General features: G+C 61.2%; 106 protein-coding genes and 1 tRNA gene (1 of these 107 running past the window's edge). 52 read left to right on the forward strand and 55 right to left on the reverse strand.

The window, feature by feature from the left end:
* Positions 1-88 precede the first annotated feature (88 nt).
* The 5 genes from JK202_RS08280 (at position 89) to JK202_RS08300 (ending at position 4,618) form a co-directional block, all read left to right on the forward strand.
* A complete protein-coding gene (locus JK202_RS08280; RefSeq protein WP_211560260.1) occupies positions 89-964 on the forward strand; it encodes a bestrophin family protein in 876 nt (291 codons plus the stop codon).
* Positions 965-1,044: 80 nt separating this feature from the next.
* Positions 1,045-1,632 (forward strand): CarD family transcriptional regulator, encoded by a 588-nt coding sequence (locus JK202_RS08285; protein ID WP_062502026.1) that lies wholly within the window; start codon positions 1,045-1,047, stop codon positions 1,630-1,632.
* Positions 1,633-1,793: 161 nt separating this feature from the next.
* Positions 1,794-2,594 carry an SDR family NAD(P)-dependent oxidoreductase gene (locus JK202_RS08290; RefSeq protein WP_211560078.1) on the forward strand — a complete coding sequence of 267 codons (801 nt, stop codon included), beginning with the start codon at positions 1,794-1,796 and terminating at the stop codon, positions 2,592-2,594.
* A 5-nt stretch (positions 2,595-2,599) separates the two neighbouring features.
* On the forward strand, positions 2,600-2,980 hold the full coding sequence (locus JK202_RS08295; RefSeq protein WP_211560079.1) for a response regulator: 381 nt from the start codon (positions 2,600-2,602) through the stop codon (positions 2,978-2,980).
* Between the two features lie 9 nt (positions 2,981-2,989).
* Positions 2,990-4,618 carry a tetratricopeptide repeat protein gene (locus JK202_RS08300; RefSeq protein ID WP_211560081.1) on the forward strand — a complete coding sequence of 543 codons (1,629 nt, stop codon included), beginning with the start codon at positions 2,990-2,992 and terminating at the stop codon, positions 4,616-4,618.
* A 3-nt stretch (positions 4,619-4,621) separates the two neighbouring features.
* Here the strand turns inward: JK202_RS08300 and JK202_RS08305 are convergent, their stop codons facing one another.
* Together JK202_RS08305 and JK202_RS08310 are read right to left on the reverse strand one after the other, a co-directional pair.
* Positions 4,622-8,767, reverse strand: a complete 4,146-nt coding sequence (locus tag JK202_RS08305) for a translocation/assembly module TamB domain-containing protein (RefSeq protein WP_211560083.1) — start codon at positions 8,765-8,767, stop codon at positions 4,622-4,624.
* Positions 8,767-10,917, reverse strand: coding sequence for a BamA/TamA family outer membrane protein (locus JK202_RS08310; RefSeq protein WP_211560085.1), 2,151 nt, complete (start codon positions 10,915-10,917; stop codon positions 8,767-8,769). The genes JK202_RS08305 and JK202_RS08310 overlap by 1 nt, the downstream gene beginning before the upstream one ends.
* A 270-nt stretch (positions 10,918-11,187) precedes the next feature.
* Here JK202_RS08310 and JK202_RS08315 point away from each other — a divergent pair, with 270 nt between their 5' ends.
* The 12 genes from JK202_RS08315 (at position 11,188) to JK202_RS08370 (ending at position 25,341) form a co-directional block, all read left to right on the forward strand.
* Positions 11,188-12,144 (forward strand): 1-acyl-sn-glycerol-3-phosphate acyltransferase, encoded by a 957-nt coding sequence (locus JK202_RS08315; protein ID WP_211560087.1) that lies wholly within the window; start codon positions 11,188-11,190, stop codon positions 12,142-12,144.
* A gap of 272 nt (positions 12,145-12,416) precedes the next feature.
* Positions 12,417-13,817 carry a tRNA (N6-isopentenyl adenosine(37)-C2)-methylthiotransferase MiaB gene (gene miaB, locus JK202_RS08320; RefSeq protein ID WP_211560262.1) on the forward strand — a complete coding sequence of 467 codons (1,401 nt, stop codon included), beginning with the start codon at positions 12,417-12,419 and terminating at the stop codon, positions 13,815-13,817.
* Positions 13,811-14,989 carry a PhoH family protein gene (locus tag JK202_RS08325; RefSeq protein WP_211560090.1) on the forward strand — a complete coding sequence of 393 codons (1,179 nt, stop codon included), beginning with the start codon at positions 13,811-13,813 and terminating at the stop codon, positions 14,987-14,989. Before miaB ends, JK202_RS08325 begins: the two co-directional genes overlap by 7 nt.
* Positions 14,958-15,464, forward strand: coding sequence for an rRNA maturation RNase YbeY (gene ybeY / locus JK202_RS08330; protein ID WP_211560092.1), 507 nt, complete (start codon positions 14,958-14,960; stop codon positions 15,462-15,464). The genes JK202_RS08325 and ybeY overlap by 32 nt, the downstream gene beginning before the upstream one ends.
* Entirely contained in the window at positions 15,461-16,408 is a 948-nt protein-coding gene (locus tag JK202_RS08335; RefSeq protein ID WP_211560094.1) for a hemolysin family protein, read from the forward strand. The genes ybeY and JK202_RS08335 overlap by 4 nt, the downstream gene beginning before the upstream one ends.
* Positions 16,409-16,464: 56 nt before the next feature.
* Entirely contained in the window at positions 16,465-17,100 is a 636-nt protein-coding gene (locus JK202_RS08340) for a thioredoxin domain-containing protein (protein WP_211560096.1), read from the forward strand.
* The gene (locus JK202_RS08345) at positions 17,101-17,736 is read left to right on the forward strand and encodes a thioredoxin domain-containing protein (RefSeq protein ID WP_211560098.1); all 636 of its coding nucleotides are present in this window, start codon (positions 17,101-17,103) and stop codon (positions 17,734-17,736) included.
* A 34-nt stretch (positions 17,737-17,770) separates the two neighbouring features.
* Entirely contained in the window at positions 17,771-22,294 is a 4,524-nt protein-coding gene (locus tag JK202_RS08350; RefSeq protein WP_211560100.1) for an AAA family ATPase, read from the forward strand.
* Positions 22,295-22,406: 112 nt separating this feature from the next.
* Complete coding sequence (locus JK202_RS08355; RefSeq protein ID WP_211560102.1) at positions 22,407-23,093, forward strand: metallophosphoesterase; 687 nt, start codon at positions 22,407-22,409, stop codon at positions 23,091-23,093.
* A 10-nt stretch (positions 23,094-23,103) separates the two neighbouring features.
* Complete coding sequence (locus JK202_RS08360; RefSeq protein WP_211560264.1) at positions 23,104-23,439, forward strand: chorismate mutase; 336 nt, start codon at positions 23,104-23,106, stop codon at positions 23,437-23,439.
* Positions 23,439-23,954: a histidine phosphatase family protein gene (locus JK202_RS08365; RefSeq protein ID WP_211560104.1), complete on the forward strand. Its 516-nt coding sequence runs from the start codon at positions 23,439-23,441 to the stop codon at positions 23,952-23,954. The genes JK202_RS08360 and JK202_RS08365 overlap by 1 nt, the downstream gene beginning before the upstream one ends.
* Positions 23,955-24,045: 91 nt before the next feature.
* Entirely contained in the window at positions 24,046-25,341 is a 1,296-nt protein-coding gene (locus JK202_RS08370; RefSeq protein ID WP_211560106.1) for a citrate synthase, read from the forward strand.
* 16 nt (positions 25,342-25,357) lie between these two features.
* Here JK202_RS08370 and JK202_RS08375 read toward each other — a convergent pair whose 3' ends face one another.
* On the reverse strand, positions 25,358-25,594 hold the full coding sequence (locus JK202_RS08375; RefSeq protein WP_211560108.1) for a hypothetical protein: 237 nt from the start codon (positions 25,592-25,594) through the stop codon (positions 25,358-25,360).
* Between the two features lie 206 nt (positions 25,595-25,800).
* On the opposite strand from JK202_RS08375, the gene JK202_RS08380 reads away from it, so the two are divergent.
* Both JK202_RS08380 and murI read left to right on the forward strand, forming a co-directional pair.
* Positions 25,801-26,547 carry an orotate phosphoribosyltransferase gene (locus tag JK202_RS08380; protein WP_194255166.1) on the forward strand — a complete coding sequence of 249 codons (747 nt, stop codon included), beginning with the start codon at positions 25,801-25,803 and terminating at the stop codon, positions 26,545-26,547.
* Positions 26,547-27,392, forward strand: coding sequence for a glutamate racemase (murI, locus tag JK202_RS08385; RefSeq protein ID WP_211560110.1), 846 nt, complete (start codon positions 26,547-26,549; stop codon positions 27,390-27,392). The genes JK202_RS08380 and murI overlap by 1 nt, the downstream gene beginning before the upstream one ends.
* Before the next feature lie 43 nt (positions 27,393-27,435).
* On the opposite strand, the gene JK202_RS08390 is transcribed toward murI, so the two are convergent.
* Positions 27,436-28,491, reverse strand: a complete 1,056-nt coding sequence (locus JK202_RS08390; RefSeq protein WP_249199825.1) for a polyprenyl synthetase family protein — start codon at positions 28,489-28,491, stop codon at positions 27,436-27,438.
* A 149-nt stretch (positions 28,492-28,640) separates the two neighbouring features.
* Here JK202_RS08390 and JK202_RS08395 point away from each other — a divergent pair, with 149 nt between their 5' ends.
* Positions 28,641-29,498, forward strand: coding sequence for a tRNA1(Val) (adenine(37)-N6)-methyltransferase (locus JK202_RS08395; RefSeq protein WP_211560112.1), 858 nt, complete (start codon positions 28,641-28,643; stop codon positions 29,496-29,498).
* A gap of 3 nt (positions 29,499-29,501) precedes the next feature.
* Here JK202_RS08395 and JK202_RS08400 read toward each other — a convergent pair whose 3' ends face one another.
* Both JK202_RS08400 and JK202_RS08405 read right to left on the reverse strand, forming a co-directional pair.
* A complete protein-coding gene (locus tag JK202_RS08400) occupies positions 29,502-30,521 on the reverse strand; it encodes a ribonucleotide-diphosphate reductase subunit beta (RefSeq protein WP_211560114.1) in 1,020 nt (339 codons plus the stop codon).
* A gap of 25 nt (positions 30,522-30,546) precedes the next feature.
* Positions 30,547-32,523 carry a ribonucleoside-diphosphate reductase subunit alpha gene (locus JK202_RS08405; RefSeq protein ID WP_211560116.1) on the reverse strand — a complete coding sequence of 659 codons (1,977 nt, stop codon included), beginning with the start codon at positions 32,521-32,523 and terminating at the stop codon, positions 30,547-30,549.
* A gap of 337 nt (positions 32,524-32,860) precedes the next feature.
* Between JK202_RS08405 and JK202_RS08410 the strand changes: the two genes are divergently transcribed.
* Positions 32,861-33,292 carry an OsmC family protein gene (locus JK202_RS08410; RefSeq protein ID WP_211560118.1) on the forward strand — a complete coding sequence of 144 codons (432 nt, stop codon included), beginning with the start codon at positions 32,861-32,863 and terminating at the stop codon, positions 33,290-33,292.
* Between the two features lie 27 nt (positions 33,293-33,319).
* Here JK202_RS08410 and aroC read toward each other — a convergent pair whose 3' ends face one another.
* Both aroC and fabI read right to left on the reverse strand, forming a co-directional pair.
* Positions 33,320-34,402: a chorismate synthase gene (gene aroC, locus JK202_RS08415; protein ID WP_211560120.1), complete on the reverse strand. Its 1,083-nt coding sequence runs from the start codon at positions 34,400-34,402 to the stop codon at positions 33,320-33,322.
* 1 nt (position 34,403) lies between these two features.
* On the reverse strand, positions 34,404-35,255 hold the full coding sequence (fabI, locus tag JK202_RS08420) for an enoyl-ACP reductase FabI (protein ID WP_062030291.1): 852 nt from the start codon (positions 35,253-35,255) through the stop codon (positions 34,404-34,406).
* 144 nt (positions 35,256-35,399) lie between these two features.
* On the opposite strand from fabI, the gene JK202_RS08425 reads away from it, so the two are divergent.
* The 8 genes from JK202_RS08425 (at position 35,400) to JK202_RS08460 (ending at position 42,745) form a co-directional block, all read left to right on the forward strand.
* Complete coding sequence (locus tag JK202_RS08425; protein WP_349291847.1) at positions 35,400-35,942, forward strand: hypothetical protein; 543 nt, start codon at positions 35,400-35,402, stop codon at positions 35,940-35,942.
* Positions 35,943-36,056: 114 nt separating this feature from the next.
* Positions 36,057-36,659, forward strand: a complete 603-nt coding sequence (gene pdxH, locus JK202_RS08430; protein WP_211560122.1) for a pyridoxamine 5'-phosphate oxidase — start codon at positions 36,057-36,059, stop codon at positions 36,657-36,659.
* A gap of 47 nt (positions 36,660-36,706) precedes the next feature.
* Positions 36,707-37,591, forward strand: a complete 885-nt coding sequence (locus tag JK202_RS08435) for a universal stress protein (RefSeq protein ID WP_211560124.1) — start codon at positions 36,707-36,709, stop codon at positions 37,589-37,591.
* Positions 37,592-37,632: 41 nt separating this feature from the next.
* On the forward strand, positions 37,633-38,361 hold the full coding sequence (locus JK202_RS08440; protein ID WP_211560126.1) for a polysaccharide lyase family 7 protein: 729 nt from the start codon (positions 37,633-37,635) through the stop codon (positions 38,359-38,361).
* Positions 38,362-38,439: 78 nt separating this feature from the next.
* Complete coding sequence (locus JK202_RS08445; protein ID WP_211560128.1) at positions 38,440-40,305, forward strand: glycosyltransferase N-terminal domain-containing protein; 1,866 nt, start codon at positions 38,440-38,442, stop codon at positions 40,303-40,305.
* Positions 40,302-41,285, forward strand: coding sequence for a tetraacyldisaccharide 4'-kinase (lpxK, locus tag JK202_RS08450; RefSeq protein ID WP_211560130.1), 984 nt, complete (start codon positions 40,302-40,304; stop codon positions 41,283-41,285). Before JK202_RS08445 ends, lpxK begins: the two co-directional genes overlap by 4 nt.
* Entirely contained in the window at positions 41,282-42,190 is a 909-nt protein-coding gene (locus tag JK202_RS08455; protein WP_211560132.1) for a lysophospholipid acyltransferase family protein, read from the forward strand. Before lpxK ends, JK202_RS08455 begins: the two co-directional genes overlap by 4 nt.
* Before the next feature lie 171 nt (positions 42,191-42,361).
* Positions 42,362-42,745, forward strand: coding sequence for a hypothetical protein (locus JK202_RS08460; RefSeq protein WP_211560134.1), 384 nt, complete (start codon positions 42,362-42,364; stop codon positions 42,743-42,745).
* 84 nt (positions 42,746-42,829) lie between these two features.
* Here JK202_RS08460 and JK202_RS08465 read toward each other — a convergent pair whose 3' ends face one another.
* Positions 42,830-44,158, reverse strand: coding sequence for a penicillin-binding protein activator (locus JK202_RS08465; protein ID WP_211560270.1), 1,329 nt, complete (start codon positions 44,156-44,158; stop codon positions 42,830-42,832).
* Between the two features lie 149 nt (positions 44,159-44,307).
* Here JK202_RS08465 and rsmI point away from each other — a divergent pair, with 149 nt between their 5' ends.
* A complete protein-coding gene (gene rsmI / locus JK202_RS08470; RefSeq protein WP_211560272.1) occupies positions 44,308-45,141 on the forward strand; it encodes a 16S rRNA (cytidine(1402)-2'-O)-methyltransferase in 834 nt (277 codons plus the stop codon).
* A gap of 5 nt (positions 45,142-45,146) precedes the next feature.
* On the opposite strand, the gene JK202_RS08475 is transcribed toward rsmI, so the two are convergent.
* The 4 genes from JK202_RS08475 to JK202_RS08490 form a co-directional block, all read right to left on the reverse strand.
* Positions 45,147-45,776, reverse strand: a complete 630-nt coding sequence (locus tag JK202_RS08475) for an outer membrane lipoprotein carrier protein LolA (RefSeq protein WP_211560136.1) — start codon at positions 45,774-45,776, stop codon at positions 45,147-45,149.
* A 3-nt stretch (positions 45,777-45,779) separates the two neighbouring features.
* Positions 45,780-46,736, reverse strand: coding sequence for an iron exporter MbfA (mbfA, locus tag JK202_RS08480; protein ID WP_211560138.1), 957 nt, complete (start codon positions 46,734-46,736; stop codon positions 45,780-45,782).
* A 27-nt stretch (positions 46,737-46,763) separates the two neighbouring features.
* Entirely contained in the window at positions 46,764-48,140 is a 1,377-nt protein-coding gene (locus JK202_RS08485) for a glutamate--cysteine ligase (RefSeq protein WP_211560140.1), read from the reverse strand.
* A 73-nt stretch (positions 48,141-48,213) separates the two neighbouring features.
* Entirely contained in the window at positions 48,214-48,960 is a 747-nt protein-coding gene (locus JK202_RS08490; protein ID WP_211560273.1) for a 16S rRNA (uracil(1498)-N(3))-methyltransferase, read from the reverse strand.
* A gap of 35 nt (positions 48,961-48,995) precedes the next feature.
* Here JK202_RS08490 and ubiA point away from each other — a divergent pair, with 35 nt between their 5' ends.
* Both ubiA and JK202_RS08500 read left to right on the forward strand, forming a co-directional pair.
* On the forward strand, positions 48,996-49,913 hold the full coding sequence (gene ubiA, locus JK202_RS08495) for a 4-hydroxybenzoate octaprenyltransferase (RefSeq protein WP_211560142.1): 918 nt from the start codon (positions 48,996-48,998) through the stop codon (positions 49,911-49,913).
* Positions 49,910-50,578, forward strand: coding sequence for a methyltransferase (locus JK202_RS08500; RefSeq protein WP_211560144.1), 669 nt, complete (start codon positions 49,910-49,912; stop codon positions 50,576-50,578). Before ubiA ends, JK202_RS08500 begins: the two co-directional genes overlap by 4 nt.
* Here the strand turns inward: JK202_RS08500 and JK202_RS08505 are convergent.
* From JK202_RS08505 to JK202_RS08525, 5 genes are all read right to left on the reverse strand, one after another.
* A complete protein-coding gene (locus JK202_RS08505; protein WP_211560146.1) occupies positions 50,547-51,935 on the reverse strand; it encodes an MFS transporter in 1,389 nt (462 codons plus the stop codon). The genes JK202_RS08500 and JK202_RS08505 overlap by 32 nt on opposite strands.
* A 4-nt stretch (positions 51,936-51,939) precedes the next feature.
* A complete protein-coding gene (locus JK202_RS08510; RefSeq protein ID WP_211560148.1) occupies positions 51,940-53,352 on the reverse strand; it encodes a sugar porter family MFS transporter in 1,413 nt (470 codons plus the stop codon).
* A gap of 138 nt (positions 53,353-53,490) precedes the next feature.
* On the reverse strand, positions 53,491-54,879 hold the full coding sequence (gene der, locus JK202_RS08515; RefSeq protein ID WP_211560150.1) for a ribosome biogenesis GTPase Der: 1,389 nt from the start codon (positions 54,877-54,879) through the stop codon (positions 53,491-53,493).
* A 4-nt stretch (positions 54,880-54,883) separates the two neighbouring features.
* Positions 54,884-56,284, reverse strand: coding sequence for a PQQ-binding-like beta-propeller repeat protein (locus JK202_RS08520; protein WP_211560152.1), 1,401 nt, complete (start codon positions 56,282-56,284; stop codon positions 54,884-54,886).
* Positions 56,284-56,964, reverse strand: a complete 681-nt coding sequence (locus JK202_RS08525; protein WP_349291848.1) for a tetratricopeptide repeat protein — start codon at positions 56,962-56,964, stop codon at positions 56,284-56,286. Before JK202_RS08525 ends, JK202_RS08520 begins: the two co-directional genes overlap by 1 nt.
* Before the next feature lie 181 nt (positions 56,965-57,145).
* Here JK202_RS08525 and JK202_RS08530 point away from each other — a divergent pair, with 181 nt between their 5' ends.
* Complete coding sequence (locus JK202_RS08530; RefSeq protein ID WP_249199828.1) at positions 57,146-57,454, forward strand: hypothetical protein; 309 nt, start codon at positions 57,146-57,148, stop codon at positions 57,452-57,454.
* A 26-nt stretch (positions 57,455-57,480) separates the two neighbouring features.
* On the opposite strand, the gene JK202_RS08535 is transcribed toward JK202_RS08530, so the two are convergent.
* The 12 genes from JK202_RS08535 to JK202_RS08590 are packed head-to-tail and all read right to left on the reverse strand — an operon-like array spanning position 57,481 to position 67,839.
* Entirely contained in the window at positions 57,481-57,876 is a 396-nt protein-coding gene (locus JK202_RS08535) for a hypothetical protein (RefSeq protein WP_249199830.1), read from the reverse strand.
* A gap of 45 nt (positions 57,877-57,921) precedes the next feature.
* Entirely contained in the window at positions 57,922-59,241 is a 1,320-nt protein-coding gene (locus JK202_RS08540; protein ID WP_211560154.1) for a dihydroorotase, read from the reverse strand.
* 28 nt (positions 59,242-59,269) lie between these two features.
* A complete protein-coding gene (asnB, locus tag JK202_RS08545) occupies positions 59,270-61,030 on the reverse strand; it encodes an asparagine synthase (glutamine-hydrolyzing) (protein ID WP_211560282.1) in 1,761 nt (586 codons plus the stop codon).
* On the reverse strand, positions 61,030-62,079 hold the full coding sequence (locus JK202_RS08550) for a glycosyltransferase (protein ID WP_211560156.1): 1,050 nt from the start codon (positions 62,077-62,079) through the stop codon (positions 61,030-61,032). The genes asnB and JK202_RS08550 overlap by 1 nt, the downstream gene beginning before the upstream one ends.
* A 36-nt stretch (positions 62,080-62,115) precedes the next feature.
* Positions 62,116-63,036: a glycosyltransferase family 9 protein gene (locus tag JK202_RS08555; protein WP_211560284.1), complete on the reverse strand. Its 921-nt coding sequence runs from the start codon at positions 63,034-63,036 to the stop codon at positions 62,116-62,118.
* Positions 63,036-63,722: a DNA polymerase III subunit epsilon gene (gene dnaQ, locus JK202_RS08560; RefSeq protein ID WP_211560158.1), complete on the reverse strand. Its 687-nt coding sequence runs from the start codon at positions 63,720-63,722 to the stop codon at positions 63,036-63,038. The genes JK202_RS08555 and dnaQ overlap by 1 nt, the downstream gene beginning before the upstream one ends.
* On the reverse strand, positions 63,719-64,324 hold the full coding sequence (gene coaE / locus JK202_RS08565; protein ID WP_211560160.1) for a dephospho-CoA kinase: 606 nt from the start codon (positions 64,322-64,324) through the stop codon (positions 63,719-63,721). Before coaE ends, dnaQ begins: the two co-directional genes overlap by 4 nt.
* Positions 64,321-65,160, reverse strand: coding sequence for a shikimate dehydrogenase (locus JK202_RS08570; RefSeq protein ID WP_211560162.1), 840 nt, complete (start codon positions 65,158-65,160; stop codon positions 64,321-64,323). Before JK202_RS08570 ends, coaE begins: the two co-directional genes overlap by 4 nt.
* On the reverse strand, positions 65,157-65,933 hold the full coding sequence (locus JK202_RS08575; RefSeq protein WP_211560164.1) for an N-formylglutamate amidohydrolase: 777 nt from the start codon (positions 65,931-65,933) through the stop codon (positions 65,157-65,159). Before JK202_RS08575 ends, JK202_RS08570 begins: the two co-directional genes overlap by 4 nt.
* Before the next feature lie 19 nt (positions 65,934-65,952).
* Positions 65,953-66,615 carry a TlpA disulfide reductase family protein gene (locus JK202_RS08580; RefSeq protein WP_211560166.1) on the reverse strand — a complete coding sequence of 221 codons (663 nt, stop codon included), beginning with the start codon at positions 66,613-66,615 and terminating at the stop codon, positions 65,953-65,955.
* A 34-nt stretch (positions 66,616-66,649) separates the two neighbouring features.
* Entirely contained in the window at positions 66,650-67,243 is a 594-nt protein-coding gene (locus JK202_RS08585; RefSeq protein WP_211560168.1) for a TlpA disulfide reductase family protein, read from the reverse strand.
* Positions 67,240-67,839 carry a TlpA disulfide reductase family protein gene (locus JK202_RS08590; RefSeq protein ID WP_211560170.1) on the reverse strand — a complete coding sequence of 200 codons (600 nt, stop codon included), beginning with the start codon at positions 67,837-67,839 and terminating at the stop codon, positions 67,240-67,242. Before JK202_RS08590 ends, JK202_RS08585 begins: the two co-directional genes overlap by 4 nt.
* Before the next feature lie 15 nt (positions 67,840-67,854).
* On the opposite strand from JK202_RS08590, the gene argH reads away from it, so the two are divergent.
* Complete coding sequence (gene argH, locus JK202_RS08595) at positions 67,855-69,300, forward strand: argininosuccinate lyase (protein ID WP_211560172.1); 1,446 nt, start codon at positions 67,855-67,857, stop codon at positions 69,298-69,300.
* Positions 69,301-69,400: 100 nt separating this feature from the next.
* On the opposite strand, the gene gluQRS is transcribed toward argH, so the two are convergent.
* Positions 69,401-70,264 carry a tRNA glutamyl-Q(34) synthetase GluQRS gene (gene gluQRS, locus JK202_RS08600; RefSeq protein ID WP_211560173.1) on the reverse strand — a complete coding sequence of 288 codons (864 nt, stop codon included), beginning with the start codon at positions 70,262-70,264 and terminating at the stop codon, positions 69,401-69,403.
* A gap of 144 nt (positions 70,265-70,408) precedes the next feature.
* Here gluQRS and JK202_RS08605 point away from each other — a divergent pair, with 144 nt between their 5' ends.
* Both JK202_RS08605 and JK202_RS08610 read left to right on the forward strand, forming a co-directional pair.
* Positions 70,409-70,981 carry an HNH endonuclease gene (locus tag JK202_RS08605; RefSeq protein WP_211560176.1) on the forward strand — a complete coding sequence of 191 codons (573 nt, stop codon included), beginning with the start codon at positions 70,409-70,411 and terminating at the stop codon, positions 70,979-70,981.
* A 64-nt stretch (positions 70,982-71,045) separates the two neighbouring features.
* Entirely contained in the window at positions 71,046-71,492 is a 447-nt protein-coding gene (locus tag JK202_RS08610; protein ID WP_211560177.1) for a CHRD domain-containing protein, read from the forward strand.
* A gap of 101 nt (positions 71,493-71,593) precedes the next feature.
* On the opposite strand, the gene JK202_RS08615 is transcribed toward JK202_RS08610, so the two are convergent.
* Together JK202_RS08615 and guaA are read right to left on the reverse strand one after the other, a co-directional pair.
* Entirely contained in the window at positions 71,594-72,007 is a 414-nt protein-coding gene (locus JK202_RS08615; RefSeq protein ID WP_211560179.1) for a hypothetical protein, read from the reverse strand.
* A 136-nt stretch (positions 72,008-72,143) separates the two neighbouring features.
* The gene (gene guaA / locus JK202_RS08620) at positions 72,144-73,745 is read right to left on the reverse strand and encodes a glutamine-hydrolyzing GMP synthase (protein WP_211560181.1); all 1,602 of its coding nucleotides are present in this window, start codon (positions 73,743-73,745) and stop codon (positions 72,144-72,146) included.
* Between the two features lie 96 nt (positions 73,746-73,841).
* On the opposite strand from guaA, the gene JK202_RS08625 reads away from it, so the two are divergent.
* On the forward strand, positions 73,842-74,219 hold the full coding sequence (locus tag JK202_RS08625) for a hypothetical protein (protein WP_211560183.1): 378 nt from the start codon (positions 73,842-73,844) through the stop codon (positions 74,217-74,219).
* A gap of 61 nt (positions 74,220-74,280) precedes the next feature.
* Positions 74,281-74,357: transfer RNA gene (locus tag JK202_RS08630), tRNA-Arg, on the forward strand.
* 34 nt (positions 74,358-74,391) lie between these two features.
* On the opposite strand, the gene JK202_RS08635 is transcribed toward JK202_RS08630, so the two are convergent.
* The 3 genes from JK202_RS08635 to JK202_RS08645 all read right to left on the reverse strand — a co-directional run bounded on the left by JK202_RS08635 (position 74,392) and on the right by JK202_RS08645 (position 76,054).
* Positions 74,392-74,826, reverse strand: a complete 435-nt coding sequence (locus JK202_RS08635) for a response regulator (protein ID WP_211560185.1) — start codon at positions 74,824-74,826, stop codon at positions 74,392-74,394.
* Between the two features lie 146 nt (positions 74,827-74,972).
* The gene (locus JK202_RS08640; RefSeq protein ID WP_249199832.1) at positions 74,973-75,668 is read right to left on the reverse strand and encodes a serine protease; all 696 of its coding nucleotides are present in this window, start codon (positions 75,666-75,668) and stop codon (positions 74,973-74,975) included.
* Positions 75,665-76,054 carry a cytidine deaminase gene (locus JK202_RS08645; protein WP_211560187.1) on the reverse strand — a complete coding sequence of 130 codons (390 nt, stop codon included), beginning with the start codon at positions 76,052-76,054 and terminating at the stop codon, positions 75,665-75,667. Before JK202_RS08645 ends, JK202_RS08640 begins: the two co-directional genes overlap by 4 nt.
* A 68-nt stretch (positions 76,055-76,122) precedes the next feature.
* Here JK202_RS08645 and lysA point away from each other — a divergent pair, with 68 nt between their 5' ends.
* Together lysA and JK202_RS08655 are read left to right on the forward strand one after the other, a co-directional pair.
* Entirely contained in the window at positions 76,123-77,475 is a 1,353-nt protein-coding gene (gene lysA, locus JK202_RS08650) for a diaminopimelate decarboxylase (protein WP_211560189.1), read from the forward strand.
* Positions 77,468-80,146, forward strand: a complete 2,679-nt coding sequence (locus tag JK202_RS08655) for a DUF4175 domain-containing protein (RefSeq protein ID WP_211560191.1) — start codon at positions 77,468-77,470, stop codon at positions 80,144-80,146. Before lysA ends, JK202_RS08655 begins: the two co-directional genes overlap by 8 nt.
* A 52-nt stretch (positions 80,147-80,198) precedes the next feature.
* Here the strand turns inward: JK202_RS08655 and JK202_RS08660 are convergent, their stop codons facing one another.
* The 7 genes from JK202_RS08660 to JK202_RS08690 all read right to left on the reverse strand — a co-directional run bounded on the left by JK202_RS08660 (position 80,199) and on the right by JK202_RS08690 (position 88,460).
* Positions 80,199-81,116 (reverse strand): hypothetical protein, encoded by a 918-nt coding sequence (locus tag JK202_RS08660; RefSeq protein WP_211560193.1) that lies wholly within the window; start codon positions 81,114-81,116, stop codon positions 80,199-80,201.
* 30 nt (positions 81,117-81,146) lie between these two features.
* The gene (locus JK202_RS08665) at positions 81,147-81,833 is read right to left on the reverse strand and encodes an HAD family acid phosphatase (protein WP_211560196.1); all 687 of its coding nucleotides are present in this window, start codon (positions 81,831-81,833) and stop codon (positions 81,147-81,149) included.
* On the reverse strand, positions 81,830-82,996 hold the full coding sequence (locus tag JK202_RS08670; RefSeq protein ID WP_211560197.1) for an MFS transporter: 1,167 nt from the start codon (positions 82,994-82,996) through the stop codon (positions 81,830-81,832). The genes JK202_RS08665 and JK202_RS08670 overlap by 4 nt, the downstream gene beginning before the upstream one ends.
* Positions 82,997-83,077: 81 nt before the next feature.
* Positions 83,078-83,842 (reverse strand): CDP-diacylglycerol diphosphatase, encoded by a 765-nt coding sequence (locus JK202_RS08675; protein WP_211560199.1) that lies wholly within the window; start codon positions 83,840-83,842, stop codon positions 83,078-83,080.
* On the reverse strand, positions 83,839-85,317 hold the full coding sequence (locus JK202_RS08680) for a Ppx/GppA family phosphatase (protein ID WP_211560201.1): 1,479 nt from the start codon (positions 85,315-85,317) through the stop codon (positions 83,839-83,841). Before JK202_RS08680 ends, JK202_RS08675 begins: the two co-directional genes overlap by 4 nt.
* Positions 85,318-85,322: 5 nt before the next feature.
* Positions 85,323-87,482 (reverse strand): RNA degradosome polyphosphate kinase, encoded by a 2,160-nt coding sequence (locus tag JK202_RS08685; protein ID WP_249199851.1) that lies wholly within the window; start codon positions 87,480-87,482, stop codon positions 85,323-85,325.
* Positions 87,483-87,746: 264 nt separating this feature from the next.
* The gene (locus tag JK202_RS08690) at positions 87,747-88,460 is read right to left on the reverse strand and encodes a DnaA ATPase domain-containing protein (RefSeq protein WP_211560288.1); all 714 of its coding nucleotides are present in this window, start codon (positions 88,458-88,460) and stop codon (positions 87,747-87,749) included.
* Between the two features lie 102 nt (positions 88,461-88,562).
* On the opposite strand from JK202_RS08690, the gene purM reads away from it, so the two are divergent.
* The 3 genes from purM to JK202_RS08705 all read left to right on the forward strand — a co-directional run bounded on the left by purM (position 88,563) and on the right by JK202_RS08705 (position 92,491).
* Positions 88,563-89,648 (forward strand): phosphoribosylformylglycinamidine cyclo-ligase, encoded by a 1,086-nt coding sequence (gene purM / locus JK202_RS08695; protein WP_211560205.1) that lies wholly within the window; start codon positions 88,563-88,565, stop codon positions 89,646-89,648.
* Complete coding sequence (gene purN, locus JK202_RS08700; RefSeq protein ID WP_211560206.1) at positions 89,645-90,277, forward strand: phosphoribosylglycinamide formyltransferase; 633 nt, start codon at positions 89,645-89,647, stop codon at positions 90,275-90,277. The genes purM and purN overlap by 4 nt, the downstream gene beginning before the upstream one ends.
* A 420-nt stretch (positions 90,278-90,697) precedes the next feature.
* Complete coding sequence (locus JK202_RS08705) at positions 90,698-92,491, forward strand: glycosyltransferase family 2 protein (RefSeq protein WP_211560209.1); 1,794 nt, start codon at positions 90,698-90,700, stop codon at positions 92,489-92,491.
* 93 nt (positions 92,492-92,584) lie between these two features.
* Here JK202_RS08705 and ndk read toward each other — a convergent pair whose 3' ends face one another.
* On the reverse strand, positions 92,585-93,007 hold the full coding sequence (gene ndk / locus JK202_RS08710) for a nucleoside-diphosphate kinase (RefSeq protein WP_211560211.1): 423 nt from the start codon (positions 93,005-93,007) through the stop codon (positions 92,585-92,587).
* A 145-nt stretch (positions 93,008-93,152) separates the two neighbouring features.
* Here ndk and JK202_RS08715 point away from each other — a divergent pair, with 145 nt between their 5' ends.
* From JK202_RS08715 to JK202_RS08725, 3 genes are all read left to right on the forward strand, one after another.
* Complete coding sequence (locus JK202_RS08715) at positions 93,153-95,060, forward strand: ABC-F family ATP-binding cassette domain-containing protein (RefSeq protein WP_211560213.1); 1,908 nt, start codon at positions 93,153-93,155, stop codon at positions 95,058-95,060.
* A 237-nt stretch (positions 95,061-95,297) separates the two neighbouring features.
* Positions 95,298-97,076: a Hint domain-containing protein gene (locus tag JK202_RS08720; protein WP_211560215.1), complete on the forward strand. Its 1,779-nt coding sequence runs from the start codon at positions 95,298-95,300 to the stop codon at positions 97,074-97,076.
* Between the two features lie 148 nt (positions 97,077-97,224).
* A complete protein-coding gene (locus tag JK202_RS08725; RefSeq protein WP_211560217.1) occupies positions 97,225-98,370 on the forward strand; it encodes an AI-2E family transporter in 1,146 nt (381 codons plus the stop codon).
* Between the two features lie 83 nt (positions 98,371-98,453).
* Here the strand turns inward: JK202_RS08725 and JK202_RS08730 are convergent, their stop codons facing one another.
* Genes JK202_RS08730 through JK202_RS08740 form a run of 3 tightly spaced genes read right to left on the reverse strand, consistent with a single transcriptional unit; the run spans position 98,454 to position 101,973 of the window.
* A complete protein-coding gene (locus JK202_RS08730) occupies positions 98,454-98,879 on the reverse strand; it encodes a hypothetical protein (RefSeq protein WP_211560219.1) in 426 nt (141 codons plus the stop codon).
* Positions 98,876-100,018: a DegT/DnrJ/EryC1/StrS aminotransferase family protein gene (locus tag JK202_RS08735; RefSeq protein ID WP_211560221.1), complete on the reverse strand. Its 1,143-nt coding sequence runs from the start codon at positions 100,016-100,018 to the stop codon at positions 98,876-98,878. Before JK202_RS08735 ends, JK202_RS08730 begins: the two co-directional genes overlap by 4 nt.
* Positions 100,015-101,973 (reverse strand): nucleoside-diphosphate sugar epimerase/dehydratase, encoded by a 1,959-nt coding sequence (locus JK202_RS08740; RefSeq protein WP_211560290.1) that lies wholly within the window; start codon positions 101,971-101,973, stop codon positions 100,015-100,017. The genes JK202_RS08735 and JK202_RS08740 overlap by 4 nt, the downstream gene beginning before the upstream one ends.
* A gap of 87 nt (positions 101,974-102,060) precedes the next feature.
* Between JK202_RS08740 and JK202_RS08745 the strand changes: the two genes are divergently transcribed.
* A complete protein-coding gene (locus tag JK202_RS08745) occupies positions 102,061-103,032 on the forward strand; it encodes a glycosyltransferase family 4 protein (protein WP_211560223.1) in 972 nt (323 codons plus the stop codon).
* 12 nt (positions 103,033-103,044) lie between these two features.
* On the opposite strand, the gene JK202_RS08750 is transcribed toward JK202_RS08745, so the two are convergent.
* Positions 103,045-103,446 carry a MarR family transcriptional regulator gene (locus JK202_RS08750; protein WP_211560225.1) on the reverse strand — a complete coding sequence of 134 codons (402 nt, stop codon included), beginning with the start codon at positions 103,444-103,446 and terminating at the stop codon, positions 103,045-103,047.
* Positions 103,447-103,748: 302 nt separating this feature from the next.
* A complete protein-coding gene (locus JK202_RS08755) occupies positions 103,749-105,140 on the reverse strand; it encodes a leucyl aminopeptidase family protein (RefSeq protein ID WP_211560227.1) in 1,392 nt (463 codons plus the stop codon).
* Positions 105,141-105,199: 59 nt separating this feature from the next.
* On the opposite strand from JK202_RS08755, the gene JK202_RS08760 reads away from it, so the two are divergent.
* The 3 genes from JK202_RS08760 to fdxA all read left to right on the forward strand — a co-directional run bounded on the left by JK202_RS08760 (position 105,200) and on the right by fdxA (position 108,497).
* Positions 105,200-107,797 (forward strand): DEAD/DEAH box helicase, encoded by a 2,598-nt coding sequence (locus tag JK202_RS08760; RefSeq protein ID WP_249199836.1) that lies wholly within the window; start codon positions 105,200-105,202, stop codon positions 107,795-107,797.
* A complete protein-coding gene (locus JK202_RS08765; protein ID WP_211560229.1) occupies positions 107,794-108,072 on the forward strand; it encodes an RNA-binding S4 domain-containing protein in 279 nt (92 codons plus the stop codon). The genes JK202_RS08760 and JK202_RS08765 overlap by 4 nt, the downstream gene beginning before the upstream one ends.
* 92 nt (positions 108,073-108,164) lie before the next feature.
* Positions 108,165-108,497, forward strand: a complete 333-nt coding sequence (gene fdxA / locus JK202_RS08770; protein WP_211560230.1) for a ferredoxin FdxA — start codon at positions 108,165-108,167, stop codon at positions 108,495-108,497.
* Positions 108,498-108,650: 153 nt separating this feature from the next.
* Here the strand turns inward: fdxA and cyoD are convergent, their stop codons facing one another.
* From cyoD to JK202_RS08795, 5 genes are all read right to left on the reverse strand, one after another.
* Complete coding sequence (gene cyoD / locus JK202_RS08775; protein ID WP_211560232.1) at positions 108,651-108,986, reverse strand: cytochrome o ubiquinol oxidase subunit IV; 336 nt, start codon at positions 108,984-108,986, stop codon at positions 108,651-108,653.
* Entirely contained in the window at positions 108,986-109,603 is a 618-nt protein-coding gene (gene cyoC, locus JK202_RS08780) for a cytochrome o ubiquinol oxidase subunit III (protein ID WP_211560234.1), read from the reverse strand. The genes cyoD and cyoC overlap by 1 nt, the downstream gene beginning before the upstream one ends.
* Positions 109,604-109,621: 18 nt before the next feature.
* A complete protein-coding gene (gene cyoB, locus JK202_RS08785) occupies positions 109,622-111,610 on the reverse strand; it encodes a cytochrome o ubiquinol oxidase subunit I (RefSeq protein WP_211560236.1) in 1,989 nt (662 codons plus the stop codon).
* A 7-nt stretch (positions 111,611-111,617) separates the two neighbouring features.
* On the reverse strand, positions 111,618-112,556 hold the full coding sequence (gene cyoA / locus JK202_RS08790) for a ubiquinol oxidase subunit II (protein WP_211560238.1): 939 nt from the start codon (positions 112,554-112,556) through the stop codon (positions 111,618-111,620).
* Positions 112,557-113,003: 447 nt separating this feature from the next.
* Entirely contained in the window at positions 113,004-113,774 is a 771-nt protein-coding gene (locus tag JK202_RS08795; protein ID WP_211560240.1) for a Bax inhibitor-1/YccA family protein, read from the reverse strand.
* A gap of 151 nt (positions 113,775-113,925) precedes the next feature.
* Between JK202_RS08795 and thpR the strand changes: the two genes are divergently transcribed.
* Positions 113,926-114,489: an RNA 2',3'-cyclic phosphodiesterase gene (gene thpR / locus JK202_RS08800; RefSeq protein ID WP_211560242.1), complete on the forward strand. Its 564-nt coding sequence runs from the start codon at positions 113,926-113,928 to the stop codon at positions 114,487-114,489.
* Positions 114,486-115,091, forward strand: a complete 606-nt coding sequence (locus JK202_RS08805) for a uracil-DNA glycosylase family protein (RefSeq protein ID WP_211560244.1) — start codon at positions 114,486-114,488, stop codon at positions 115,089-115,091. The genes thpR and JK202_RS08805 overlap by 4 nt, the downstream gene beginning before the upstream one ends.
* Before the next feature lie 3 nt (positions 115,092-115,094).
* Here JK202_RS08805 and JK202_RS08810 read toward each other — a convergent pair whose 3' ends face one another.
* A protein-coding gene (locus tag JK202_RS08810; RefSeq protein ID WP_211560246.1) for a MarC family protein crosses the window boundary here: on the reverse strand, positions 115,095-115,343 show its 3' end. Its footprint extends 453 nt past the window's final position; 249 of the gene's 702 nt are visible here — the last part of the coding sequence; its start codon lies off the right edge, out of view; the stop codon is at positions 115,095-115,097.

Below are 115,343 nucleotides of genomic sequence, written 5' to 3' on the forward strand. Positions count from 1 at the left end.
CACCCTTTGGTGTTGGCCGGGGACAGACTTCACCGCTACGCTCGCCCGCAACGTCCCAGCATATCCCGTCATCCGAGGAGACAGCCGTTTGATCGTCAACCGTCCACATGGACTGGCCATTCTTTTCCGGGAATCCCTGCCCCCCCTGATCATCCTGACGCTGTGGGACTTCGTGGTGGTCGTCCTGTTCCAGATCTTCCATCAGGACTGGATGGAACAGCCCTCCCTGCCGATTTCCCTGATGGGTTCGGCGCTGGCAATCTTCCTGAGCATGCGCAACAACGCGGCCTATAACCGCTGGTGGGAAGGCCGCACCCTGTGGGGAGCGATCACCAACAACTGCCGCTCCTTTGGTCGTGAAGCCGCGACCCTTCTGGGCGGGCGTCCGGATCTGGCCCGTGCCATGGCTGCATACCCGCATGTTCTGCGGGCGGCGCTGAGAGGCGATCCGCCCAATGAGGACACAAAGAGACTGCTGACCCCTGAGATGTACGAGAAGGTCTCGTCCTGCTCAAACACGGCCAACATGCTGCTCTATCAAATTGGTCTGGGCGTGCGGGACGAGGTCGAGCTCAAAGGAATCGATGGCGCAGTTCACGGGACGGTAGACCGTATCCTGTCCGACATTGCCAACGCCCAGGGCGGACTGGAGCGTATCAAGAACACTCCGCTGCCGGCTCAGTATTCCCTGCTGCCTGAAATCGCGACGCATCTGTTCTGCATCATCCTGCCGCTTTCGGCTGTTCAGACGCTCGGCTGGATCACGCCACTGGGCTCCAGTATCATAGGAATGCTCTTCCAGATGCTCGACCGCAGCGGCCGCGACCTTCAGGAACCCTTCAAGAAGAGCGTTCACGCCCTGCCGATGCTCACCATGGCCCGCACGATTGAGCGCGATCTGCTGCAACCGATCGGGGATACCCCGCCCGATCCGATCCAGCCCGTCCACGGCGTTCAGCCCTGATACGGCTGTAAAAGAAGCCCCCAGAAAACCCTGTGAACAGACCAAGACAGGAGGGGGTTTTTCTGCTATAAGCTGCGGCTATGAACACGTTCAAAAGCCCCCAGAAGGGCGGCATGACCGATGAAATGGCTCGTGTCGCAGCCAACAATACTGCCCGTCAGACCGACCCGGACCACGATACGGACCCGTTCCGCGAAGGTGACTCCATTGTTTACGCCGCCCATGGTGTCGGGCGCGTGGACAAGATCGGCATGGTCGATGTCGCTGATACCGTGATCGAGATGATCCAGATCTCCTTCCCCGGCAACCAGATGACGCTGCGCATCCCGCTGGCCAAGGCCCGTAAGGCCGGTCTGCGCAAGATCGTCACGCGTGATATCGTCGACAAGGCGATGACCGTCATCAAGGGCAAGCCGCATGTCAGCAAAGGCATGTGGGCCCGGCGCGCCGTCGCGTATCAGGAAAAGATCAACTCCGGTGATCTGATCCAGATTGCCGAGGTTCTGCGCGATCTGCGCCGCAACGTTGACAGCCTCGACGGCAGTTTCTCCGAGCGCAAGCTGTTCGAAGCCGCACAGGAACGTTTCGTGGCCGAAGTGGCCGTCCTCGAAAACGTCGATCCGGCACAGGTTCTCGAAAACCTGACCAAGACGATGAAGGCCGCCTGAAGCGCAGTTTGAAAAGCCTTCGTTTCTCCAATATGGATCAGGATGTGGTTTTCTTCGCATCCCGGACGGGGTCTCTCGCGTTGGCGACACGAGAGACCTTTTCCGTGATGTGTTTTCAGTCACGGTTTCAAACCTGCATTCACAAGGAGAGGTGAGGCCCTATGCCTGCCCCTTACAAAAACCGTTTCGCCGGCAAAAAAGTCCTCGTCACCGGGGCATCCCAGGGAATTGGCGAGGCTACTGCGCTTCGTTTTGCCGAAGAAGGCGCGCAGGTCGCCCTTAACGGCCGCAAGGAAGACAAGCTGATCGCCGTCCGCGAGAAGCTGCCCAAGGTCTCCGGCGGAGAGCACCCGATCGCCACGGGTGACATCTCCAAGGAAGACGACGTCAAGCGTCTGGTCGCTGACAGCATCAAGGCCATGGGCGGTCTGGACGTTCTGGTCTGCAATGCGGGCTATCAGATCCCGTCGCCCTCCGAAGACATCAAGCTTGAAGACTTTGAAGGCGTGATGGCCGTCAACGTTACGGGCGTGATGCTGCCGTGCCGCGAAGTTCTGCGCTACTGGCTGGAAAACGGCATCCAGGGGTCGATCATCGTGAACTCCTCCGTTCACCAGATCATCCCAAAACCCCATTATCTGGGCTATTCCGCCTCCAAGGGTGCTGTTGGCAATATTGTCCGCACGCTGGCGCTGGAATATGCCGGACGTGGCATCCGCGTAAATGCCGTGGCTCCCGGCGCCATCGTGACGCCGATCAACATGTCGTGGGTTAACGACCCCGAACAGTACAAAGCCGTCGCCAGCCACATCCCAATGAAGCGCCCTGGCGAAGGCCGTGAAATCGCAGATGCCATCACCTTCCTTGCCGCTGAAGACAGCACTTACATTACGGGCCAGACCCTGTATGTGGATGGTGGTCTGACGCTCTATGGCGACTTCGAAAAGAACTGGTCCTCGTAACCAAAATGGCCCCTTCCCTTACTGTTCTGCTGATCGAGGATGACTTCCTGATCCGAACCTGTCTGGCAGAATTCCTGCTCGACAGCGGCCTTACGGTCAGGGAAGCGGATAATTGTGCTGAGGCCCGCGCCATCATTGGCGCGGAGCCGAAGCTGGACGCCCTTGTGGCGGACATGACCCTTCCGGACGGGGATGGCATGAACCTTATCCACCCCGCTCGCGAAAGGTGGCCAGATCTTCCCGTCATCTATATCAGCGGTCATGGCGACCTGCGGCGGGACGAGACGTCCGGCGATCCCGCACGGGACCGTTTCATCTCCAAGCCTTATACGCTAGCAAGCATTCTGGAGGCCCTTCTGGACATGACATCGGCGGCCTCGGACTAGGAGATCCGTATGTCTGCCAGTCTGGACAGGCCAGCACTCGACGATCCAGCCGCGGCACCTGAGGAAGATCAGGTCAGCCCTTCAGACCGTCTGGCCCATGCGCAGGACGCCATGGCCCGCAAAGATCCTGAACAGGCGCTGAAAGCGGCGGGCCCATCTCCGGATGGTGCAACGGAAATTCCCGCCCTGCATTATGTCCGGGCCCGCGCCCTGTTCCATCTTCACCGCTACGACGAGTGTGCAGAAGAGCTTGAAAAAGCCAGTGCCAATGTGGGACCGCATGCCATCGCCCTGCTGCTAGACGAAGCCGTTTCCATGCGGCGGCGGGACGATCTTCTGCCTCTGCTGGAGATCTGCCGCAGGCGCAAACCGGACGATGCCCGACTGATGGATGCCGAGGCCACGGTGCTGATCCAGCTTGCACGTTTCGAGCAGGCAGAACTTCTTCTGCGCCAGAGCCTTCAGCGCCGTCCCGGGAACCGCAGCACGCTCAACCTGCTTGCCCTCCTCCTGACAGAAACCGGACGTTTCGATGGTGCCCTCGCGGTTATGGACGGTCTACGTGAGAGCGACCCGGATGACTGGGAGCCGCTGTGCAACATGGCCTGCATCCTCAGCAGCCTGGGCCGGATGGAAGAAGCAGCCAACCTGTACCGTCAGGCGGTCCCCATGGCCCCGCAGGATCCGCGCCTGCGTCTGAACCATTCCATCACTATGCTCAAGAGTGGACGCATGGCGCAGGGTTGGACAGAACATGAATGGCGCTTCGGCCTGCCGGGCCATACCAGTATGCCGCTGGACCGCCTTCTACCCAATATTTCTCCTGAGCTGGATCTGAGAGGCAAGCGCGTCCTCATTACGCAGGAAGAGGGCTTGGGCGATACGCTCATGTATCTGCGCTACATCCCGCCCCTCTCCCGCACAGGGGCGATCATCCATATCTGGGGCACAGAAACCTTGGCCGCGATCTGCGAACGCGTCTCCGGGGTCGCGGAAGTGCAGTTTGGCGGCGGAACACCGGAATACGACTATCACTGCCCCTTCATCAGCCTGCCCCGCGCCTTTTCCGGAACGCCCGACGCAATGGGGGCACCCGTCCCCTACCTCAGCGCTGACCGTCGGAAAGCCGAAATGTGGCGCCAGCGCCTTCAGGACGATCACAAATTGCGGGTCGGTCTCGTCTGGGCCGGGGCCGCGCGTCCTGAAGACACGGCGGCGCTCATGGTGGACCGCCAGCGCTCCATGCCGCTTTCGACCCTTGCCCCTCTGGCTGATATCGAGGGTGCAAGCTTCTATGCCCTGCAAAAAGATCGTCCGGCTGAACAGATCCCCGATTTCCCATGTGAGCTGATCAACTTCATGCCCGAATGTCACACAATGGACGACACGGCGGCCCTGATGGTGAACCTCGACATCATCGTCTCGGTGGATACGTCTGCTGTTCATCTGGCCGGAGGCTTGGGCAAACCTGTCATCATGATGGACCGCGTCAACAACTGCTGGCGCTGGCTGCATGGGCGCGATGATACGCCCTGGTACCCGCAGATGACGATCGTCCGCCAGACCCGCTTTGCGGACTGGTCGGACGTTGTGGAGCGCGTGAAACGGCTTCTCGAAACCGCCGTTGCCACCCATTAAAACTCAGTAGCTATAGCCGTAGGACAGACCGATGCTCGATCCCGGATCGTTTTCCGGTGTCGTAAAGCCCGTAACCTGACCACCCGTCCCCACCGTTGTGTTGAACTTCAGCCGCTTCGTCAGGTCGATCTGCACCTGCGCCTGCGTTCCGGAACCGGACGTTGCCTGCTTGGCACCAACATACACGCCCTTCATGACGTATTTCCCGGCCTCGACACTGGTGCCACCATTATCCACGCCACTGCCGCCACCGACGGCCAGACGGTCCAGCCCCAGCAGGTTGCGCACCTTGCTCAGCGGATCGAAGGCCGAACCACCTGCAAGCTGGACAACGGCTGCGCCCAGTTCCGCAAGCTGCGTTGTGGAGAGCGAGTGGCTATCGGTGCCGAACAGCAGGATGGACAGGACCTGATCGCGCGGCAGGCTGGGCGTGGAGGCGAAGTCGATCTTCGGGGCGCTGGCGTAACCCGACACCAGAAGGCTCGCGAGTATGCCGCTGGCATTGCGGTCCGCACGGAAATCAAGTGTCGGATCAAGCTTGTGGTTCACACCCGAACCGTTGAACGCCACACGCCCGTTGGTGAAGTTGAGATTGATCCCACCCAGATTGAAATTGCCGCGCTTGAGATCGAACCCACCATTAACCGACGGCTCCGCACTCGTGCCGCGCACACGCAGACGGCCCTGCATTTCCGCAAACACGCCGTGCCCGCGCACGAAGAACTCGCCTGGCGAAATCACATCTATGCCCAGACCGATAATCAGGCTCGAACCCGAACTGCCAGCCGGTTTCTGTCCCGGACGGATCACATCGAGCTGTGGCACGGATGCAGGCATCGAGTCCGGAATATTAATCGTGGCGTTGGGAATGGTGACCTTGCCGTCCACATCCAGTCGGGTCGTGGCCTGACCATGAATATGCAGGTCGGTATTGATCGTCGCGGTCAGCAGATCGCTCGAAACAGGCCGCGCTTTTTCAGACGTGATGTGCAGATCGACCGGAAGATCCGGTCGGAACGCTCCAACAGTTCCGTCCAGCGCAATCGTTCCTGGACCTGCATGGGCGACAATGTGGTTGACGGCGATGCTGTCTCCGGATGCGACTAGGGCGCCGTTGATGTGATTGAGATGCACACCCTGCGCGTAGTGATCAAAGGAGGCGTTCTCCAGTGTGACCTGTCCTGTCGCCCGTGGTTGGGCAGCAGTACCGGCGACATTGAGGTTAATGCCGACTTTGCCGGCCACTCCCATGCCACTGGCACCAAGAACGGCATTTCCAACGGACAGATCGACATGACCTGTGGTTGCAAGCGCCATCGCGCCTGTGCTGGAGAGGGGCGCGGTACCCCGTACGGCCAGCGCCACGGACGGTCCGGCACCCAGGGTCGCATCCACCTTCGCGGAAGTGCCGGCCAGTCCCACATTGGCCAGAATCTGTGCCGCCGGAAGAGACGCTGCAGGTCCGGTCCGCATCCGCAGATCACGCCCCGTCAGTGAGACCGTTCCCGTTGGAGCGGCCAGCGTCCCGCCAAGCCTAGCGTTGAGCGAAATCGCACCGGTTGCCGAAAGATCGGGCGCAAAGGGTTTGGCGATCGCAGGCGTGATATGATCCAGACGCGCCGTGAGCGCGAGCGCCGGTTTCAGCGTACCCGCAACATCGATCGTCGCAGGCGCAACGCCCTGCGGCGCAATCGTCGCCAGCAGATGGTCCACACCCATCGTCTTGCCGAACGACACGACGGCCGGACGGCTCAGACGCAGGCTCTCGCCCTTGGCCAGAGCCGTCAACTGCCCGAGGCGCACCGTCTTTTCAGGCACGTTCAGCATAAGCGCTGTGTCGATGTTCGCGGGCGCATCCATCACGTTCTGGAAGGCCGCATTCAGTGCAATGGCCATAGCGGTCTGCGGGCCCTTGATCGTGGCGTGCGCCTTCCCCGTCATGGCCTGATAACGCATCCCGGCCAGATCCAGCACCAGAGCGGGTTCGGGGGCGTCGATCGGGTTCGTGATGGTCCCGCTGACCTTCAGCGACTGGACGGCGGCCTGCGCCATCGACAACATCCCGTCGAGCCCGACCTTCACGACAGGCGGCGCATTTTCAGCTTCCGTAGTGTGCAGGCCCAGCGTCAGGTGGCCTGAAATCGCCTGCCCGATCAGACGCCTGAAATCGCCCAGATTGCGGATCGAGACATCCAGATCCCCCAGCGGCACCTTGGCCCCCTTGGGCAGCCGGAGCTTGCCTTTCCCGCTCAGACTGTTCCAGTCCAGCGTATTCAGATCCAGATGATATGCCCCTGCGTCATCCTGCTGAAAGGCCGTATCGAGCACCAGCGGCGCATGATCCAGCGTTCCCTTGGCCGTCAGCGTTCCGTCCGGGTGAGACGGCAAATGCTGGACGTCGGCATGAAGCGCCACAGGGCCTTTCGCCACGTCTTTTGTGCCGAAATCCCCGCTCAGATCAGCCTTCACTGTCAGATCGTCAGTCGGACCGTCGGCCGTAGCTGTCAGCGTCGTATTGCCGAGGATGGCGGGGCTGGCCTTTGCAAGATCGGGTAACTGGACTGAAGCCTTCGTCTGCATCCGGTTGCCATGCGCCATGTCGATCACGGACGACACCAGCATGTGCAGCGCCGCGCCATCCAGCGCAAAGCTTTTCAGCGTCAGGACATTGGCCGGAGATTTCGCCAGATCGAGCGAGAATGTGCCGCTCTTGCCGATCAGGTTCAGGGCCTGCGCCTGACCACCCGTAACAGCGAGCGTCCCCGTGCTTTTCAGCGTCAGATCATCCTGCTTCGTGACCGGCATGGCGAAATCGGCATGTAGCCCGGCACTGCCTTTAAGCTCCGTGCTGCCCATCGCCGCAAGCGGATGCAGATCCGGCAGATCAAGATCCAGATGCCCTTTGGGAGCAGGCTTCAGATCCGCTGTTGCGGTCGCATGAAGTAGCGGATGGTCCAGCTTCACCACGAGCGGCGCAGACGCGGCCAGCGGATGTGCCAGAACATCCAGCGTCAACGGCGCGGATGCCAGAATCGTGGGCTGGGAGCCCGGTATTCTCAACCCGTCCAGAGAGGCCGTCAGGTGACCTGTCGCATCTTCCGGACGGCTACCTTCGACCCCTTCAAACTGCGCATGCAGATGCCCGATCCCCGCGCCCGCAGCCGTCAGCGCGTCGATATCAAGAACGCCCTGCCCGTTCGGCGCCATCAGCGGACCATGCAGATCGGTATCCAGCGCAATGCTGTTCCAGGCAATCCCGGGTCGCAGCGTCATGGCCGGCGCATCGGCTTTCACATGCAGATCCCCGATACGGGTCAGCAGGTTGATCGTCCCGCTGGCGGATGCCTTGACCGGCCCTGCACCCAGTCCGAAATCCAGCACGGATGCCGTGCGCGGACCATTGAGATTCAGATGCAGATCCACCGGATCGAGTTGCGGCAACTGACCAATCGTCGTGGCAAACCCGTTTGGCCCTTCCTGAAACCGGACCCCGACCGCAAGACGGTTCTTCGGCGTCTGGACATTCAGGGTGAGATTGCCCGGCTGATCCAGCCGCTTCAGCGCCAGCGCCACATCCATGACTGGCAGCGTCCGCACTGTCACGCCGTCCAGAAACGGCGCGATGCTGTGAATATGGGCGTGCCCGTCCAGCGAAAAGACGGTCGGCGTGACGGTATAATCCGGTCCGATCTCCAGCCGCCCGACATGCAGCGAAACCAGATCGACACGCACATGCAGTTTCGAAGGCGCGCTGCTGGTCGTCGTCTGCTTGACAGGCGTCGTTTCGGGCCCGGGCACCATCTTGCGCATCACGGCAATACGCGACGCACTAAGATTCGTGATCTTCGCATCCAGATGCAGCAGCGACAGGGGAGACCAGCGCAGATCGGCATTATCGAGCTCGATCCAGGGGCCTTTGGCATCCTTGATCAGCAGTTTCGCGACTGCCAGATGATGCGGCAGAAAGCCCGACAACCCCGAAATCTCGACCATACCGCCCGTCAGCGGGCCGATCTTGCGCTCGATCAGGCGCTGGCCGGGGGAGATGTTGATCCCGACCAACACACCCGTCACCGCCACGGCCACAAGCCCCACCGGCACGATGACAAGACCGGCCGCGACACGAAGAAGAATTCTGCGAACACGCATCAGAACGTCTCCCCGAGGCCGAAATACAGTTCCCATTTATCGCCGTAAGCCGGACGGTTCATTGGCAGCGCCACGTCCACGCGGATCGGCCCGATCGGCGTGAAATACCGTACGCCACCACCGTAGCCGACCCGGAGCTTCCCCTGTCCCGGCCGCGATCCTGTCCCGACCTGCCCCGCATCCACGAACCCAGCAAAACCCAGATTCATCGGCAGACGCTGGCGGAACTCGACGCTGCCTGCATCCATGGATGTGCCACCGATGCCGTATTTCGTGTTGCCGTATTGCGGCCCGACACCCTGATAACGGAACCCGCGCACCGTCGCCGGTCCACCGGCATAGAGCCGCTGATCGGGCGGGATCTGGTAGGTGGATGCTCCCTGCACCGAGCCCACGATGCCTCTGACGGCGATGATGCTCCGTCCGGGACGGGAAATGCCGAGATGCTTCAGGTCGAAATAGGTCGAGACCTGCGCGGAGAGCAGCGTGAAGAACGACGACCCGCTCTCAAGTGACTCCGATGGCGTCACCGAAAGCGATGCCCGCAGACCATGTGTTGCAGGATCAATCGGATTGGAGAGCTGGGTACTGTCGAACGTGGCATTCAGGGGGGCCGAGACGATGAAATAGCTCCGCGTGTCCCCGAACTGCTGGATCTGCTCCTGCTCGCCCATCACGCCGCCCGAGATGTTCCAGTACTTTCCGACATGCCGGTTCAGCCCGGCCCGGCCGATGATGGCGGTCTGGTGGTAGGAATAGAGAAGCTGGCGGATGCCTTCGAGGCGCACGCTCAGATTTTGTCCTTTCGACAGAAAATCCGGCTTCATGAAATCGGCATAGACGTCATAGCCAAGTCCCTGCTGGGCCGAACCACCGAGGCCCGTAATCAGGGCCGTCAGTCGTAACTGTTCGGCATTGCCCAGAAGATTGTGATGCGTCCAGCTCACACCCACACGCCCGCCAAGATCGGTCGAATATCCAACTTCCGCCGACAGCGTACGCCGTTTGGCTTCCTTGAAACTGAACTCGATCGGCATGGCCTGAAGGATGCCGGGCATGAGGGTCTTGCCAGGTGGAAGGGTGATGATCGGGGGGGCATTGCGGACCTGTACGGACGCGAACACACCCGTGCTCGCCAGATCCTGACGCGCGGCCTCTATCCGAGATGGACGGTACAGTTCGCCTTCTTTGAGCTCCAGCCGGTTCATCAGGTAGCTCTGGTTGGTCTGTTTCAGCCCAGTCATAGCCACTGGCCCGATCACGACCCTGGGGCCGCGGGTCACCCGAAACACGATATCCAGCGTATGCGTCTGGGGCTTCAGATAAGCCAGAGGAGTGGAAACGCTGGCTGTGGCGTAGCCTTCTTCCTGAAGCTGGCTGAGCAGACCGTTCTGTGCGGCCAAAACATCTGCCGCCACGGCAGGCTGCCCCGACGAAAGGCCAAATGCCTTGCGCTCCGCCGGCAGCAGACTGACGGGCTGGGCCTGCGCGATGGCCTGTTCGGATGTGGCTGCAACTGTCGCGGCGGGAGGAGCAGCAGGCGCAGTTTTTTCGCCCGTGGCGGTCTTAACCGACGTCTTCGCAACAGGCGCCTTGGCACTGGACTGCTTCATGGCGGGAGCGGTTGCCGCAGGCGTAGCTGGGGACGGCGCGGGAATGGACGTCGCAGGCGCTTCCTGTGGCGGCGTAGTCAGTGCAACGGTGCCCAGACTGAACCTGGGCCCAAGCGTGGCCGAAATCGTGATGGTGACTTTCTGGCCCTTGCCCAATGCCTTGAGGATATCCGGAAGGGACGGGTCTTTGCCATCCACCGTCTGTGCACCTGCCTTGACGCTGATCTTTACCGAACCCGCGTAATACCCTTGGGATTCAAGCGCACTGTTGACCCGGTCGTAATCGCTGCGGATCCGTCCGGCGAGCGCATACGCACCGACGGTATGAGACGTCTGAAGCGATTTCAGCTGTGAGGATGCGCTGATGGCCGCGTCCAGATCGGCCTGTTTTGTCGGCGTCAGTGTAACGGCATAGGGGATCGCGGGATCCGATGTGCCATCCGTTACGGGCTTTGCATTTGCAGCCGCCTTCGACGCTTTTGCTTCCACAGGAAGTGGGGCGCAAAAAAACGTCACGATGCCCAGCATGCAGGACATCGAAACGACTGACACAGAAAAAGAAACTGGGCTGCGGCCTGACTTCACCGTGCGTCCTGAAAATCCGTCTTGAGAGCCTTTCCGGCCTTGTGAAAAGCCGGACACGAGATCGCAGACCGAACGACAGGACTGCTATCGTCCGAGGAACCTTGCACGGCGCTCTGTGTCAAGTCCTCCCGGACAGGAGCGGTCCGGAAAAGCGCACCACAGTGGCCAGCAGACACAAACAAGATTGTGTCGTCCTCCTGAAAACCGTATCACTCAGCACCCATGTCCCATCGTGATGCCAAGACCCCGAACGGCCGGCGCGGTCACAACCGACCCATCCTGGATGGAAATGCCGACTTTCCGGCCTTTCAGCCGACAACATCGACCAACCTGTACAGCCGCCTGCGCTGTGCCGGGCGTCTGTCGCTTGTTCTGATCTGGGCGTTCTGGGCGTGCAGCATGCAGGCCATTCTGGTGCGTCTGCCCGGCCGTCTGAAAATCATGATGCCACGCATTTTCTGGAAAGGCGTGTGCCGGATTCTGGGAATCAGGACCCGCGTCATCGGACAGAGCGCTGGTGGCGTGCGTACGGCCAAGGACGTCCGAGAGGGCAAGCGTCCTGTTGTTTTCGTCGCCAATCACTGCTCCTGGCTGGACATCGCCATCATCGGCAGCGAACTGCCCGTCGTATTCGTCGCCAAGGGTGAAGTTGGCAAATGGCCCCTCATCGGCACGGCATCCCGACTGGGTCGCACCATTTTCGTCAGCCGCAACCGTCAGGAAACAGGCCGCGAGCTTCAGGATATGGCCGCAAGACTGTGGGATGGGGACGACATCGTCCTGTTTCCCGAAGGTACGTCCTCGGACGGCTCCCGTGTCCTGCCGTTTCTCTCCTCGTTCTTTGCCGTCGCCAAGCCCGGACGACTGGAACAGGTCGGCCTGCCCAAGGCCCCGCCTGTCCTGATCCAGCCCGTCTCCGTCGTTTATGACAGCCTCGAAGGCCTTCCAGTCGGGCGCAGTCGCCGGAACGTCTTCTCATGGTACGGCGACATGGATCTCGCACCCCACTTGTGGTCCTTTGGTCAGTGGCGTTCCATGGGGGCGTCTCTCATGCTCCACGAACCGATCATCCCGGATGATTTCCGCTCCCGGAAAGATCTGTCCCGCGCGACGTTCGAGGCCGTTAATAGTGGTGCTGCCGACCTGCGCCGGGGCCAGCCGAAAGTGGCAGAGTCCTGAAATCCGTGCACAGGCCGGTTCAGCAATCAGGTTTATCTTGACTTGAAGCCCACCCGCACGCCACTTTCAGACGACGACACGGTGGTAATGTCACCCTCGTGTCCGGAGGTGGTATTCCCTATTCAGGCCCGTCTGATCATCCGTCGGCCCCTTGCATTCGGCCTGCCGTTCTTCGGAACAGGCTTGACCCCGAAGATGCCTGCCCTGATGTGTCTGCCTGATTCTGCCATTCCCGGACCGAGACCTTGACCCTCACGCCAGCCTCCCCAGTCATGCCCGCTTCTTCCGATGCCACGCCCGCCGTGCAGGCTCCTCGGGGCCTTCACGTCATTACGTGGGGCTGCCAGATGAACGTGTATGACAGCGCGCGCATGGCCGATGTCCTGCGCCCACTGGGCTACGGACCGGTCGAGCGGCCTGAAGACGCGGACATGGTCATTCTCAACACCTGCCATATCCGCGAACGGGCGACCGAAAAGGTCTTTTCCGAACTCGGGCGCCTGCGCAAGATCCGCGACGAGCGCATTAGTAACGGACAGGACCGCACCATCATCGCGGTCGCCGGCTGCGTGGCTCAGGCGGAAGGTGAGGTCATTCTTTCCCGCGCGCCTTATGTGGATCTGGTTCTCGGCCCGCAGACCTATCACAAGCTGCCCGAAATGGTGGCCCGCGCCGCCCGTGCCGGTGGCGCCGTGATCGAGACCGACTTTCCGGTCGAGCAGAAATTCGATTTTCTGCCCACGGATGCGGCTCCGCAGACACAGGGCAATCTCACTGCGTTCCTGACCATTCAGGAAGGCTGCGACAAGTTCTGCTCGTTCTGCGTCGTGCCCTATACCCGTGGCGCGGAAACGAGCCGTCCGGTTGCCTCGGTCATGGCCGAAGCGCGCCGGATGGCTGAAAGCGGCGTACGCGAGATCACCCTGCTCGGGCAGAACGTGAACGCCTATCATGGCGATGACGGCACCGGCGAAAGTGCGACACTGGCGGGGCTGGTCGAACAGCTTGCGCAGATCCCCGGTCTGGGCCGCATCCGCTACATGACGTCCCACCCGCGCGACGTGGACCAGAGCCTGATCGACGCGCACCGGGACAACCCGGCCCTCATGCCGTTCCTGCATCTCCCCGTACAGAGCGGCTCGGACCGGATCCTCAAAGCCATGAACCGTGGGCATACGGCGGACGAATACCGCGAGAGCGTCCGCAAGCTGCGTGAGGCCCGTCCGGATCTGGCCCTGTCTTCCGATTTCATCGTCGGCCATCCCGGCGAGACGGAAGAGGATTTCGAAGCGACCATGCAGCTCGTGCGCGATATCGGTTTCGCCATGGCCTACAGCTTCAAATATTCCCCCCGTCCCGGCACACCCGCCGCAGGTCAGCCGATGCAGGTACCCGAGGACGTGAAGGATCGCCGTCTGGCCGAGTTGCAGGCGCTTCTGCGCGAACAGCAGGACGCCTTCAATGCAGATATGGTCGGAACGGTGCAGGAAATCCTGGTGACGAACCGGGGCCGCAAGCCCGGGCAGATCGCCGGGCGTTCCCCCTATCTGCAACCCGTTCATTTCGACGGGCCGGATCATCTGATCGGGTCCACCGTCAAGGTCGCCATCACCACGCGCCGCACCAACTCCCTGGGCGGCACCCTGATCCGGGAGACAGCCTCCGCTTGCTGACAACGCACCCGACCCGTCCCGTCGCCACCAGCAGTGGCTCCGAAGGCACCCGCACCGTTGCCCTTCGCTTCAACGACAACATCCTGCTCCAGCGCCTGCTGGGGGACCATGACCGGCATCTCGTCCGGCTTGAGGAAGGATTCGACGTCAAGCTGTCCTGCCGTGGCAACAAGATTGCCATTTCCGGCGAGACGGAATCGGTCGGCCGCGCACAGGCAGCCATCATCGCGCTGTACAACCAGCTCGAACAGGGTGGCACGATCGATGCCTCGCAGGTCGATGGCGTCATCCGCCTGACGGCCCTGCCGAGCCGCCCGGAACGCCCGGTTGACACAAGGCAGGCCCGTCCGGCTCCCGAGGAGCGCCCGCGCGGCAACGGGCAGCGCCGTCCGGAAAAGGGCAATGGCAAGCCGCAGAACATGCCTGCCACCCCGTTCGGGGATCTGCCAGCCATCCGGACCAAGCGCGGCGTCATTGCACCCCGTTCGCATGGTCAGGCCGCCTATATGGAAATGCTGGCCAATACCGACATGGTGTTCGGCATCGGGCCGGCCGGTACGGGCAAGACTTATCTCGCCGTCGCGCAGGCCGTCGGCATGCTGCTGGCCGGACAGGTGGACCGGATCGTACTGTCCCGCCCAGCCGTTGAGGCTGGCGAGCGCCTTGGCTTCCTGCCCGGCGACATGCGCGAAAAGATCGACCCCTATCTGCGCCCCCTTTACGACGCCCTGCATGACATGATGCCGGGCGATCAGGTGGTGCGCCGCATGGGAACGGGTGAGATCGAGGTGGCACCGCTCGCTTTCATGCGCGGACGCACGCTCGCTCATTCCTACGTCATTCTGGACGAAGCCCAGAATACGACCGCAGCCCAGATGAAGATGTTCCTCACCCGTATGGGCGAAGGCACACGCATGGCCATCACAGGCGATCTGAGTCAGATCGATCTGCCGAATGGTGTATCATCCGGTCTGCGCGAAGCCGTCGAGACCCTTGAAGGTATCAAGGGAATCGGCATTACGCGCTTTTCTTCCGAAGATGTGGTGCGCCATCCGCTGGTTGCCCGTATCGTCGATGCCTATGAACAGAAAGCGCCAGCCCCCCGGGACGTGTTCCGGAACAGGCTGCGCCGGGAAAACAATGGAACCTCCAAGTCGACACGCCGGCACTGACATCATCATCGAGGACGCGCGCTGGCGCGCCTCGGTTCCGGGAACGGAGCGTGCAATCCGGCGCGCCCTCGTCGCGGTCGCCCGTCAGGGCGGCCCCGACTTCACGCAGTCTCCGCCTCCTTCGATCCTTCTGGCGACAGACCGGATCGTCAAGCGCCTCAATGCGCGCTTCCGGGACAAGAACAAGCCCACGAACGTGCTGACGTTCGAACCCGTTTCGCCTGTTCATGGCGGCGACATTATACTGGGTTACGAAACCGTGCACCGCGAAGCCGCGGCCGCCAGACGTTCGCTGCGGGCGCATCTGTCGCATCTTGTGGTGCATGGCGCACTGCATCTTGCCGGTTACGATCATCATCATCCCGGTGAAGCCCGGGAAATGGAAGGAATTGAGACCCGTACCCTGCGGTCCCTCGGTTTTGGAGATCCATGGCGCCAGGGAAACTGGCAGCAGGCTGGGAGTGTCCGGATATGAGTGACGATACCAACGACCGATCGCCCGAAGATTCGGGCAAAAGCCGTTCCTCGCGCGGAATTTTCGGAATTTTCAACCGCCGCGGCCGCGATCCGGGCCTGCGCGAGTCCATCGCGACCCTCGTTCACGAAGCTGGTCAGCCTACCGATGACGCAGGCGACGAGCCGGAACTCGATCGGCAGGAACGCGCCCTCATCATGAATGTGCTCCGCCTGCGCGACATCACGGCGGATGACGTCATGATCCCGCGTGCGGATATCATAGCCATGGCCGAGGCCCTGCCCTTTGGCGAAGCGCTCGACCTGATGCGCCGGGAAAACCATTCCCGCCTTCCGGTCTATCGCGACCAGCTCGACGATATTGCGGGCATGATCCATGTAAAGGACCTGATCGCCTATGTCGGCGAGCCGGACGCCTTCGACATCCGCCCGCTGCTGCGCCAGCCACTGATGATCGCCCCCACGATCCCGGTGCTGGACCTGCTGCTCCAGATGCGTCAGCGCCAGATGCACATGGCCCTCGTCATCGACGAATATGGCAGCATCGACGGACTCGTGACGATCGAGGATCTGATCGAGACCATCGTGGGCGATATTTCCGACGAGCATGACGACCCGGTCACGACCATGTGGGTGGAACGTCCGGACGGTTCCTTCGATATCGACGCCCGCCTCCCCGTTCGTCAGCTTGAAGAGCGGCTTGGTGCCGTACTGACGGACGCCGAACGTGAAGCCGAGATCGAGACCGTGGGTGGTCTGGTGTTCCGTCTGGCCGAGCATGTCCCGGCCAAGGACGAGGTCCTGACCCATGAAAGCGGCCTTGAGTTCCGCGTTCTGGACGCAGATGCCCGCCATATCCGTTCCCTGCGCATGCGGGTTCCGGAAGGCTGGGAAAACAAGCCGCTTCCTGCCCTCAAGACGCAGGAAGACGACCGGGGCTCTTGACGGAGCCCCCGGTTCGTCGTTCGAGTATCAGCAACGTTTCCCGCGGAGCCCCGCCCATGTCTGCCCCACAGCCTCTCGGCCGCCGTACCCTCCTTGCTTCCGCAATGGCCCTTGCAGCCAGTGCGTCCGTGCCGTTCGCCCGGGCGGATGATCTGCCCGCCAGCGACCCGCGCATGGGGCCAAGGCTGGTCGGTTCGCCGGATGCGAAGATGATCGTGGACGAGTGGTTCTCCCTGACCTGCTCGCATTGCGCCCATTTCGCGCAGGAGGTCTTTCCCCAGATCCGCAAAAACCTGATCGACACGGGAAAGATCCGCTACCGCTTTCATGACTTCCCGCTGGATCAGGTTGCGCTGCTGGCGTCTATGGTTTCACGCTCCCTGCCCGCCGAGCGCTATGAGCCCTTCGTGACGGATCTGCTCGACCATCAGGACCAGTGGGCCTTCGCGCAGAACATCGATCCCGTCGCGGAACTGAAAAAGCGTGCAGCCCTGTTCGGTGTGAGTGCTGCGGAATTTGACAAGATCAACGCCGATAATGCTCTGCGAGAGGCCATTATCAACAAACAGGACCATGACGGCGCTTTCCTCCAGATCCAGGGCACGCCATATTTCCGTATCAATGACACCCCTGCTCCCGACGTGGCGCAGAGCTATGATGCTTTCGCCAAAGCAGTTGCAAAGGCCTCCTGAATGACCCGTCTTTCCCTCTCACGCCGCTTTTTCGTCTCCGCTGCCCCGGCTCTCGCCGTAGCGGGAGCAGCCGCTGGCAAAGCCCATGCTGCTGATACGGGTTCGACCGATGCCCGACTCAGTTCCCGCATCATCGGCAGCCCGAACGCCAAGGTTCTGGTTCAGGAATGGTTCTCCCTGACCTGCACGCACTGCGCGCATTTCGCGACCGAAGAGTTTCCCAAGATCAAGGAACAGCTCATCGATACTGGCAAAATCCGTTATCAGTTCCATGATTTCTGCGGCGATCGCGTCGGCCTGACAGCGGCCATGGTGGCTCGTTCGCTGCCGGAAGAGCGTTACGTGCCGTTCCTCGAAGCCCTGTTCTCCAGCCAGATGCAGTGGGCTTTCGCCGCCGGTGGCGATCCGATGCAGCGCCTGCAGCAGATGTCTGCTCTCGCGGGTGTCTCAGCCGCGCAGTTCCAGGCGATCAGTCAGGATAACGCTTTTGCCGAGGCCCTCTTCAATCAGGTCAAGAAGGATGCGGACACCTATAATATCCAGGGCACACCCTATTTCCGCTTCAACAATACGCATTACGATCAGGACCCGGAAACCTACGAAAAGTTCGCCGATCTCGTCGCCAAAGCGTCCTGATCCGCTAACATAGGACCAGTACTTTCATACCCTGATGTCGAGCCGCACCACGACGATCGACCGCCTGAGCATCGGCGGTTTCAAGAGTTTCGCCGATGAGGTGCGTCTCGATATCCTCCCCGGCCTGACGGGGATTATCGGGCCGAACGGCTGCGGCAAATCCAATGTCGTCGAAGGCCTGCGCTGGGCCATGGGCGAGACCTCCGCCCGTGCGCTGCGTGGTGGGGAACTCGATGACCTGATCTTCGCGGGCACAGGCGCGCGCTCGGCCCGTAACATCGCTCAGGTCACGCTACATCTGAGCAACGCTGCTGGTCTGGCCCCGTCCCCGTTTCAGGATGCGGATGAGCTGGAAGTAAGCCGCCGGGCCGAACGCGGATCGGGTAGTGAATATCGCATCAATGGCCGCGTCATGCGCGCCCGTGATGTCCAGACACTGTTCGCCGATCTGGCGTCCGGCGCGCGAAGCTCCGCCATCATCAGCCAGAACCGTGTCGGCCAGCTCATCGCGGCCAAGCCCGAAGAGCGCCGTCTGCTGCTCGAAGAAGCCGCGGGCATCACGGGTCTGCACGCCAGACGTCACGACGCCGAACTCAAGTTACGCCAGACCGAGACGAACCTCTCCCGCGCCGAAGACCTGCGCCTTCAGCTTGAGGAACGCCTCGAAAGCCTTGAGGGGCAGACCGTTCAGGCCCGGAAATACCGCGAGATTTCCGAAAAAATCCGCCAGACGGAAACTGAGCTTCACGCCCTGCTCCATGCCCGCGCCAATCTGGCCGTGCAGCGCAGCCGGGACGATCTGGCCAAGGCGCGCGAAGACCTAAAAAAAGCCGAACAGGCTGCCGAGGCCGCCGCCACGGCCGAGTTTGAAGCCCGCAAGGCGGCTCCACAGGCGCGCGAGGAAACAGACCGCCTTCGCAGCGCCTTGGAACGGCTGAAGGTGCAATCTGAAACGCTGAAGCAGGACCTCGAGCGCGCCCGGCAGACCGAATCTGAAACGCGCGTTCGCCTCGAACAGGCTGAGGGAGATCTCGCCCGCGCCGAATCCAGCCTGACAGCGGACCACGTTGCCCGAAAGATTGCTGCTGAGGAATGTGCGGGTGTTGAGGCCGACATGGCTGCCCTGCCTGACCTGCGCGCCTCCTGCACGACAGAATGTGAGCGCCTCGATGCGCTCGAAAAGGAACAGGCCCTCGCGCTGGACAGCGCGACCCGGCTTCGGGATGCCGAGGCCATCCGCAGGGACGGCGTCATGGAAGGGCTGGATGCCCTGACCATCCGGCTGGATGCGGAGATCGGCGCGCTGGACGCTCTTGAGGCGGAGATTGCAGCGCTGGATCAGGCAACACCCGATAACGATACGCTTGACGCGCTGCGTCAGAAAGCCGCTTCGATGCAGGAGCAGTCACAGCTCACCAGCCGCCGGGAACAGGACTGCACAGTTGCTTTACAGGAAGCGCGCCTCAAAGCCGAACTGGACGGCCAGGCGCTCGCCGAAGGCAGGAGCCGTCTCGAAGCCCTTCAGGCCACGGAAGCCGATCTGAACAGACGCCTCCAGACGACCCAGACCCAGATCGGGCAGGACCGGACAACGCGGGATGCAGCGCAGGCCGGTCTGCTCACCGGGGACGCGCGGGTAGAACTTGAATCAGCCCGCGACAGCGCAGCGCAGGCCCTGACCGAGGCGCGCGAGCACGAGGACCACGCCCGGCAGGAACAGGAGCGGCTCGGCGCGCTCTGGCTGGAAGCCCGGGCGGCAGCCGAAGAAGGCACGCAGCGTCGCAAGGCGCTTCTCCGGGTCGTCGAGCAGAGCCAGCAGGCGCTTGCTCAGGCCCGGCAGAAAGCCCAGTTGGCTGCAACGGCAGAGACGACAGCCCGGACCGCCCTTGTTCCCGAACAGTCTGTTCAAAGCGCCCGGAACACAGTCGCACAGACCGAAGCGCGCCTGACCACCGTGCAAAAAACCCTCATCGAGGCCGAAGCCAAACTGACGACTGCCCGGGAACAGGAAGCACAGGCCCGGCAGACCCTGTCAGCGCTGGAAACACTCCTCCTGCGCACGCAGGGTGAATGTGAGGGTCTGGAACAGAGCCTCAATGCCGTGGCAGCCCAGCCGCACCCGCTGGAAGAGGAGCTCGACTTCCCGGCAGACATGGCCCGTGCCGTTGCGGCAGTGCTCGCAGACGGGCTGGACGCCTCCCTCGCCCCCGACACCATTCCCGCCGACCGACGCTGGCGCTCTCTGGACAGGATCGGCAATGCAGAACTGGCCGGCTGTAGCCCGCTCTCGGCTCTTGTTCAGGCCCCTGAAGCCCTGAAACGCTGCCTGGATGCCGCATTCCTGCTCGAAGATGCCAGCGCCGGACCGGAATTGCAGAAAACTCTCCAGCCCGGGCAGGTTCTGGTCTGTCGCAGTGGCGCGCTCTGGCGCTGGGATGGATTTACCCGCTCCGCCGACGCACCGGACGCCGGTGCAGCACGGCTGGAGCAGCGTCGTCGCCTGACGGAAGCACGGAGCCTGCTTCAGACCCATCAGGCCGATCAGCCACGTCTGAGCCAGACGGCCACCACAGCCACCCAGATTCGCGAACAGGCTGAAGCTGCGCTCACGGCCCTGCGTCGCGACCGCACAGCACTGGAGCCGCAGCTTGCCGAAGCCCGGACAGTGGCCTCGCGGATCGAGCAGAAGGCAGCCCTCGCCCAGACCCAGTGGGAACAGGCTGCCGAACGCCTGAAAGACGCCGAAGCTGCCCTGGCCAATGCGCAGAATGCCGCCACACTGGCGGAAGCCGAACTGAAGGTCCACCCGGACCCCGACGACCTGTTGCTCAAAGCACAGAACAGCGCACAAGATGCCGAAAACGCGCGCAATGCCCTGCGCGACTCCAACAACCGGCTTCAGGATGCACGGAGTGCCGCCGACACTGCTTCCCGCGAACTGGATCAGGCCCTTCTGCGGCATGACAGCACACTCACCCGCCTGCAGGATCTGGATGAAGGGCTGGCGCGACTGGAGCAGGAGCACGAACGCCTGACAGCCCAGCGCATTTCGCTTCAGCAGCAGGATAACCGGCCCGATATCCCCGCACTGCAAGCCGCGTCTCAGGCATCCCAGCAGCGTTTCGATCAGGCGCGCTCTTCCGCCGATGCTGCAACACAGACCGCGCGGGAATGCCGCAACGAGGCCAACCGGCTGACGCAGGAACTTCAGGCCCTCGATCAGTCCGCCGCAACCGCCCTCGCCCGGCGATCCGCACTGGAGCCGCGTCAGAGGGAACTGCACGACCTCGTCAGCCGCCTGCGGGACGATCATGCCAAACGTACGGCCGAACTCGCCGAACGTCCTGACCCCGCCCTTCTGGGACAGGCTGTTCTGGACGCTACCGCCCCCCTTCACGAAACGCGACATCTGCTTGACGCAGCACGGACCGAGAGCAATCGCCTGTCGCTTGAAGACGTCCGCCTGACCGGCGCACTGGCCGCGGTCCGCGCGCGGCTCGAGGCCCTCGGCACCCGGATCGCTGGCGAAGAAGCCAGCCTCGCCCATCTGCGGAGCCGCCGGGACGAATTGCAGGACAGTTTCCAGACGCACAGCGCCCTTCCCGCCAAACTGGAACGCAGGCTCGCTGGCCACGACCAGACCCTGACAGAGGCCCAGAGCGCTTATGACGTGGCCAGAGCCAAAGACGAAGCGGCGGGTACGGCCGGCCTCGAAGCGCAGGAGCAGCGCCGCAACGCCGACCTCGCGCTGGCGTCCGGCCGCGAAGCGATTGCGCGCCTGACCGAACGCGCCGAACAGGCCGTTGCCGCCCGCGAGCGTCTTCTGGCTGACAGTGAGCCTCCTCAGGGTGGGGCCTATCCGTCCGACCTGTCAGAACAGGCCGAAACCTCGACCCGCCGCCGTCTCTCCCGCCTGAGCCGTGAGCGCGAAGACCTCGGCGCCGTCAATCTGCGGGCGGAAGCCGAGTTCGAGGAAGCACGCGAAACGGCTGAAACCATCGCCCGCGAGCACGCTGAACTCACAGCCGCCATCAACAGGCTGCGCGGCGGGATTGGTACGATCAACCGTGAAGGACGCGAGCGCCTTCTGGCGGTCTTCTCGGAGGTGGACCGGCATTTCCAGTCCCTGTTTGCGCGGATGTTTGGTGGCGGACGCGCACATCTGGGCATGGTCGGCAGCGATGATCCGCTGGAAGCCGGGCTTGAAATCTTCGCCCAGCCTCCGGGCAAGAAGCTCTCCACGCTGTCCCTGCTTTCGGGTGGCGAACAGGCCCTGACCGCGCTTTCGCTGATCTTCGCGACCTTCCGCTGCAACCCGGCTCCGATCTGCATGCTCGATGAAGTCGATGCGCCGCTCGATGACGCCAATGTCGAGCGTTTCTGCTCCCTGCTGTCCGATATGACGAAGGAAGCCGGCACGCGCTTTCTGGTCGTGACGCATCATCAGCTGACAATGGCGCATATGGATCGTCTTTATGGTGTCACGATGCAGGAACGTGGTGTAAGCCGGGTGCTGTCAGTCGATCTGGGGCGCGCAGCCGCGCTGGTGGACGGCTAAGGTCAATTTTCTCAAACAGATAAATTGACGTTGGACCGTTCTGGCCCTTTGATAGAAGGAAAACCAGAAAGCACGCGCCATCTTCGTTGATCCGCCCCTTCCCGACCCCATCATGACGCGAATCCGTGAACACGGGATCCGCGTGGTGGGAGACGTGCATGGTGATCTGAACGCTTTCCGGCACGCAACAGCAACGGACCGCTTCGTCATCCAGCTTGGGGACCTCGTGGATCATGGGCCCGACAGCGCAGGCGTGATGGAGCTGATGCTCGAACTTCTGGAACAGCAGCGCGGGGTGTTCATTCTCGGTAACCATGACCGCAAACTTGGCCGCGCCCTTGAAGGCCGCCGCCTAAGGCGCGATCCGCCCCTCGAAGAGACGCTGCGCCAGATTTCCCTTCCTGAATATGAAGGCCTTCCCGAACGCGTTTATACGGCCATTGATCAGGCACCCACCTGGCTGCGGATCGGCCGGTCCCTGTTCGTGCATGGCGGCTTTCATACAGCCATGCTGTCCCTTTCTCCCGTGCCGGGTCTGGGTGAAATGTCCGCCCCCCTGTCCCGCGCCCTTTTTGGTGAAACGACCGGCCGCATGCAGCCGGACGGTTATCCCGAACGCCGCCTGACCTGGATCAACCGTATCCCCGAAGGGGTGACGGTCTATGTCGGCCATGACCGCCGCTCAACCGACGGACGCCCCTGGCGCCGCACGGGACGTCTGGGGGGCACGGCTGTCTTTACCGATCTGGGTGCTGGAAAAGGCGGCCATCTTGCCTGGATTGATCTGAATGAGCCCTAAGCCCTCCAACATGCCCCTCAATCCTGATCCGGCCGGCTCTGATCCTGCACTGGCCGAACTCGAGCGCCTGCGTGCCAGCATCGATAATATTGACGCGGCCCTGATCCACATGCTGGCGGAACGCTTTCGCTGCACGCAGGAAGTAGGCGAACTCAAGGCCCGTGCCCATCTGCCTCCTGCCGACCCGTCCCGTGAGACGCGCCAGATTGAACGCCTGCGTCAACTTGCCCGGGACGCACATCTGGACCCTGATTTTGCTGAGAAGTTTCTGGCCTTCGTCATCCGTGAGGTGATCCGCCATCATGAAGCCATCGCGGCCAACGCACGCAAGGCATCGGAAGCCTGATGGGCCTGCACCGCCTTCTGCTTCTGCGTCATGCAGAGGCGGTCCCCCACGTGTTGACCGAAAACGGTGATCGCGGTCGCCCCCTCACACCAAAGGGACAGGAGCAGGCCGCTAGCATTGGCAGACAACTCGCGGCCATTGAGATTTCCGGCCCTGTCCAGATCCTGTGCAGCCCTGCGACACGCACCCGACAGACCGCTCAGGGCGTTCTGAACGGCATGGGGCATGCGCATATTCTTACGATCGAAGACAGTCTCTATTCCGCAACTCCGGACACTCTCTACGGTCTGGTGCATGCTACGGCTGAAACTGTCCAGACGCTCCTGATCGTCGGGCATAATCCCACTATCGGTGAGTTTGCCTGCGATCTTCTGGGACCTGCCCTTCAGGGAACAAGTTTTTCAGCGCTCTATCGGGGCTATCCGCTCGCTGGCCTGACGGGATTTGACGTTCCCGGCCCGTGGCTGGATGTTCGCCCTTCCACAATCCAGCCAACGAGCCTTCTCCTGCCCTGAAAGATCGTCCAGAGGGCTTCTCTGGACATAAAAAACCTTTCAGATGTAAAACAAAACAACATCCTTACACTTCAGGCGGGTTATAAGCTGCATGTCCGAAAACCGTTCCGCAACCTTTGGTCTCGATGGCCTCAACCGCCAGTTTCCGCTTCTGGAAGGGACAATCGGTCCGAACGTCGTGGACATGCGTGCCCTCTCCCAGAAAACCGGGGTCTTCTCCTTCGATCCGGGATTGGGCAGCACTGCGACCTGCACGAGTGCCATCAGCTACATCGATGGTGACAAGGGTGTCCTGCTGCATCGTGGCTATCCGATCGAGGATCTGGCCCTTAATGCGAGCTTTACGGAAACGGCGTATCTGCTGCTTTATGGTGAATTGCCGACAGCCGCGCAGTATCAGACATTCCGCACGGACATGAACACCCACCGGCTGCTGAACGAGCAGATCCGGAACTTCTTCAATGGCTTTCGCCGCGACGCCCATCCCATGGCAATCCTGTGTGGAACAGTTGGCGCGCTCTCGGCTTTCTATCATGACGGCCTGGATATTTCGGAGCCGAAAGCCCGGGACCTCTCTGCCCGCCGGTTGATCGCCAAAGTCCCCACGATTGCAGCCTGGGCCTATAAATATTCCATCGGCGAGCCCTTCATCTATCCTGATGAAGAAATGTCGTTCTCCGAGAATTTCCTGCACATGCTGTTCGCCCGGCCCGGCAACCACTACCGCGTCAATCCGGTTCTGGCGCGTGCGATGGATCGTATTCTTCTGCTCCATGCCGACCATGAACAGAATGCCTCCACGACGACCGTGCGGCTCGTCGGCTCAACGGGCGCAAATCCCTACGCCTGCATCTCGGCCGGTATTGCCGCCCTTTGGGGGCCCGCACATGGCGGGGCCAACGAGGCAGCCCTCGGTATGCTGGAATCGATTGGCACTCGCGACGGCATTCCGGCCTTTCTCAACGAGGTCAAGAACCGCAACTCGGGCGTACGCCTGATGGGCTTCGGCCATCGCGTCTACAAGAACTTCGACCCGCGGGCGAAAATTCTTCAGGCGACCTGCCATGAAGTCATCGAGGAGCTGGGCCTCAAGCGCGATCCGTTGCTGGATCTGGCCATGGAGCTGGAGCGCGTGGCAATGGAGGACGATTATTTCGTCAGCCGCCGCCTCTATCCGAATGTGGATTTCTATTCCGGACTGATTCTCAAGGCCCTCGGAATTCCCAAGAGCATGTTCACCGTCCTGTTCGCTGTCGCGCGGACGGTCGGATGGGTCAGTCAGTGGAAGGAAATGATCGAGGAGCCGTCCATCCGCATCAGCCGCCCGAGGCAGCTTTATATCGGTGCGGCTGAACGGAGCTTCATCCCGATGAGCGAGAGGAGCTGAGGCTCCTCCGCAAAGTTCAGCAGTCGCAGCCCGGAGTCTGGCCTCTGGCCTGACGAACGACGTGGTGGTCGATCCATTCGGCCACGAGACGACGGGCTTCCTTGACGGAAGATTCGGGGTGATGAATGCGGTACAGCGTCGTGCAGGCCGCAAAAGCCTGGATATCCGCCTGACCGACGTCCCGCAGCTCCTGATAGGCCGTCACAACAGCGCGTTCGCATTTCCGGCCGATCCGGCTGGTCTCTATGCTCACTTCTGATCCTGCCGTAAATGAGAATGAATATCGATATCTCTCCCTAGAACTCCCGGCCCTCCCATGCAAGCACGAAGATCGGAACGACCGGTGACACTGACAGGCGCCACTAAAGTTCATCCGTTGCGGGAGCGGGCCATATTGCCCCTACCCTTCCCGGCGACAGGCCGGTAAACCACGAGAAAACGACGTCAGCGGAGACAAGCATGACCCAGTTCGCCGAAAGCCCGATGGCGGGCCGCACCCAGTGGGACCGTGACGCGGCCCTCACCACGGCCCGTATCCTGCTTGAAATCAAGGCCATCAACTTCCGCCCGGAAGATCCCTACACCCTGACGTCAGGCTGGAAGTCCCCGGTCTATATCGACTGCCGCAAGATCATTTTCTTCCCGCGTGCGCGCACCAAGATCATGGAACTGGCCGTCGAGAAGATCGGCCGTCATATCGGCTATGAAAGCATCGACGCGGTCGTCGGTGGTGAAACCGCCGGCATCCCGTTCGCCGCCTGGATTGCGGACCGGATGATGACGCCGATGGCCTATGTGCGCAAAAAGCCCAAGGGCTTTGGCCGCAACGCACAGATCGAAGGCGATGTGCCCGAAGGCATGCGCACCTTGCTGGTCGAGGACCTGACGACAGACGGCGCTTCCAAGATCCGATTCGCCAATGCCCTGCGCGATGCAGGCGCCATCGTGAACCACACTTTCGTCGTGTTCTTCTATGGCGTCTTCCCCGGTGCTCACAAGACGCTGGCAGACATGGACATCTCCCTGCACGCCCTGTGCACCTGGTGGGACGTTCTGGAAGCCTGCGCGGGCGGCGATTACTTCTCTGAAAAGGACAGCGCCGAAGTCCGCCGCTTCCTCGAAGACCCGTGTGGCTGGTCCAAGAAGCATGGCGGCGTGAGCAGCGCGGAAGAAGCGCTGGCTCTCAAGGCCAAAGCCGAAGCCTGATGGAGACTGGCGCATCCGTGCCAGTTGGCCGGAGTCTCGTTTTTGACTCCGGCATCGGGGGGATGGGCGTCGTGCAGGCCCTGCGCGACCTCCTTCCCACCCTCCCTATCGACTATCTCGCCGACACGGCGCTGTTTCCCTATGGCGAACAGCCGGATGATCTGCTGACATCGCGCATCGTTAGCCTTCTGGTCGCAGCCTGCGAACATCTTCAGCCCGATATTCTGGTGATCGCCTGCAATACCGCCAGCACGATTGCCCTGCCCGCCCTGCGCGAGCGCCTGAAAATTCCCGTAGTCGGCTGTGTGCCTCCGATCCGCTGGGCCGGACGTGTCTCGCAAAGCCGGGTTATCGGTCTACTCTCGACATCCGCCACAGCACGGCGGCCTTACATCCTCCAGCTTCATCGCGATTTCGCGTCAGACTGCCGCCTGATCACCCATGGTGCCCGCAGACTGGCCGATCTGGCAGAGCGCGCCTTTCTGGGCGAAGTCATCGCGGATACCGACGTACAGCACGAACTGGACTGTCTCTTCAGCCAGCCCCATGGCGATGAGATCGACACGGTGGGTCTTGGCTGCACACATTATACATTTCTGATGGACGCCTTCGAGCGCCTGTCTCCCCCCGGCGTGACCTGGCTGGACCCCGCTCCCGCCGTCGCCCGGCAGGTCAGGACCGTCCTTCAGGACGCTCCAGGACTTCCAGGCGCATCCCGCCCCGGCCGGCTTTTGATGACGCACGCCTCCCATGAAGCCACGAGACTGCAAGAGGCTGCGGAAAGGCTGGGTTTTTCGCAATGGGAAATATTCGCAGCGCCCATACTGCACCCGGTAGAAGCCTGAAAGAAAACGCCCTGTCCGATCGAACAGGGCGTTTCAGAGGGCTTTAGCGGGCGCGATCGACGGTGTACTGGACCGTCTCCGTCATCAGGCGACGCAGCTCACTGTCCGGGAAAATGGACAGCGCCTCGACAGCCTCGGCGGCATAGACCTGCGCGCGGGCAATGGTCGTGGCAATTGCCCCGGTCTTTTCAATCAGACCCAGCGCATGCGGCAGATCGGCATCCGTCTGCTCACCCTTCTCAATGACACGCTCCCAGAACGCCCGGTCCTCGGGAGAGCCAGCCTCATACGCCGCCAGAACCGGCAGCGTGATCTTGCCCTCGCGCATGTCGTCGCCGACCGTTTTGCCCAGAACCTGCTGATCGGCAGCATAATCGAGCGCATCGTCAACCAACTGAAACGCCATGCCCAGATTGGTCCCGAAACGGTCCAGCGCCACTTCTTCCGCTTCCGGACGATCTGCGACAACCGCGCCGACACGACAGGCCGCGGCAAACAGGGCCGCCGTCTTGCCGTGAATGACTTCGAGATAGCGTTCGACCGGCGTGGACAGATCGTTCTGCGTCACCATCTGAAGGACTTCGCCCTCGGCAATCGTCGCCGACGCATCGGACAGGATCGCCATGACCTTCAGCGACCCGTCTGCCGTCATGAGCTGGAAAGAGCGTGCGAACAGGAAGTCGCCCACCAGAACGGAGGCCTTGTTACCAAACACCGCATTGGCCGACGCAAGCCCGCGCCGCAGGTTGCTCTCATCAACCACGTCATCGTGAAGCAGCGTTGCGGTATGGATGAACTCCACACAGGCCGCCAGCCCAACATGACGCTGGTTTTCCGGAGTCGACTGGTAGCCGCACAGGCGGGAGGCAGCGAGCGTTAGCAGCGGACGCAGCCGCTTGCCGCCTGCAGCGACAAGATGGGCGCCGAGCTGTGGAATGAGCGGGACCGGGCTTTCCATCCGCGCGATAATGGCGCGATTACAGGCCTGCATGTCCTGTTCCAGATAGGCGGACAGAGCGGAAAGGGCGCTCTCGCTCCCTGCTTCCCTGAGCACAGCTCTATCAACGGTCGCAGAAACGTCCGGTGCGGCAGAATCCAAGGGTCATTACTCCAGTTCCCGCAACGGACCCGGGGACTGGCCCAGGACCGCACGGGCACGATATGATGTGGCGTGACCCGTTCTTTCTCTCCTGTCGTGGGAAGAACGAACGGGCCATATAACGCCGGACGACAGGTTGGAAAGACCATATGAGCGGCAGCAGGAAGACGGTCAACCCATTGCCCCCTCCGAAATCCCTCTCCGGGGGCGCATTTGCCTGCCACGGCCCCGTCCGGGAAGAAGGATCACTGCTGGGGGGACGGGTCCGGTACGACCAGTTCACCGAGGGTTACAGGACAGGACTTGAACCCGTTCTGATGGCGGCCTCCATCCCGGCAAAGCGTGGCGAGACGGTTCTGGAAGCAGGATGTGGGGCTGGCGCAGCCCTGCTGTGTCTGGCTGCCCGTCTTGCGGGGGTGAGCGGAGTCGGGCTGGAAGCCGATCCCGAGACCCTGAAACTGGCGGAACGCAATATTCAGGCTAACGTCGATCCCGATGGCGTGAAGCGGCTTCAGGTCCTTCAGGCCCATCTGCCTGACATCCCGCGAAATCTGCGCGGCCTCACCCCGACCGCTAATGGCCGCTTTCATCATGTGATGGCCAATCCCCCCTGGCACAGCCCTCACGGCACGCCCTCGCCCGACAACCGACGCCGTCTGGCCCTGAGTGCCGAGACGACCGCACCGGAAGACTGGGTGCGCGCCCTGACGAAATGGGTACTTCCGGGTGGCACGCTGACATTCGTCCTGTCCACGGCCATCGCGGATCGGGCGTGTCAGACATTACTGGAACATGGATGTGGTTCGATCCAGCTCTATCCCTTCTGGCCGCGAGCGGGCCGGGAAGCGAAACTGGTTCTGGTGCGCGCGGTCCATGGGGGCCGCGGGATCTTCCGGCTGCGGGCCGGGCTCGTCCTGCATGAAGCAGACGGCCGCTTTACAGCCGCCGCAGAACGCGTGTTGAGAGACGGAGAAGCCCTGCCCGAAGGTCAGGGCCTCTCCGTCTGATCTTCAGCTGAAGACGTTGCCTTCAAACGCTTCTTCCCAGGTGCCGGACGTGGAAGCACGGGAATATTCGGTCGAACGGTTTTCGAAGAAGTTGGCGTGTTCCACTGCGTTCAGCATGTCATCGATCCACGGCAGCGGGTTGCTTTCCTGCCCATAGATCGGGTCCAGACCAAGCTGCGTCAGGCGGCGATCGGCGATGAAGCGGATATAGGCCTTCACGTCGTCGGACGACATGCCCTCAACCGGCCCCATCTCGAACGCCAGATCGATGAACGCATCTTCGTGCTCGACCGTCGTGCGGCAGACCTGCGCGAGTTCCTCGCGGAAATCGGCCGTCCATAGTTCCGGGTTCTCGCGGATGAACGTGCGGAACAGACGGATCATGGACAGGCAGTGCAGCGTCTCGTCACGCACCGACCAGGACACGATCTGCCCCATGCCCTTGAGCTTGTTGAAACGCGGGAAATTCAGCAGGATCGCGAACGACGCGAAAAGCTGAAGCCCTTCCATGAACGCCCCGAAGGCTGCCATGGTCTTGGCGATTTCACGCTTGTTGTCGATGTTGAACGACTGCATGAAATCGTATTTGTCCTTCATCTCCTTGTATTTCAGGAAGGCCGAATACTCGGTCTCAGGCATTCCGATAGTATCAAGAAGATGGGAATACGCAGCGATGTGAATCGTCTCGATATTCGAGAACGCGGACAGCATCATCAGCACTTCGGTCGGTTTGAAGACCTGGCTGTAATACTTCATGTACGCGGAATTCACTTCCACGTCGGCCTGCGTGAAGAAGCGGAAGATCTGCGTCACCAGATGCTGTTCGGCTTCCGTCAGCGTTCGGTGCCAGTCCTTCACGTCATCGGCCAGTGGCACTTCCTCCGGCAGCCAGTGGACGCGCTGCTGGGTCAGCCAAGCGTCATAGGCCCAGGGGTAACGGAAGGGCTTGTAGACCGGGTTGGCGGTCATCAGGTCGAAATGCTGCTCGGCCTGATAACCGGTGGTCGGGGTCGTGTCGCTCATGATCGCGTCCTTTCGCATCCCGCCATTACTGGCAGGACAGGCACTCTTCGTAATCGCCGCTGCTCATTTCGCCGCGCGGGGCAGCCTGAGCCGTGGCTTCGTATTTTTCGTCTTCCAGAATGTCGCTCTTCACCGCCAGCGTAGACACCGCATCAGCGCGCTGCACGGACAGGGAGCGGCAGTAGTAAAGGGATTTCAGCCCCTTCTTCCACGCCTGGAAATGAATCTGATGCAGATCGCGCTTGTGAACATCGGCCGGCAGGAACAGGTTCACTGACTGCGCCTGACAGATGAACGGCGCACGGTCGGCGGCATGCTCCACAACCCAGCGCTGATCGAGTTCGAACGCTGTCTTGAACACGTCCTTCTCGTCCTGCGTCAGGAAGTCGAGGTTCTGCACGGAGCCCTTGTTCAGCGTAATAGCCGACCAGACTTCGTCCGTATCGTAACCGCGCTCTTCCAGAATCGTCTTCAGATGCCGGTTACGCACCGAGAACGAACCCGAAAGCGTCTTCTGCAGGAACACATTAGCGCTGATCGGCTCGATACCGGGGCTGGCATTGCCCGTGATGATGGAAATCGAGGCCGTCGGGGCAATGGCAAGCTTGTGCGAGAAACGCTCCATGAAGCCGTATTCCTCGGCATCCGGGCACGGACCACGCACCTCAGCCAGATGCTTGGACGCAGCATCGGCCTGCTTGCGGATATATTCGAAAATTTTCCGGTTCCAGACCTTCGCCATCACGGACTCGAACGGAATCATCCGGGCCTGAAGGAAGGAGTGGAAGCCCATCACACCCAGACCGACCGAACGCTCACGCGCAGCGGCATATTTGGCACGCGCCATGTCATCCGGAGCGCGGTCGATGAAATCCTGCAGAACGTTGTCGAGGAACAGCATGACGTCCTCGATGAACTGCGGATCATCCTTCCACTCGTCCCAGGTCTCAAGATTGAGCGAGGACAGGCAGCAGACAGCCGTGCGGTTCTTGCCGTGATGGTCGATGCCGGTCGGCAGCGTAATCTCGGCGCAGAGATTGGACGTCTTCACTTCCAGACCGGCCAGCTTGTGATGCTCCGGACGGGCGCGGTTCACATGGTCGGAATAGATGATGTAGGGCTCGCCCTGCTCCATTCGTGCCGTCAGGATGCGGATCCATAGACCACGTGCCGAAACCTTGCGGATTGTGCTGTGATCCTTGGGCGACAGCAGCGCCCATTCCTCGTCAGCCTCGACCGCACGCATGAACGCATCGGTCACCAGCACACCGTGATGCAGGTTCAGCGCCTTGCGGTTCGGATCCCCACCCGTCGGGCGGCGCATCTCGACGAATTCTTCGACCTCCGGATGCCAGACCGGCAGATACACGGCCGCCGAACCCCGACGGAGCGAGCCCTGCGAAATCGCAAGCGTCAGGCTGTCCATCACGCGGATGAAGGGAATGACGCCGGACGTCTTGCCATTGCGGCCGATGTTTTCGCCGATGGAGCGCAGATTGCCCCAATAAGAGCCAATGCCGCCGCCCTTGGACGCCAGCCAGACATTCTCGTTCCACAGCCCCACGATTCCCGAAAGGCTGTCTTCAGCCTCGTTCAGGAAGCAGGAAATCGGCAGTCCACGCTCGGTGCCGCCATTGGACAGAACGGGCGTCGCGGGCATGAACCAGTGGCGGGAAATGTAGTCATAGATCCGCTGCGCATGGCCCGCATCCGCGCCATAATAGGACGCCACACGTGCGAAAAGCGACTGATAGTCCTCGCCCGGCAGCAGGTAGCGGTTGTTCAGAGTCGCCTTGCCGAAATCCGTCAGCAGGGAATCGCGCGAACGATCCACCCGCACGGCATGATGGCCCGGAAGCTGCACGACATCGTCGAACATGTCCCCGAAATCGGCATCGGCCGAAAGGGGTGGTTCTCCAATGGGATGGTCGACAGGCGGACGCACTTCATGGGCACGGGGAGCCTCGTCGGACACGTCCGTCGTCACGTCATGAAGGGTCATCGCTCTCTCCGCAGGGCATCTATTTTTGAAGTCTTGAGCACTCATTTCCATCACTCCGAACCTGATCGCAAGCACGAAGTTCGCTTGCAAAATCGGAAGAGCTGTGAATTCGGACCATCCCATATCTAGGGAAGGAATGGGTTAATGGCCCTAGATATAGTGCCGTTCGCAGAAAACCGCCCCTATCGGGCTGTTATCCCAAGAGTTTTCCCCGAAGCCTTTTCCCGGTGTGTGATACCGGTCACAGAATTGGGAAATTTCGTGAACATCGCGTCGGGCAACGATCCGGACAACACCGCGTTTGGGGAGGCGAGCCCACAAAACGGAAGAGCCCATCATGACTATCAAGAAGACAGCTTCGGCACACTGGAGCGGCGGTCTCAAGGACGGCAAAGGCACCATTTCCACCCAGAGCGGCGCCCTGCACGCCCAGCCTTACGGCTTCAATACGCGCTTTGAAGACAAGCCTGGCACGAATCCCGAAGAACTGCTCGGCGCGGCTCATGCGGGCTGTTTTACCATGGCTTTGTCCATGATGCTCGAACAGGCCGGCTTCAAAGCCGAGTCACTGGAAACGAAGGCGACCGTCTCACTCGACAAGTCCGGTGAAGGTTTTGCCATCACGCAGTCTCACCTGACCCTGCGCGGCAAGGTGCCTGGAGCCTCCGAAGCCCAGTTCATTGAGATTGCGAACAAGGCCAAGGCAGGCTGCCCGCTATCTCAGGTCATCAAGGCAGAGATCACGCTGGACGCCACGTTCGAAAGCTGAGGCATTCTGTCTTGCAGGCCGGGGTCTTTAGCGGCCCCAACCACACTGCGCATGATCGCGCAGAAGATGATCGGCCAGCACACAGGCCATCATCGCTTCGGCCACGGGAACGGCCCGGATGCCTATGCAGGGATCATGCCGCCCCTTCGTCATCACCTCGACAGACTCACCATCGCGCGTGATGCTCGGGACAGGGGTCAGGATCGAGCTGGTCGGCTTGATCGCAAAGCGCGCCACGATGGGCTGCCCTGTCGAAATCCCGCCCAGAATGCCCCCGGCATGATTGGAGACAAACTGCGGTCCTGGCGCAATCGGATCGGCGTTCTGCTCACCGCGCAGGGTAGCCACGGCAAAACCGTCTCCGATCTCGACGCCCTTCACACCATTGATGCCCATCATAGCTCCGGCCAGATCAGCATCGAGCTTGCCGTAAACCGGGGCACCGAGTCCGGCTGGCAGACCTTCCGCAACAACTTCAACCGTCGCACCGATGGACGATCCATCCTTACGAATGGAGTCGAGCAGCGCCTCCCACGACGCCACGGAACCCGCATCCGGGCACCACAGCGGATTGCGCTCGACCTCGTCCCAGTCCCAGCGGGAGGGATCGATGGTCTGCCCGCCAATGCCGGTCAAAGCAGCGCGGATTTTCACACCCTCGCCCACCAGCGCCTTCAGCAGCACACGCGCCACAGCCCCTGCAGCAACCCGCATGGCCGTCTCGCGCGCCGAAGAGCGCCCGCCCCCGCGATAATCGCGGATACCGTATTTCATATCGTAAGCGATGTCGGCATGACCGGGGCGATAGCGGGTTGCGATATCGCCGTAATCCTTCGACCGCTGATCGGTATTCTCGATCATCAGCGAAATGGGGGTTCCGGTCGTCTGGCCTTCGAACACGCCCGACAGGATGCGGACCTGATCCGGCTCCCGGCGCTGCGTGGTAAAGCGGGACTGCCCCGGACGACGGCGGTCGAGCCAGGGCTGGATGTCCTCTTCGGACAGCTTCAGGCGGGGTGGGCAGCCATCAATGACGCAGCCGATGGCCGGCCCGTGACTCTCACCCCATGTGGTGACGCGAAAGAGCTTCCCGAAGCTGTTGTCCGACATGTCAGTTCCCGGAGCCGACCGCTGCGATGTCCGGGGCGTCCGGGTTCTTCATGCCGACCGTGTGGTAGCCGCAGTCCACATGATGGATCTCGCCCGTCACGCCGCTGGACAGGTCGGAAAGCAGGTACATGCCCGAACCGCCGACATCCTTGAGGGTCACGTTGCGCTCCATCGGAGCATTGAGTTGGTTCCAGCGCAGGATGTAGCGGAAATCGCTGATCCCGTTGGCAGCCAGCGTCATGATCGGACCGGCGGAGATCCCGTTCACGCGGATATCGTCGCGGCCCAGATCGGCAGCCATGTAGCGCACGGAAGCCTCCAGAGCCGCCTTGGCCACGCCCATCACATTATAGTGCGGCATGACGCGCTCGGCACCGAGATAGGTCATGCTCAGGAAGGACCCGCCCGGATTCATCATGGCAGACGCACGACGTGCGACGGCGACGAAGGAATAACAGGAGATGTCCATGGCCTGCAGGAAGGCATCGCGCGGCGTGTCGATATAACGGCCGCGGAGATACTGCTTGTCGGCGAAGGCGATGGCATGGAGCACGAAATCGATCTTGCCCCAGACCTTCTCGATCTCGTCGAACGTGGTGTTGATGGCATCGTCGTCGCTGACGTCACAGGAAATGACGAGTTCAGACCCGACACTTTCGGCCAGCGGGCGGACGCGCTTGCCCAGGGCCTCGCCCTGATAGGTGAAAGCAAGTTCCGCACCCTGTGCCGCACAGGCGCTGGCAATGGCCCAGGCAATGGAGTGCTTGTTGGCAACACCCATGATCACACCGCGCTTGCCCTTCATGAGGGTTCCGGTCACGGGTGCCGGGATATTGTCTTCCGTTTCAGACATGGTGATTTCCTGAATCGCGTTGGCGTATTGAGGGTCGTGGTTGCACAAGCGCCCGTTACAGACAAGACTTTGCGACGGTTGCGCCGTTTTTTGCCCTCTGACAGGGCATTAAGGCATCACTCGGGCGCTGAGGAGTTTTTGCCTGTGCGCCCCAAATCCATCTGCGCCAACAATGAACCGTTCGATTTTTCCGAACGTCATTCCATTCTGATCCGCGCCCTGCCCAGGAGCATTCTGGACTGCACCCGGCACTACCGCCTGAATGACGATGCCCTCTTCCGGGCCGCTCTTTTCCTGCGTGGACTGCCTGCTCATCTGCTGCAAGCACCCTCGCCACCTGCCTTGGAACTTGAGGACTTTACCCTCCTGTCAGTAACGGATCGAAGCCTGGTTTATGGGCTGAAAGGCGCTTTCTGGCACACGGATTACGGACTGCGCCGGTTTGACACACCTATTGAGTTTTTCGGCAACAGGGATGCGTCGCTTGCAACCCTGATCCTGTCCTTTACGACAGCCCCTGCCACGCAGGGAAGGACGCGCCTTGTTACGCAGACGCATGTCCTTTGCCCCACCCGCCATGTCCGGCGGCGCTTCCTGCCCTACTGGGTCGTGATCCGCCTCGGCAGTGGATTACTGCGGCGTCGCATGCTGTCCCAGATCAAGGCGCAATGCGAGCGGAGGGCGTAAAATGCTTCTGTAGGCGACCGGATGGCTGGAACGTGCCAGCCGCGTTATGATCCCGACACTGGCGAGCCGGGTTCATCGTCCCTGTCACGCCAATATTGTTTCAAGGAGCCTCCGATGTCCGACATCCCCCTGATTGACCTGAAGGCCGATCCCTTCGCCCTGTTCGCGACCTGGATGTCAGATGCCGAAGCGTCCGAGCCGAACGATCCCAACGCCATGGCTGTTGCCACATCCGCTCCTGATGGACATCCTTCCGTCCGGATGCTCCTGCTCAAGGGCGTGGATGAACGGGGTTTCGTTTTCTATACCAATCTGGAAAGCCGCAAGGGGCGTGAACTGCTCGCCAATCCGCATATCGCCCTGCTGTTCCACTGGAAGTCCATCCGTCGCCAGATCAGGATCGAAGGCCCGGTCGAGGCCGTCAGCGATGCCGAGGCTGATGCCTATTTCGCAAGCCGTTCCCGCACATCCCGCCTTGGCGCCATCGCCTCAGACCAGTCGCGACCGCTGGATAACCGCAGCACGTTTGAAGAACGCCTGAAGGCTGCGGACGAAACATACGGCGACGGACCAATCCCCCGCCCGGCAAACTGGTCCGGATTCCGCGTGCTGCCCGAGGCGATCGAGTTCTGGCAGGACCGTCCTTACCGCCTGCATGACCGTGCCGTGTGGACCCGTGACGGAAACGGATGGAACGTCACGCGACTTTATCCGTAAATACATCATAACGACGTACAGTGATTATGGCCGGGGAGCCTTTACCCATGCTTATCGACATCAAGAATATTCTTCTCCCCCTGAACGGCTCCGATGACCTCGAAGCCGTCATGTCGGTCGCGCTTGATTTTGCGCGCCGTTTCGAGGCCCATCTGTCGGCCGTCGTGGTCGGCTCCGACCCGTCCGAAGTCGCGACGCTGGCGGGTGAAGGCATTTCAGCCGGTATGGTCAATGAAATGATCGACACGGCCACGACTGAAGCCCAGCGCCGTGCCATCGCAATCCGCCGGGCCTTCGATACCTTTATCCAGGAGCATGGCATCCGACGCATCGAGCCTTCCAAAATCGGCTCATCCGCTGGTGACGGCGTTAGTGCCAGTCTCGATGTCCTCAATGGGACTGAACACGACTCCCTGACCTGGCGTTCGCGTCTGGCTGACATGACGCTGGTTCCGAATCTGGCCAAAGACGGTGACCCACGCGCCTCCGAGACGTTGCACGCCATTCTGTTCGACAGCGGACGCCCGCTGCTGATCGCGCCACCCACACCACCGAAAACTGTCGGACAGCGGATTGCCATTGCCTGGAACGGCACGCCTGAGGCCTCACTGGCCCTGCGTTGCATCCTGCCCTGGGCCCATAAGGCCGAGGCCGTTCAGGTCCTGACCTGTCAGGATTATCAGCGGCGCGGACCAGGTGCAGATGAAGTCGTGACCTATCTGCGGATGCATGGCGTTTCCGCCACTGCCCGTGAATTCGAAGCCGTGAACCGCGATATCGGCGCCGGACTTCTGAAAGCAGCCACGGAATTCAACGCCGACATGCTCGGCATGGGTGCGTATTCCCATTCGCGTCTGCGCCAGATGATTTTGGGCGGTGTCACCCGTCACATTCTGGAACAGGCCCAGATCACCGTTCTGATGAGCCGCTGAACCAGCCTCTCCCGCCTCTTTGTCTGCCTGAAGGAACCGTCATGTCCCTGCCCCGCCTCATCTGCGCAACCTGTCTGACCCTCGCACTGGCAGGAACCGCACCGGCTCCCGTGTCGGCCATGGACACCCGCTCCCCGCCACACGCAGGCAGCTTCACCCTTCAGGAACCTCAGGCTCGCCTGAAGCTGCGACTCGTTCCGGGAACCACGCTGGCGACGGGCTATCACAGCCCGTTCTATCAGCAGGATCCGGCGACAGGCGCGATCACCCTGCGGACGGACGGACTCCAGCCTTCCATCCGCGGACAGACAGCACCGGCAACTGTCCTGCGCGAAGGCACGGCCTGGTATTTCCAGCAGACGCCGGCTGACATGAACGCCAGTCTGCATATCGACACCTGGCCAAGCGACAAACGCGTCATTATCGGCCGTATCCAGAGCACGCGTGGCGCTGTTGTCGAGCTGGTCGCTGATGGCAGACATTCTCAGGTCACGGTGGCCATCCATGACGGCAACTCAACCCGCAGCATCGTCGCCGGCACAATCTATCCGGACAGCAACGTCAGCTACGGCATCTCCTCACGTCCGAACGGAACGCTGGTCATGGTGGTCAACGGGACCCGTAGCGTGCTCGCCATGCCTGTGGCCGCGACTGCACCCGTCATGTGGTTCGAAGCGGTTGCAGGTCAGACTGGCTGGCATATGCCCTGCCATGGTGACGCGGCGCGTGTGACGTTTACATCCCTCGAAATTCGCCATCCGGCTCCCTGATGGCCCCTGGCTCCGGTCCTTACACAATATGATGCATAGTCTTTGCCGCCTGTAACGCCGCGTGCTACCCGACCCGTCATGAGCCTGTCTTCACGCCTGCTTCGCCTGTGGCTGGGACTCTGCCTGCGTTCCACACGCTGGCAGGTCAGCGGCTCTCCCCGTGCGGTCGAAACGCTGCTCACACCCGGTCAGGGGAGCGTGGTCGCCTTCTGGCACCGCTCGCTGGCACTCAGCCCGGCCCTGTGGTTCTGGGCGCGCCCGCAGGAACCACGGCTGGCGCTCCGCTTTCTGGTGTCCCGCAATCCCGATGGCGTGCTGATCGCAAAAATCGTTCGGCCATGGGGCATCATCGGCATCCATGGCTCGTCCAGCAAGAAGGGCAAGGACAAGGGCGGGGCCGCAGCCCTCCGTACAGCGCTGAAAGAAATTCAGAGCGGCTCGATCGTTGGCATCACCCCCGACGGGCCTCGCGGACCGGCTGAGCAGGTTCAGCCCGGTGCCGTCGTCCTGTCGCGTCTGGCCGGATGCGCCGTGGTGCCCCTCGGCATGGCCTGCACGAGTTTGCGTCTGCCCTCATGGGACGGTCTGACCTTTCCTCTCCCCTTCGGGCGCGGCACCCTTATCATGGGCGAACCCCTGTTCCAGCCCGACGGCCCCACGCTTCAGGCTGCGCTGCATGACGTCTCCCACCGTGCCGAAAGCAGCGTGCGTAGCCAGTCATCCCACCCAGCCGACCGCCTGTGGCGCATGGCGGGAACCCTGCTCGCGCCCGCCCTGACTGTCATGCTGCGGGTCCGCCTGCATCGTGGTCGGGAACTGCCCGGGCGCTTGCGTGAACGCATGGGTCTGGGCAGTGTCCGCCGCCCCAGAGGCGCGCTTCTGTGGCTTCACGCCGCCAGCGTCGGCGAGACCCTCTGCGCCATGCCGCTGGCCGATGCCCTTCTGGCCTCCAGACCGGACATGCGCATTCTCTTCACAACTGCGACCGTCACGGGCAGCGAAATCGTGGCCCGGCATCCCCTGTACGGACAGCGGATCATCCATCGCTTCATCCCCCACGACGTCCCGCGCTGGCTGCGACGCTTCCTGAACCTCTGGCAGCCGGAAGGCGCTATTTTCGTTGAGAGCGAACTCTGGCCTGGCATCATCGCCGCATGCGCACAGCGGGATATTCCGGTCATGCTCGTCAACGGACGTCTGTCGGACCGCTCTTCCCGCCGCTGGAACCGCCTGCGTGGCCCGGCGCAGCACATGATGCAGCGCCTGTCCTGGGTGGCGGCGCGCGGTCCGGAAGATGCAGCCCGTTTCCGCGACCTCGGCGCCTCTCCGGTCTATGAAGACGGCGACCTTAAACAGGACGCCCCACCCCTTCCGTATGACGCGGCGGAATATGGGCGCCTGAAAGCCCTGATCGGCGACCGGCCGGTGTTCGTCGCTGCCTCCACCCATCCGGGAGAAGAAGAACTCGTTCTTCAGGCCGCCGAAAATGCCAGAAAATGCCAGCCAGACCTGCTGACCATCCTCGTCCCGCGCCACCCTGCCCGCGGTTCGGAGTTGGCGGCCCGTTTCAACCTCCCACGCCGCTCCACGGGTCAGGACCCGACCCCACAGACACAGGTGTGGCTGGCCGACACACTGGGTGAGCTTGGCCTTTTCTTCCGCCTGGCCAACCGCTGCTTTCTCGGAAACTCCCTTGCCGGAAAGGGCGGAGGACATAATCCTTTTGAGCCGCTCCGTTTGGGGGTTCCTACTGCCACAGGTCCAAAAATGGAGAACTGGCGCGAGGCAATGGCCACCGTTTCTGATACAATCCATGTCACAAACGATGTGGAGTGTCTGACACGATGGCTCGAATCCCCTCTCCCGCCCGTCAGGACAACGGGATTGCAGCGTTCGGTGGTCAACGTCCTGCGGGACCGCATCCTGAATACGGTTGAACGATGAGCCGTCGCCCACCCCGTTTCTGGCTGCGCCCCACCCGGAGCCCCATCGCGCGCCTTCTGCGGCCGTTTGCTTTCATCGCTACGACACTCACCCGCCGCCGCCTCAGACGACCGACTTTTCATGCCTCTGTCCCGGTTTTGTGCTGCGGCAACGTCACCACAGGCGGCACAGGGAAGACCCCCCTTGCCCTTGATCTGGTGCAGCGTCTCAAGGATCGGGGCCATCATCCCCATATCCTGAGCCGGGGTCATGGCGGCCGTGAACGTGGGCCCATCGACGTGAACCCTGGCCGCAGCACGCCCCGGGACGTCGGCGACGAACCGCTTCTCCTTGCCCAGATGGCCCCCACGTGGATTGGTGCCAACCGCGCTGAAACCGCCCGGCTCGCCATTGGTCAGGGGGCAGACTGCCTCGTCATGGATGACGGCTTCCAGAACCCGACCCTGCACAAGGACATCTCCATCCTCGTGGTGGATGGCGCCACAGGTTTCGGCAATGGATGCGTCCTGCCAGCCGGCCCTCTTCGCGAACCCCTTGCAGATGCCCTGCTTCGCGCTCAGGCCGTCGTCGTCATCGGAGACGATCGGCACAACCTGCTCCCGACATTCCCGCGCCATCTCCTGACCGCACAGGCCAGACTGGTGCCCGGCCCCGAAATCCGGACCCTTCAGGGCCGGCGCATTGTGGCGTTCGCGGGGATTGGCCGCCCGGACAAGTTCTTCGATATGTTGCGGGACGCAGGCGTTGCCCCTATCCGTGCGCTCCCCTTCCCCGACCATCATTTCTATACGACCCGTGACATCCAGCGCCTTGAATCCCTCAGCCGTGAATCCGGCACGACCCTGGTTACGACCGCAAAGGACGCCGTGAAGCTCCCGTTCCCTTTCCGCACACAGGTCAAGGTCATTGGCGTTGAACTGCTCTGGGCTGATCCGAAATCGCCCGAACGCCTGCTCGACCTGCTGTTCGCCAAATCATGACGTCTTTCCTGTACCGCGCCGAAACCGTGCTGGTCCGTGGCCTGCTGGCCACCATCCGCGCCTTGCCACCCGCAGCATCTTCCAATCTTGGAGGCATCGTGGCGCGCACGATCGGAGCGCTCCTGCCCGTTTCGAAGATCGCAGACCGGAACCTGCAACTCGCCATGCCCGAACTCGACGCCTCCGCGCGCCGACGCATCGTCCGCGAGTGCTGGGAAAATCTGGGGCGCACCGTTGGTGAATTTCCCCATATCAGCCGGCTAAAACAAAACGCGCCCTCCGGCGCGGGCTGGAGCGTGGAAGGCGCGGAACATCTCGAAACGGCCAAGGCATCCGGAAGACCGGTCATTTTCTTCTCAGGTCATATCGGCAACTGGGAACTCATGCCTCCTGTCGTGGCCCGGTATGGCATGCCGTTCGCATCTTTCTATCGCGCGGCCAGTAACCCCGGCGTTGACAGTCTGATCCACAAGCTCCGTCAGGACGCGATGGGACAGGATGTACCCATGTTCCCCAAAGGTGCGAAAGGCGCGCGCTCTGCTCTGAAATATCTGTCTAAAGGCGGACATCTGGGCGTGCTGGGGGATCAGAAAATGAATGACGGAATCGAGGCCCGGCTTTTTGGACGGCCTGCCATGACAGCCTCTGCTGCCGCCGTGTTTGCCCTGAGACACGATACCCTGATCGTAACCGGGCATGTCCGCCGCGATGGCCCCGCCAGACTCGTTCTGGTCGTAGACCCGCCCTTTTCGCCCGAAAAGACGGATGATCGCGCACAGGATGTGCTCGCCCTGACACAGCGCTTCAATGACCGCCTCGAATCATGGATCCGCGAAATTCCAGGGTCCTGGCTCTGGCTGCATCGCCGGTGGGACAAATCCCTGTACCGGAATATGACAACATAATGTTGAGCTATGCGTTTAGAGCATGGCAGATTTGTCACAGTAGGGATCGTTTGTGTCGCAAAGCCCTCTTCAGGCGTTATTAAAGATTGTGAAACGCCCCTTTGGGACCCTAGCCTGAACTCATCACCACGACCCGGGTGCCCTGCCCGGCTTTTTGATGAGGATTTCCTGATGGCGCAGGTGACTCACCTTCACGACCTCTCCCACGGCCGCAGCGCGAGCAATATCGTGCCGCTGCGTCAGGGCCTTCTGCCGCGTCATCGCGAGTACCTGCTACGCTGGCTGGAAGCCGGACAGCGCATGGGTGTGTTTGATGCAGAAATCGCAGATGCCTCTCATGACGTCGTCAATGTGGATGGCACCGCACCTGTCGATCACGTTCTGGTCTGGGTGCGCGAAAATCCCGATCCTGCATACATGCTGCGCCCTCAGGGCATGCGCTGGGTGCTGATCGACCAGATCCGCGACCATGAACTCGGAAGCTATGCCAGCTTCGAACTCGCTCTGCATGTCATCCGTCCGGTCCTGCCGCTGGCCGAGACCTGCGCCGCCTGAACCTGCGCCCGGGTTTCCTCGACCAGACATAAAAAAAGCGCGCCGTTCAGGGAACGGCGCGCTTTTCTTTTGAAAAATGCCGTGTCAGCTCGGACGGATTGCTACGTCCCGCGATGCCGGAACCACAATACGCGCACCACCGCCGCGCTGGATCTGATAGATCGCCAGCGCCCGCGTGACATGCCCGTCCGGACGCAGACGGAACAGACCATCCACCCCCATATAGCCATCAGGCCGCGTCAGAGCATCAACCGTAACGCCACCCTGACGAATCAGGCTTCCGGCCAGAGCGGCCGCATCATAAGCAAAATCAGTGACCGGTGACGGTGCCTGGTTGTAGAGCGCGCGATACTGCGCAACGTAACCCATGCGATCATGCGCGTCGGGCGCCGCATACCAGGCGCCATGCAACGCACCAAGCTTGCCGTCAAAGGCCTTCCACAGCGCAGGCCCCATGATCTGGACCTGCGACGAATCGATGTGATCCGCCTGGAGCGCCGTGATGATCCGGCCCAGTTCCAGCCCCGTATCGGCCAACACCAGCGCATCAAACGGCGGCGGTGGAACCGGCACGGCCGGAGCCGCCGTAGGGGCCGGGACGGCTGCCGGAGTTCCGGGCGTGACGGACGGCGGCGTTGTCGTTGCACCTGTCGCGGCAGCATTCGGCGCCGCTTCGCCCGTCGGATCGATTGCAGACGGTCCGGACGCGACATCTGCCGCGGGCGGAACAGCAGGCTGGCGCGTTTCGATGGCGGACAGCGTCTTCAGTCCATCATCGATATTCTGCGCGTCCATCGTATGGAACACGATCTGCGGTTCTTTCAGACCCGCATCCCGGCAGGCCCGCGCCAACCCGTCACCCATCGCATGCCCGAAGGCATTATCCGGCAGGAAAGCCGCGAAAGTCTTGCGTCCTGTCGCCCGTGCTGCATCCACCATCCGGCGGACCTGCTGCTCTGGCGTCAGGCCCATGACCCACACGCCCGGACGCGCCTGCGTGGAGTCGCTGGTAAACGCCAGTTCCGGCTTACCTGCATTAATGGCCAACGGTGCAGCAGCGCCTGTTTCCGTCGCGGTCAGCGGCCCAAGCAGGATGGCATCACCACGCGCCAGCGCATCACGCGCCGCCTGCTCCGCACCACCCGGCCCATTGGTGTCATGAACATCCAGCGCAGGTGATCCCTTGGCCGCAAGTGCCAGTTTTGCTGCATCGCGCATCCGCGTGCCATAGGCCGCATTGCGCCCGGTCAGTGGCAGGATCAGCCCCACATCATGGGCACCTGGCCCTTCGGAAACACCCGGAATACCGCCCACGCCCGGGACGGAAGACGAGCCGCCACCCGAGCAGGCAGCAAGGGTCAGGAAAGTTCCCGCGGCAAGGCCGGTGCTTACACCCTTGCGCAGACGGCTCAACGAGCGACAATGCGCCCCTGAGTTTGTCACCGAGGATGCAGATGTCCGAAAAGTCATGTTCCGCTGAAACTCCCTTGAGCGATGCGGCTGAAACGTTACCGGCCGCCCCCCTGCCAGCGCAGGGGCAGGCCGAAGGTGGATGTCTGATATTGGTTGCAACGCCAATCGGCAACCTGGCCGATATCAGCGAACGCGCGATCGAGGCACTGAACACCGTGGATGCGATCCTCTGCGAGGACACGCGCGTCACGGCGAAGCTCCTTTTGTCGCGCAATATTGCCACACAGACCAGAACACTGCACGACCATAACGAACAGGACCGCACTCCGTTCCTGATCGAAAAGCTTCAGCAAGGCGCGCGCTACGCCGTCGTGTCGGATGCGGGTACCCCACTGGTGTCTGATCCCGGATACCGGCTGGTCCGCGCTGCCATCGCGGCTGGCATCCACGTTACTGCCATTCCCGGTCCAAATGCGGTCGTCACGGCCCTGACGCTCTCGGGCCTGCCTCCCCTGCCTTTCATGTTTCTGGGCTTTCCTGCACCGCGCAGCGAAGCCCGAAAGACCGGCTTCGCTGCCCTGCGTGCCGCCGAACAGGCCGGACTGCACTCAACCCTGATCTGGTACGAAGCTCCTCATCGCCTGATCGAAAGCCTCGAAGACCTGATTGATGTTTTCGGCCCCGAACGCGAAGCCGCCGTCGGACGCGAACTCACCAAGCGCTTTGAAGAAATGGTGCGCGGCAGCCTGATCGAGGTTCTGGAGCATTTTCGCACAAAAGCCCCGCGTGGTGAGATCACGCTCCTCATCGGCCCCTCTGCCGAAGACGACAGCGGAGCCGCCGATCTGGACACGCATCTGCGCGAGGCTCTCACAAGCCATTCGGTCAAGGATGCAGCCACGCTGGTGGCCGGAATTGTCAAACTCCCAAAGCGTACGGTCTATGCCCGCGCGCTGGAACTCTCACGCGAGCTGAAGGACTAAAGTCCTCAGTCCGCTTTAGGCAGCACGAACAGGGACTGCGATACGGTCCCGCCCAGATGCACATCGGACAGCGCAATCGTTGTCGTACGCCCCTGTGCGTCCACGACGCTCCATCCCAGCAGAGCCAGCGGCGCATCGGAGAACACAAGCGTCAGACTGCCTTCTCCGGCGCTCTGCGTGCGGACAAGCTGAACCCGGATCTCCCCGTCCCGATGCCCGAATCCCGTCACCGTCACATCGCCTGAAAGCTTGAACTCAGGACGCAACAGCAGGCCGAGAGGCGTGCGGTCGAGCGGGAGGGTCGTAACCTGATCGACGCTGCGGTCCTGAAACACCACGCGCCCGTCATTGGCCACCAGCAGCAGCGGGCTTGGCTTGTCGTAATCGAAACGCATCCGGCCGGGCCGATCGAGCGTCGCGGTTCCGCTCGTCGTGCTTCCATCCGCAGCCGTCTGGCGGAACCGCGCCTGAAGCGTGGTGACCTTGCCCAGCGTGTCTTCGATCCGGGACACCCAGCCCTGATCCGCAGGCCGAAGCTGAACAGGAGCCGTCTGCGCAAACGCCACGCAAGGCAGAGCCGCAGCAGGGAGAAAAGCCGCTAAAACGGCAGCGCGGAAAAAGGAACGGTTCATCATGTCTCAGGAACTGCCAATCAGCACGCCGGTTGCAAAAACGAGAGCCCCGCCAAGGAAAACCTGCACCATGGCCGAGCCGAACGGCGTGTCCTGATAGCGCCAGCGGATCCAGGAAATCAGCAGCAGCTCGATCGCCACGGCCACGATCGAAACACCGAATGCGAGATGGAAATCCGGCACCAGAAACGGCAGCGTATGGCCGATGCCACCGCCAAACGTCATGGCACCACAGATCAACCCACGCAGAAGCGGCGCGCCCCGTCCGGACAGCTTGCCATCATCAGCCAGCCCTTCCGCCAGTCCCATGGAAATCCCGGCGCCAAGGGAGGCCGCAAGCCCGACCAGAAAGGCCGCATGCGGGCTATGCGTTGCGAAGGCCGCCGCGAAAACCGGTGCGAGCGTCGAGACGGAGCCGTCCAAAAGCCCGACCAGACCCGGCTGCACGATCCGCAGGACAAAGTCCCGGCGGCTATGCTCGTCCTCGCGGTCACGGGTATTGTCATTGAGATGCGCATCTTCGAGGCGTCGTGCCTCGCGCTGATGCCGGTCTTCCTCGGTCGCCAGATCACCAAGCAGCTTGCGGATTTCGGCATCGTTGGTCTGCCCGGCGGCCTGACGGTAAAATCGCGCCGCCTGCCGCTCCATGTCGGCGGCCTGCGCGCGGATCGCCTCAATCCCGCGATTCTGCATCTGCCAGGCCGATTTGCGGGACGGAAACCCCTGCACATCCTGTCGCCGAACCAGCGGAATATGATTACCGAAACGCCGGACGAACAGGTCGATCAGCGCCCGGCGATGATGGTTTTCCTCTTCCGCCATATCCTGAAAAATAGCGGCGCTGTCGGGATAGTCTTCCGCCAGCATCTGGCCGAAATCCGCGTAAATATGACCATCCTCCTCCTCGCTGGCGATGGCCAGCGCAAGGATTTCGCGTTCGGTCAGCTCGGAAAGTTTCGTCACGTAGGCAGCAGATCCCGTCTCGTAAAATCAGATGGCGGCTTCGGTAAAGAGCGGCTTCACGCTCTGGCCCCACGCGCCGTTATACAGATCCAGCCAATACTGTGCCTGATTCGGGCCGCCATCAGCAATCAGATGCAGCGGATCAAGGTACCCGGCCTCATTGCGCACACGCGCCCGCAGCCCCTGCTCGGCCAGTTCAACTACGCGCTTTGCAAACGGCTTCAGTCCACCCGGGAACGCGGCATCCAGCCCCAGACGCGGCACTTCGGCCCGAAGCTGCTGATAGGCACTCCAGGGCTGCTCACGCACCAGCTTTTCGGCGGCTTCCAGCGTGGCGGGATCGTAAAGCAGACCGACCCACAGGGCTGACTGCGCCACCATCATTTCAAGCTTGCCCGCGTCCGCGCCGCGCATTTCAAGGAACTGCTTGAGACGCACATCCGGGAACACCGTCGTCAGATGGTCTTCAAAATCGCCGACCGTCGGGGTCAGACCCTTCAGCGGCTCCTGAATGTCTCCAGCGAGCCAACGGCGGAAAGAGCAGCCCGCAACGTCGATGTTCTTGCCATCGCGCGAGACGAAATACATCGGCACGTCCAGCGCCCAGTCCACATACTGCTCAAAGCCGAACCCATCCTCGAAGAACACCGAAGGCTGGCCGGAACGCTGGTTGTCCGTATCCGTCCAGATCCGCGCCCGGTTGGAGAGCAGACCATTGGCCTTGCCCTCAACGAACGGCGAATTTGCAAACAGCGCGGTAGCCAGCGGCTGCAGCGCGAGCGACACCCGCATCTTGCGCGCCATGTCGGCTTCATCGCTGAAATCAAGATTGACCTGAACCGTGCAGGTCCGCGTCATCATGTCGAGGCCAAGCGCGCCCACCTTCGGCATGTAGTTGCGCATGATCGCATAGCGGCTCTTGGGCATCCACGGCATCGCATCACGCGACCACAGCGGCTGGAACCCGAACGGCAGGAAACCCAGCCCAAGTTCCGCAGCCGGACCACGGACCTGATCATAATGCGCCTGCATCTCCACTTCCGTTTCCTGAAGCGACACAACCGGCGCACCCGACAGCTCGAACTGTCCGGCTGGCTCAAGCGAAATCGCCCGCCCGGCCTGTGCGTTCTGCCCCTTCAGCCCGATCAGATTTTCTCCGTCCCGGATCGGTTCCCAGTCCGGCCCCTGAAGCTTCTCCAGCAGCGCTCCGATTCCACGCGGCTCGTAAGGCGGCGGAGAGAGCGGCTCACGTCCGTCAGCATCATGAGGGAGAACGAAACCGAATTTTTCATGTTCGGTGCCGATCTTCCATTCCGATTTTGGTTTGCAACCACGTTCGATTGCCTCGACGAGCTGCGCCCGGCTTTCGATCGACGCAGTATTGGACGTGCCGGGATTGGACATGGCGTTTGGCCTCGGTCTGAATTCGTTGTTCGACAATGATTGAACTGTAGCAGGTCCGACGGTTCTGTCACCCTCAGCCCGCGCTCTCGGCTCCTGCTGCCAGACGGGCCAGCCCTGCACAGACTGCCGTCTCCGCCCGCAGCACCAGCGGCCCCAGACTGAGCGCATGAATGGCCGTATGCCGCCGGAGCATCTCCACTTCCGTGTCCGAAAATCCGCCCTCCGGCCCGATCAGTAAAGCCGCAGCCCGCACAGTCGCATCATCGCCAGGACGACGCTCCAGAGCAGCAAAAAGCGGCCAATTCTCCGGCCATTCTGCCAACACGGCCCGCAACGACTCAGGCGGTAGAATCTCGGGAACATCCAGCCGTTCGCACTGCTCCGCCGCTTCTGTCGCAATCACGGCCAGACGCTCCAGGTTAAGCCGGTGCGTGTTGGTCCGCTCCGTCACGACCGGCCGAAAACGCGTTACGCCAAGCTCCGTCCCCATGCGGATCACAAGCTCCGTCGCGTCCCGCTTGAGCGGCGCAAACAGCAACTCCACTCCTTCAGTCGGCGCAGGAGCGCGCTCACAGCGATGCAGCAGGACGCTGCCTTTGTCCTTTTTCAGGGCCGCGATCTCCGCGCCCCACTCTCCGTCGCGTTCATTGAACACGCACACAGCGCTGCCCACGCCCTGACGCATGACGTTGCCCAGATAATGCGCCTGCCCCGGTGGAAGCGGGACGGTCTGGCCTTCAGCAAAGGCGATTTCGGATGCGGGAAGATAAAGACGGGGGTCGGATCGGCTCATCCTTTTCCGATAGCGCGCCTCGCCCATTGACGGAAGCATGTCCGCACAGCATCACATCTCCCATGAGCCAGACCCGCGCCCATACCGATATCAAACTGACCGGCCGCATTGCGCGCCTGCCCGAGCCATGGCGCTCCTATGCCCTGCTCGCCCGTCTCGACCGCCCGGTCGGAACATGGCTCCTCTTCCTGCCCGGCGTGTGGGGCCTGTTCCTTGCGCCGAATGCGTCTCTCCAGACACGCCTGATCGACACAGTCCTGTTCGCGTTCGGCTCGCTCGTCATGCGCTCGGCCGGCTGCGTCGTGAACGATATCTGGGACCGCGACATCGATGCCAAAGTCGCTCGCACCGCAGGCCGCCCCCTCGCTAGCGGCGCGCTGTCCCTGAAGCAGGGCCTGCTCCTGCTCGCCGTGCTTCTACTGATCGGGCTGGGCGTGCTGGTCTGCCTGCCCCCCGTCTGCTGGGCCCTCGCCCCGCTCGCGCTTCTGCTCGTCGCCCTGTATCCGGCGGCCAAGCGCGTGACATGGTGGCCGCAGCTCGTCATGGGCTTCACCTTCGGATTCGGTGCGCCGATGGGTTACGCCGCTGCCGCCGGGACGCTCGATGGCAACGGTCTTCTGCTCTACGGCGCAGTCATCCTCTGGCAGCTCGGATTCGATACAATCTACGGCTTTCAGGATATGGACGATGATGCCCGCATCGGCGTGCGTTCTACCTCCCGCCTGATGGAAAAGAATGCCCGTCCGTTCATCGCCACCTGCTACAGCCTGATGATTCTGGCACTGGCCCTCGTCGGCATCCATGCGCATCTGCACTGGATTTTCTGGCCGTTTCTCGGCATTGCAACGGCCATGCTGCTCCAGCAGGTCCGCGTACTGAACCCCTATGACGCCCCGGCCTGCCTCAGGGAGTTCCGCCAGAACGTACCCATCGGATTCGTACTGGCCACCGGGTTTGTCGCCGCAAGATTTTTCGGATGAGCACGGCCCTGAGCGATCCCGCCGGTTTCATCAACGACAACACCGTCATCGCTCAGGCCACGCTCGTGCCTGAGATTTCCCTGCATCTGGCCACGGAAATCACACCCATCTGGCAGGCCAGCGAAGTCTATCTCGAACAGATCGGCATCGAGCCACCTTTCTGGGCCTTCGCATGGCCGGGCAGCCAGCTCATCGCGCGCTTCATTCTCGACAACCCCGATCTCGTTCAGGGACGCCGTGTTCTGGATGTCGCCTGCGGATGCGGTCTTGCCGCCATTGCCGCTGCCCTTTCAGGGGCGTCTGTGGTGCAGGCGAACGACATCGACTTTATGGCGCTTGAAGCGACGTCCCTTAACGCACGCCTCAACAACGTCGCTGTCACGCCACTTCCCGGTGACCTGATCGGAACGATCCCCGATTGTGATCTGCTGGTTATCGGGGACGTCTGCTACAACGAAGCCATGGCCGCGCGGATCATCCCCTGGCTTCTGGAATGCTCCAAAATCTGCGAAGTCTGGCTTTGCGATCCGGGCCGGCATTATGCGCCGTCAATGCCCCTCGAAGTCCTGATCCGACAGTCCGTATTCGTCACTCAGGAACTGGAAAGCGTGGAGCAGCGCGCCACCACGCTGTTCAGGCTGCGAGATATTTCCGCCCCAGACTAAGCGCAGACCCCGTCAGCGCGGCGAACATTGCAGCCCCAAGGCAGATGAAAGCGGGATGGGGAAAGATCGTGAACAGCCCCGCCACGAGCAAAGCACCTGTCGTCTGCCCCGCCAGGCGCGCTACAGAGAGCATCCCACTTGCGCCGCCCTCGCGTCCGGGAGGCGCCGTGACCATGATCGCGCGGTTATTGGGGGGCTGGAACAGTCCGAACCCACATCCGGCAAAAAGCGTGCGCCACGCAATATCCCAGTTGCCTGCATCGGTCGGTAGAAACCATAGCAAACAGAATCCACTCGCCGTAATGAACAGGCCAATCGAAGACAGGACCGAAGCCGGGAAACGGTCAGCAAGACGGCTGACGACAAAGGACATCGTCGCCACCCCGACAGCCCAGGGCGCGATCAGAAGACCAATCGTCCCCGCGCCACGATGAAAGGCGGTCGCCAGCGTAAACGGCATCGCCACAATATACAGATTGGACGCCACGAACCCCAGGAACCCGACCAGACACGCCAACAGGAATGGCCGCCGCGCCAGAAGATCAACCGGGACGATCGGCTCCAGCCTTTCACGCTGATAGTGCAGTAGCATCGCCCAACACAGTACACCTGCGACCGTGACAACTGCCCCCGACACGAAATCGGCATGCATCAGTCCATCGAGCCCCACTCCCGTCAGGGCAAAAGAGGCCACGGTTAGCAGGGAGCCGACCATATCGGTCGGAATATCGCTCCGCGGGGTCTGCGGCAGTGCAGCATGTGCCAAAGCCAGCGCAGCCAGCGCCAGCGGCAGATTGATCCAGAAAATCCAGGGCCACGTCGCAACAGACAGGATCAGCGACCCCAGAGAAGGCCCAAGTGCAACGCCAAGGCCCACAAACAATCCGTTCAGAGCGATACCGCGACCCAGTTCCTTATGCGGGTAGATGAAGCGGACCAGCGCAATATTCACGCTCATGATGCAGGCCCCGCCGACACCCTGCAACGCCCGCGCGAGCGTCAGTTCCAGCAGGTTCTGCGACAAGGCACACGCCACAGAGGCGATCAGGAACAGAAAAATCCCAAACTGGCTGAGCCGCGCAAACCCAACACGCGCGCCAAGCGACGCCAGCGGCAGAAGGCAGGACAGATTGGCCAGCTGATAGGCGTTCACCACCCAGATCGCCCGCGAAGACGACGCATGCAGGTCCTGCGCGATCAATGGCAGGGCGACATTGGCAATCGCATAATCCAGCACCGACAGAAGCAGCGCCAGAAGCACGGCCGACATCGCCTTGAACCGCTGGGCCCCATACAGCCCGGCATGGCGTTTAGAGTCGTATTCTTCTTGCGGGCCGTCTTCTGTCGTAGCCGTCATTCTCTTACCGCCCCAGATCACGCAGGCGCGTGCCTGCAAAAAGATTGGCTTCCAGCCTCTCGAGCGAGACGCCTTTCGTTTCGGGTACGAACAATAGGGTCACGAGAATGAAAAGACCATTGAACACGGCAAACATCAGGAACGTCGACGACGCGCCCATCATTGCCATGCCCAGTGGGAACATGTTGGAAATCGCCCAGTTTGCGGCCCAGTTCGTTACCGTGGAGCAACCGATTCCGAAATCGCGCCCACGGGTCGGCTGCACTTCGGAGCACAGCGTCCAGACCAGCGGCCCTTCACCGATGGCGAATCCGGCCACGAACAACAGCACAAACCCGCACAGCAGAAGCTGAAGCGCAAAGCTCTGCGCACCGATCGCCAGCAGCGTTCCCACCCCGGTAAGTGAAAACGCCGCAATACCACAGCTGAGAAGCAGAAGCGGACGCCGCCCCCACCGATCAACACAGGCGATCGCCACCCCGGTGAGCGTCATGTTCGTCAGCCCGACCAGTGTGGTTGCCCAGATGGCCGCATTCGTTCCGAAATGCGCTGCCTGAAACACGCGCGGCGCATAATAGAGGAGCGCATTGATGCCGGTGAGCTGCTGCATGATCTGAAGCAGCATTCCGAAGAAAACGGTCCGGCGGAAATTGGAATTGCTTTTAAAAAGCCCAATGCCCGCATCGCTGCTCTTCTGCAGGCGCGACTGGATGTCGATCAGTTCCGCTTCGGCCACTTCCTCGTCAGAGCGCAGGCTCTGCAACACGCGTCGCGCACGATCCTTATCACCGCGCATCATGAGCCAGCGTGGGCTGTGTGGCAGGATCAGGACGATGCCAAGAAACATGCTGGCTGGCACAGCCATGATACCCAGCATCCAGCGCCAGTGCGCCCCTGAGGCCAGCAGGCTATCTGAAATAAACGCCAGAAAAATTCCGAGGGAAACCATGAGCTGGTAGAACGAAATCATGGCGCCCCGAACGGACTCAACCGTGATTTCGGAAATGTAAAGCGGGGCCGCAAAGGCCGCCACACCAACCGCCAGACCAAGAAAAATCCGTCCAACGATCATGATCGCGGCCCCTGGCGCCAAAGCGCAGAGCATTGTCCCGATCAGGAACAGGATGGCCGCCCCGAGCATCGCGCCGGTACGCCCGAACCGGACCGAAATCCGCCCGGCAAAAAGCGATCCGACCGTCGCTCCGGCCATCATCGAAGAGACGATCCAACCTTGCAGCGCATCGCTTGCATGAAAATCGGTCGCAATAAAAGGAAGCGCGCCGGCTACTACACCGGTATCGAGGCCGAACATAAGGCCGGCCAGCGCAGCCAGAATACCAAGGGTTGTCGCCCGTGCCGTGCTGCGGGTCTGTTCCGTGGACAGCCCCCCACTGGAAGACGAAGCAATCCCAACCATACCCGTAGTCACCCTTACCCGAAACACATTCCCTCTTCATATCGAGGGATACAGGACCGAACGTTCCGAAACCGGAAACAGCCGGTCCTGTATTAATGATCAATCAGGGGTGTGGTCTATATCCAAACGGACAGAAAATCACTTTTCCGCGTAAGGATTTTTCGTTCCACGCAACTGCAGACGCACAGGAACACCCGGCATGTGGAACGTCTGACGCAGACCATTGACCAGATAGCGCTTGTAGGAATCCGGCAGCTGTTCCGCACGTGTACCAAACAACAGGAAGGTCGGAGGACGCGCCTTAACCTGCGTCATGTAACGCAGTTTGAGGCGACGGCCATCCACCAGAGGCGGCTGATGACGTTCAAGCGCATCTTCAAACCAGCGGTTCAGCTCACCCGTCGAGACACGCGAGTTCCAGATCTCGTAAACTTCACGCACGGCCGGCAGAAGGCGATGCACGCCTGCCCCTGTCAGCGCGGAGAACGTCACGACCGGAATACCACGCACCTGCGCCAGCGAAATCTCCAGACGGTCCAGAATCGCTTTCTTTGTCGCGTTCCGGTCCTCGACCGCATCCCACTTGTTCAGTGCGATGACACAGGCGCGACCTTCACGCTCGATCAGACGACCGATCTGAAGATCCTGCTCATGCACGCCAAGCGTCGCATCGATCACCAGCACGACCACTTCCGCCATTTTCAAGGCTTCGATGGAGGCCGAGACGGACATCTTTTCGAGATGCTGCTCGACACGGGCGCGCTTGCGCATTCCGGCTGTATCGACCAGCCGGATCTCGCCATGCTCGTCCTGCAGATCGACGGTAATGGAATCACGGGTCAGACCGGCCTCGGGGCCGGTAATCATCCGCTCTTCGCCAAGCAGACAGTTCAGCAGCGTGGACTTGCCCGCATTCGGACGGCCGATGATGGCCAGACGCAGCGGACCAGCTGGACGTTCGTCCTCCTCTCCGTCTTCGCCTTCGGCCTTCGGAGCCGCACGGCGACGGGTCTTTTCAGCCGGCGGGATACGCTCGGCAATCTCACCCATGAGATCGGCAATACCTTCGCCATGCTCGGCAGACAGAGCCAGCGGCGTGCCAAGACCAAGGGAATAGGCTTCAAGAGCCGCATTCGTCCCGGCCTGCCCTTCAGCCTTGTTCGCAATCAGCAGAACCGGACGGTTCTGGCGCCGCAGCCAGCTTGCAAAATGCGCATCTGCAGGCGTGATGCCGGAGCGGGCATCAATGCAGAACAGCACCAGATCCGCCATCGCGACAGCGGATTCGGAGGACGCGCGCATCCGCCCGTACAGCGTATCGGGCGCAGCCTCTTCCAGACCGGCCGTATCGATCAGCCGGACACGACGGCCGCGCAGAAGGGCCTCGCCCTCCTTGCGGTCACGCGTCACCCCCGGCATGTCGGATACGATCGCCTGACGGCGGCCGACAAGCCGGTTGAACAGAGTGGATTTCCCGACATTCGGGCGCCCGGCAATAACAACAACGGGCAGGTTCTCAGAGGTCATTCGTTCAGCCATAGGCCCGCAGAATGGCGTCCTGAGACAGGGTCAGCACATGACCGTCACAGACGATCGGCTGAACCTGACACGGGGCGACGGTCTTACGGGTCAGTTCAAGTTTCCCGGTCACGGCATTCACGACAGCCATGCCTTCTTTTGGAAAGGTGGAGAAGCAGATCAGCTTACCATTCACCAGAAGCGGTCCGACCCAGGCAATGGCGTCTTTTTCCGCATCCTCACGGATGAAGCGACGCAGCTGGGTAATCCAGCGCACATGCCCGGACAGACGATCCAGACATGCGATCTGCTGATCCGTAGACAGCACATACAGCCAGTCGCCGCAGATCGCCATAGGACTCTGCCCGCTGACCTCACGCTCCCACAGACGCCGCCCCGACCGCATATCGATCGCCACCATGACACGGGACATGGATACGGCGTAAGCCGTCCCTCCCATGATGACTGGCGCGCCGCGGATGCAGGAGAAATCGAGCATGGCGCCCATACCGTTGGAGCCGCCGAGACTGTCACTCCAGACCATCTCACCCGAAGCGGCGCGAAGAGCAACCAGATCGCCGCTTCCAAAGCCTGCGAGGATCACACCATCCACGAAAGCCGGAGCTGACTGGCCAAAAATGACCGTATCCGACGCGGTCGCCTGATACGTCCAGATCTGACGCCCCGTCTTCGCATCCAGTGCGATGAGACGTTCGTCAATGGTCCCAAAGACCATCAGCCCTTCGGCAATCGTCGGCGCAGAACGGCCGGGCGTTCCCGTATTGACGCTCCATCTGACCTTGCCAGTCAGAGCCTCAACGGCGAGCGCCTGAGCCACACCGTCCACGATATAAAGTGTATCACCATCAAGGGCGAGACCGCCCCCGATATTCGTCGAACGACTGTTGGCGGCAGCTGGCTGGCGCGTCCAGACATGGCGACGTTCCGGCCAGGTCCAGGCCTTCACAACGCCCTGCGCGTCGGTCGTAAAGATATGCCCGTTTCCAATCACGGGCGGCGACTGAATGGCCCCACGGTTGGTCGGCATAATGGCGATCATCGACAGGAAGCTGGACGGATCGGTCTGCGCACCGACCGAATGACTCCAGACCAGATCCGGGCCGTTCCACGCAGCATTCATAGCAATATGGGAAGGACGCCCACCTTCCTGAAGCCATTCCCGAACCGGCTGGACCGGACCAAGATTAATCGGCGTGTGATCTTCATGATCGACCGTCAGCCCGGCCCCCGTGGACAGAACATCTACGCGATGGCCGGCCAGAGGCGGCTTCTTGTCATCTTCAAACAAACTGCATCCGCCCAGAACGGCCAGAGCACTGCCGGAACAGGCCGTCCGTAACAGACCTCTGCGATTCATGGAAAAGGAAGAGCGGGAAAGAACAGGACGGCGCATCAACCGGCGTCTCCAAATGTCTCGAGCAGGGCCTGTGCACGTGCACGCACCCCTTCAGTCGCGTTTGCACTGCCAATGATCTGCGTCAGGACGCGCCGGGCTTCCTTCTGCTGGTCCGGCGTTGCATCAGGATGCAGGTCAAGTGCGGCAAGACCTTCCTGAGCCAGAGCCGCCCAGGCGCCTCCACCCTGCGCCAGGGCTTCGTACCCCGGACGCAGCGTCTTCGGATCGGCGGTCGCGGTCTGGGCATTCAGGCTCATATAGCGTGCCATGTCCCGCAGAGCGGGATCAGCTGCGCTATCCTCTGCAACGCTTTTCCAGGACCGCAGGGCAGCAGCCGTCTGATGCGCCTGGCTCTGCAGATCGGCCAGACGGAGCGCGGCATAAGAGCGCACACCTACGGGACCATGCTCCGCCAGATCCTGGAAGGTCGTGGTGGCCTTCTGGGTGGCCGCGGCGTCATGCTTGGGATCGGACAGGGCCGTCATGGCGGTAAAATACCGTGCCGATGCCGCCTGCTGTGCTGCGTGGCGCGCGTGACTGTTCCAGCCCCACACGCCGCCACCAATGGCCCCAATCACGGCCACGACGCCCACCACGGCGCCAATGCGCCGTGCCATGGCCCGCAACCGCTGCGCCTGCATTTCTTCGTTCACCTGCGTGATGAAATCGTCTGCCACCTGGTCCCCTGCTGGATCGGTCTTCAAACTGTTTGCGCGACCATACAGGTGCCGCACCCTCGCGGCAAACGCTTCACACGGTCGGAAGGAGGCTGAAACGGGCCATGACTGTGAAAAACGGTATCATGTCAGAAAATCCGACCGACATTCAGACTTCCTTAACGGCCCCGGAAGCATCCTGATGGCCATGAAAAAGCCCGTCCCGCTCCTGCTGCTTCCACTGATATTCTGCGTGCTTGCGGGCTGTGCGCCAGATCGCATCGCTTCAGCCATCACCGGCAAGGACTGCAACACGGCGTATCTGTACGACGACGAAAGTTTCTGCGCCCGCCCGGTCGGTCCACCCCCGCCACAGCCCTACTGCACGACAAGCTTCGAGGGTACGACCTGCTGGGCGCGTCCCGACCTCATGCCTAATGTCGCCCGCCAGACCTATGAGGGTCCGACAACCCTGACGCCAAACCAGAACAAGGAACGCATGGGGCAGTAAGAATCGCAGACTGCCCCTTCCCGGCCTCAGTGGTGGCCGAGCTTGCGTCCTGCGGCTGCCAGATTGGCTGAAAGCGTCTGAAAAGAAGCGGCGATATGAGACTGGACAGCCGCACTCCCCGCATGAACATGGGAGATCCGCGCACTCGCGTCTTGGCTGATCGCCGTTTCTTCCCGGTTGGCCTGAGCCGCAACACACGCATTGTAGACGCGAGCCGCCTTTTCATAGACCGTCACGCGATCAACGCTCTCGTTATACTGTGCAACTGTGCCGGCCTTGACCGCAGGCGCCTGCGGCTCAGCGCCACATTTTGCGGCGGTCCATGCCGCCTCGGCCGCACTGGCCGTTCCGGCACCGGCAATCCCCGCAAAAACCAGACCAAACAGCATCGCCTTACGGATGGCGACAACGCAAAATGTCATACAGCTCCCTTTCCTGATTGAAGCGTTGCGCGCCCTACGCCCAGATCAAGGCGCAAATTTGGCAGGCTCTCCGGTCGGCGCACCCGAAACCTCATTGTCCTGCATCACGACCGTTCCACGGACGATCGTCGCCATCGGCCAGCCTGTTACATGCGTTCCGTCAAACGGCGTCCAGCCTGCTGGCGTGACGATCCAGTCATTGGTAATTTCGCGCTCGGCCTTCATATCCACGAGCGTGAAATCGGCGTCGAATCCAACAGCCATGCGCCCCTTCGTCTGCAGTCCGTAAACCCGTGCTGGCCCCGCCGCCATCAGATCCACCAGACGCGACAAGGACAGCCGCCCCGCATTCACATGATCAAGCATGACCGGCACGATGGTCTGCGTCCCCGTCAGACCCGCCGGGCATTTCGGCCAGGGAAGCTGCTTGGCCTCCAAAGGATGCGGCGCATGATCGGACGAGACCACGTCCACGCGCCCGTCCCGCACGGCGCGCCAGCTTTCCTCCCAGTGCGGCCGATCACGCAACGGCGGGTTCATAACGGCCAAACCACCGAGCTTTTCGTAACATTCCGGCGCCACCTGCGTCAGATGGTTCACCAGAACCTCGACCGTGGAAATGTCGCGATAATCAGCCAGATATTCCAGCTCTTCCGCCGTCGAAACATGCAGGATATGCGCCGGACGGTTGGTCTTGCGGGCCAGCGCCATGATGCGGCGCGTGCCAAGGAACGCACATTCCACATCCCGCCACACGCTGTGCGTTTCGTAAGGCTGGCCTTCATGGAACATCGGCTTGCGGGCCTGAAGGCGGTATTCGTCTTCAGAATGATAGGCCACGCGGCGATGCCCGGAGCGCATGACCGCTTCGAGCCCGGCATCGTCCTCGATCATCAGATTGCCCGTTGACGACCCGGCAAACACTTTCACCGCACAGACACCCGGCTGCTGTTCCAGCATTGCCAGGTCCGGCGTGTTCTCCCGCGTCGCACCGACATACATCCCGACATCCACATGCGCCGTCTTGCGGATATGATCGCGCTTCCAGTCAATCATCGTCACGTCTGTCACACTCGGGGACGTGTTGGGCATATCGAAAACCGTCGCGATACCGCCCAAAGCCGCAGCCCGCGTTCCGGTCTCAAGCGTTTCGACCTCGGGCTTGCCCGGGTCACGCAGATGGACATGCGCGTCGATCAGCCCGGGCAGAACATGCAGACCACGCGCATCGATCACCCGGTCCGCCTCATCCGCAGACCCGACAGACAGCGACGCCACCTTCCCGTTGCGCACGCCGATATCCGCTTCAGCCTCGCCCCAGGGAAAAACGCAGATTCCGCCGCGGATGATCAGATCGTAATGCATGTTCCGTCCTTGCAAATCAGTAAGACACTCATAAAGCGCGCGAGAGAGTTTCGAACGTATCCCCGTCCACGGGAACCCCTTCGATATGATGACGGTGCCACAGCGCGTAAAACAGCAGCGTCCAGGCCTGACGCGCCACGCCGCGCTGGCTGGCCCGGGCAAAAAGACGCTCCACGTCCGGCCCGGGCATCATGGCCCTGATGCAGGGCTGCCGCGCGACCAGCGGTCCCAGACGGTAGGCGTGCTTCTCGATCCACGGCCCGACCGGCACGGTAAACCCCTGCTTCGGCGCAAAAGGACGCGCCTGCGGCAGCGCATTCTGAAGCCAGCGCCGCAGAAGCCATTTTCCGTAACCGTCCCGCACCTTGAAATGCTCCGGCAACGGCCAGATCGCTTTGGCGACAACGGGGTCCAGCAGCGGGGTCCGTCCTTCGACGGAATGCGCCATCAGGCACCGGTCCAGCTTGAGCAGCAGGTCGTTGGGCAGCCATTCCGCAATATCCAGCGCCTGAGCGCCTTCCAGCCCCGAAACGCCAAGCGCCAGCTCCGTCATGGCAATCCCGCGCCGCCACTGCCGCCCATGCTCTGCAAAGCGCCTACCGAACGTCCCGGACCGGTACGGCCCGCGACCGCCCTTCCACCAGGGCTTCATCACGCGCCGATAGCGGCCATAGCCTGCAAAAAGCTCGTCCCCGCCTTCGCCACTCAGGATAACAGTGACGTCCTTTTGCGCCTCACGCGCCAGAAACCATGTCGGGATGACGGCATAATCCGCAGCCGGATCGTCCATGCATGCCACGATGGCTGGCAGCTCACGCCAGACCATCTCTTCCGTCACGGTCAGAACATGATGCTCGGCCCCGACTGAAGCCGCCAGTGCAGCCGCATCGGCAGACTCGTCCGCAGCCCCGGCATCGAAACGCGCCGTCCAGGTACGCGGATGCGGTAGTCCCAGCCGATGCGCCGCCGCCAGAATGACCGAGCTGTCGATTCCGCCCGACAGGAACAGCCCCAGCGGCACATCCGCCCTCAGATGCGCGCCCACACTGTCGAGCAGCGCCGTATTCAGCCGCGCCAGCGCCTGCTCGTCGCTCAGACGGGCCGGAACCGTATCCCGCGCTTCATGCAGAACATGCCGCCGACGCGATTCCACGATTCGCCCATCGACAATCCGCAGCGTCTCACCAGGCAGAAGCCGACGGATCCCATCGAAAATGATGTCCTGCCCCGTCGTGAACTGAAGCTGCATCAGTTCATCCCGCGCACCGTCCCGAACGCTGCGCCTACCAAACCCACCCGCCAGCAGCGCCTGTGGTTCTGAAGCAAACGCGATGCCACCCTCGTATGCGGCGATATAAAGCGGCTTGATGCCAAACGGATCACGCGACAGCACCATTTCATGCCGCCCATGCTCGTTCTCCACGATCGCGATGGCATACATGCCCCGCAATTCGTGCGTGTAACCCGCCCCATCATGCAGCCACAGATGCAAGGGCGGTTCGCAGTCGCTCTGTGTCTGAAAAGACGTCCGGGAAAACCGCTTGCGGATCGCCGGATCGTTATAAATTTCCCCATTCGCGATCAGAGCTGCCGCACCAAGCCTGAACGGCTGCGCGCCACCCGCGATATCAACGATGGAGAGCCTGCGATGACGCAACGCCGCACCACCCAGATCCAGCCGCCCTTCCCCATCCGGTCCACGATGAAAAATGGCCTGGGACATCCGCTCCAGCGCATCCTGATCCGGACGATGCCCGGGCAGGCAGGACAGACCCGCAATTCCACACATCAGGCCCGCACCCCATCCAGAAAAGCCGACCATCGCGTCATGACAACGTCCTGTGCAAATTCCTGCTCAAACCGCGCCCGTCCGTTCACAGCAAGACGCTGCGCCACCGCGGCGTCCTCCAGAACACTCGCGATCTGCGCGGCCAGATCACGCTCGTTCTCAACCTCCGCCAGAAGCCCGTCCTGTGTCCCTTCAAGGATTTCCTTCGGCCCCTGAATACTGCTCGCCACAACCGGAACACCAGCGGACAGAGCCTCGATCACGACATTGCCCAGCGGCTCGATCCGGGACGGACAGACCAGAACATCGCACGCCCGCAGCCAGGGACCGCTCTGCGCGATCCAGCCGGGAAGATGAACACGAGCCGCAACAGTTTCCGCCTTCGCCAGCGCCTCAAGCGCCTCCCGCTCCGGCCCCTCGCCCGCAATCACTAGATGCACGCCCGGCAGGTGCTTCATGGCCCGGATCAAGACGTCGAAAGCCTTGTTCTCATGCAGCCGTCCCAACGCGAGAACAAACGGCACATCAGGAGGCAGAAACTCCGGCCGCTGCGGCGTCACGGACGAAAAATCCGTCGCGAAATTGGGTAGATGATGCACGCGGTCGGCTGCCCAGCCCTGCGCCCGCATCCACTCCGCCAGACCGCGTGTATTGCCGATGAGATGGTCACAACGGCGATAGTTCGACAGGTCGTAATACCCGCCCAGACGCCCGGCCATCTGCCACGGCCCTGACGGTACCAGCCGGGCCGCACGGCTCATCCATGCCACGACGACATCCGGCCTGAACGCTTTCAGACTGCGCCGGAGCCCCGGCGTGGTCCGCAGATCCAGCAGTCCACCAAACCGGAAGGCCCGGGTGTCGACGCCCGCTTCCTCAAGCCGCCCGACCCGGCCTTCATCCTGCCGGATCAGCGCCTGAACAGGGCGTCCGTCCCGCATCTGGGCCATCGTCAGACGCTCAAAGAACAGCTCCGCGCCACCCCTTGGAGCGCCAGCCATTACATGGGCCACACGACCCCGATACCCGTTGGGCGATGCAGAATTCATATCTCTTCTATCGGCCATGCCCGACAGGGCATCAAGTCAGTCCGCGCACCCGCCGGAAGCACAAACGTCTTTTTCATGCAGGATCTTCGTCGCGGCCTTCAGGACAGCCGAAACATCCAGCTCATTGATCGGCGCGTGACCCTCCGGCCCAGGTGCTTCCACGAACCGCGCAAGCCGCCCGGCCGGTGCATATTCCGAGGCCCGCGACGGCCCGAACAGACCAAGCGTCGGCGCCCCCGCCGCGGCGGCCAGATGCATCAGTCCCGAATCATTCCCCACGAACAGAGCGCAACGCTGAAGAAGTGCAGCCACCTCACCCAGCGATTTGTTTCCCCCAAGGTCCAGAGCATCCGGCAGTGCCTTCAGCACCGGCTCCGCCCTCGCGCGCTCACCCTCACCGGGGCCATAAAACACAACAGGACGCAGATTTTCCGCCCTCAACGCCTGCGCCAGTTCCACAAACCGCTCGGGCGGCCAGATCTTGCCATCCCAGTTCGCTGTCGGCCCAAGTGCCAGCCACCTCCCTTTAGGCAGCGTCGCAGTCGCGTTCGCCCGCTGCGCGTCTGACGTCCAGACATGCGGCATGGGTGTCCTGCGATATCCGAGCGCCTCTCCAAGCTGTTCGATGCGCCGCCCGGGCCGACGCCCACCCCGCACGATGATCCGCCGCCGCGCGCGCAACGTCAGCCCGAGCAGAGAACCGCGCAGATCCACGACCATGAACCAGCGCGTCCGGAAACAGGCGCGCCACAGATCAATCCAGTGCCGATCATGCCGGCGCTTTTCCATGGTGATGATGCGTTCGCAACGCGGGTCCGCCTCGAAAAGCCCTGCCGCCACGGGGCCGCAGACCACCGTGAACATCGCCGCCGGATAACGCTTCTGCAATGTATCCAGCACACCCGTGGAAATGACCGCATCGCCCAGGCGGTTGGACGTGATGAACAGGATCCGCATCATTCGCGGTGCCACACCGCATCCTTGATGGTGCTGACAAACGCCTCATGCGCCTGCAATTCTTCCGCCGTCGGGGGCGCCATTTTCCGTGCCGGGCGATGGGCCAGCGCGTTGATCCCCTCGGTCATGCTGCGACTGCGGGACGGGCCGGCCAGACCCAGCCCGCGCTGACGCCCCCCCATGAGTTCGACATACACTTCGGCCAGCAGTTTGCAGTCCAGCAGCGCGTTATGGGTGCCACGCTGCGACAGGTCGATGCCGAAACGCCGACACAGCGCATCGAGGCTCGCAGGAAGGCCGGGATATTTTTTCCGCGCCATCTCCACCGTATCAATGGCCCGACTGGCATAGTCGAGCGGCTCGCGACCGCAGGCCTTCAGTTCGGCATTGACGAACTTGAAATCGAACCGCGCATTATGCGCGATCATCGGGCTGTCCCCGATGAACTCCAGAAACCCGTCCGCCACCTCGGCAAATCTCGGCTTGCCTTCCAGATCCTCGATCCGGAACCCGTGCACTTTCGTCGCCTCGGGCGGGATGTCGCGCTCGGGATGAACCATCACATGATAGGCCTCACCCGTCGGCAGATCGTCGATCAGTTCGAGGGCCGCGATCTCGATGATGCGGTCGCCCATATCCGGGTCAAAGCCCGTGGTTTCCGTATCGAACAGGATGGATCGTTTCATGACGCCTCACGAAGCCGGTGCAACAGGGCATGGACCTGCCTGACGGTCTGCCCACGCGAGAGGCCGGTTCGTATCACGATGTGGGCCCGGCGTCTGCGCTCATGGTCGCTCATCTGCCGCGCCAGCAACCCTTTGGCATCCGTCACACTCATGCCCTCCCCACCGCGACCGCGCTGCCTGATACGTGCCAGCCGTGTCCCCATCGGAGCTTCAGCCACCACCACCATATCGCAGCGCCGGTCCTCGCCGATTTCCATCAGCAGTGGAATATCCAACACACAGAACGGCTCCTGCCGCGCCCGGCACTGCTTCAAAAACCGCTTACGCTCGGCCCGGACGAGCGGGTGCATAATGGCTTCGAGACGTTTCAACGCCTCAGGACGCCCACGCACGGCCTCACGCAGCGCCGCACGATCCAGACATCCCTCACGAACGGTCCCCGGAAATTCCTTCCCGATCAGCGGCAGAGCTTTCCCCCGTTCGCCCTGAAGCGCCCGGACACACGCATCCGCATCAAAAACCGGCACACCTTCCCTGCGGAAAAGCGCGGCGACCGTGCTTTTCCCGGCCGCCATGCCCCCGGTCAGACCAATAATCTTCACGCGTCAGTGCGCAGGCTCGCCGCCAGCAGATCGAACGTCGTCCGATCCGCTTCAGGATCAACCCCGAACCATGCCCAAAACCCGGCCCGCGCCTGATGCACGAGCATGCCCAGACCATCTACTGTCCGCAGCCCCCGCGCCTGAGCGGCCAGCAGAAGCGGCGTCTCGCGCGGCGTATAGACGATATCCGTCACGCACAGCCCCGGCGCGGCCTCGCGAAGGGCCGAATCCCAGTCCATCCCCGCCTTGCCGCCCATGCCCATCGACGTGGCATTCACCAGAAGCGAACAGCCCGACAGTAGCGACGGCCATTCATACCAGGCCACAGCCTCACCGCCGCCCAGCGCCTCGACCAGAGCCTCGGCCCGCTCCAGCGTCCGGTTGGCGATCACAACCTCGCAGCCCCGATCCAGAAGCGCCGCCGCAACGGCGCGCGCCGCGCCGCCCGCACCCAGAACCATGGCCCGACCGCCGATCGCCACGTCATGTGCGCTCAGATTGTCGCAAAACCCGGTCCCGTCCGTACAGTCGCCGATAATGCGTCCCGCCACGAAACAGATCGTGTTCACCGCCCCGGCCCGTTTGGCCGTCGGGGTCAGCTCATCACAGGCCCGCATCGCCGCTTCCTTGTGCGGGATGGTGACATTCACGCCCTGAAACCCGGCCTCAGCCAGTCCACGCAGCGCCCGATCGAAGCCTTCCGGTCGCGTCGGCAACGGCACATACGCACCGTTCACACCATTCACCCGGCACCAGTGATTGTGCATCAGCGGCGAGCGCGAATGCTCCACCGGCCATCCCATGACGCCGGCAAGTTTCGTGTGCCCGTCAATCATGCGCCCTCTCCTTCCGCCAGCCTTTCCCAGACTTTCGGCAGAAGCACCGCCAGACGCGCAGCCCAGTCCCGCTGTCCGGTCTTTTCGGCAATCAGATCCTGCCGGATTTCAATTTCCAGATAGGGCAGCCCACCCGCTTCCGCATGACGCGGCACCGTATAATCGGACGCGTCCGTCAGGACATAAGGTTCATTATCGCCCACACACAGCGTCGGGTCTTCACGCAGCAGTTCCAGAGCAATCGACGCCATGCGGCTGTCCTGATTGTGAAGGATCCCGATCTGCCAGGGCCGATCCTTGCCATTCATCTGCGGCGTGAAACTGTGCAGCGCGATCAGCGCCGTCGGGCGGGGGCCGCGTTCGGTCAGAACTTCCGCGATCGTGTCATGATACGGATGCAGGATTTCCCGCTCCCGCTTCGCACGGCACGCTTCCTGCGCCGCCTGATTGACCGGAACCTGCGTCCCGTCGCTCACCAGCGGCATGGACGTCGGATGGCCCGGCGCGCGGTTGCAGTCGATCACAAGCCGGGAATAGACCTGCTCGATCAGCGCCGAACCCAGCGTCTCGTGCAAGACGCGCCCCACGCCCACGATACCGATATCCCAGGCTATGTGACGCTCCCAGTCCTCGGTCTGCACCCCCATATCCCCCAGCGCATCCGGAACCGCCCGCCCCGCATGGTCGCTCACGAACACGAACGGAGACGGCGTCTTTTCAGGAAAAAGAAGGAAAGGCGCCGGATCACTGGCGCCAAGAAGGGGAGCAGACATCAGGACTTCACACTCTTTACTATCCAGCCAAGGCCCGCACAGTATGCCTCACGGCGTCCGCAGACCAGTCCATGTTCCCAATGGACTCCGCGACGACCTCCCCTTTCGCGTTCAGGATCAGCGAACGCGGCACGCCATGCAGGGACATGACATCCGGCGTCAGCTCCTTCAGGTCATCGGGACGCACCTGCCGGATGGACTGCACCAGAGCCGTCTGATCCGCCGTCTCCATCATCACGCCCGACACCGGGTCGACCAGAACCGGAAGCGCGTCGATCCCATGGCTGTCATAAAACGCCCGGACCTTAGGAATGGTACTGCCACGCACCGCAACCGCCACGATCTGCGGACCATCCGCATCAAAAGCCTTTGCCACCGCATTCACCGAGGGCAGTTCACGAATGCAGGGCGGGCACCAGGTTGCCCAGAAATGCAGGATGAACGGATTGCCGTACCAGTGCGACAGCGGCACGTCCTGCCCCTGCTCGTTCTGCACGCTCAGCGGCGGCAGAACCTTCGGCACCGCCAGCTTCCCAAAAGAGTTCGGCTCGAAAGCCAGTCCCTTGTCAGCCTCTTCCTTTGCAGCCGTTGCAGCAATGGCCCCTGTTGAGATAGCGCCTCCTGAAACCAGAAGGGCACCGGCCCCTCCCAGAAGATGACGACGTGTCAGCGGAAAAGTCATGTTGGACATCCGTTCCTTCATTGCAGCAGATATGTCATGGCGCGGCTGAGGCAGTCGTCGCAGCCAGAACCCGGCGCACCGCATCGGCCGCCCCGGGACCGGCCCAGTCCAGCGATCCCGCTGCCGTCGCCCGAACGCGTCCTGCATTATCAATCAGGAATGTTACGGGGATGGCAAGCGCTCCGTTCCCGGACAACATTTTCAGATCCTCACCGGTGACCGTCCAGGCGGGCAGCCCGACCACGTCATTGCGCGTCAGAAATGCCTGGATATCGTCCGGTGAACCACTTGAAACCGCAACCGGGATAACCGGACAATCCGCTCCCCATGCTTTCATAAAAGCCGCCAGTCCCGGCAGTTCGTGACGGCACGGCGGGCACCAGGTCGCCCAGACATGCAGCAGAAACGGCGCCCCCCGACGCGAAGCCAGCGCATCGCGCGCGCCGGCCGCGCCGGACAGCCCAAACCCGACAGACCCCGAAACAGCTTTCCCCGGCATCAGACGGTCGATCGGCATCCCCCGTCGCACGACTGTCCCCGCCAGCTTCGAGGCCCCATAACCCACCGCAGCGGCGAGGCCCGCTGTCCCGAAAACAACATTCCGGCGACTGAGCAGACCGGACCTCACGTCGGTTTGGATGCCTGAAGACCTGACAGGATCTTTTCCAGAGAGGCCTGACTGTCCGGCGCGCCCCACGCCATTTCCCCTTCGACGCTGGCCCGCAGTCGCCCCTGCGCATCAATCACGCAGGTCATGGGCAGGCTCGGCTCGCCGGAGGTAAACCACTGGGAAAATTCGTGCTGCCCCTGCGTCCAGGGCGCGATATGCGGCAGATTGCCCTGCGCCAGAAAGATCATGACTTTCGGCAGCGGGCTGGCCACGGCGACCGGGATCACGGGGATGCTTGACCCTGTTTTCTCAATGAACGCATTCAGCGCCGGCAGCTCCACCCTGCATGGCGGGCACCAGGTCGCCCACAGATGCAGAATGAACGGCCGTCCTCGCATCGTGGACAGGGAAAGCGCCGTTCCCCCCGGCCCGGTAAGCTGGAAATTCACTGGTTCCAGCCGGGGTGCGCCGGGCGCGAGCGAGGGGAGCATCGGCTGCACGCCATCAGCGGCACGCGCGGAATTCCCGAGCCCGCAATTGCAGAGGGAGGCTGCCGCAGCTAGGTTGGCCGCTCTTCCAAGAAGGGTTCGCCGGTCGATCTGCTTCCGAATCATCTGTTTACGGTTCCCATGAAAAACGCTCCTGTCGACACACACTCAGATGCCGCTACATCCTTTGAAGGCACCGCCGCCAATCCGCAATGGGGCGGCCGCTTCGCCTCAGGGCCAGCCGCCATCATGGGTGAGATCAACGCCTCCATCGGATTTGACAAAATCCTGTGGCGACAGGACATCCGCGGCTCCCTCGCCCATGCCGCCATGCTCCAGAAGGTCGGCCTGCTGACCGAGACCGAACTGGTCGAGATCCGTCAGGGCCTGGGCGACATCGCACAGGAAATCGGCGAAGGTCGCTTCGAGTTCTCCCCGGCCCTCGAAGACATCCACATGAACATCGAGGCCCGCCTGTCCGAGCGGATCGGCGAGGCCGGAAAGCGTCTGCACACGGCGCGCTCGCGCAACGATCAGGTCGCCACCGATTTCCGCCTCTGGGTCCGCGACGCCATCGACGGCCTTCAGGAGCAGACCGCCGCCCTGATGCGCTCTCTCGCCACCCGCGCGCTCGAACATGCCGCAACGCCGATGCCGGGCTTCACGCATCTTCAGGTCGCCCAGCCGGTCACGTTCGGCCACCATCTTCTGGCCTATGTCGAAATGCTGTCGCGGGACCGTGGCCGTCTGCGCGACGCCCGCGCCCGTCTGAACGAATGTCCGCTCGGCTCGGCCGCCCTTGCCGGTACGTCCTTCCCGATCGACCGCCGCATGACCGCCGCAGCACTAGATTTCGACCGCCCGACCGCCAATTCCCTCGATGCCGTCTCAGACCGTGACTTCGCGCTCGAGTTCCTCTCTGCCCTGTCGCTACAGGCCATGCACCTGTCGCGCCTCGCTGAGGAAATCGTGATGTGGGCCTCCGCGCCCTTCGGGTTCGTCACGCTGTCCGATGCCTTCACGACCGGCTCGTCCATTATGCCGCAAAAGCGCAATCCGGACGCCGCCGAACTCGTCCGCGCCAAGATCGGCCGCATCATGGGCGATTTCGTAGGCCTGCTGACGGTCATGAAGGGCCTGCCCCTCGCCTATGCCAAGGACACGCAGGAAGACAAGGAACCGGTCTTCGACGCGACCGAGGCCATGACGCTCTCGCTGGCCGCCATGGACGGCATGATCCGGGATCTGAAAGCCAACACGCCTCGGATGCGCGAAGTCGCGGGCATGGGCTTCTCCACCGCCACGGACCTCGCAGACTGGCTGGTCCGCGAACTGCGCGTCCCCTTCCGCACCGCCCATCATGTCACCGGCCGTCTGGTCGGCATGGCGGAACAGAAAGGCTGCGATCTGGCCGATCTGTCGCTTGAAGAGATGCAGTCCGTCGAACCGCAGATCAACAAGGGCGTCTTCGATGTTCTGACCGTCGAAGCGTCTCTGGCGTCCCGCACCAGCGAAGGCGGCACCGCCCCGGCCAATGTGAAGCATCAGGCCGAAGCATGGCTCGCAAAACTTGGAGAAACCGCGTGAAAACACTGCTGCTCGTCAGCATGGCGGTCATGGCTCTCAGCCTGACCGCATGCGGCAAAAAAGGCGCCCCGCATGCCCCGGGCCCCTCGCAAGACATTATCTATCCGGGCACATATCCGCCCGAATAAGCGCTCGCCTCCAGAGCCTGCAACACGAGTGGATGGTCCAGAACCTGCCGGGCCGTCCACCCGTCCTGCCGCAGAACCCGCACGCCTTCCGCGCCATCCCGTTTGGACAGCTTCTGCCCGTCCGCGTCCATAATGAGTGCATGATGGGCATAAACCGGTTCTGGCCAGCCCATGAGTTCCTGCAAAACCCGCTGAACTGACGTCGCTTCATACAGATCCCGCCCCCGCGTCACGGTGGTCACACCCTCAAGCGCATCATCATGCGTGACGCACAGATGGTACGACACACCCGTATCCCGCCGCGCCAGAACGATGTCGCCGAACGCATCCGCCTTCCCGATGACGCGCCCGTGCCCGACCTCATGCCAGCCCGGCACCTCCTGCAAAACATCCAGCGCCCTCGCCATATCGAGCCGCCAGACCGGATCACGCCCCTGCCCCCCATGGACGCCACCATGCCGACAGGTTCCCGGATAAACGACACTCCCATCCGGCGCGACCTGCGTTGTCGCCCCGGCAATGTCCCGCCGGGTGCAGAAACATGGATACAGCAGCCCTCGCTCCCGCAAATTGGCCAGCACGGCATGATATTCCGGAAGATGCTCTGACTGCCGCCGGACCGGCCCGTCTGACGACAAACCGAGCCACTCCAGATCCTCACGCAACGCCTGCGTCAGGTCAGGTGTACAGCGCGTTGTATCGATGTCTTCGATACGAATCAGAAACTTCCCGTCCTCCCCCCCCATGATCCGCGAATACAGTCCCGAGACGACATGCCCCAGATGCAGAAACCCCGTGGGACTCGGCGCAAATCGTGTCGTGGCAGGAGGCGTCATGAATGTGTCACCAGCGTTTGCTTGCGGTCCGGGCAGTTTACTGGAATAGTTTTCGCAAAGAAGCCGACGACACGTGTTTTCCCGCTGTTTGTCCCGTTTTCATTCGGCGCCGTAATCCCCACATGTGTCGTCCTTGCAGAAAGGATGCGTGTGGTGTCCGTCAGCGGTCAGCATTTTCCGGCTCTTGTCCTGAACGCGGATTTCCGTCCGCTGTCCTATTTTCCGCTCTCGCTTTGGTCCTGGCAGGAAGCCGTCAAAGCCGTCTTTCTCGATCGCGTCTCGGTCCTTTCGGAATATGAAGATGCCGTGGTCCACTCCCCAAGCCAGAGCATGCGCCTGCCCAGCGTCATAGCGCTGAAAGACTATATTCCCAGCGCCCGCAAACCCGCCTTCACCCGCTTCAACGTTTTCCTGCGGGACAATTTCTCGTGTCAGTACTGCCATGACCGATTGCCCACGCATGAGCTGACCTTCGATCACGTCATCCCCCGCGCCCGCGGCGGCCGGACGACCTGGGAAAACGTCGTTACCGCCTGTAGCCCCTGCAACCTGCTCAAGGGCTCCAAACTACCAAGCGAACTCGGCATGCATCCGCACCGCAAACCGGTGCAACCCAGCAGCCGCTGCCTTCAGGAAAACGGCCGGACCTTCCCGCCCCATTACCTTCACGAAAGCTGGCGCGATTATCTGTACTGGAATACCGAACTCGAAACCTGAGCAGACGTTCTCTCTGTCCAAGTTCTGGTCAATTTCTGGCCAGATTCTGCAAGGATGGACCTCCATGCGCACTGGACTTCTGCTGACGACACTGGCCCTCGGCCTGTCTGTGACGGCTCTCCCCGCTTCCGCCGAAACCCTGCATCTTTTCGGCCCCTTCAAGGGCGAACATGGTGCGACGGCCCCGATCAAGGGCTCGGCCTCCGCCATGCTGGACACCACGAAAAACACGCTGACCTACCGGTTCGAAGATAATGGCCTGTCCGGCCCAGTCACGGCCGCCCATCTGCATGGTCCCGCAGCCGAAGGTCAGGATGCTGGCGTCCTCGCCCCGATCAACGGTCCGTACACAACCCGCATGACCGGAACGCTCCAGCTCACGCCAGATCAGGTGAAAGAAGTTCAGGCCGGTCAGAGCTACATCAATCTCCATACCGAAAAATATCCAGACGGAGAGGCCCGTGCCCAACTCACAACGGATCTGACCGGACATAAACACCACAGCGAATAAACACATTTCCTCAATATGAAAAAAGGCCTGCCCCTACATGGGACAGGCCTTTTTTATTGCCAGACTTCGAAGCGAAAGCTTTTCAGCTTTCGCAGAGCACCTCACTGGCCAGCAGCATTGTCTTTGGCATCCGGAGTTTGGGCCGGACGGCCCGGATCAAGGTCATGAGCCGTTTTTTTCGTCCAGGTGCCGGTATCATGGACGGCCTCTTTAGTGCCGGCCTTGGTTGCTTTCCAGCCCTTTTCGCTTTCGCGGCCAGTCCAGTGCGCTGCATGGGAAACGCCATTTTTCGTGGCATCCCAACCCTTTACACTTTGCGTCTTGGTCCAGTCGGCAGCATCAGACGTCCCATGACGAACCGCGGCCCAGGACTGGCGTACATTCCGGCAAAGATCGGTCTCGCAGGGTTTTTCCGTAGTGGCGGCTGCCTTGGCCGTTGGCGCCACGGCGCCCGGCATGACAGCCAGAGCCGCCAGAAACAAGGTAGCAGAAGAAGAAAGAAACCGGATCGACATCAGAAAACTCCCTGATTTTGAAGAATCTACCCTGTCACTCCTGGAAAGAGCAAACAAGACAGATGGACGAGACAAATAAAAACCCCGCATTCCTGCGGGGTTCCCAAAATCTTTTATCGAATGATCAAATGCAGGATCATTCCCACTCAATCGTTCCAGGCGGCTTGGACGTGATATCGTAAGTGACGCGGTTAATGCCACGCACCTCATTGACGATACGACCCGCAACCCGGTTCAGGAATGCGAAGTCGAACGGATAGACTTCCGCCGTCATACCATCCGTGCTGGTCACGGCACGCAGGGCACAGGCCTGATCGTAGGTCCGGCCATCACCCATGACGCCTACGGTACGCACAGGCAGCAGAACCGCAAAAGCCTGCCAGATCGCATCATACAGCCCGGCACGACGGATTTCCTCAAGATAGATCACATCCACCTTGCGCAGCAGGTCTAGCTTTTCCTTCGTGACGTCACCCGGAATACGGATCGCCAGTCCCGGCCCCGGGAACGGATGCCGCCCGACGATGCTTTCCGGAATACCGAGCTCACGGCCAAGCATGCGGACCTCGTCCTTGAACAGCTCACGCAGCGGCTCGACCAGTTCCATGTTCATACGGTCCGGCAGACCGCCGACATTGTGATGGGACTTGATGGTCACGGACGGACCACCCGAGAAGCTCACGCTCTCGATCACATCCGGATACAGCGTGCCCTGTGCAAGGAACTGCGCGCCACCCAGCTTCGCCGCTTCTTCCTCGAAGACCTCGATGAACAGGCGGCCGATCGTCTTACGCTTGGTTTCCGGGTCCGTCACGCCAGCCAGTTCGCGCAGGAACAGCTCAGACGCATCACGATGAACAAGGCGGATGTTAAAGCGGCCACGGAAGGTCTTGACGACTTCGTCCGTCTCGCCCGTGCGCATGATGCCCGGATCGACGAAAATGCAGGTCAGCTGATCGCCGATCGCATCATGGATCAGCTTGGCGGCAACAGAGCTGTCGACACCGCCCGACAGACCACAGATCACACGCCCCGAACCGACCTGCTTGCGGATGCGGGCGATTTCCAGATCGCGGAAACCCGCCATCGTCCAGGTTCCACTGCAACCCGCAACATTATGCGTGAAGTTGCGGATCAGCGCGGCACCATGGGGCGTGTGCACGACTTCCGGATGGAACTGCACGCCATACAGACGACGCCCCTCATCCGCGATGATCGCGAACGGTGCGCCTTCGGAATGGGCGACAGCGCGGAAACCCGGCGGAAGCTGCGTGACGCGATCGCCATGGCTCATCCAGACCTGCTCGCGCTTGCCGCGCGCCCAGACACCCCGGAACAGCGAGCAGTCTTCGGCAATATCAATATAAGCGCGACCGAATTCGCGGTGCTCGTGGTTCTCAACCTTGCCGCCCAGCATCTGGCACATCGCCTGCTGGCCATAGCAGATCCCCAGCACAGGGCGGTTCAGCGCGAAAACCACTTCCGGAATCGGCGGTGCATTCTCGTCATGCACGCTGGCCGGGCTGCCGGACAGGATGATGCCACGCGGGTTGAAAGCGCGGATCTTTTCCTCAGTCGCGGTATATGGCCAGATCTCGCAGTAAACGCCGCTTTCGCGGACGCGGCGCGCAATGAGCTGCGTCACCTGACTGCCGAAATCCAGAATGAGGATACGGTCTTCGTGAAGAGTTTCGTCGAGCTTTTCGACGGTGCTGGCGTCCTGCTGGGTCAATGTCATGGCCTCGCGTTCCGGTTTCATGGTGCCTTTTGAGGCTCTCCTATAAGGTGTTGTGTCGTCTGCGTCATCCATTCTGCAACATGGAACAGGAACAACATGCGCCTGCCAGCACTTTTCGCCCTCTCCGCCACGGCTCTTCTCGCCGCCTGCGCCGGTACTCCCGACCCCGGACATGATCCGCAGGGCTCATGGGTCGGTGCGCTCGTTACAGATCAGGGCACCTGCCCGACCACACGCCCCTCAACATTGCGGATCCGCGGCAAGGAGATTCTGTTCACACCAGAAGACGGCTCACAGGTTCTGCACGGCACATATACGCCCGGAACCCATCGCTATCATGCCGAACTCGCCATGACGGACATGAACCATCACAACACGGCTGTCGTCTTCAACGGCTACCCCGTCGGACAGGCCATCGGCGGCATTTTCGGCTCGCCGTCATGCCGTGCGCATATCACCATGACGCGGAACTGAAATTTTTTCGAAAGCGGGGTTGTCAGGTCAGTTAAGCCTCTGTAAAACCCCGCCTCACAGCGCACCCGTAGCTCAACTGGATAGAGCACCAGACTACGAATCTGGGGGTTAGAGGTTCAAGTCCTTTCGGGTGCACCACATTGATTTCTCCCCCTTACAATTTATCGGTACTTCAGTGCCGGATACGCTCCAGACAGCGATAGACCTCGTCCCATTCATAGGGCTTGGACAGAAACATCGTGCCTCCTGGCAGCTTCCCCAGATCCTGAATTCGGGTTCCTGACGTCAGAACCAGTCCAATTTCAGGGCGCTGCTCACGGATCAGGCAGGCAAGACCTACCCCATCCATATCGCCAGGCATATTTACGTCAGAAAAGATGGTGCCAATGTCCGGGTGTCGCTCAAGCACCGCCAGCGCTTCGCCCGCATCAGCTGCGAGAGAGGCTTCGTAACCTGCTTCTTCCAGCATATCCGCCGCGAGAAAGCGCAGGAGCGCCTGATCCTCGACAACAAGAACATGCTTTCTGTTAACCCTTTTGGAGTCTCCGCGGGATCCTCCTTTCGGAGTAACGCGCGACGAAGCCTCCTTCATGGACATGACATACATGGCAATCACCTTCCGGGATTGAAAAACCTGTAACACCCAATCTGGCGTCCTGCCCTGTGCAACGTCGCGACCGGGCTTATGTTTGCATGTGTGAATTTTTTCTGACGTGCATCTGACGCATGGGAACCTGAAAAATATTTCCGGGTTCACCGTGGCAAGGGGGCAGCAAACCCGCCGCGCCCTGACGTCGCCAGCACATCAATCCCAACGACAGCCCACTCTCCATCAGACTGCCGCACGAACAGGGGACCGCCACTGTCCCCCCGAGTGGCCGAACAGTCGTGATGGATCAGGCCATTAACAGCCAACCCGTTGATTTGGCATGCGATATCCCCGTACGGAACTTCAGACCGATCCTGTGGATACCCGACCAGCATCGCCTGATCCCCCAGACGCGCGACGCCATAAGGAACAAGATCTCCGGGCGTGACCACCTGCCGATCCAGAATCAGCGTGGCCCGGTCCTCGGGGGCTGTCCCTCCTTCATTGGCAGGGTCGTAGCCGGGAGCAATAACAAACTGTGTCACCTGCGCATGCAGCCGGTATTGCCCCACCGCATATCCCATCAGGACGTGAATATCGCCCGGCTGGATATAATGATGAGTCGCGGGAAGCCAAAGACAATGCGCCGCCGTAACCATCACAGTCGGCGCCACGGCAAATCCGGTGCAACGCCCACCAAGAGACGTCTGAACACGCCCCAGAATTCGCCAGGGCGCCACGTTCACATCCACAACGCTGCGATGACTGTCCGGACCAAGTCCCGGCAGTGCCACCGCCGGAACGGCCAGAGCCCCTCCCCCGGACAGACAGAACATCAGCAGCGCCCCGGCGCGTTTCATCCCAGGTGATCCGGCCCAAATGCATCAGGCAGAAGCTCCGCCAACGTCCGGGTCATGAGCAGTTTCCCCTGCGGATCAATCATGTGAACCGGCAACTCCGGTAACCCGAACTCCCGCAACTTCTGGCGGCATCCGCCGCATGGCGTACACGGCGCGTCCCCGCCTACGATCACGATTTCCTCAATGCGACGCCCGCCACCGCGCACCATAGCGGCAATCGCTCCCGCTTCGGCACAGGTGCCCAGCGGATAGGCGGCATTTTCGACATTGCAGCCAGAGTGGACAACACCCTCACACCGCAGCGCAGCGCCAACCTGAAAGCGCGAATAGGGTGCATAGGCACGCGAACGGGCCTCAAGGGCCTCTCGGATCAGTTCCTGTATCATGCCAATGACATTATCCCCTGCGGGTTCAGCTTGGAACATGCTTCCAAGAGAGATACGGTATCAACATCATGAGTGCACTGCTTCCTTCCGACCCCGCTACCGATCCATCCTTCCACGACATGCTGGAAACCCGCCCCTCCCTGAAGATGGACGCACGGGACGGCCTGCTGTTCGAAGGCGTGCCCCTGCACGTCATCGCAGCCGCGGTCGGCACGCCGTGCTGGATCACGGGAGCCGAAACGCTCCGACGCCGCGCCAAAGCCCTACGTGAGGCGTTCGAAGCCCGGAACCTGCCGGTCAACATGCATTTTGCCATGAAATCGCAGGACCATCAGGCAACCCTGACCATCCTGCGCCAGTGCGGCTACGGTGTGGATATCGTCAGTGGTGGTGAGATGCAGCGCGCACTCCATGCCGGAATCCAGCCCTCGGCCATCGTCTTCTCCGGCGTCGGCAAGTCCGATGCGGAACTGCGGGCTGCCGTCGAGCACGACATCGCACAGGTCAATGTCGAGAGCGTCGAGGAACTGTACCGTCTGGACGAGATTGCCCGCGCCTGCGGCCGCGTCGCCCGCGCTGCCCTGCGTGTTAATCCGGATGTGGACGCCGACACCCACGACAAGATCTCCACCGGCCGCGCCGGAGACAAATTCGGCATTGAGCACCGCCGCGCTGTCGCCTTGTATGGTGAAGCCGCCAGCCTGAAGAACGTCCGCCTCGTCGGGCTGGCCGTCCATCTCGGCAGCCAGATGCTCACCGCAGGCCCCTTCCGCGAAGGCTATATCCGACTGGCCGACATGGTCCGCGAAATCCGCGCGGCCGGTCATACGGTCGAAGCCGTGGACTGCGGCGGTGGCCTCGGAATCCGTTATCGTGACGAAATCGCCCCTTCGCCCGACATGCTCGCCGGCGTCATCGCCGAGACACTTGGCGATCTCGACGTCCGGCTCAGCATCGAGCCCGGCCGCTGGCTCTCCGCGCCGACTGGCCTTCTGCTAACCCGCGTGATTGAAACCAAGGCCGGCAATCCCGATTTCGTCGTGCTCGACGCCGCCATGAACGATCTTGCGCGCCCGTCCCTTTATGAGTCGTGGCACGGCATCATGCCTGTCGCCCCCGCAGGCCTGACCATTCCGACGAAGCTCTGGGACATCGTAGGGCCGGTCTGCGAAAGCAGCGACATTTTCGCCCGCGACCGCGCCCTGCCTGCGGACACAAAGCGCGGCGACCTGATCGCCCTGCTGGATACCGGCGCTTACGGTTCGGTCATGAGTTCGACCTATAATTCCCGCCCATTCGCGGCGCAGGTCCTGATCGACAATGGAAAATGGGAGATCATCCGCCAGCGCCAGAGCGTTGCGGAACTGATCGCTGCCGAAACCGTTCCGGAATGGCTGACAGCTAAGGACGACCATGGCTGAGCCAAACCCGGCCCTTCACCTCAAAGCCCTGCGCCGCAAGGCCCAGCGTATCCTGTGGTGGGAACGCGCGTGGGAGCCCCTGCGCTGGCCCCTGCTTCTGGTCGCGTTCTACGGTCTGGCCTGCCTTGCCCGCATCCCGCAGTCCTTGCCGGACTGGCTGCATACCGCGTTGGAAGTCGGCGTTTTCGGTACGGCTTTGTGGCTAACCATTTCCGGCCTGCGTCGTGTTGCTCCCGTCAGCATCCCCGTGGCCGACCGCCGAATCGAACGTGATTCGGAACTGGCCTACCAGCCCCTCCTCAGCCTGACCGACCGGCCAGCTTATGTCGGAAACGGCGAGCAATCCGCCATCTGGTCCCGCCATGTCGAGCGTGTCACTGCTTCGCTGGGCACATTGCGCGTCGGACTTCCTCATCCTGAAACAAGTCTGCATGAACGTCTCGCGCTCATTGCGGTCCCGCTGGCCATCGCAATTGCCGCACTTCTGGGCGGCACGCATAGCCCTTCTCGGCTTCACGCCGGTCTGATCCCGGGCGTAGACGACGACAGCGTTCCCCTGCCGACCCTTCAGGCCTGGATTGACCGTCCGCCCTATGCACCGGGCGCACCGATCTTTCTCTCTGCCACAGGGCGCAATACGCTCAATGTCCCGCAAGGCGCGATCCTCAACGCCACCATCACGGGCGCCCACGGAAAACCCGGCTTCTCTGGCCTCGCTACCATCGCAGAAAACCGGCTCGACACCGAAAGCTGGAACAGCCACGGCACGCTCCAGCAGTCCGGCACCGTCAGCATCACCGTCCGGGGCCGCACCCTTGGCTCATGGCGCGTCACGGTCGAACCCGACCTTCCCCCGACCGTCACATGGGATGGCAAACCCGGCCCCCAGCAAGACGACTGGCGCACCGGCCTGCCTTGGCACGTCCACCAGACCTACGGCGTCGCTTCCCTTGAAGCCGAAATCAACCTGCCGGGCCTGACACGAGGCCGCATCCTGCGCGTCCCCATCCCCCTCGACGGCCAGCCCAAAGACGCAAAAGGCGTCGCCACGCCAGACCTTTCCTCCGATCCGTTCGCCGGAATGGACGTCGAAGGCCGCCTGCACGCCAAAAGCGCTTCAGGCCGCGAAAGCCGCAGCGATATCGTCAGGTTCCAGATCGGCGCCCGCAAATTCACTGATCCTCTGGCCCGCGCCCTCGTCGCCCTGCGCCGCCGCCTTATGCTCGGCCAGCAACGCGCGTCGCAGGCCGCAGCCGAACTATCCCTTCTGACGCAGACAACCGAGGAACGCTCCATCCTTGCAGCGCTGGGGCTTGAGATCGCGTCCCTTCAGAAAGACGCCCCCGAAGGCTCGGCGGATCGCGTCCCCGGTGACCTCTGGGCACTTGCACTCTATCTAGACGACCTCCGCCGCGACGGGCCTGAAATCGCCGATGCCGCCGCTGAAGTCCGCGCCGCCCAGCAGGGCGTGCAGCAGCAGCTCGACCACATGCGTGATCTGGGGGACAAGGGACACACCCTCCCCGAGCAGGAAGAACTGCAACGCCGAACACAGGCCCTCAAGGACGCCCTGAACCGCCGCATGCAGCTCCTGTTCTCACGCGCGGCCCAGAGCGGCATCATGATGCCGCAATCCGGCACCAGCTCGGCCGATCCGTTCTCCGACGAAATGCGCCGCCTCCAGTCCGAAGCCAATCAGGGCCATGGCGACGAGGCTCTCAAGCGGCTTCAGCAGATGGAAGACATGGCCGAGCGCATGCGTCAGGCCAGCCCCGAAGACCTCAAGGCCCTTGCCGCCCAGATGAAGGCACAGGCCGAAGCACAGGCGCAGCGCGCAGCCCTGCATGATCTCGTTCACCGCGAGACCACCCTGCTCGACCATACACAATCGCGTCTCTCCGCAGCCCAGAAGGCCGCTGCCCCGCCTGATGACGGTAATCCACCCGATGTCAGCAAGATGTCCACGGCAGATCTGCTCCGCCAGCTTGGCATGCAGCCCCCGCCCGGCATGGAACAGCCGGCCAGCACCAAGCCAGCCGCCCCGGTCGATCCGGCAACGGTTGCCGCCCAGTCCGAAGGACGCCGTACGGATCATGCCCTGCAACGCGCCCTCCAGCGCGTCAACGACATCCTGAGCCGCCGCGTCAAGGACCTGACCGGCAAACCCGCCACGGCCTTCGACAAGGCAAAAACGGACATGCAGAGCGCCCGCGAAGCCCTCGCGGACCGCAAGGATGCCGAAGCACAGACAGCCGAACAGAAGGTGCTGGCCGATCTTTCCGAAGCCGGCAAGCAGATGCGCCAGAACCAGAAATCCGGCGGCTCCGGCAAGGGCGGACAGGGCGGCGGCAGCCTGAGCTTTATTCCGTCCGGTGGCGCAGGCGGCTCCGACAAACCCCAGCACGGCGCAAAGGGCCAGCAGGGCGATGACGGCGACCAGCCCCAGGCCGGCGATGAAGACGGCGACGATGATGACCAGAAGGATCAGGATCCGCTGGGCCGCAAACTGGGCGAAGGCGACAAGGGCAAGGATTCCGACGCCCACATTCCGGACAAAAGCGCCCGTGACCGCGCCCGGGACATCGAACGCGAACTCCGCCGCCGCGCCTCGGACCGCACCCGCCCGCAAAGCGAACTGGATTATCTGGAACGGCTCCTCAAATCGTTCTGACACAAGAAAAGCCCGGCGCCATCATGGCACCGGGCTCTCTCACATCCAGCTTCTAGAAGCCCCGGACATAAGCCGCTCTTTCACGCAGCCGCTTTCCCGTTTGCGCGGCCGCCTCAACCTGCGCCGCACCGGGCAAAACCCCATGCATCAAAATCTTCCAGTTGGGATCGGCCACCAGGATCGCGCACAGATCACTCCAGTAGAGTGAGGCATCAAAATGCGAATTGGTACTGTTATGAACCAGTGCCTGCGCCAGATCGGCATGCCCCCTGAAGATCAGATCCAGCATGATCTGCGTGGTTGTAGGCAGGCCCTGCCCCGGCAAATGACGCCGGACTTCCCACATGAATGCTCCGGTTTCGTTCCCAATGGACGCTCCCTTGAAGGCCTGTGAAACAACCGACAACGAGCCCTGCTTTGCCCGGGCCGCATCCAGCGCGAATGTTCCCTTACGCCAGATCACGGGAACCGGTGTGGACACACTATCGGCATCTGAAGCACCGAACGGCATCATCACAGGGATCGCCAGCGAAAACCCGAATGGTCCTGTGGCAGGAGCAGCCTGTGGCGGATATTCAGGCTGCCGACAGTCATGGATCTTCTGAAAATGCGGCAGTTGCGCAAACTGCAACGCAACATAATCTCCGCATAGCCCAGATCCTCCACTAGCCGCATAAAACAGCAGGTCCGGCGCAGCTTCCAACTCCGGCTTCAGCGACGTCCTCCGCCAGAGCGTCGCAATGGAGCCGGGAGCCCCCTCAATATTTTCGGAAACCGGAGCGCCCTTGCCAGTCCAGACGATACAGAACGACTGCGGCCTTCCGGCAGGAGCCTGGCAGGCCCGCCCCTCGACACGCCCTTGCGGACCCGACCACAGAAGCCTGGCCTTTTCGGCAGGTGTGGAAGCAGCATGAGCCGCCCCTCCCCAGATCCCGACGAATAGAAGTGCAAGAGCTGAGGATAGACGCATACTGGTTACCGTTCCCGGAATTACATAATGTTACGGGATACGGTAGAACGGATTCGGCAGAAGGAAAGCCTTTTTCGCAAAGCCACCGCTCAGATCAGAAGGCTGATCTCCCAGACTTGCGATGATCGTATACCCCTTGCGCTCGATGCGCTCGCGGGTCGGTGCTTTGTAGAGCGCGGCATAACCATGAGACGTCATTGGCCGCAGATACAGCCCGTCCCAATGGCTGATCCCCGCCAGATGCAGGTTCCGCTCCGTCGCATCACGCTCGTCTTCATGCCGCCCCGTTACGAAAAACACAGCGACATGATGGGCCTGCGCATCGTTGATCAGCGCCAGCGTGGACGCAAAAGCCGGGGCGCGTCCGCTCTTCTCCCAGGCATCAGCACCACAGGGCCCCTTGGGCAGCGCATCGCATGGACCCGCCGTAATATACCCGAAATTGTCAGCGCGAATCTCATCCCAGTTGGACAGCGTCGTCTCATCGATATCGAGTACGATCGCAGGGCGGCGCGTCTTCACCGCCGTCTGGTCAATCCACTGGCGCGCCTGCGCGATCACCACATCGAAATCGTGCTGATAATCGCCACTGTCGTGATAGGCGCTGGCGGCCAGAATGGCATCACCCACATTCGCAGGCTGTGCGGCCGTAGCAGCCAGAGGCACCATCGCACCACCAACAAACAGGCTGGTGGCGAGCAGGAGAGAACGGATCATGGAGGAGCCACCTTTCGGGACAGAAGAACAAGCCCGACCCCGACCAGGGCCAGAGCCGTTCCGATAACGGAAACACCGCCATAGCCCAACCCCATCGACAGCGCGATACCACCCAGAGCCGCGCCGATCGCGTTCCCGAGGTTGAACGCCCCGATATTCATGGACGATGCCAGCGCCGGCGCGTCATGCGCTGCCTGCATCACCCGCATCTGAAGCGCGGGCATGAGCGCAAACGTGGACGCCCCCCACAGAAGCGATGCAAACAGCGCGCCCGGCACGGTCTGCGCCATCCAGGGGAAGATCAGCATGATGACGCCAAGGATGGGGAAAAAGACCAGCAGGCTCCCGTCCAGAGACTTGTCCGCACTCCGACCACCCACGGCGTTGCCGATGGAGAACCCGACACCCGTGAGCATCAGCGCCACGGTAATGACCGTCGGGCTGGCATGGGTGATGTGTTCAAGGATCGGCGCGATATAGGTGTAGAGTACGAACATCGCCCCCGCCCCGATCGCGGTCGTCAGCAGCGCCAGCAGAACATTGGCCTTCACCAGAACCCGCAGCTCACGCCCGACTTCCGGAGCCGGACCAACCTCACGGGCCGGCAACGCAAGCTGCACCGCCAGCATGGTTACGAGACCCAGCGTCGCTGTCACGGCAAAGGCGCTGTGCCAGCCGAAATTCAGTCCCAGCCACGTCGCCGCCGGAACACCGATGATGTTGGCGATCGTCAGCCCCATGAACATGGACGCCACCGCACTCGCGCGCCGCGAGGGTGCCACAGATAAGGAAGCTTCGACCGCGCCGAGACCGAAAAACGCCCCATGCGCCAGACTGGTCAGGACGCGGGCGGCAAACAGCAGTTCATAACTGTTGGAAACGGCAGACAGCAGATTTCCGGCTACATACAGCCCCATGAGCAGGATCAGGGCCAACTTGCGCCGAAAACGTGCCATCAGCAGCGTGATGACGGGCGCGCCGATCATCACGCCCATCGCATAGGCCGTCACCAGACCGCCGGCCTTGGGCACGCTGACCTGAAGACCATGGGCGATGACGGGCAGAAGGCCCATCGGGGTAAATTCTGTCGTGCCGATGGCAAACGCACCAACGGCGAGCGACAGCAGTGGCCAGTTTGGTGGCGATTTCGCTGCCAGTTTCAAGACCGGTCTCCGGGAATGCAGATTGTTCGAGATTGATCGAACCCTGCCATACCCGAAATCCCGGAACAACCAAAAGTTGTTTTACATCATGCCGTTGGGATGCTCGCCCATGTCCATACCATCCATGATCATGGTCTTGTGATGCGGATCATCGAGATGACAGGAATGATCCTGAAGCTCCTCCCCCGATCCGTGGTCGAACACATGCGCCATGTCATCCAGCAGGATGAACCCGCCATGCTTGGCCGGCGTAATGACGAGCGTATGGATGGACATGTCGTCGGCGGCAATCACCCGGAACGGTGACGGGTCCAGCGATGCCACGATCCGCGCCCGATAGGGATGCCCGTACAGCGACACGAGCGACCAGGTCTCGGTGATCATGTTCTTGTCGAGTTCGCCGCGCGCATAGGAGGTCAGGCAGTCCAGATGGATGTGCAACTGGTCCTGCGTGCGCCCCGGACGCGAATTGATGGCCATCGACAGATGGGAGTCAGGAATTTCAAACCCGTAGGACTGCGCCACATGCGCACGCTCGCCCCAGGCTTCCGCGAAATAGTTCGGCGTCTCGGGCTTCAGCAGAACGGGATCTTCAACGCCCGGAACCTTCTGCGTCGGGATCACGAGATACTGTCCGCGCCCGGTATGATCCTTGAGCAGGGCGTAACCGTCCTTCTCATCATAAACCGTACACGGCTTGTGCGCCGCATCCGCAGCGCAGCGACCGTGCACGACCTTCCACAGCGCGCCCCGGTCATGGGATTTTCCGCATCCCGAAAGACCGAACATGACCACTGCCGCGACAAGACCAACCCTGCCTGCCGTCCCGTAATTCCGCAAACTCATTCTTCCCTTACCTGACATTCAAGCTGCATCGCAGCCGCCAGCCTCTCGAAACGACGACGGACCGCACTGCCTGCCGCCCGGACGCTGCGCGCGCCCAGAACCAGCACGAGCGTTCCGTCTTCCACGAGGAGCCTGCACTCATCCAGCAGAACCTTCGTTCCTGCACAGAGTGTATAGGCCAGCCGGAGCGCCAGACCCAACCGTACCGCCCGCTCGATCTCCGAACGCGACAGAAGCTGACGGGAGGGTTCGATCAGGGGAGAATCCATCGAGACTTCATAACGCACGGCCAGTGTGAGCCCGATGAAAGCTCGCGCGCTGTGGTCAAAGCCTACGCCATGACCATGCATCACACGCCGGTAGGTCTGCTCCGCCCGATATTCGGGGTGATCGTAGGACCCGATATCGGACAGCATGCAGGCCAGTTCGCGCAGCCGCTTCTGTGTCCGCGTCTCGTCCCGAAACAGCGGTGCCGTCCAGCTCACCAGCGGGCCAGCCAGCGACGCACTGCGCGCGAGACGATTGGCCATTTCTCCTGCCAGATCCGTCATCGGGTCAAGATCTGCCACCGAGGACGCCACATGGCGCATGTACCAGCCCTCACGCAGCCCATCGACGCTGAACACGACCTTGGACGGACGCACACGCTCCATCAGACAGCGCAGCACGACTGCCGCGAAAGGGGCATCCGCCAGACGCTTGCGCGGTGCACCGGGCATTTTCTCAAGGGTTCGCTTGGGCGAACTGATCACCCAGTCCGCCATTTCCCGCGCTTCCCCTTCCGAAAGGGTAAACAGATGCACGAGGTTCAGCGGATACTGCGTCCGCGCAATCTGCAGACGCGCCAGCGCACGAAACGCCCCGCCCACCAGATAAAGCGGGCGGCCCGTCATGCCCGGAAGCCAGTTCACGGCGGCCAGAAGCTCATTCGCGATTTCAGCCGCACGCTCGATGCTGCCCTTCGCGCGGTCATGCAGTCGGATCACACCCAGCTTGGTCGTCACGGCCTCAAAATACTGACCGTCAGCCACATGGATCAGCTCAAGTGACCCACCACCGATATCGGCCACCAGCCCGTTCGCTTCCGGCAGACCGCACAGAACGCCACGCGCCGCGTAATCGGCCTCTTCCGTCCCTTCCAGAACCCGGATCGGCACGCCCGGCATCCGGGCACGGATCGCATCGACAAAGTCCGGACCGTTGGTGGCATCACGGACGGCAGCTGTAGCCAGAACCTCGAAAGGCTCGGCGCCCATCGCACGGGCGACGGTGTGGAACCGCCCGAGCACGTCCATCGCCAGCGCCACGCCTTCGTCATTGAGGCGCCCGGTCGCATCCAGACCACGCCCCAGCTTGAGCGTGACCTTCTCGTTGAAGATCGGAAGGGGGTTGCGTGTAACCCCTTCAAAAACAACCAGCCGGACCGAGTTTGAACCAAGATCGACAATTGCGGAACGCTGTGAAGATGAGGACATGAAAATCAGTCTTCCAAAATCCTGTCGGGCCGCTCACGGGGGCGATGTGCCTCCGGAAGGACCTTCTCCCGCGCAGCCGAGCCTCGGCCGGACAGGGACGGATTGTTCATGAAGTATTCGTGGGCGGAGAACGGATGTGCGCCCGGCGAAACCCGATGCCAGTAGCCGTCCCTCGTGAGCGTCCAGCTCTGAAGGTTGTCCTTGATGTTCATCGTCATGATCTGGCCAAGAATCTGCGCATGGACCGTCGGGTTCGTGATGGGCACCATGGCTTCTACCCTCCAGTCCATGTTCCGCACCATCCAGTCTGCGGAAGAAATGAAAACTTTTGCCTTCGCAGACGGCATCCGATGGCCGTTTCCAAAGGCAAAAACCCGCGCATGCTCCAGAAAACGCCCGACAATCGACTTGATCTCGATATTATCGGAAAGCCCTGGCACACCCGGCCGCAAACAGCAGATTCCCCGGATGATTCCGATGATCTTCACTCCGGCCTGGGAGGCTTCGTAGAGCTTGTCGATCAGTTCGGCGTCCACAAGGCTGTTCATCTTCAGCCAGATCCGCCCCGGCCGCCCCGCCTTCGCATGATCGATTTCATCATGGATGAGCTGTTCGAGCGTCGAGCGGATCGTGATGGGTGAAAACGCCAGCGCATCCATTTTCGCGGGGGTGGCATAGCCCGTCATGTAGTTGAACAGGCGTGCCGAATCCGACGCCAGCTTCGGGTCGCAGGTGAAGAACGACAGATCCGTATAAATCCGCGCCGTGATTGGATGGTAGTTGCCGGTCCCGAAATGTGCGTAAGACCGCAGCGAACCGTTCTCGCGACGGACCACAAGGCTCAGCTTGGCATGCGTCTTGAGATGTGCGAACCCGAATACCACCTGCACGCCCGCCGCTTCCAGCGCACGGGACAGGCGGATATTGGCTTCCTCATCAAACCGCGCCCGAAGCTCGACCATCGCCGTGACCGACTTTCCGGCCTCTGCCGCCTCGATCAGCGCATGCACGATCGGGCTGTCGCGGGACGTGCGGTACAGCGTCTGCTTGATCGCCAGCACATTCGGATCGAGAGCAGCCTGACGCAGGAACTGCACGACAACATCGAAGCTCTCGAACGGATGGTGGACCAGCATGTCCTTCGCCCGGATCGCGGCGAAACAGTCGCCATCATAGTCCAGAACGCGCTCGGGAAAGCGCGGCGTATAGGGCGGAAACACCAGATCCGGACGGTCATCCACGATCAGCTGCTTGAGATCGGTCACACCGACGAGACATGGCAGGACAACGACGTCCTCTTCACCCACGCCAAGCTCATCGCCCATCTCACGACCCAGCGTATCCGGCAGCTTGCGATCCAGTGCGAGATGAATGCATACGCCGCGCCGACGCTGCTTCAGCGCCGTCTCATAAGACCGCACCAAATCCTCGGCCTCGTCCTCGAACTCCACATCCGTATCGCGGATCACGCGCAGCACACCCGCCGCCCCGATCACCAGCCCCGGAAACAGACGCCCGGCGAACAGCGTGATGAGGTCTTCAAGCAGCACAAACCGGATCTGGTCCGGCGTTTCCTGCCCTTCCTTCAGTCGTGCTGGCAGACGCAGGAACCGGGGCACCTGCGCCGGAAGCAGGATCAGACCATCCATGACATGCGCCGAGGATGCCGCGTCCTTCAGACGCATATGTAGCGCCAGACCCATATTAGGAATGAACGGTAGCGGATGGGACGGATCGACCGCCATAGGCGTCAGCACCGGGAAGACGCGCTCATCAAATAATGTGGACAGCTGTGCCAGGTCCGTCTCATCCAGCGAGTCGGTCGGCAGGATGACGATCCCTGCCTCCTTCAGCTCCCCTTCCAGCACATGCCAGACGCGCTGCTGCTCAGCCAGAAGATGCCGCGCCTTCTGTCGGACCTGCGCAAGCTGCTGGATAGGCGTCAGCCCGTCAGGGCTTCGGACGACCATACCCTCACGCACCTGCCCCACAAGCCCGGCCACACGCACCGAATAGAACTCGTCGAGATTGCTGGAGCTGATGGACAAAAACCGCACACGCTCCAGAAGCGGATTGCGGGTATTCTCGGCCTCATCGATGACACGCTGGTTGAAGTCCAGCCAGGACAGCTCCCGGTTCAGGAACCGCTCCGGCGATGTCGGCATATGCGCATAATCTTCAGCACGGACTGCAGGCGTCTGACGACGGCGACTGCGGTTCTGGGCCGGGGTTACTGCACTGCGGGGCTTGCGGGGGGAACGGCGGCGCGGAGCCGGCCGGGAATCTTCAGTCGTCACGATGGGGTCTTCCGGAACACACAGAAATACAGATTGCGCAAAGGGTCGTGCCGCAGGATGGGCATGTCAAACGGAGTTTTTGTGTCAGTCCCATGACGCTCCGGAACACATCCGCGACAGGGCACATCTTCCTTACCCCTCAGGCGTCAGCAGATCCGGCAGCATCTCCAGTGCCAGCGCCCGCGTGATAGGCTGCTTGCGCGCCAGAGCCGCTTCGTCCAGCCGCTCTACCGCCGAAACCAGCGCATTGCCCGTCCGCGGAAGATGACGCCACAGCCACTCCGTCACCGACTGCGACACAACAAGCTGCCGGTCCGCCAGCAGTGACAGCAACAGCGTCGCCCGCAGATCATCCTCAGGCTCCCCGGTCGCGGTGGTCGCGGTTGCCCGAAGACGGCTGGCCAGATCGGGCAGCATGAAATGATTGCGGGACGGCGGCAGCCGCCCTGCCATCAGAACCCGGTCGCCCTGCGAAAATGCATCGTTCAACAGATGCAGCATGGTCGCCTCGTCCCCCGGCGAATCGGCGTTGTCGATCGCCAGATTTCCCTGAACCCGGATCCGCCCCCCGGCGGAAGACGTGGAAAACAGACGCGCATCCAGCACCGTGGCGTCATGTTCATGCGCCCAGGCCGTCAGAAGATGCGTCTTGCCTGTCCCCGAAGGCCCCCAGAGCCAGAGACGCCCATCCGGCCACTGGCTCCGCGCCAGCCAGGCCCTTGCCGCCGCATTGGACGGACCATTAATGAAACGCTCCGACGTCATGGCCGTCACCCGACGCAGCGGAAACGCCATCTGAACGGCCGCCTGCCCTCCCGAAACCCCGTCCACATCCCGTTTCGTCATCGCAGGCCCCTTTTTCATGCCGTTCCGCCTTCAAACAGGCGTTCCGCCAGCGCGCAGGATGCTCTAGAACGGCGTCACGTCAACCAGCGGGAACCTTCGACCATGACCGATCAGCCTGACATCGCCCCCGGCAAGAGCCACAGCACGACCGGCGGCGCAAGCTACGCACAGGCCGGCGTGGACATTGCCGCAGGCGATGCACTGGTCGACGCGATAAAGCCCGCAGCCAAGGCGACAAACCGCCCCGGCACCATGGGCGGCCTCGGCGGCTTCGGCGCCCTGTTCGATCTCAAGGCCGCAGGCTTCACCGATCCCGTTCTCGTCAGCTGCACCGATGGCGTCGGCACCAAGCTGATGGTCGCCATCGAAGCCGACAAACACGATGACGTTGGGATCGACCTCGTGGCCATGTGCGTCAACGATCTCGTCGTGCAGGGCGCTACCCCGCTGTTTTTCCTGGACTACCTCGCCACGGGCAAGCTCTCGGTCGAAGCCGCTGCCATGGTTGTGAAAGGCATCGCCAAGGGCTGCGCCGAATCTGGCTGCGCCCTCGTCGGCGGCGAAACGGCTGAAATGCCCGGCATGTATGCCCCCGGCCATTACGATCTCGCAGGTTTCAGCGTCGGCGCGGCCGAGCGTAACAGCCTGCTCCCGGCCAACATCGCCGAAGGTGACACGCTGATCGGCCTGCCCTCTTCCGGCGTCCATTCCAACGGCTTCTCGCTGGTCCGCGAAGTCGTGCGCCGCTCCGGCCTCGGCTGGAACGATCCGGCCCCCTTCGCCGAAGGACACACCCTCGCCGAAGCCCTGCTGACACCGACCAAACTCTATGTCCGCACGGTTCTGGACCTGCACGCCAAGGGCCTGCTCCACGGCTGCGCCCACATCACCGGCGGCGGCCTGCCCGGCAACCTGCCCCGCGTCCTGCCCGAAGGCCTTGGCGTCCGTGTCGACGGCTCCGCATGGGTCGTTCCGTCCGTCTTCCGCTGGCTGGCCGAAACCGGCAACGTGGCTGCCGACGAAATGCTCCGCGTCTTCAACTGCGGCATCGGCATGGTCCTCGTCACGTCCGAGCCCGAGAAGGTCATGGCCGAGCTGGATGCCCGCGGCGAAACCGGTTTCCTCATGGGCCAGATCGTCCGCTCTGATGATGCCTACACCCTGACCGCGCCGGTCTCCTTCGCATGAAGAAGCCGCACTCGAAAGCCAGAGCCAAGGCCACGCCCAAAAAAACCGAAAAAGTCCCCGTCGCGGTCCTGATCAGCGGCCGCGGCAGCAATATGCGCGCCCTGATCGAAGCCTGTGCCAGGCCGGACTACCCCGCCGAAATCGTGCTGGTCCTCAGCAACCGTCCCGATGCGCCTGGCCTTGAAGTCGCCGCAGAAGCTGGCCTGAAAACCCTCGTCATCGACCACAAGCCTTTCGGGACGGACCGCGAGGCCCATGAACGCGAAATCGACGCCGCCCTTCAGGCTTCCGGCGCCATGCTGGTCGTCCTCGCGGGCTATATGCGCGTTCTGACGCCTTGGCTGGTCAATGCGTGGGAAGACAGGATGCTCAACATCCACCCGAGCCTCCTGCCCGCCTTCCCCGGCCTGCACACCCACGAAGCAGCCATCAAGGCTGGCGCAAAGGAACATGGCTGTACCGTCCATCTGGTGACATCCGGCGTGGACGAAGGCCCCATCCTCGGTCAGGCCAGCGTTCCCGTGCTGGAAACTGACACCCCCGAAACCCTCGCCGCCCGCGTTCTGGAACAGGAACATCTCCTCTATCCGGATGTACTGGAAATGATTTGCGACGTCTTTGCAAAATAAAGCCTTACGACATCACCTACTCTTATTTTGTTTCTTACTGGATTGAATAAATTATATTGAGCAGGAATATTTCTGGAGTTGATTGCAGTATTTTCGGGTGTGTTTAGTATAAATTACATCCCGGCGTGATTACGAGGCTGTTCATCCGGATGAACAGTCCTGATCCGTCAGAAAATGACACTTTAGCTATTCCCGTCCTATCTGCCGCGTCGATTATTTGTGTAGCGGAACATTTAGTTTTTTAGCACTGGCTACGAAAAGGGTTGGGTCGTCCCGGGTGAAAATAGCGCACGACTAAACCCGGACACCACGCGCCCAATACCCCTTTTTCGTATGTCCATAAGGCCACCGAAAACGCTCGATAAAACCGTTCACTTGTCTACCTTTACAAGCTAGGCTCTTGCAGGACTCAAACCTTATTTGATTGCGATCGCCTGTATGGATAACAAAACCCTGCGATGTGCCTGCCTCCTGATGCAGCGCAACGAGTCCGAATTACTTGAGCCTTGGATCAAGTATCATGGCGCGCTGTTCGGATACGAAAATCTTTTCATTTTTGACAACGGATCTGACAACCCCAAAGTCAAACGCATTCTTGAACATTATATTACTATTGGAGTTCACGTCGATAACCAGTTTCCCCGCCCAGAAGACTACTTGGATAAGGGCAAAATCCTGACCGATTGCGCTCAACGCATTAACGAAACCGGGGGATATGATTTCTTTTTCCCATTAGATTGCGATGAATTTCTTGCCTTTCATACGGAAGACGGAAAAGTGTCATGTAATTTTGATAAGATCAAAGATTATCTGACGTACCTGCCCAAATCTGACACGACTTACCATGTAATCCGAAATTACCTCAATATTATTGGAAGTCCTGATTATTTTCAGGAACATCCCGGTAACAAAGTCTTTTTTAGCAATCAGTTGATTGTCCCGCTGGATCACGACTTACATCTGACATCATCCTCAGCGGAAACAGCCCCTTGCGAAATCGTGTATATTCACTGCCATGCGAGGCCGTTTGATACCATGCTTGTCCGCTCACGCGACAAGCTGCGTCCGTGGGTAGATGTCGACGATCCCAAAGCATTGGTTACCTTTGAAGCCGATAAAGGAATTGGCTGGAATTTGGTTAAATATCTTCGAATGTCTGAAAAACAATACCTGGATACTTTCAATAAAACTGGAGCAACGCACATTCCTGAACTCACGGAAATCCTCAAAAATCTTGGCTGCTTCACTGATTTTCTTACAGGAAGCCATACTGGGAACACTGATATCCGGATGGACAAACTCTCAATTCCAAATGTTCTGCATTTAAATGCAATTGATCATACTGACGACAATACAATCATACTTGCGATGCCCCGTCTTTCTGAAAAGACGTCATCAGTAATGGCAACACTTCTGAGTGCCATGAACTTCGAAATAATCTCCGCTGGGTCGCAGATTGGCGAAGACCATACAGTTCGTAGCGCACTACAAGCAGGCCTGTGGGAAAAGCTAAGAAAATTTTCGATCGCACAAGCCGAAAAAAACCGACGCCTTGCCATAACTGATTTTTCAGCAGACGAGCTGAGCCTCCTCCAGAGCATTCCGGTTGCAAACCTGCGCAGCCTGATTGTTCTGCCATATCTGATGACCTCCCTCACAGGCAGTCATGAAATCGTAGCCTCTTCCGCGCGCCCCCTTCTCGCCCGTCAGGCGCGGGAAAATGCAGAGACTCTCACAGTCGCTCTTTCAAGCACCCTTGAAGCGCTTCTTGTGGAAGAAACCCTCGTCCAGAATGACCCCCAGGCATTGCTGGTAGCATTTTTGGACTTCCTGGGGCCTGAGTTTAAAGCTGGTCTGGACGCGGACGCTCTGGTCCAAAAAATTCAATATGATTCCCTGCCATGCAAAGAAGAGGAATTTTCGTTCTACGAGGGCTGGATCGATACCGTTTCCGATGATCTCGTAGCCGGATGGTGTTGGCGCAAATACAGCGACATCCCCCAAGTCGTCGGTCTGATTATTGACGATCAGCTTGTCGAAGTCGCAATCGCCAATACATATCGCGAAGACCTTCGAAACGCCGGTATTGGATGTGGCTCTTTCGGCTTCCATTTGCCGCTGCCGGAAAACGGACCTTTCTCGCCAGATCGCATTCAAGTGCGTATTCTTAAAGACAATGTCCGCCTCAGATCATCGTCTGATCCGCAACATTGACGCAGTATATTCTCGAGTAATCACGGCAAACAAAAAAAGGCGCGGACTTCAGTCCGCGCCTTTTTTCTTAGAACAGATTGTTCCTGTCGCAGATTACGGCAGGATTTCCGTCTCGGCGAAGAAGAAGGAGATTTCGTTCTTCGCGTTCTCGAGGCTGTCGGAACCATGCACGGAGTTGGCTTCGATGCTCTCGGCGAACAGCTTGCGAACGGTGCCTTCAGCAGCGTCGGCCGGGTTCGTGGCGCCCATGACTTCACGGTTCTTGGCGACAGCGCCTTCACCCTGAAGAACCTGTACGATAACCGGCTCGGCAATCATGGAGGACACGAGGCTGCCGTAGAACGGACGCTCCTTGTGCACTTCATAGAAAGCACCAGCCTGCTTCTCGGTCAGCTGGATGCGCTTCTGGGCAACGATACGCAGGCCGGCGCCTTCGAACACGGCATTGATCTTGCCGGTCAGGTTACGCTTGGTCGCGTCGGGCTTGATGATGGAAAGCGTGCGCTCGAGAGCCATCTTTCTTCTCCTGGTTAGGACCGGTCCTCGCAGGACCAGCGGGTAAATACCGCCGTTCCACTAGAGCAAATTCATCGTTCCTGATAGGTCTGTCGCAGTATTTTAACGTCCCCTGTTTCTTTTCTTCCGACTGATCGAGGCGCCCGTGAGCCTGCTCACCATCACTGACCTGACCCTCCGCATCGCGGGCCGCACCCTGCTGGACAATGCGTCCCTCAGCGTGGACCCGGGACGCAAGATCGGTCTGATCGGCAAGAACGGCGCGGGAAAGTCCACCCTGCTGGCTGCAATCGCCGGTGATTTCGCCCCCGATGGGGGCACCATCACGCTCGCCGCCCGCGCCACAATGGGCCGTGTGAAACAGGAAACCCCCTCAGGCAGCACCTCCATTCTCGATACGGTTCTCGAAGGCGACCTCGAACGCACGCGCCTGCTTGCAGAAGCCGAAACCGCGACCGATCCCGACCGCATCGCCCATGTGCACGAGCGCCTCATCGCCATCGATGCCTACACGGCCCCTGCCCGCGCCGGGGCCATCCTGTCCGGTCTCGGCTTCGATCAGGACGCCCAGAGCCGCGCCGTCTCGGACTTTTCGGGCGGCTGGCGGATGCGCGTTTCGCTTGCCACGGCCCTGTTCCTGAACCCCGACCTTCTGCTGCTCGACGAACCCACCAACCATCTCGATATCGAAGCCACGCTCTGGCTGGAATCCTGGCTGGCGAAATTCTCCGGTGCGGCAATCATCGTCAGCCATGACCGCTCCCTGCTTGACAATACCGTCGATGCCATCGCCCATCTCGATCACCAGAAAATCAGCGTCACCCCCGGCGGCTACGACAATTTCGTGCGCATCCGCACGGAACAGGCCCTCCAGCAGAACCGCGCCGCCGAACGCATTTCCGCCCAGCGCGCCCATATGCAGTCTTTCGTGGACCGCTTCCGCGCCAAGGCCACGAAAGCCAAACAGGCGCAGGCCCGCCTGAAGGCCCTCGAACGCCTTCCCCAGATCGACAGCGTCGTAGAAGACACGCCCACCCGCTTCTCTTTCCCCGAGCCGCAGCCCCTGCCCCCGCCGATGCTGAGCCTGAACAATGTGACTCTAGGCTATGATGGCCGCGTCGTGCTCAAGGGCCTGAACCAGCGTCTGGATATGGAAGACCGGATCGCCCTGCTCGGCCAGAACGGCCGTGGCAAGTCCACCTTCGCCAAGTTGCTGGCCGGGCGTCTGGAGCCCATGTCGGGCACCTACAGCCATTCGCCCAAGCTGAAGATCGGCTATTTCGCCCAGCACCAGAGCGATGAGCTCGTCCTCACCGACACGCCCATAGACCATATGAGCCGCGCCATGCCCGACGCGCTGCCCGCTGCCGTCCGCGCGCAGCTCGCGCGCTTCGGGCTTGACGAAAACCGGGCCGAAACAAAGGTCGGCGAACTTTCCGGCGGCGAAAAGGCGCGACTGCTTCTCGCCCTGTCCACCCGCGAAGCCCCGCATCTTCTGATCCTCGATGAGCCGACCAACCATCTCGATCTCGACGCCCGTGACGCTCTGATCCGCGCGCTATCGGCGTTCGAAGGGGCGGTCGTCCTCATCAGCCATGACAGCCATCTCGTGGAATCGGTGGCCGACCGTTTTTGGCTGGTCGAGGACGGCACGATCTCGCCGTTTGACGGTGACATGGCCGAATACCGCGCCTGGCTCCTGGAACGTGCCCGCAAGGCGCGCGCTGAAATGGCGGAGCGCAACAGAACCACCACGCCCCCTGCGGACGGCAATTCGTCGTCTGCCCAGAAGCGAATCGACCGTAAGGAACAGACCCGCGCGCTGGCACCGTTGCGCCGCAAAATCCGCGACGCTGAGAGCAAAATGGCCCAGCTCACCGCTGAAAAAAAGAAGATCGAGGACAGACTGGCTGATCCGGCCCTCTATCAGTCTGGCGATGCCGCAGAAGTGACCTCCCTGAACGTCCATCTCGCAGCACTGAACGCCAGCCTTGAAAACATTGAGGAAACCTGGCTTGAGGCCCAGACGGAACTTGAAGAAGCGCTGACCTGAAACCGTCTCGGCCTGTTGGCGAGTGGCCTTCCTCAAAAGAATATTTGTTTTTTACTAACCGTTACGGAAAAAATAACACTCCGGGGTCGGGGCCTGATTCGGCTTTGTCGTCATAAGCCGATCAGCGCTTCTGCCCCCGTCACTATGAGCAGGTAATTTTTCCGGTCCGACATGTGGGTCGCGGGATGGAAAGAGCTCCAGCTCTCAAAACGCTGACGTTCACAGGAGTCATGAATCATGCCCCGCGAATATAATTCCTCATCCGACTGCTATTACAGCCGCCCGTCCCACACTCCGTCCTACGGCTCCCAAGGCTGCTCCTACAATTCCCATCGCACCCAGTCGGCCTCCGGCCTGACTGTCAGCGGCTATGGCCGCACACTTTATGTTCTTGATGGCGATTCCGTTACCAGAACATCTGTCCTGAATGGCGGCACTGTAGTGGTCGGATATGGCGGATCTTCAGGCTCTGCCACGGTCAGCAACAACGGCCTGCAGGCTGTTATCAACGGAGGAACGTCCTCCGGCACGACCGTGAAATCAGGTGGCATTGAGGTCGTCTACGCGGGCGGGCGCACGAGCCAGACCGTTCTTACGGGTGGTGATCAGGTTGTCTATGGTGGCACGGCCACCAACACGACGGTCGGCAATGGCAGCACCCAGTATGTCCTGACTGGCCTTGCCAACGGCACAGCCATCAAGAGCGGCGGGGCAGCTGCTGTTTCCAGCTGGGGCACGATCAGTAACGCCTCCGTCTATAGCGGCGGCGAACTGATCGTGAACTATGGCTCCGTCGTCCAGAATACAAAGCTCTATACGGGCAGCACGCTCGACCTGAATTTCCTGCGTTACAGCAACTATGCGACCGCTACGATCAGCAACGACTATCTGGTCATCACCAGCAATCATACGAAGATCTCTTTCAAGCTGGCCGACAACTACAGCGGTTACAAAAACCAGACCGTGACCCTGTCGCGTGACAACGATGGCAGCACGCTCCTCCACCTTCAGGAAGTCTGTTTCCTGCCGGGCACACTGATTGCAACACCTGTCGGCGAGCGTGCGGTCGAAACATTCGAAATCGGCGACAGCGTGCTTACCCCGAACGGCGAAACCCGTACCATTACCTGGGTTGGACGCGCTCATGCCCGCGTCCGCGCTGGCGTTCCCGACGATCAGGCTGGCTATCCGGTCCGTATCCTCGCCAATGCAATCGCCGATGGTGTGCCGCATGCCGATCTGCTGGTCACGGGCGAACACTGCCTGTTCCTGAATGGCGGCTTCACCCCGGCGCGCATGCTGGTCAACGGCGCCTCCATCATCTGGGACTACAGCATCACAGCCTATGACTACCTGCATGTCGAAACTGACGGCCATTCCGTTATTCTCGCCAATGGTCTGATGACTGAGTCCTATCTCGACACAGGCAACCGTCACAGCTTCACGCAGTCCGGCCGTGTCGTCGCCTTCGGTGGCGCACCCGCGAGCTGGGCACATGACGCCGCAGCCGAACTCGTGACGGATCGCGCCCGCGTTGAGCCAATCTGGATGGCCATTGCGGCCCGTGCCGGCGTAGCGACCACCAAAACCGCCACAACCACGGATGCCGCACTTCGTCTGGAACTACCGTGTGGGACGCTGCTTACTCCGCGCCGTATCGTCAACGACCGTGCCGTGTTCAGCCTCCCGGACGGTGTCAGCGATGTCCGGATCATATCCCGCACCAGCCGCCCCTGCGATATGGTCGGTCCGTTCCTCGACGATCGCCGCAACCTTGGCGTTCTGGTCGGAAACGTGACGCTGTTCGAGAGCGCTTCCACCCGCCAGATCACGACCCATCTGACAACGCAGGCCGAAGGCTGGTACAGCCCCGATGCCGCATCCATGCGCTGGACCGCTGGCAACGCTGTCCTGAACATCAACACCATGACCGCCGCAGTTCTGACGCTGCAGATCGTCACTGCGGGCCCTTACAGCCTCGAAGACGACTTCGCTCCACTCGCTCTAAGCGCCTGAGACCAACCCGGACTTCTGATCCTGCATGAAGTCCGGAACTGCCGACGTCTCTCTCTGGAAACGTCGGCAAAAGAAGGGGGGCCATTGACCCCCTTTCCCTCTGCCCATAAGCCAGTCGGCTACGACTGACCAAGGACAGACCTTCCCCATGCCCATCTCTTTTTCCGATCCGGCAGAACGCAGCGAAACGGAACCTCGCGCGCGGGAACTGTCCAGAATTGCCGGGCTGATTCGCATCACGCTGGCCCTGACCCTGATGCTCTTGGCCATCTGGCTGATCGGCGATGTCCTCGCGGTGATTTTCGCTTCGGCCCTCGTGGCGATCGTCCTGCATGGGCTTGCCCGCATGCTGCGGCGTCACGTTCCCGTCATTCCCTATCAGGGCGCTGTCGCCCTCGTCACCGTCGTGATCCTTATCGCAATGATTGGTCTGGGCTGGTACAGCGGCCCCTCCATCAGCGACCAGTTCATCCGCCTCAAACAGGCTCTCATCACCCAGTCCGGTGAACTCCGAGCGCATCTTTCCGGCTCGACAGTCGGTCAGATGGTCCTCGACCACCTGCCTTCTTCCCTCGGTGGCAACGCGGCTGGCACTGCTGGACTGGGTTCGCTGGGCTCCGGTCTCGCAGGCTCTGTAACGGGCCTTCTGAGCAGCGTGTTCGGTATTCTCGGAACACTGCTGGTTGTCCTTATTGCAGGGCTGTACTTCGCTCTGAGCCCCGCCATCTATATCGATGGAATGCTCCGCCTCGTTCCCACCCAGCACCGTCCTGCCGCGCGTGAGCTGATGCTGACCGCAGGAGCGACTCTCTGGGCGTGGACGGCCGGTCAGGCGCTGGACATGCTGGTGGTCGGCATGCTGTCAGGGATCGGTCTGTCCCTGATCGGAGTGCCACTGGCGCTGGCGCTGGGCGTCGTGGCCGGTCTGTGCAACTTTATCCCCTATATCGGCGCCATTCTGGGCGCAGTCCCTGCCATTCTGCTGGGCCTCTCCCTCGGGACGCACGAAGCCCTGTTCGTCGCCATCCTGTACTGTGTGATCCAGTTCTTCGAAGGCAACGTCCTTGCTCCGCTGATCCAGCGACGCGCCGTTCACATGCCGCCCGCCCTCGCGATCCTCTCGCAGACGGTCTTCGGCTCCATTCTCGGCGCGCCCGGCCTGATTCTGGCATCTCCCATTACAGCCGCCCTGCTGGCCATGGGTGACAAGGCGACAGCCCCACTGGAAGACGAAAACCAGACCCGCCGCGCCGTCGGCGAGGTCACGGAAGAAGAAGAGAAGCAGGCGAAGTAAGCCTTCCCGCGACGGGGCACAAAAAAAGACCGGCACTCCCACAGGAGGCCGGTCTTTTTTGTGCATGAGCCTGCACCAGTCCCTTACTTCGCAGGCTGCGCCCCGTCCGGCTGCAAAGCCATGAGCTGCGCATCTGGAAAAGCATTCATCCGGAACGGACCGCCTTTCGCAAGCTGAACCCCCACGATGTCGTCCTGCTTCTTGTATTTCCAGATGGAAATGATCACCGGCTGTCCCTGCGCCCCTGTCATCTCAAGAACGACCTTCGGAGCAAGATCGGTCTTTTCGCCCGACGGACCCCAGGCCGTCTCATGCGACTGAAGCCAGAGATTGACCTTCTGAACCTCATCACCCGTCAGGTCACGACTGACCGGCGCGCTCAGCTGACCCGCAGTCACTTCGGGAAATTTCCACGCATGCAGCAGCGGCCAGGTTACGAACCAGATGATGCCCACCGGAATGAGGACAAGAGCACCGAATACCAGCAGCAGTTTCTGTTCGCGTCTCACGCCTGTTCTCCTGCCCAGCGATTGAGGGCTGCAATAATGTAGTGGACGTCATCGTCCGTCAGTTCGGGATGGAGGGGCAGCGCCAGAACCCGCGCGCCAAGTCCTTCAGCAACCGGCAGCGACGCCCCGTCATGATGCGGCGCATAGGCTGGCTGGTGATGAAGGGGCTTCGGATAATAAATGGCTGTCGGAACGCCAGCATTTTTCAGAAATGCCTGAAGCGAATCACGCTTCGCTGCATCCGGCAGCAACAATGTATAAATGGCCCAGGCGCTCTCGCTGTCTGAAACCCGCGCCGGGGGCACAATTCCCGCAGGCATCCCTGCATCATAAGCCGCTGCAATCGCATCCCGACGCTTCAGCTCCCCGTCGAACACGTCAAGCTTCGCCAGAAGCACCGCAGCCTGAAGCGTATCCAGACGTCCATTGATCCCGATCCGCTCCACTTCATAGCGCGTCCGGCCTTCGCCGTGGGTGCGCAGGGAATGATACAGCGCCGCCAGATCATCATCATCCGTGAGGATCGCGCCCCCATCCCCGTAGCCGCCCAGCGGCTTGGACGGGAAAAAGGAAAGCGTGGTCGCCTTCGCCTCATGCCCCAGACGGCGGCCATGATACGTCGCCCCAAAAGACTGCGCACAATCGGCCACCAGCGTCAGGTTCTCCTGCACCGTCCAGGCTTTCAGTTCGTCCCAAGGCGCGGGCTGACCGAACAGATCCACCCCGATCACAACCCGCGGCTCCAGATCTTCGGCCTGACGCACAGCCTCAAGCCGGGCTTTCAGCGATTCAAGACTGATCTGGAACGTCTGCGGATCGACATCCACGAAAACCGGCGTCCCACCCAGAAGCAGAACGACCTCCGCCGTCGCCGTATAGGTAAAGGCTGGCAGGAAGACCGCATCCCCCGGGCCAATCTCTTCGCCCATCAGCACCATCAGCAGCGCATCCGTCCCAGACGACACGCCGATCGCATGTTTCGCACCGCCGAACTCCGCCAGACGCTGCTCCAGTTCCTGCACCTCGGGGCCGAGCACAAAGCGGCAATGCGCCATGACGGCGTCCACACGCTTCTGGATACTGCCGCCAAGGCGCACCTGCTGGGCGGGAAGGTCGAGAAAAGCAATCTGCCGTGTCATGGCGCTATCATCTCCGGGTCGGGATGGGAGACCGCAACCGGCGTCTTGCCGTCACGGTTATGAATGAATTCCGGTACCAGCCTGTACAGAATAGTCATGATGGCGCCCAGATCACTGGCATGACAGGCGGCTTCAAGCTCATCCATTGCAGCTGTCGCCACCTTGAAATCGACCGTCCGCGGGGACGCCATCCGCAGACCTGGTGCATCGGTCGGAACCGGCGCCTCACGTCCATGAAACAGCTCTTCGAACAGCTTCTCGCCCGGGCGCAGCCCGGTAAAGCGGATCTCGATATCGGTCTCGGGTCGCAGTCCCGCCAGACGGATCATCTGAAATGCCAGATCCATGATCCGCACCGGATCTCCCATATCGAGAACGAAAATACCGCCCTCTCTGAGACGCCGGTCCGTCGCATCGTTTTCCGCACGCTCATGTGTTCCGCGCACAGCCGCCTGCAACACCAGCCCCACGGCCTCCGGCACTGTCATGAAATAACGCGTCATATCCGGATGAGTGACCGTCAGAGGACCACCGTATTCCAGCTGCCGCCGGAACAGCGGCACGACCGAACCCGTGGAGCCCAGAACATTACCAAACCGCACAGTCACGCAGCGCATGCTGCCATGTCCAGCCCGCGCCCGCATATCGAGCGCCTGACCATACACTTCGGCACAGCGCTTGCTGGCCCCCATCAGACTGGACGGATTGACGGCCTTGTCCGTAGAGATCATCACCATCGCCTGCGCGCCCGCCCGCTCGGCCTCATCCGCCACGATCCGTGTTCCGATCACATTGGTCAGCACACCCTCAACCGGATTGTCCTCAACGATAGGCACATGCTTGAGTGCCGCCGCGTGAAAGACAATCTGGGGCCGATACAAGCCGAACACTTCAGCCATCCGTCCGCGGTCACGCACATCCGCGATGATCTGATGGCACGCAACAGTCCCGAAGCGTTCTGACAGATCCAGATTGATCTGCCACAGCGCATATTCACTGCTCTCGATCAGAAGAAGCATGGCCGGCTTGAAGGATGCGATCTGCCGCGCCAGTTCAGAGCCAATGCTCCCCCCGGCCCCCGTAACAGCAATGACGCGCCCAGCAATCATGCGCGCCATTCCCTGTGAATCGAGTGTCACGGGCGGCCTGTTCAGAAGATCCTCGATCGCGATAGGCCGAAGCTCCACACGATCGGCCGGCTGCAACGCGGTCAACGACGGTGTACGCTGGACATCAATGTCATAGACCCGCGCAGCCTCAAGAATCCGGGCCAATTCCCTTCCCTTGATCTCCCCCGCCGTGATCACCAGCGCATCCGGCAGTTTTCCAGCGGCGAACAACCGCTCCAGAATAGCCGGCGTCTCGCCAATCGTTCCCAGGATGGGGCAGTCATGGATCCGTCGCCCGGCCTGCTGCGCGCCACCTGTCAGCAGCCCGACCACACGCCTGTTGTTCTCGCTGTCCCGTTCCATGGCCCGGATAAACAGATCCGCCTCATGGTCCGCTCCAAGCAGAAGAATGCGCTTGCCACCAAGAACCACGCTTTTGCGCCGTGCCGCCAGCCGCCACATCATGCGAATAGCGCCGAGAAAGACCAGCAGAACCAGCGCATGGATAATGGGAAAAGTCGGTGTCGGCAGCGGATAGCCCGCCACGCGCAGCAACCCGGCAAACAGCAGCGCACTCAGAACGGATGCACAGGCAATATTGAATAGATCCGCCACGCCCGAAAACCGCCAGTACTGCTGCGGGATACGGAACGGCAATCCGCCCACCAGCAGCGTGATCCCGCCCCCGGCGATAAACCATAACGGATGCAGCCATCCGCCCGCCGGATCAGCCAGCCAACGCGCAACTGGCGCCGCTGATGCGGAGACGACTCCGTCGAGCGCGACATTGAGAGCGATACGGCGAGCCTGCATCGACGTGCGGGAGGCTGGGCCGGAAGGGGGCATTGAGGCCGGAGACGTGGGCCCTGTAGGATGAACAGATGTCACGCGCCCCTTATAGCGCCAAAAGCCTCCCTCCCATAAAGTCGTCCAATGCCCTTTTCTTTGCAGAACATTAACAGCAGCATCACTCTGGCCTGCATTCCAGCGATTATCCTGTGCAATCTCCTGATCCTGCTCATGATCCGCGCCGGTATTCTGGACCACCCCGTCGCCCGCAGCTCCCATACGCGCCCGACTCCTAAAGGCGGCGGCATTGGCATCGTCGGGGCCTTCGTCCTGTGCGTTCTGCCCGCATTATATGAAGCCCATGCGTTGCTGCGGACAGCGCCGGCCATCACCGGGCTACTTGCCGGCATGATCCTGCTGGGGGCCGTTTCATGGCTCGATGACATGCGCCCCTTCCCGGCCCGCTACAAACTTGCGGCCCAGTTCCTTGCTGCGATGATCGCTGCCGCCGGAACAGGAGCACCGCTTTACGACCTGATCCCATTCGTTCTCGCGGCTGTTTTCATTACCAATGCCCTGAACTTCATCGACGGTATCAACGGCCTCGCCTCAGGCGTAATGGCTCTCTCCGCCCTGTTTCTGGCCAGCGCGGGCATCATGCCCGTTGCATTCGTGCTGCTCGCCATCTGCCTGCTGAGCTTTCTGCCCTATAATTTTCCAAAAGCGCGGATTTTCATGGGAGATGTCGGCAGTCAGCCGATTGGGCTCGCCATCGCCTGGGGCGGCATGACAGGCTTCAGTAAGGGCGCAGGCGTGCTCGTCATTGCCCTGCTCTCGGGGGTATTGTGGGATGTGACGTTCACGCTCCTGCGTCGCGCACGTGCCGGTGACAGGCTCGCACAAGCACATCGCGGCCATCTCTATCAGCTGGCTGTCCGCTCGGGACTACCCGTTCCGTTTGTCACATCTCTCTATTGGGTATTTGCCCTCTGGGGCGCTGCGGCGTTCGCCACAGGTCAGATCATCACAACCGTGCTGATGATCCTCCTGCCACAGCTTCTGTGGACAGGGTATGTCTGCACACGGGCCAGAACCCGCGTGCAGGACCGCTGGTAATCAGCGGAATACTCAGCCGGCGCGGCGGCTGCTCAGACGCTCGACAGAAGCCGAAGCGCGTTCCGTTCGCGTGGAGCGCGTGCCGGAAGCTTCTGCCATAACGCCGCGCATTTCACGCAGGAAGGTCGAACCCTTCAGCGTGCGCTGCACCAGAACGGAACGACGATCCAGCGGATCGACCTTGCGACGGGCCAGGTCAAGTTCACCCAGACGGTCAAGGGCGCGCGTGATGGCCGGCTTGGAAACCTTGAGCTCCAGAGCCAGGCCGCGAACCGTGTGAGCCCCGTCCCGCAGATAGCAGGTCAGGAAAACGGCAAGCTGACGGGCGGAAAGGTCGGGTCCGTCACGACGGACCATGGAAACGATGGTGTCGCACAGAAGGTTGAGCATCTGATCATTGGTAGCCTGGGGCATGATCTCTCTCCTAAGCAGTCCGTCCCTCACCTGTTGTCCGATCCCATAACAGGAGCCGACAGGATGAGGGTCGACGTGAAATTGTTTCTGCCTCTCCATCTCGGAAGAGACCGTGGTGGCACTCAGATGGTGATTCGAAACGCATACGCAAGCATATGGGTTCCAAAACAATCCAGTAGACGATGACTCTGCATCGAAACGATAAAGGGCATATGCCTCATTAAAGCGCGTTTGACACCCTAATCTTTCAGCACTCCGTCGCTCGGCCGCACTGTTCGCAGAGTGAAACGCTTTATGGAAGATCAGGAATTATTGTGAATTCGTGACAATGTTTCCAGAATTGCCCGCAGACCCAACACTTCTCCGCCCTCGGGACGCCCCGAAATGCCACCATCATTCCACGCGTAAGTGTCGATATGCGCCCATTTTTGGCCATCCGGAACGAATTTCTGAAGATAAAGCGCTGCCGTAATCGCGCCCGCCATAGGTTTGGACGTCACATTCCCGAAGTCAGCCACTTTACTATCCAGCCATGCATTATAGCCATGCCAGAGCGGCATTCTCCACATTACATCGGCCGTCGATTTTCCCGATTCGAGAATGAGAGAGGCCAGTTCATCGTCGTTACTGAATAATGCCGGCACATCCGGACCGAGTGCCACACGTGCAGCACCCGTCAGGGTTGCAGCGTCCAGAATGACATCGGGGTGACTTTCCGATGCTTCCGTTATGAGATCACACAACACCAGACGCCCTTCCGCATCCGTATTGCCAATCTCGACCGTCTTGCCGCTCCGCGTCCGCAACACATCCCCCGGCCGCATGGCATGACCCGACACACTGTTCTCGACACAGCCCAGACGCAGCTCCAGATCCACATCCAGCCCTACATCGATCGCCGCACACATGACGGCCAGCATCAGCGCCGCCCCGCCCATGTCCTTTTTCATGCGCAACATCCCCGCCGCGCCCTTGAGATCGTATCCCCCCGTATCGAAACAGACGCCCTTGCCCACCAGAGAAATCCTTGGTGCGCCCTCATGGGCCTTCCACCGCGCCACTACCACGACCGGCTTGCGCTCCGAGCCCTCGCCCACATCCGCCAGACACGGATACGCACTCCGCAGATCATCCCCGTCGACGAGACTGACACTCGCCCCGCGATGCGCCAGCGCCTGACCCGCCATATCTGCCAGTTCACGCGGCCCTAGCAGATTGGCAGGCATGTTGATCAGATCACGCCCGAACCACACCGCCTTGGACAGCGCAATAAGCCGCTTTGCCTCATCGGGCACAACCATCCGCGTCGTGACAGCTTTGGCGTCCCCAAGGCTGAACCGATACGCCCCCATGCAGAACCCAAGCAGCGCGCTCTCAACCGCCCCGTCTTCAAGCCCGTGGAGAACCGCTCTCCAGTCCCCTTCCGGAAGCGCTGTTCCCAGCTTCCCGAAAGCCACCGGATCATCCGCGCGCGCAGACGCCACACACAGAATCGCCGCCCCGACGCCCCCGTCACCCGGCAGCAGCGTGAAGGCCCCGTCTTTTGCGGAAAATCCCTGCCCCTGAAGAAACGCCGCGTGCGCTCCCAGAAGGCCTGAGACAGCCGCACTGTCCTCACAGGCCACCAGATGAACCAGACGCGCCGAAGGCGCTTCGGCGGAGGTTACGAAGGGAAGCTGGGGATGCGAATTCATGAGACTTTCTTCCTCAAAGACCTGCCCCACCCCAGAAAGATCATCCGGGAAGGCTTCAGATGCTTGCTTTTGCCCCGCAGGCACCCGACCATTCAGACATGAAGGGTGCATTCCACGGAACCTCGTCCAGTTACCATACCATGCCAGCCAGCATCCGTGCTGCCCTTGGCCCCACCAATACCGGCAAGACCCATTATGCCCTGACACGCATGATGGCCCATGCGTCCGGCATCATCGGCTTTCCCCTGCGCCTTCTGGCCCGGGAAAACTACGAGCGCCTCGTGAAAATCAAGGGCGAGCGTCACGTCGCCCTCATCACGGGAGAGGAAAAAATCGTACCCCCCGGCGCGCGCTGGTTCTCCTGCACCGTCGAAGCCATGCCGCTGGACCGCAAGGCCGAGTTCGTCGCCATCGACGAAATCCAGCTTGCCTCCGATCCCGATCGCGGACACGTCTTCACGGACCGTCTGCTCTACGCACGCGGCACCGTCGAGACTCTGTTCCTCGGCGCAGAGACCATCCGCCCGCTGCTTCAGAAACTCGTGCCCGGCATCGAAATCGACATCCGCACCCGTCTCTCCAGCCTCGCCAGCACCGGACACACGAAACTCTCCCGCCTGCCGCCACGCTCCGCCATCGTCGCCTTCTCCATGAGCGAGGTTTACGCGCTGGCCGAAGTCATCCGCAGACGCCGGGGCGGCTGTGCGGTCATCATGGGCCAGCTCAGCCCCCGTACCCGCAACGCCCAGGTTGAGCTCTACCAGAACCGCGAAGTCGATTACCTCGTCGCGACCGACGCCATCGGCATGGGCCTGAACATGGACGTCGATCACGTCGCCCTGGCCCAGCTCAGCAAGTTTGACGGCACCGTCCCCCGCCCGCTGTTCCCGCAGGAAATCGCCCAGATCGCCGGACGCGCCGGACGCGGCATGAAAGACGGCACCTTCGGCACCACGGCCGACTGCCCGCCCATGTCCAGCGCCCTCGTCGAAGCCGTCGAGCAGCACCGCTTCGACCCGATCCAACGCCTCTACTGGCGCAATCACGAACTCGACTTCACAAATCCGGCCAACCTGCTCAAAAGCCTGACGCGCCCGCCCCCGCTGCGTGGCCTCACCGCAGGCCGCGTCGCCTCCGACGTCACCACGCTCGAATCCCTGATGCTGGATCCGGACATCCGCGAGATCGCACGAGGCAAACGCGCCACGACGCTGCTCTGGGACGTCTGCCAGATCCCCGATTTCCGCAAACTCGGCGATGACAGCCATACCCGACTCTGCGCGCGCCTCTATACCCATCTGGTCAAGGAAGGCTCCGTTCCCGCCAACTGGATGGAAGGGCATATCCGTGGCCTCGCAAAAACCGAAGGCGATATCGACACCCTCATGCACCGCCTGACCGGTGTGCGCGTCTGCTCCTATGTCGCCGCCCGCACCGAATGGAGCCGCCATTCCGCGATGTGGCAGGAACGCGCCCGCGAGGTTGAAGACCAGCTTTCCGACGCGCTCCACGAACGCCTCACCGCCCGTTTCGTGGACCGCCGCGCCACAACCCTCCTGCGCCGCCTCGACAGCGACGGCGACCGCATCCTGCTCTCGGCGGTGAAACCCGACGGTGAAGTCCTCGTCGAAGGACACAGCATCGGGCGCATCCGGGGCTTCACACTGGAAACCGACGTCGCCTCCGGACCAGACCGTCAGATGATCCTGCGCGCCGGCCGCAAAGCCCTCATTCACGAAATCCCCCGCCGCATCCGCCTTCTGCAGGACGCCCCCGACACTGCTCTCAGACTGGATGTCACGAACGGCGAAATCTTCTGGGAAGATACCCGTCTCGGCCGCCTCACCGCAGGCCCGTCCCTGCTTCGTCCCGCCATCCAGCTTTTCCCGGCCGAGTTCACCCACACGGTCCAGAAAACCCATGTCGAAACCCGCCTGCTGAGCTTCGTGGCCCATCTGATCCAGACAGACCTCAAACCCCTCTACCGCAGTCAGACACTCGCCGAGCGCGAACCCCAGCTCCGGGCCATTCTGCACCGTCTGATGGAAGACGGCGGTATCACCGAAACCCTACCCGAAGACCACGCGCTCCCACCCGCGCTCAGAAACCGACTGCGCAAAGGCGGCGTCGAGGTCGGACGTTTCTCAATTTACTGCCCCGCCCTCTTCCGCAACCGTCCGCTCGTGCTTCTGGGCCTCCTGCACGCCCTGCACAACAAAACTCCACTGCGCCCAACCGCACCCGGCCGCGTCTCCCTGCCCTGGATCGACATTCACGGGCAATTCGGCTGGATCCGGGCCGCGGACACCGGCCTGCGCCTCGACATCGCAGAGCGCTGTATCGCGGATATGCATCACCTCGTACTCCGTCGCGATCATGCTGCCCCGATGGATCTGGCCTCAAGACTGGGCGTGAAAGCCGAGACGCTCCCTGCCGTCCTCAAGGGCCTCGGCATCGCGCATCAGCCAGCCGAGACACCGTCCGCCGCCTATGCAGGACCACCGCGCCCTCTCATGATCCTGAACGATCGCAAGACACGGGCTTCACGCCGGCGTAGAGCTGTGCCCCATCAGGCGCCTCCCAAACGCCCGCTCCCTCCACGAACCGACAGCCCCTTCGCAGCGCTCGCAGCTTTGAGAGAGAAAATCCGTTCATGAGCGAAGACTACCAGCGACTGGACCAGTGGCTGTATTATGCCCGCATCGCCAAGACGCGCCCGCTCTGCGCAACGCTCGTCAGCAAGGGCCGCATCCGCATCAACAGACAGCCCACCAGCAAGCCACACGCCAAACTTCACGTCGGCGACATATTGACTTTTCCGGCGGTTTCTGGCGGAGAAGTGCGCGTGTGGCGCGTTTTGGATCTTGGTGAACGCCGCGGTCCGGCAAAAGAAGCCGCACTTCTATATGAAGCCATCAAAGAAGACGGCTGACGATGCTTGCGTCTGACGCCAAACCTTCGCATATCATCCCGCTCGGATGAAACCGGCCGGATGCCGGACCAGCAAGACGATCGGAGACGTCAATGACCTATGTGGTCACCGAAAACTGCATTCTCTGCAAGTTCACGGATTGCGTGGAAGTCTGCCCCGTAGACTGCTTCTACGCCGGTGAGAATTTCCTTGTCATCAATCCTGACGAGTGCATCGACTGCGGCGTATGTGAGCCGGAATGCCCGGCAGAGGCCATCGTCCCGGACAGCGACAATCGCGCTGCGCCATGGATCGAAGTCAACGCGAAATATTCCACGCAGTGGCCGAACATGACCCGCAAGATCGACGCCATGCCTGACGCGGAAGAGTGGAAAGACAAACCTGACAAAGCTGGCATGCTGTCCGAAGCTCCTCACAAGAACTGAATTTACTTTCAGCCACGACATGCCTCACCCGGTCTCTCACGAGACTGGGTTTTTTTGTGCCCACTGGCCGGATCTATTTCTGCGTTCAGTAAGACAAAAAAGGGCTGACAGGATTTCTCCTGTCAGCCCTTCCCTCAGGTCTCGGAAGAAACCTTAGCGGGACATCATGTTGATGGCAGTGTCATGCATGATGAAGATCGTACCGCCGATAATGACGATCACCGATACCGCAGCAAAGATGAAGCACATCAGATTCCAGCTCTGCTCGGTGCTGGTGTTCATATGGAGGAAGAACACCAGGTGGACGACGATCTGCACGACGGCAAGAACCGTCAGTGCGGCAAGCGCCATCCCCGGAGACAGGGCGTGGGTCATGACAGCGGCAAAGGATGCCACCGTCAGAACCACGGCCAGAACGAAGCCGATCAGATAGGACGGATAAGAGCCGTGGCTGTCACCCGTCATCGTGGTGGTAGGAGCCTGGGTCATTACATCACTCCTGCGAGATAGACGAACGAGAAGACACAGATCCAGACGATGTCAAGAAAGTGCCAGAACAGGCTGAGGCAGGCCAGCTTGTTCATCATACGCTCGGACAGATCCTGCGGACCCATCATCTGCACCATCAGAACGACCATCCAGATCAGGCCGCAGGTAACGTGCAGACCGTGCGTTCCAACCAGCGTGAAGAACGCGGAGAGGAATGCAGAGCGGTCAGGGCCATTGCCTTCTGCGATCATGGAGCTGAATTCGTTCAGCTCGAGACCGACGAAGGATGCACCCAGAACGAACGTAACGGCCAGCCACAGAAGGACCATCGTCTTGTTCTTTGCCAGCGCGTTCAGCGAGGCAAAGCCGTACGTGATGGACGAGAACAGCAGGATAGCCGTCTCGATCCCCACGTTCGTCAGGTCGAACAGTTCCTTGCCCGACGGGCCACCGGCATACTGGTTCCGGAGGACCGCGAAGGCAGCGAAGATCGACCCGAACAGGACACAGTCCGTCATCAGGTAGAGCCAGAAGCCGAACACGTTGGGGGACTCGTGGTGTTCCCCGTGGTGGTCGTCAGCGTGTGCCAGAGGCGACATTGTTGCTTCGTGAGCCATAAGTCTTATGCGCCCCTCTTACTCTGCTGCCTGCGCAGCAGCGATACGACGAGAATAGACTTCCTCGTTGTGCTCGATTTCGCTCACCGGGACATAGTAGTCGACGTCGCGGTTTGCGCTGCGCAGGATCATGGTTGCAACGATACCGATCAGGCCGATGGCAGCGAGCCACCAGATGTACCAGATCGAAGCGAAACCGAGGATGAAGCTGAACAGACCGATGAAGACACCAGCGGATGTGTTCTTCGGCATGTGGATCGGAGCCAGCGGCTTGCCGTGAGCCTTCAGACCCAGCTGCTTCTCGGTGTGGAACGTGTCGAGACCATGAATGTCAGGAATGACCGCGAAGTTATAAGCCGGCGGCGGAGAGGAAATGGACCACTCCAGCGTACGGCCGTTCCACGGATCACCCGTCAGATCAAGGTTCTCGGGCAGGTTACGGTCACGGATGGAAACGTAGAGCTGCGTAAGCTGACAGACGATACCGAGAGCGATAACGATTGCACCAACTTCAGCAACGAGCATCCACGGATACCAGTCGGGGTTGTCGTAGTGGTTCATACGACGCGTCATGCCTTCGAGGCCGAGGACATAAAGCGGAATGAAGGCCAGGTAGAAACCAACGAACCAGCACCAGAAAGCGCGCTTGCCCCAGGCTTCGTTCAGCTTGAAACCGAAAGCCTTCGGGAACCAGAAACCCATGCCCGCGATGTAACCGAAATACACGCCGCCGATGATGACGTTGTGGAAGTGGGCAATCAGGAACAGGGAGTTATGCAGGATCCAGTCAGCAGCCGGCATGGCCATCATGACACCGGTCATACCACCGATGGAGAAGGTGATCATGAAGCCGAGCGTCCAGTGCATCGGAGCCGTGAATTCCACGCGGCCCTTATACATCGTGAACAGCCAGTTGAAGATCTTCACACCCGTCGGGACGGCGATGATCATCGTCATGATACCGAAGAAGGTATTGACGTTGGCACCGGCACCCATGGTGAAGAAGTGATGCACCCACACGACGAAGGAGAGCACCATGATGGAGCAAGTGGCGTACACCATCGTTTTGTAGCCGAAGAGCGGCTTCTGGGAGAACGTTGCCGTGACCTCGGAGAAAACACCGAATGCCGGAATGACAAGGATGTAAACTTCCGGATGGCCCCAGGTCCAGATCATGCTGAGGTAAAGCATGACGTTGCCGCCGGCATCGTTCGTGAAGAAGTGCATGCCGAGGTAACGGTCAAGGCTGAGCAGAGCCAGCGTCACCGTCAGAACCGGGAAGGACACCATGATCAGAACGGTCGTGCAGAACGCAGTCCAGGTGAACACCGGCATCTGCATCCAGCCCATGCCAGGCGCACGCATTTTGACGATGGTCGTGAAGAAGTTCACGCCTGTCAGCAGCGTACCGACACCGGAGATCTGAACGGCCCAGATATAGTAGTCAACGCCGACACCCGGGCTGAACTGCATCTCGGACAGAGGCGGGTAAACCAGCCAGCCGCACTGAGCGAACTCACCGATGAACAGCGAGATGTTGATCAGCAGGGCTCCGACCAGCGTCATATAGAAGCTGAGCGAGTTCAGGAACGGGAACGCAACGTCGCGGGCACCGATCTGAAGGGGAACCACCAGGTTCATCAGGCCCGTCATGAACGCCATCGCCATGAAGAAGATCATGATGGTGCCGTGAGCGGAGAAGACCTGATCGTAATGGTGCGGCGGAAGGTAACCGGGGTTACCCTTGTAAGCCAGCGCAAGCTGGGTACGCATCATGATGGCGTCCGCGAAACCGCGGAACAGCATGACGATCGCCAGGATGATGTACATTACGGCAAGACGCTTGTGGTCGACAGTCGTCAGCCAGTCACGCCAGAGATAGCCCCATTTGCCATAATAGGTGACAGCACCCAGTACGGCGAGACCGATAACAGCAACACCGAGGAATGTACCGACAAGAATCGGCACATCCAACGGTATGGCTGAAAAGGAGAGTTTTCCGAGCATCTGTCGGTTATTCCTTCATGCCAGTGTCGGACGGTGCAGCATTGGAAGCAGACTGCATGTGCATGACCTTGCCCGTCTTCTTGTCCACCATCATGCCATTGTTATACTTGGCAACGATGCCGTCGAAGAGATCCGGCTGGACATGCGCGAAATACTGTACCGGTGCAGCTTCCTGCGGTGCAGCATATTTCGGGTATGTGGTGTCGTCGAGATTTTCGCTTCCGCTCTTCACCTTCTCAACCCAGTCATTGAACTGAGCCGGATCCATGGCGAGGGTACGGAACTTCATATCCGAGAAACCACGGCCGCTGAACTGTGAAGCCTCACCGAGGTAATCCCCGGATTCACTTGCAAGCAGATGCAGCTGGGTCTGTTCACCAGGCATGGAGTAGATCATCGAACCCAGACGCGGGATGAAGAACGACGTCATGACGGTGTCAGAAGTGATCTGGAAGTTCAGCGGCGTGTTCGTCGGAACATCCAGCTGGTTGATCGTTGCGATCCCCAGGTCCGGATAGATGAACATCCACTTCCAGTCGAGAGAGACCACCTGGACATTCAGGGGCTTGACGTTGTCAGCCGTCTGAAGCGGGCGGTACGGGTCATAAGCGTGCGTGCTCCACCAGCTGATAGCACCCAGAAGAGCGATCAGAATGGCAGGAACGCCCCAGATGACATATTCAATTGCGGTCGAATGATCCCATGTCGGGAGGTATTCGGCCTCTTTGTTGGAAGCGCGATACTTCCACGCAAAATAAAGCGTCGCGGCGCAGGTGGGAACCACGACCAGCATCATGATGACGAATTCCGCCACCATGACATCGCGGTTCATTTCTGCGACCGGGCCGCGCGGCTGAAGCAGATCAACCGTACAACCCGATAGCATCAGCGCCGGCAACGCTGGGAGATATCGCCAGAGTTTTTTCATCGGTCCTGCTTTCATCATCCGTTCCGGCTTGCAGTAGTCGCCGGGAAACGGTTTGACACGATAAGGTCCGCATCAGTGCCGCCGAACGCTGCCATAGTCTGCTACCTTTCTCGTTCGTATCCTGACGTCAGGAACCGGATCAAAGATCCGATCCTGAAATTCATTCAGCATGGGACACGGCTGTCCCGGTTCCTCAGGTTTTTTCCGCCTGAATCGCCTCAAAGACAAGGCTTATCACGGATTTCGTGAGCCCTCCCCCGACATGGACCTCAGGTTGAAATGGCTGTTTTTCGCCACATTTGATCTAATTATGACTTTCATTAAGCACGAACATTACAGATTTTTAATGTAAACCCATTTAGAATTCGCGAAAATAATTCAAGACTTTTTTAGTCCAAAAAGCAGAAAGGGGCGGCATCAACTGCCGCCCCTTTCACATTTCCCAGTATCGCTCAGACAGTACTGTCAGTCGTTGTTACCCGAACGAACACCCATGAACTGGATGAGAAACTGAAACAGGTTCACGAAATTGAGATACATTGTGAGCGCATCATAGACGCTCATCTTCGCGACTTCGTCTGAACCAGCATATGCCATGTACTGCTGGTATGTGATCTTGATGCGCTGCGTGTCATAGGCTGCCAGCAGGGTGAAAAGACCCACACCTATTACTGAAACCAGCATGGCAAGCGGCGAACTGTGCAGGAAGATGTTCACGACCGACGCCAGAACGATGCCAATCAGCCCCATGAACAGGAAAGAACCGAGTCGAGCAAGATTGGCGCCCGTCACGTAGCCCCACAGCGACATTCCTGCGAATGTAATGGCCGTCACAAAGAATGTCCGGGCTACGGAAACGCCTGTATAGCTCAGCAGGATGCTGGCCATGCTGGCTCCCATCGCGGCACTGAACAGCAGGAAGATCCCCTGTACTGCTGGCCGGGAAAGCCGGTTGACCCCGAAAGACAGGACCATCACGAAAACAAGCGGAGCAAAAATGCTGATGCCACCCAGAAGGGTTGGCCGCAGAACGATCGCGCCGTTCGGCATTTCGGCAAGGTGAAAGAACAATGCGCGCAGGGATGTCTGCGCAACGCCGTAGGCGACCAGTCCCGTGATCACCAGACCAAGCGCCATCCAGTTGAAGACCCGGCACATATAAGCGCGAAGTCCGGCATCAAGACTGCCCGCTCCGGCCTGCACACCGGCTCTGCTGAAGTTAGTATTGAAAGCCATGACACCTTTTCCAATGAGATGCCCTTCTGAAAAGGGCGCTTGACGAACCCGGGAGGGCCGTCCGTACACTCCACATGAATGTGGGGTTTTTGCCGGAAGGGTCAAGAATACTCCGCCGTCCCTTACTTCTTTTTCATGGGAAACGCGCCACTTGAGACTCTTTGTCGCACTCGACCTTCCTGCCGATGTCCGGGAAACGCTTGCGCTGATGCGCGGTTCCATGCCCGGCGTGCAATGGGTTCCTGCCGAGAACCATCACATCACTCTCCGTTTTATCGGGGAGATCACGGATCGACACCGGCTGGAGGAGATTGACCTCGCCCTCTCCCGCCTTGCCTGGAGACCCTTCGAGATATTTCTCACCCAGGCCGATATCCGCGAAGGTCTCAACGCGGACAGCCTTCTCATCGGCGTCGAGCGCACACCCCAGTTGGAAGCGCTCCAGTCGCAGGTCGAGAGCGCGCTTCGCCGCGCCGGATGCCCGCCCGCAAAAAGACGCTTCCAGCCTGCTGTCACGTTGGGACACTTCTCTTCCAGCCAGCGCGCAGACGCCATCCGGTGGGTCCAGCGACACAATCTCTTCCGCAGCAAACCGATGTCCGTAGAACACGTTACGCTCTTTGAGAGCCTGCGCAGTCTGGGCGAGCACGTTTACGTTCCGCGCGAAGAGTATGCTTGGCAGCCGGAAATGCCCCTGATCCCCGAGGAAGAATGATCCCATCCACGCCGTCGACCGAGGAACGCCTCGATGCGCTCCTCACGGAAGTCCGGGCCTGTCGCGTCTGTGAGGCCCATCTCCCGCTCGGGGCCAGACCGCTAATCCACGCCTCAGTCACATCCAGAATTCTGATCGCCAGTCAGGCGCCCGGCACAAAAGCCCATATCGCGGGAAAATCCTTCTTCGATCCGTCGGGCAATCGCCTGCGGAACTGGCTCGGCCTTTCTGAAGACATCTTCTACGACACGCACCATGTTGCCATCTTTCCAATGGGTCTGTGCTACCCTGGCCGCCTGCCGCAAGGTGGTGACAACCCACCCCGCCCGGAATGCGCGCCGCTCTGGCGTCGTCGCGTGCTTTCGCTCATGCCGGACATCCGCCTGACGCTGCTCGTCGGAAGCTATTCGCAGAACCATGTTCTGGGACGCGGCACAGTCACCGAGCGGGTCAGAAATTTCCGGGATTACATGCCGGAATACTTCCCGCTGCCTCATCCGTCATGGCGCACGGGGGTCTGGGAAAAGAAAGCACCGTGGTTTCAGGAAGACGTTATTCCGGCCCTGCGTGAACGCGTCCACGCCCTCTTGGCCGAGCGCTGATCTTCAGGCTGCCTTGGCCTGTCGCAGCGCTTCAACCAGAAAACCTTCTGCGCCCGACGCCAGAATCTGAACCCCGATTGCCAGCAGGATCAGTGCCGCAAGTCGGCTGACGATCCGCGTTCCCGTCACACCCAGCATCGCCACAACACGCTCGGCATAGGCATAAACAATTGCAACCACCACCGCCATGGTCGTCGCAGCTGCAGAGACGCCCAGATAATAATCGGCCGTCGGCATATGAGGCGGCGTGGA

The sequence above is a fragment of the Gluconobacter sp. Dm-62 genome (genome assembly GCF_018256155.1).
GTDB lineage: Bacteria > Pseudomonadota > Alphaproteobacteria > Acetobacterales > Acetobacteraceae > Gluconobacter.

Bases quoted from the DNA above. Each gene is read 5' to 3' on its own strand.
- JK202_RS08285 (WP_062502026.1), top strand. From the start codon at position 1,045: ATGAACACGTTCAAAAGCCCCCAGAAGGGCGGCATGACCGATGAAATG.
- JK202_RS08290 (WP_211560078.1), top strand. From the start codon at position 1,794: ATGCCTGCCCCTTACAAAAACCGTTTCGCCGGCAAAAAAGTCCTCGTC.
- JK202_RS08295 (WP_211560079.1), top strand. From the start codon at position 2,600: ATGGCCCCTTCCCTTACTGTTCTGCTGATCGAGGATGACTTCCTGATC.
- JK202_RS08300 (WP_211560081.1), top strand. From the start codon at position 2,990: ATGTCTGCCAGTCTGGACAGGCCAGCACTCGACGATCCAGCCGCGGCA.
- JK202_RS08305 (WP_211560083.1), bottom strand. From the start codon at position 8,767: ATGCGTGTTCGCAGAATTCTTCTTCGTGTCGCGGCCGGTCTTGTCATC.
- JK202_RS08310 (WP_211560085.1), bottom strand. From the start codon at position 10,917: ATGTCCTGCATGCTGGGCATCGTGACGTTTTTTTGCGCCCCACTTCCT.
- JK202_RS08315 (WP_211560087.1), top strand. From the start codon at position 11,188: ATGTCCCATCGTGATGCCAAGACCCCGAACGGCCGGCGCGGTCACAAC.
- miaB (WP_211560262.1), top strand. From the start codon at position 12,417: ATGCCCGCTTCTTCCGATGCCACGCCCGCCGTGCAGGCTCCTCGGGGC.
- ybeY (WP_211560092.1), top strand. From the start codon at position 14,958: ATGGAACCTCCAAGTCGACACGCCGGCACTGACATCATCATCGAGGAC.
- JK202_RS08335 (WP_211560094.1), top strand. From the start codon at position 15,461: ATGAGTGACGATACCAACGACCGATCGCCCGAAGATTCGGGCAAAAGC.
- JK202_RS08340 (WP_211560096.1), top strand. From the start codon at position 16,465: ATGTCTGCCCCACAGCCTCTCGGCCGCCGTACCCTCCTTGCTTCCGCA.
- JK202_RS08345 (WP_211560098.1), top strand. From the start codon at position 17,101: ATGACCCGTCTTTCCCTCTCACGCCGCTTTTTCGTCTCCGCTGCCCCG.
- JK202_RS08350 (WP_211560100.1), top strand. From the start codon at position 17,771: ATGTCGAGCCGCACCACGACGATCGACCGCCTGAGCATCGGCGGTTTC.
- JK202_RS08355 (WP_211560102.1), top strand. From the start codon at position 22,407: ATGACGCGAATCCGTGAACACGGGATCCGCGTGGTGGGAGACGTGCAT.
- JK202_RS08360 (WP_211560264.1), top strand. From the start codon at position 23,104: ATGCCCCTCAATCCTGATCCGGCCGGCTCTGATCCTGCACTGGCCGAA.
- JK202_RS08365 (WP_211560104.1), top strand. From the start codon at position 23,439: ATGGGCCTGCACCGCCTTCTGCTTCTGCGTCATGCAGAGGCGGTCCCC.
- JK202_RS08370 (WP_211560106.1), top strand. From the start codon at position 24,046: ATGTCCGAAAACCGTTCCGCAACCTTTGGTCTCGATGGCCTCAACCGC.
- JK202_RS08380 (WP_194255166.1), top strand. From the start codon at position 25,801: ATGACCCAGTTCGCCGAAAGCCCGATGGCGGGCCGCACCCAGTGGGAC.
- murI (WP_211560110.1), top strand. From the start codon at position 26,547: ATGGAGACTGGCGCATCCGTGCCAGTTGGCCGGAGTCTCGTTTTTGAC.
- JK202_RS08395 (WP_211560112.1), top strand. From the start codon at position 28,641: ATGAGCGGCAGCAGGAAGACGGTCAACCCATTGCCCCCTCCGAAATCC.
- JK202_RS08400 (WP_211560114.1), bottom strand. From the start codon at position 30,521: ATGAGCGACACGACCCCGACCACCGGTTATCAGGCCGAGCAGCATTTC.
- JK202_RS08405 (WP_211560116.1), bottom strand. From the start codon at position 32,523: ATGACCCTTCATGACGTGACGACGGACGTGTCCGACGAGGCTCCCCGT.
- JK202_RS08410 (WP_211560118.1), top strand. From the start codon at position 32,861: ATGACTATCAAGAAGACAGCTTCGGCACACTGGAGCGGCGGTCTCAAG.
- aroC (WP_211560120.1), bottom strand. From the start codon at position 34,402: ATGTCGGACAACAGCTTCGGGAAGCTCTTTCGCGTCACCACATGGGGT.
- fabI (WP_062030291.1), bottom strand. From the start codon at position 35,255: ATGTCTGAAACGGAAGACAATATCCCGGCACCCGTGACCGGAACCCTC.
- pdxH (WP_211560122.1), top strand. From the start codon at position 36,057: ATGTCCGACATCCCCCTGATTGACCTGAAGGCCGATCCCTTCGCCCTG.
- JK202_RS08435 (WP_211560124.1), top strand. From the start codon at position 36,707: ATGCTTATCGACATCAAGAATATTCTTCTCCCCCTGAACGGCTCCGAT.
- JK202_RS08440 (WP_211560126.1), top strand. From the start codon at position 37,633: ATGTCCCTGCCCCGCCTCATCTGCGCAACCTGTCTGACCCTCGCACTG.
- JK202_RS08445 (WP_211560128.1), top strand. From the start codon at position 38,440: ATGAGCCTGTCTTCACGCCTGCTTCGCCTGTGGCTGGGACTCTGCCTG.
- lpxK (WP_211560130.1), top strand. From the start codon at position 40,302: ATGAGCCGTCGCCCACCCCGTTTCTGGCTGCGCCCCACCCGGAGCCCC.
- JK202_RS08455 (WP_211560132.1), top strand. From the start codon at position 41,282: ATGACGTCTTTCCTGTACCGCGCCGAAACCGTGCTGGTCCGTGGCCTG.
- JK202_RS08460 (WP_211560134.1), top strand. From the start codon at position 42,362: ATGGCGCAGGTGACTCACCTTCACGACCTCTCCCACGGCCGCAGCGCG.
- JK202_RS08475 (WP_211560136.1), bottom strand. From the start codon at position 45,776: ATGATGAACCGTTCCTTTTTCCGCGCTGCCGTTTTAGCGGCTTTTCTC.
- JK202_RS08485 (WP_211560140.1), bottom strand. From the start codon at position 48,140: ATGTCCAATCCCGGCACGTCCAATACTGCGTCGATCGAAAGCCGGGCG.
- JK202_RS08490 (WP_211560273.1), bottom strand. From the start codon at position 48,960: ATGGGCGAGGCGCGCTATCGGAAAAGGATGAGCCGATCCGACCCCCGT.
- ubiA (WP_211560142.1), top strand. From the start codon at position 48,996: ATGAGCCAGACCCGCGCCCATACCGATATCAAACTGACCGGCCGCATT.
- JK202_RS08500 (WP_211560144.1), top strand. From the start codon at position 49,910: ATGAGCACGGCCCTGAGCGATCCCGCCGGTTTCATCAACGACAACACC.
- JK202_RS08505 (WP_211560146.1), bottom strand. From the start codon at position 51,935: ATGACGGCTACGACAGAAGACGGCCCGCAAGAAGAATACGACTCTAAA.
- JK202_RS08510 (WP_211560148.1), bottom strand. From the start codon at position 53,352: ATGGTTGGGATTGCTTCGTCTTCCAGTGGGGGGCTGTCCACGGAACAG.
- der (WP_211560150.1), bottom strand. From the start codon at position 54,879: ATGACCTCTGAGAACCTGCCCGTTGTTGTTATTGCCGGGCGCCCGAAT.
- JK202_RS08520 (WP_211560152.1), bottom strand. From the start codon at position 56,284: ATGCGCCGTCCTGTTCTTTCCCGCTCTTCCTTTTCCATGAATCGCAGA.
- JK202_RS08530 (WP_249199828.1), top strand. From the start codon at position 57,146: ATGGCCATGAAAAAGCCCGTCCCGCTCCTGCTGCTTCCACTGATATTC.
- JK202_RS08535 (WP_249199830.1), bottom strand. From the start codon at position 57,876: ATGACATTTTGCGTTGTCGCCATCCGTAAGGCGATGCTGTTTGGTCTG.
- JK202_RS08540 (WP_211560154.1), bottom strand. From the start codon at position 59,241: ATGCATTACGATCTGATCATCCGCGGCGGAATCTGCGTTTTTCCCTGG.
- asnB (WP_211560282.1), bottom strand. From the start codon at position 61,030: ATGTGTGGAATTGCGGGTCTGTCCTGCCTGCCCGGGCATCGTCCGGAT.
- JK202_RS08550 (WP_211560156.1), bottom strand. From the start codon at position 62,079: ATGAATTCTGCATCGCCCAACGGGTATCGGGGTCGTGTGGCCCATGTA.
- JK202_RS08555 (WP_211560284.1), bottom strand. From the start codon at position 63,036: ATGCGGATCCTGTTCATCACGTCCAACCGCCTGGGCGATGCGGTCATT.
- dnaQ (WP_211560158.1), bottom strand. From the start codon at position 63,722: ATGAAACGATCCATCCTGTTCGATACGGAAACCACGGGCTTTGACCCG.
- JK202_RS08570 (WP_211560162.1), bottom strand. From the start codon at position 65,160: ATGATTGACGGGCACACGAAACTTGCCGGCGTCATGGGATGGCCGGTG.
- JK202_RS08575 (WP_211560164.1), bottom strand. From the start codon at position 65,933: ATGTCTGCTCCCCTTCTTGGCGCCAGTGATCCGGCGCCTTTCCTTCTT.
- JK202_RS08580 (WP_211560166.1), bottom strand. From the start codon at position 66,615: ATGACTTTTCCGCTGACACGTCGTCATCTTCTGGGAGGGGCCGGTGCC.
- JK202_RS08590 (WP_211560170.1), bottom strand. From the start codon at position 67,839: ATGATTCGGAAGCAGATCGACCGGCGAACCCTTCTTGGAAGAGCGGCC.
- argH (WP_211560172.1), top strand. From the start codon at position 67,855: ATGAAAAACGCTCCTGTCGACACACACTCAGATGCCGCTACATCCTTT.
- gluQRS (WP_211560173.1), bottom strand. From the start codon at position 70,264: ATGACGCCTCCTGCCACGACACGATTTGCGCCGAGTCCCACGGGGTTT.
- JK202_RS08605 (WP_211560176.1), top strand. From the start codon at position 70,409: ATGCGTGTGGTGTCCGTCAGCGGTCAGCATTTTCCGGCTCTTGTCCTG.
- JK202_RS08610 (WP_211560177.1), top strand. From the start codon at position 71,046: ATGCGCACTGGACTTCTGCTGACGACACTGGCCCTCGGCCTGTCTGTG.
- JK202_RS08615 (WP_211560179.1), bottom strand. From the start codon at position 72,007: ATGTCGATCCGGTTTCTTTCTTCTTCTGCTACCTTGTTTCTGGCGGCT.
- guaA (WP_211560181.1), bottom strand. From the start codon at position 73,745: ATGACATTGACCCAGCAGGACGCCAGCACCGTCGAAAAGCTCGACGAA.
- JK202_RS08625 (WP_211560183.1), top strand. From the start codon at position 73,842: ATGCGCCTGCCAGCACTTTTCGCCCTCTCCGCCACGGCTCTTCTCGCC.
- JK202_RS08635 (WP_211560185.1), bottom strand. From the start codon at position 74,826: ATGTATGTCATGTCCATGAAGGAGGCTTCGTCGCGCGTTACTCCGAAA.
- JK202_RS08640 (WP_249199832.1), bottom strand. From the start codon at position 75,668: ATGAAACGCGCCGGGGCGCTGCTGATGTTCTGTCTGTCCGGGGGAGGG.
- JK202_RS08645 (WP_211560187.1), bottom strand. From the start codon at position 76,054: ATGATACAGGAACTGATCCGAGAGGCCCTTGAGGCCCGTTCGCGTGCC.
- lysA (WP_211560189.1), top strand. From the start codon at position 76,123: ATGAGTGCACTGCTTCCTTCCGACCCCGCTACCGATCCATCCTTCCAC.
- JK202_RS08655 (WP_211560191.1), top strand. From the start codon at position 77,468: ATGGCTGAGCCAAACCCGGCCCTTCACCTCAAAGCCCTGCGCCGCAAG.
- JK202_RS08660 (WP_211560193.1), bottom strand. From the start codon at position 81,116: ATGCGTCTATCCTCAGCTCTTGCACTTCTATTCGTCGGGATCTGGGGA.
- JK202_RS08665 (WP_211560196.1), bottom strand. From the start codon at position 81,833: ATGATCCGTTCTCTCCTGCTCGCCACCAGCCTGTTTGTTGGTGGTGCG.
- JK202_RS08675 (WP_211560199.1), bottom strand. From the start codon at position 83,842: ATGAGTTTGCGGAATTACGGGACGGCAGGCAGGGTTGGTCTTGTCGCG.
- JK202_RS08680 (WP_211560201.1), bottom strand. From the start codon at position 85,317: ATGTCCTCATCTTCACAGCGTTCCGCAATTGTCGATCTTGGTTCAAAC.
- JK202_RS08685 (WP_249199851.1), bottom strand. From the start codon at position 87,482: ATGCCGACATCGCCGGAGCGGTTCCTGAACCGGGAGCTGTCCTGGCTG.
- JK202_RS08690 (WP_211560288.1), bottom strand. From the start codon at position 88,460: ATGACGAAACGGGATGTGGACGGGGTTTCGGGAGGGCAGGCGGCCGTT.
- purM (WP_211560205.1), top strand. From the start codon at position 88,563: ATGACCGATCAGCCTGACATCGCCCCCGGCAAGAGCCACAGCACGACC.
- purN (WP_211560206.1), top strand. From the start codon at position 89,645: ATGAAGAAGCCGCACTCGAAAGCCAGAGCCAAGGCCACGCCCAAAAAA.
- ndk (WP_211560211.1), bottom strand. From the start codon at position 93,007: ATGGCTCTCGAGCGCACGCTTTCCATCATCAAGCCCGACGCGACCAAG.
- JK202_RS08720 (WP_211560215.1), top strand. From the start codon at position 95,298: ATGCCCCGCGAATATAATTCCTCATCCGACTGCTATTACAGCCGCCCG.
- JK202_RS08725 (WP_211560217.1), top strand. From the start codon at position 97,225: ATGCCCATCTCTTTTTCCGATCCGGCAGAACGCAGCGAAACGGAACCT.
- JK202_RS08735 (WP_211560221.1), bottom strand. From the start codon at position 100,018: ATGACACGGCAGATTGCTTTTCTCGACCTTCCCGCCCAGCAGGTGCGC.
- JK202_RS08740 (WP_211560290.1), bottom strand. From the start codon at position 101,973: ATGCCCCCTTCCGGCCCAGCCTCCCGCACGTCGATGCAGGCTCGCCGT.
- JK202_RS08745 (WP_211560223.1), top strand. From the start codon at position 102,061: ATGCCCTTTTCTTTGCAGAACATTAACAGCAGCATCACTCTGGCCTGC.
- JK202_RS08750 (WP_211560225.1), bottom strand. From the start codon at position 103,446: ATGCCCCAGGCTACCAATGATCAGATGCTCAACCTTCTGTGCGACACC.
- JK202_RS08755 (WP_211560227.1), bottom strand. From the start codon at position 105,140: ATGAATTCGCATCCCCAGCTTCCCTTCGTAACCTCCGCCGAAGCGCCT.
- JK202_RS08760 (WP_249199836.1), top strand. From the start codon at position 105,200: ATGCTTGCTTTTGCCCCGCAGGCACCCGACCATTCAGACATGAAGGGT.
- JK202_RS08765 (WP_211560229.1), top strand. From the start codon at position 107,794: ATGAGCGAAGACTACCAGCGACTGGACCAGTGGCTGTATTATGCCCGC.
- fdxA (WP_211560230.1), top strand. From the start codon at position 108,165: ATGACCTATGTGGTCACCGAAAACTGCATTCTCTGCAAGTTCACGGAT.
- cyoD (WP_211560232.1), bottom strand. From the start codon at position 108,986: ATGACCCAGGCTCCTACCACCACGATGACGGGTGACAGCCACGGCTCT.
- cyoC (WP_211560234.1), bottom strand. From the start codon at position 109,603: ATGGCTCACGAAGCAACAATGTCGCCTCTGGCACACGCTGACGACCAC.
- cyoB (WP_211560236.1), bottom strand. From the start codon at position 111,610: ATGCTCGGAAAACTCTCCTTTTCAGCCATACCGTTGGATGTGCCGATT.
- cyoA (WP_211560238.1), bottom strand. From the start codon at position 112,556: ATGATGAAAGCAGGACCGATGAAAAAACTCTGGCGATATCTCCCAGCG.
- JK202_RS08795 (WP_211560240.1), bottom strand. From the start codon at position 113,774: ATGGCTTTCAATACTAACTTCAGCAGAGCCGGTGTGCAGGCCGGAGCG.
- JK202_RS08805 (WP_211560244.1), top strand. From the start codon at position 114,486: ATGATCCCATCCACGCCGTCGACCGAGGAACGCCTCGATGCGCTCCTC.